General features: G+C 41.6%; 91 protein-coding genes, 2 tRNA genes, 1 pseudogene and 1 riboswitch (1 of these 95 cut by a window edge). Of the genes and pseudogenes, 28 read left to right on the top strand and 66 right to left on the bottom strand.

What is annotated here, in order from left to right:
- Positions 1-48: 48 nt before the first annotated feature.
- The 5 genes from M2448_RS02315 to M2448_RS02295 are packed head-to-tail and all read right to left on the bottom strand — an operon-like array spanning position 49 to position 4,597.
- Entirely contained in the window at positions 49-1,113 is a 1,065-nt protein-coding gene (locus tag M2448_RS02315; RefSeq protein WP_280644658.1) for a hypothetical protein, read from the bottom strand.
- An 8-nt stretch (positions 1,114-1,121) separates the two neighbouring features.
- Positions 1,122-1,649 carry a hypothetical protein gene (locus tag M2448_RS02310; protein ID WP_280644657.1) on the bottom strand — a complete coding sequence of 176 codons (528 nt, stop codon included), beginning with the start codon at positions 1,647-1,649 and terminating at the stop codon, positions 1,122-1,124.
- Positions 1,646-2,140: a hypothetical protein gene (locus tag M2448_RS02305; RefSeq protein ID WP_280644656.1), complete on the bottom strand. Its 495-nt coding sequence runs from the start codon at positions 2,138-2,140 to the stop codon at positions 1,646-1,648. Before M2448_RS02305 ends, M2448_RS02310 begins: the two co-directional genes overlap by 4 nt.
- Before the next feature lie 59 nt (positions 2,141-2,199).
- Positions 2,200-3,240: a hypothetical protein gene (locus M2448_RS02300; RefSeq protein WP_280644655.1), complete on the bottom strand. Its 1,041-nt coding sequence runs from the start codon at positions 3,238-3,240 to the stop codon at positions 2,200-2,202.
- A gap of 16 nt (positions 3,241-3,256) precedes the next feature.
- The gene (locus tag M2448_RS02295; RefSeq protein WP_280644654.1) at positions 3,257-4,597 is read right to left on the bottom strand and encodes a hypothetical protein; all 1,341 of its coding nucleotides are present in this window, start codon (positions 4,595-4,597) and stop codon (positions 3,257-3,259) included.
- A 320-nt stretch (positions 4,598-4,917) separates the two neighbouring features.
- On the opposite strand from M2448_RS02295, the gene M2448_RS02290 reads away from it, so the two are divergent.
- Positions 4,918-5,142 (top strand): hypothetical protein, encoded by a 225-nt coding sequence (locus tag M2448_RS02290; protein ID WP_280644653.1) that lies wholly within the window; start codon positions 4,918-4,920, stop codon positions 5,140-5,142.
- Between the two features lie 111 nt (positions 5,143-5,253).
- On the opposite strand, the gene M2448_RS02285 is transcribed toward M2448_RS02290, so the two are convergent.
- The 5 genes from M2448_RS02285 to M2448_RS02265 all read right to left on the bottom strand — a co-directional run bounded on the left by M2448_RS02285 (position 5,254) and on the right by M2448_RS02265 (position 8,684).
- On the bottom strand, positions 5,254-5,658 hold the full coding sequence (locus tag M2448_RS02285) for a hypothetical protein (RefSeq protein ID WP_280644652.1): 405 nt from the start codon (positions 5,656-5,658) through the stop codon (positions 5,254-5,256).
- A gap of 27 nt (positions 5,659-5,685) precedes the next feature.
- Positions 5,686-5,952 carry a hypothetical protein gene (locus M2448_RS02280; RefSeq protein ID WP_280644651.1) on the bottom strand — a complete coding sequence of 89 codons (267 nt, stop codon included), beginning with the start codon at positions 5,950-5,952 and terminating at the stop codon, positions 5,686-5,688.
- Positions 5,953-7,065: 1,113 nt separating this feature from the next.
- The gene (locus tag M2448_RS02275) at positions 7,066-7,956 is read right to left on the bottom strand and encodes a hypothetical protein (protein WP_280644650.1); all 891 of its coding nucleotides are present in this window, start codon (positions 7,954-7,956) and stop codon (positions 7,066-7,068) included.
- Between the two features lie 41 nt (positions 7,957-7,997).
- Positions 7,998-8,243 carry a helix-turn-helix domain-containing protein gene (locus tag M2448_RS02270; RefSeq protein WP_280644649.1) on the bottom strand — a complete coding sequence of 82 codons (246 nt, stop codon included), beginning with the start codon at positions 8,241-8,243 and terminating at the stop codon, positions 7,998-8,000.
- Positions 8,244-8,600: 357 nt separating this feature from the next.
- Positions 8,601-8,684 (bottom strand) — tRNA-Leu (locus M2448_RS02265).
- Positions 8,685-8,836: 152 nt separating this feature from the next.
- On the opposite strand from M2448_RS02265, the gene M2448_RS02260 reads away from it, so the two are divergent.
- Together M2448_RS02260 and ahcY are read left to right on the top strand one after the other, a co-directional pair.
- A complete protein-coding gene (locus M2448_RS02260) occupies positions 8,837-9,919 on the top strand; it encodes a mannose-1-phosphate guanylyltransferase (RefSeq protein WP_280644648.1) in 1,083 nt (360 codons plus the stop codon).
- 14 nt (positions 9,920-9,933) lie between these two features.
- Positions 9,934-11,352 (top strand): adenosylhomocysteinase, encoded by a 1,419-nt coding sequence (ahcY, locus tag M2448_RS02255; protein WP_280644647.1) that lies wholly within the window; start codon positions 9,934-9,936, stop codon positions 11,350-11,352.
- A 53-nt stretch (positions 11,353-11,405) separates the two neighbouring features.
- On the opposite strand, the gene M2448_RS02250 is transcribed toward ahcY, so the two are convergent.
- Entirely contained in the window at positions 11,406-12,032 is a 627-nt protein-coding gene (locus M2448_RS02250) for a carboxypeptidase-like regulatory domain-containing protein (RefSeq protein WP_280644646.1), read from the bottom strand.
- A 216-nt stretch (positions 12,033-12,248) separates the two neighbouring features.
- Between M2448_RS02250 and recG the strand changes: the two genes are divergently transcribed.
- The gene (recG, locus tag M2448_RS02245) at positions 12,249-14,345 is read left to right on the top strand and encodes an ATP-dependent DNA helicase RecG (protein ID WP_280644645.1); all 2,097 of its coding nucleotides are present in this window, start codon (positions 12,249-12,251) and stop codon (positions 14,343-14,345) included.
- Positions 14,346-14,562: 217 nt separating this feature from the next.
- Here recG and M2448_RS02240 read toward each other — a convergent pair whose 3' ends face one another.
- The 10 genes and pseudogenes from M2448_RS02240 to M2448_RS02195 form a co-directional block, all read right to left on the bottom strand.
- Positions 14,563-15,084: a hypothetical protein gene (locus M2448_RS02240; protein ID WP_280644644.1), complete on the bottom strand. Its 522-nt coding sequence runs from the start codon at positions 15,082-15,084 to the stop codon at positions 14,563-14,565.
- Positions 15,085-15,151: 67 nt separating this feature from the next.
- Positions 15,152-15,466, bottom strand: a complete 315-nt coding sequence (locus tag M2448_RS02235; protein ID WP_280644643.1) for a hypothetical protein — start codon at positions 15,464-15,466, stop codon at positions 15,152-15,154.
- Between the two features lie 433 nt (positions 15,467-15,899).
- Positions 15,900-17,000 carry a cellulase family glycosylhydrolase gene (locus M2448_RS02230; RefSeq protein ID WP_280644642.1) on the bottom strand — a complete coding sequence of 367 codons (1,101 nt, stop codon included), beginning with the start codon at positions 16,998-17,000 and terminating at the stop codon, positions 15,900-15,902.
- 212 nt (positions 17,001-17,212) lie between these two features.
- A complete protein-coding gene (locus tag M2448_RS02225; RefSeq protein WP_280644641.1) occupies positions 17,213-18,247 on the bottom strand; it encodes a glycoside hydrolase family 43 protein in 1,035 nt (344 codons plus the stop codon).
- A gap of 237 nt (positions 18,248-18,484) precedes the next feature.
- Positions 18,485-19,536 (bottom strand): annotated as a pseudogene (locus M2448_RS02220) (aldose epimerase family protein).
- Positions 19,537-19,662: 126 nt separating this feature from the next.
- Positions 19,663-20,718, bottom strand: a complete 1,056-nt coding sequence (locus M2448_RS02215) for a glycoside hydrolase family 43 protein (protein ID WP_280644640.1) — start codon at positions 20,716-20,718, stop codon at positions 19,663-19,665.
- 90 nt (positions 20,719-20,808) lie between these two features.
- Positions 20,809-22,389: a RagB/SusD family nutrient uptake outer membrane protein gene (locus tag M2448_RS02210; protein WP_280644639.1), complete on the bottom strand. Its 1,581-nt coding sequence runs from the start codon at positions 22,387-22,389 to the stop codon at positions 20,809-20,811.
- 15 nt (positions 22,390-22,404) lie between these two features.
- The gene (locus tag M2448_RS02205; RefSeq protein ID WP_280644638.1) at positions 22,405-25,446 is read right to left on the bottom strand and encodes a TonB-dependent receptor; all 3,042 of its coding nucleotides are present in this window, start codon (positions 25,444-25,446) and stop codon (positions 22,405-22,407) included.
- A gap of 505 nt (positions 25,447-25,951) precedes the next feature.
- Positions 25,952-29,302, bottom strand: coding sequence for a DUF5107 domain-containing protein (locus M2448_RS02200; protein ID WP_280644637.1), 3,351 nt, complete (start codon positions 29,300-29,302; stop codon positions 25,952-25,954).
- A 27-nt stretch (positions 29,303-29,329) separates the two neighbouring features.
- Positions 29,330-30,715, bottom strand: a complete 1,386-nt coding sequence (locus M2448_RS02195; protein WP_280644664.1) for a sugar porter family MFS transporter — start codon at positions 30,713-30,715, stop codon at positions 29,330-29,332.
- A gap of 293 nt (positions 30,716-31,008) precedes the next feature.
- On the opposite strand from M2448_RS02195, the gene M2448_RS02190 reads away from it, so the two are divergent.
- A complete protein-coding gene (locus M2448_RS02190; protein WP_280644636.1) occupies positions 31,009-31,905 on the top strand; it encodes an AraC family transcriptional regulator in 897 nt (298 codons plus the stop codon).
- A 21-nt stretch (positions 31,906-31,926) separates the two neighbouring features.
- Here the strand turns inward: M2448_RS02190 and M2448_RS02185 are convergent, their stop codons facing one another.
- From M2448_RS02185 to thiM, 10 genes are all read right to left on the bottom strand, one after another.
- Positions 31,927-32,478: a hypothetical protein gene (locus tag M2448_RS02185; protein ID WP_280644635.1), complete on the bottom strand. Its 552-nt coding sequence runs from the start codon at positions 32,476-32,478 to the stop codon at positions 31,927-31,929.
- A gap of 89 nt (positions 32,479-32,567) precedes the next feature.
- A complete protein-coding gene (locus M2448_RS02180) occupies positions 32,568-33,212 on the bottom strand; it encodes an O-methyltransferase (RefSeq protein WP_280644634.1) in 645 nt (214 codons plus the stop codon).
- A gap of 113 nt (positions 33,213-33,325) precedes the next feature.
- Positions 33,326-33,934, bottom strand: coding sequence for a DUF4126 domain-containing protein (locus M2448_RS02175; RefSeq protein ID WP_280644633.1), 609 nt, complete (start codon positions 33,932-33,934; stop codon positions 33,326-33,328).
- 122 nt (positions 33,935-34,056) lie between these two features.
- Positions 34,057-35,523 (bottom strand): pyruvate kinase, encoded by a 1,467-nt coding sequence (pyk, locus tag M2448_RS02170; RefSeq protein ID WP_280644632.1) that lies wholly within the window; start codon positions 35,521-35,523, stop codon positions 34,057-34,059.
- A gap of 47 nt (positions 35,524-35,570) precedes the next feature.
- Positions 35,571-35,999 carry a type II 3-dehydroquinate dehydratase gene (gene aroQ, locus M2448_RS02165; RefSeq protein ID WP_280644631.1) on the bottom strand — a complete coding sequence of 143 codons (429 nt, stop codon included), beginning with the start codon at positions 35,997-35,999 and terminating at the stop codon, positions 35,571-35,573.
- Positions 36,000-36,181: 182 nt separating this feature from the next.
- On the bottom strand, positions 36,182-37,435 hold the full coding sequence (locus M2448_RS02160; RefSeq protein ID WP_280644630.1) for a PLP-dependent transferase: 1,254 nt from the start codon (positions 37,433-37,435) through the stop codon (positions 36,182-36,184).
- Positions 37,436-37,557: 122 nt separating this feature from the next.
- Positions 37,558-38,367: a bifunctional hydroxymethylpyrimidine kinase/phosphomethylpyrimidine kinase gene (gene thiD / locus M2448_RS02155; protein WP_280644629.1), complete on the bottom strand. Its 810-nt coding sequence runs from the start codon at positions 38,365-38,367 to the stop codon at positions 37,558-37,560.
- A gap of 110 nt (positions 38,368-38,477) precedes the next feature.
- Positions 38,478-39,131, bottom strand: a complete 654-nt coding sequence (gene tenA, locus M2448_RS02150; RefSeq protein ID WP_280644628.1) for a thiaminase II — start codon at positions 39,129-39,131, stop codon at positions 38,478-38,480.
- Complete coding sequence (gene thiE, locus M2448_RS02145; protein WP_280644627.1) at positions 39,118-39,771, bottom strand: thiamine phosphate synthase; 654 nt, start codon at positions 39,769-39,771, stop codon at positions 39,118-39,120. Before thiE ends, tenA begins: the two co-directional genes overlap by 14 nt.
- 1 nt (position 39,772) lies before the next feature.
- The gene (gene thiM, locus M2448_RS02140) at positions 39,773-40,570 is read right to left on the bottom strand and encodes a hydroxyethylthiazole kinase (RefSeq protein ID WP_280644663.1); all 798 of its coding nucleotides are present in this window, start codon (positions 40,568-40,570) and stop codon (positions 39,773-39,775) included.
- 83 nt (positions 40,571-40,653) lie between these two features.
- Positions 40,654-40,750: riboswitch (TPP riboswitch) on the bottom strand.
- 154 nt (positions 40,751-40,904) lie between these two features.
- On the opposite strand from thiM, the gene clpB reads away from it, so the two are divergent.
- Both clpB and M2448_RS02130 read left to right on the top strand, forming a co-directional pair.
- Positions 40,905-43,493 carry an ATP-dependent chaperone ClpB gene (gene clpB, locus M2448_RS02135; RefSeq protein WP_280644626.1) on the top strand — a complete coding sequence of 863 codons (2,589 nt, stop codon included), beginning with the start codon at positions 40,905-40,907 and terminating at the stop codon, positions 43,491-43,493.
- 243 nt (positions 43,494-43,736) lie between these two features.
- Positions 43,737-44,372 carry a hypothetical protein gene (locus tag M2448_RS02130; RefSeq protein ID WP_280644625.1) on the top strand — a complete coding sequence of 212 codons (636 nt, stop codon included), beginning with the start codon at positions 43,737-43,739 and terminating at the stop codon, positions 44,370-44,372.
- Positions 44,373-44,443: 71 nt separating this feature from the next.
- On the opposite strand, the gene M2448_RS02125 is transcribed toward M2448_RS02130, so the two are convergent.
- A complete protein-coding gene (locus M2448_RS02125; protein ID WP_280644624.1) occupies positions 44,444-45,373 on the bottom strand; it encodes a cation diffusion facilitator family transporter in 930 nt (309 codons plus the stop codon).
- A 229-nt stretch (positions 45,374-45,602) separates the two neighbouring features.
- On the bottom strand, positions 45,603-47,510 hold the full coding sequence (locus tag M2448_RS02120) for a mucoidy inhibitor MuiA family protein (RefSeq protein WP_280644623.1): 1,908 nt from the start codon (positions 47,508-47,510) through the stop codon (positions 45,603-45,605).
- 182 nt (positions 47,511-47,692) lie between these two features.
- On the opposite strand from M2448_RS02120, the gene M2448_RS02115 reads away from it, so the two are divergent.
- Together M2448_RS02115 and M2448_RS02110 are read left to right on the top strand one after the other, a co-directional pair.
- Positions 47,693-48,700 (top strand): aspartate-semialdehyde dehydrogenase, encoded by a 1,008-nt coding sequence (locus tag M2448_RS02115; protein WP_280644622.1) that lies wholly within the window; start codon positions 47,693-47,695, stop codon positions 48,698-48,700.
- Between the two features lie 80 nt (positions 48,701-48,780).
- Positions 48,781-48,867: transfer RNA gene (locus tag M2448_RS02110), tRNA-Ser, on the top strand.
- A 298-nt stretch (positions 48,868-49,165) separates the two neighbouring features.
- Here the strand turns inward: M2448_RS02110 and M2448_RS02105 are convergent.
- The 18 genes from M2448_RS02105 to M2448_RS02020 form a co-directional block, all read right to left on the bottom strand.
- The gene (locus tag M2448_RS02105) at positions 49,166-49,996 is read right to left on the bottom strand and encodes an alpha/beta hydrolase-fold protein (protein WP_280644621.1); all 831 of its coding nucleotides are present in this window, start codon (positions 49,994-49,996) and stop codon (positions 49,166-49,168) included.
- A 7-nt stretch (positions 49,997-50,003) separates the two neighbouring features.
- Complete coding sequence (locus tag M2448_RS02100; protein ID WP_280644620.1) at positions 50,004-51,386, bottom strand: DUF4374 domain-containing protein; 1,383 nt, start codon at positions 51,384-51,386, stop codon at positions 50,004-50,006.
- Between the two features lie 57 nt (positions 51,387-51,443).
- Entirely contained in the window at positions 51,444-53,840 is a 2,397-nt protein-coding gene (locus M2448_RS02095; protein WP_280644619.1) for a TonB-dependent receptor, read from the bottom strand.
- Positions 53,841-54,360: 520 nt separating this feature from the next.
- A complete protein-coding gene (glyA, locus tag M2448_RS02090; RefSeq protein ID WP_280644618.1) occupies positions 54,361-55,641 on the bottom strand; it encodes a serine hydroxymethyltransferase in 1,281 nt (426 codons plus the stop codon).
- A gap of 101 nt (positions 55,642-55,742) precedes the next feature.
- Entirely contained in the window at positions 55,743-57,152 is a 1,410-nt protein-coding gene (gene rlmD / locus M2448_RS02085; protein ID WP_280644617.1) for a 23S rRNA (uracil(1939)-C(5))-methyltransferase RlmD, read from the bottom strand.
- Positions 57,153-58,244: 1,092 nt separating this feature from the next.
- Positions 58,245-59,540, bottom strand: coding sequence for an inositol-3-phosphate synthase (locus M2448_RS02080; protein WP_280644616.1), 1,296 nt, complete (start codon positions 59,538-59,540; stop codon positions 58,245-58,247).
- Positions 59,541-60,041: 501 nt separating this feature from the next.
- Positions 60,042-60,875: a lysophospholipid acyltransferase family protein gene (locus tag M2448_RS02075; RefSeq protein ID WP_280644615.1), complete on the bottom strand. Its 834-nt coding sequence runs from the start codon at positions 60,873-60,875 to the stop codon at positions 60,042-60,044.
- Between the two features lie 54 nt (positions 60,876-60,929).
- The gene (locus tag M2448_RS02070) at positions 60,930-61,868 is read right to left on the bottom strand and encodes a phosphatase PAP2 family protein (RefSeq protein ID WP_280644614.1); all 939 of its coding nucleotides are present in this window, start codon (positions 61,866-61,868) and stop codon (positions 60,930-60,932) included.
- Positions 61,865-62,584 (bottom strand): CDP-alcohol phosphatidyltransferase family protein, encoded by a 720-nt coding sequence (locus M2448_RS02065; RefSeq protein WP_280644613.1) that lies wholly within the window; start codon positions 62,582-62,584, stop codon positions 61,865-61,867. Before M2448_RS02065 ends, M2448_RS02070 begins: the two co-directional genes overlap by 4 nt.
- A 26-nt stretch (positions 62,585-62,610) precedes the next feature.
- Entirely contained in the window at positions 62,611-63,210 is a 600-nt protein-coding gene (locus tag M2448_RS02060) for a GtrA family protein (RefSeq protein ID WP_280644612.1), read from the bottom strand.
- Positions 63,195-63,668: a phosphatidylglycerophosphatase A gene (locus tag M2448_RS02055; RefSeq protein WP_280644611.1), complete on the bottom strand. Its 474-nt coding sequence runs from the start codon at positions 63,666-63,668 to the stop codon at positions 63,195-63,197. Before M2448_RS02055 ends, M2448_RS02060 begins: the two co-directional genes overlap by 16 nt.
- A 101-nt stretch (positions 63,669-63,769) precedes the next feature.
- Entirely contained in the window at positions 63,770-64,855 is a 1,086-nt protein-coding gene (pdxA, locus tag M2448_RS02050) for a 4-hydroxythreonine-4-phosphate dehydrogenase PdxA (protein ID WP_280644610.1), read from the bottom strand.
- Positions 64,856-64,942: 87 nt separating this feature from the next.
- Entirely contained in the window at positions 64,943-66,061 is a 1,119-nt protein-coding gene (gene rlmN, locus M2448_RS02045) for a 23S rRNA (adenine(2503)-C(2))-methyltransferase RlmN (protein ID WP_280697038.1), read from the bottom strand.
- 53 nt (positions 66,062-66,114) lie between these two features.
- Entirely contained in the window at positions 66,115-67,461 is a 1,347-nt protein-coding gene (locus M2448_RS02040) for a glucose-6-phosphate isomerase (protein ID WP_280644608.1), read from the bottom strand.
- 54 nt (positions 67,462-67,515) lie between these two features.
- A complete protein-coding gene (locus M2448_RS02035; protein WP_280644607.1) occupies positions 67,516-68,268 on the bottom strand; it encodes a hypothetical protein in 753 nt (250 codons plus the stop codon).
- 53 nt (positions 68,269-68,321) lie between these two features.
- Positions 68,322-69,320: an NAD(P)H-dependent glycerol-3-phosphate dehydrogenase gene (locus tag M2448_RS02030; protein ID WP_280644606.1), complete on the bottom strand. Its 999-nt coding sequence runs from the start codon at positions 69,318-69,320 to the stop codon at positions 68,322-68,324.
- A 33-nt stretch (positions 69,321-69,353) separates the two neighbouring features.
- Positions 69,354-71,078: a lysine--tRNA ligase gene (lysS, locus tag M2448_RS02025; RefSeq protein WP_280644605.1), complete on the bottom strand. Its 1,725-nt coding sequence runs from the start codon at positions 71,076-71,078 to the stop codon at positions 69,354-69,356.
- Between the two features lie 230 nt (positions 71,079-71,308).
- Entirely contained in the window at positions 71,309-71,890 is a 582-nt protein-coding gene (locus M2448_RS02020; RefSeq protein ID WP_280644604.1) for a hypothetical protein, read from the bottom strand.
- A gap of 260 nt (positions 71,891-72,150) precedes the next feature.
- Between M2448_RS02020 and M2448_RS02015 the strand changes: the two genes are divergently transcribed.
- The 5 genes from M2448_RS02015 (at position 72,151) to M2448_RS01995 (ending at position 79,650) form a co-directional block, all read left to right on the top strand.
- Entirely contained in the window at positions 72,151-73,536 is a 1,386-nt protein-coding gene (locus M2448_RS02015; protein ID WP_280644603.1) for an MATE family efflux transporter, read from the top strand.
- A 63-nt stretch (positions 73,537-73,599) separates the two neighbouring features.
- Entirely contained in the window at positions 73,600-75,018 is a 1,419-nt protein-coding gene (locus tag M2448_RS02010; protein ID WP_280644602.1) for a TldD/PmbA family protein, read from the top strand.
- A gap of 111 nt (positions 75,019-75,129) precedes the next feature.
- Positions 75,130-76,641, top strand: coding sequence for a DUF4419 domain-containing protein (locus tag M2448_RS02005; RefSeq protein WP_280644601.1), 1,512 nt, complete (start codon positions 75,130-75,132; stop codon positions 76,639-76,641).
- A 225-nt stretch (positions 76,642-76,866) separates the two neighbouring features.
- Positions 76,867-78,186: a TldD/PmbA family protein gene (locus M2448_RS02000; RefSeq protein WP_280644600.1), complete on the top strand. Its 1,320-nt coding sequence runs from the start codon at positions 76,867-76,869 to the stop codon at positions 78,184-78,186.
- A gap of 9 nt (positions 78,187-78,195) precedes the next feature.
- Entirely contained in the window at positions 78,196-79,650 is a 1,455-nt protein-coding gene (locus tag M2448_RS01995) for a family 10 glycosylhydrolase (protein WP_280644599.1), read from the top strand.
- Positions 79,651-79,669: 19 nt separating this feature from the next.
- Here M2448_RS01995 and folK read toward each other — a convergent pair whose 3' ends face one another.
- From folK to M2448_RS01965, 6 genes are read right to left on the bottom strand one after another with little or no spacing between them, the layout of a single operon-like run.
- Entirely contained in the window at positions 79,670-80,155 is a 486-nt protein-coding gene (folK, locus tag M2448_RS01990; RefSeq protein ID WP_280644598.1) for a 2-amino-4-hydroxy-6-hydroxymethyldihydropteridine diphosphokinase, read from the bottom strand.
- Between the two features lies 1 nt (position 80,156).
- Positions 80,157-81,206 carry a tRNA preQ1(34) S-adenosylmethionine ribosyltransferase-isomerase QueA gene (queA, locus tag M2448_RS01985; RefSeq protein WP_280644597.1) on the bottom strand — a complete coding sequence of 350 codons (1,050 nt, stop codon included), beginning with the start codon at positions 81,204-81,206 and terminating at the stop codon, positions 80,157-80,159.
- 34 nt (positions 81,207-81,240) lie between these two features.
- A complete protein-coding gene (truB, locus tag M2448_RS01980) occupies positions 81,241-81,930 on the bottom strand; it encodes a tRNA pseudouridine(55) synthase TruB (RefSeq protein WP_280644596.1) in 690 nt (229 codons plus the stop codon).
- Positions 81,930-82,784 (bottom strand): undecaprenyl-diphosphate phosphatase, encoded by an 855-nt coding sequence (locus M2448_RS01975; protein ID WP_280644595.1) that lies wholly within the window; start codon positions 82,782-82,784, stop codon positions 81,930-81,932. Before M2448_RS01975 ends, truB begins: the two co-directional genes overlap by 1 nt.
- A 25-nt stretch (positions 82,785-82,809) precedes the next feature.
- Positions 82,810-83,061: a DUF3098 domain-containing protein gene (locus tag M2448_RS01970; protein WP_280644594.1), complete on the bottom strand. Its 252-nt coding sequence runs from the start codon at positions 83,059-83,061 to the stop codon at positions 82,810-82,812.
- Between the two features lie 9 nt (positions 83,062-83,070).
- Complete coding sequence (locus M2448_RS01965; protein ID WP_280644593.1) at positions 83,071-83,949, bottom strand: permease-like cell division protein FtsX; 879 nt, start codon at positions 83,947-83,949, stop codon at positions 83,071-83,073.
- Positions 83,950-84,265: 316 nt separating this feature from the next.
- On the opposite strand from M2448_RS01965, the gene M2448_RS01960 reads away from it, so the two are divergent.
- Positions 84,266-85,339 (top strand): aldose epimerase family protein, encoded by a 1,074-nt coding sequence (locus M2448_RS01960; protein ID WP_280644592.1) that lies wholly within the window; start codon positions 84,266-84,268, stop codon positions 85,337-85,339.
- A gap of 222 nt (positions 85,340-85,561) precedes the next feature.
- Here M2448_RS01960 and M2448_RS01955 read toward each other — a convergent pair whose 3' ends face one another.
- Positions 85,562-86,383 carry an FkbM family methyltransferase gene (locus M2448_RS01955; protein WP_280644591.1) on the bottom strand — a complete coding sequence of 274 codons (822 nt, stop codon included), beginning with the start codon at positions 86,381-86,383 and terminating at the stop codon, positions 85,562-85,564.
- Positions 86,384-86,436: 53 nt separating this feature from the next.
- Positions 86,437-87,375 carry a type I pantothenate kinase gene (gene coaA, locus M2448_RS01950; RefSeq protein ID WP_280644590.1) on the bottom strand — a complete coding sequence of 313 codons (939 nt, stop codon included), beginning with the start codon at positions 87,373-87,375 and terminating at the stop codon, positions 86,437-86,439.
- A gap of 107 nt (positions 87,376-87,482) precedes the next feature.
- Here coaA and M2448_RS01945 point away from each other — a divergent pair, with 107 nt between their 5' ends.
- Both M2448_RS01945 and sufB read left to right on the top strand, forming a co-directional pair.
- A complete protein-coding gene (locus M2448_RS01945) occupies positions 87,483-89,213 on the top strand; it encodes a hypothetical protein (protein ID WP_280644589.1) in 1,731 nt (576 codons plus the stop codon).
- Between the two features lie 223 nt (positions 89,214-89,436).
- Positions 89,437-90,894 carry a Fe-S cluster assembly protein SufB gene (gene sufB, locus M2448_RS01940; RefSeq protein ID WP_280644588.1) on the top strand — a complete coding sequence of 486 codons (1,458 nt, stop codon included), beginning with the start codon at positions 89,437-89,439 and terminating at the stop codon, positions 90,892-90,894.
- 73 nt (positions 90,895-90,967) lie between these two features.
- Here sufB and M2448_RS01935 read toward each other — a convergent pair whose 3' ends face one another.
- Entirely contained in the window at positions 90,968-93,643 is a 2,676-nt protein-coding gene (locus tag M2448_RS01935; RefSeq protein WP_280644587.1) for a transglutaminase domain-containing protein, read from the bottom strand.
- Between the two features lie 158 nt (positions 93,644-93,801).
- On the opposite strand from M2448_RS01935, the gene M2448_RS01930 reads away from it, so the two are divergent.
- Positions 93,802-94,311, top strand: coding sequence for a hypothetical protein (locus M2448_RS01930; RefSeq protein ID WP_280644586.1), 510 nt, complete (start codon positions 93,802-93,804; stop codon positions 94,309-94,311).
- Between the two features lies 1 nt (position 94,312).
- On the opposite strand, the gene M2448_RS01925 is transcribed toward M2448_RS01930, so the two are convergent.
- Positions 94,313-97,114, bottom strand: a complete 2,802-nt coding sequence (locus M2448_RS01925; protein WP_280644585.1) for a putative LPS assembly protein LptD — start codon at positions 97,112-97,114, stop codon at positions 94,313-94,315.
- Between the two features lie 290 nt (positions 97,115-97,404).
- Here M2448_RS01925 and M2448_RS01920 point away from each other — a divergent pair, with 290 nt between their 5' ends.
- The 10 genes from M2448_RS01920 (at position 97,405) to M2448_RS01875 (ending at position 111,096) form a co-directional block, all read left to right on the top strand.
- Positions 97,405-98,682, top strand: a complete 1,278-nt coding sequence (locus tag M2448_RS01920) for a M64 family metallopeptidase (RefSeq protein ID WP_280644584.1) — start codon at positions 97,405-97,407, stop codon at positions 98,680-98,682.
- A gap of 93 nt (positions 98,683-98,775) precedes the next feature.
- Positions 98,776-99,489 carry a tetratricopeptide repeat protein gene (locus tag M2448_RS01915; RefSeq protein ID WP_280644583.1) on the top strand — a complete coding sequence of 238 codons (714 nt, stop codon included), beginning with the start codon at positions 98,776-98,778 and terminating at the stop codon, positions 99,487-99,489.
- Positions 99,490-99,938: 449 nt separating this feature from the next.
- Positions 99,939-100,172 carry a hypothetical protein gene (locus tag M2448_RS01910; protein WP_280644582.1) on the top strand — a complete coding sequence of 78 codons (234 nt, stop codon included), beginning with the start codon at positions 99,939-99,941 and terminating at the stop codon, positions 100,170-100,172.
- 206 nt (positions 100,173-100,378) lie between these two features.
- Positions 100,379-101,854 carry an IMP dehydrogenase gene (gene guaB / locus M2448_RS01905; protein ID WP_280644581.1) on the top strand — a complete coding sequence of 492 codons (1,476 nt, stop codon included), beginning with the start codon at positions 100,379-100,381 and terminating at the stop codon, positions 101,852-101,854.
- Positions 101,855-102,042: 188 nt separating this feature from the next.
- A complete protein-coding gene (locus M2448_RS01900) occupies positions 102,043-104,052 on the top strand; it encodes a peptidylprolyl isomerase (protein WP_280644580.1) in 2,010 nt (669 codons plus the stop codon).
- The gene (locus tag M2448_RS01895; RefSeq protein ID WP_280644579.1) at positions 104,049-104,912 is read left to right on the top strand and encodes a peptidyl-prolyl cis-trans isomerase; all 864 of its coding nucleotides are present in this window, start codon (positions 104,049-104,051) and stop codon (positions 104,910-104,912) included. The genes M2448_RS01900 and M2448_RS01895 overlap by 4 nt, the downstream gene beginning before the upstream one ends.
- Before the next feature lie 83 nt (positions 104,913-104,995).
- Positions 104,996-106,360: a peptidylprolyl isomerase gene (locus M2448_RS01890; RefSeq protein ID WP_280644578.1), complete on the top strand. Its 1,365-nt coding sequence runs from the start codon at positions 104,996-104,998 to the stop codon at positions 106,358-106,360.
- 241 nt (positions 106,361-106,601) lie between these two features.
- Complete coding sequence (locus M2448_RS01885; RefSeq protein WP_280644577.1) at positions 106,602-108,551, top strand: OstA-like protein; 1,950 nt, start codon at positions 106,602-106,604, stop codon at positions 108,549-108,551.
- 10 nt (positions 108,552-108,561) lie between these two features.
- On the top strand, positions 108,562-110,412 hold the full coding sequence (gene mutL / locus M2448_RS01880) for a DNA mismatch repair endonuclease MutL (RefSeq protein ID WP_280644576.1): 1,851 nt from the start codon (positions 108,562-108,564) through the stop codon (positions 110,410-110,412).
- An 18-nt stretch (positions 110,413-110,430) separates the two neighbouring features.
- A complete protein-coding gene (locus M2448_RS01875; protein ID WP_280644575.1) occupies positions 110,431-111,096 on the top strand; it encodes a YiiX family permuted papain-like enzyme in 666 nt (221 codons plus the stop codon).
- Positions 111,097-111,152: 56 nt separating this feature from the next.
- Here M2448_RS01875 and M2448_RS01870 read toward each other — a convergent pair whose 3' ends face one another.
- The 5 genes in view from M2448_RS01870 to murC are tightly spaced (at most 55 nt apart) and all read right to left on the bottom strand, a layout consistent with a single transcriptional unit that may run on beyond the window.
- The gene (locus M2448_RS01870) at positions 111,153-111,605 is read right to left on the bottom strand and encodes a GatB/YqeY domain-containing protein (RefSeq protein ID WP_280644574.1); all 453 of its coding nucleotides are present in this window, start codon (positions 111,603-111,605) and stop codon (positions 111,153-111,155) included.
- A gap of 35 nt (positions 111,606-111,640) precedes the next feature.
- Positions 111,641-112,939, bottom strand: a complete 1,299-nt coding sequence (gene ftsZ / locus M2448_RS01865; RefSeq protein WP_280644573.1) for a cell division protein FtsZ — start codon at positions 112,937-112,939, stop codon at positions 111,641-111,643.
- A 20-nt stretch (positions 112,940-112,959) separates the two neighbouring features.
- Positions 112,960-114,294 carry a cell division protein FtsA gene (gene ftsA / locus M2448_RS01860; RefSeq protein WP_280644572.1) on the bottom strand — a complete coding sequence of 445 codons (1,335 nt, stop codon included), beginning with the start codon at positions 114,292-114,294 and terminating at the stop codon, positions 112,960-112,962.
- A gap of 55 nt (positions 114,295-114,349) precedes the next feature.
- Positions 114,350-115,084 (bottom strand): hypothetical protein, encoded by a 735-nt coding sequence (locus M2448_RS01855; RefSeq protein WP_280644571.1) that lies wholly within the window; start codon positions 115,082-115,084, stop codon positions 114,350-114,352.
- Positions 115,081-115,343 carry the 3' portion of a UDP-N-acetylmuramate--L-alanine ligase gene (gene murC / locus M2448_RS01850; protein WP_280644570.1) on the bottom strand. It continues 1,111 nt past the right edge of the window, so only the last 263 of its 1,374 coding nucleotides appear in the window; its start codon lies off the right edge, out of view; the stop codon is at positions 115,081-115,083. The genes M2448_RS01855 and murC overlap by 4 nt, the downstream gene beginning before the upstream one ends.

Here is a 115,343-nt window from a genome sequence, read left to right as displayed (position 1 = left end):
GCCCTATTATATCTATATCTCCATTAGGTTACTCATTAGATATCTTCTTTACTGACTCAATGACTTATTTATGTATTTGTCTGGCTCGCTTCTAAGCAGGTTGAGCCATTCGGAATACATTTCCTCTGGCATTCGCCGATAGCCTGATTTATGAAGTTCAATATATAAGGATTCCATTTCAGCATACATGCTTTTTATATTTTCATCTGAGAAAAGGGTTTCTGGACTTTTCAGGTTTTGGGCTTTCATCAACGAATGGATATAGTGCTTTTGAGCTTCGGCTTTTGTCAGGATGGCATTTACATTTGTAGGATGGTATTCTAAGACCTTATTACAACACTTGATGACAAATTCGGGGTTGTCTTTACCATATTTATGTTGATAGCCCTGAGCCAAATCTATAAGGCAATTAGCTACTGCCTGTTTGTTACTAAGGGTATCCATATACAGTCCGTTGCGAATGGCGTCAATAGTTACATATCCCGAAGCGATTATCCATGCGTCAATAGGGAATGTCCCGCTTGTCAGCTCTGTATTGTACCATCCTGATTTTTCAGAATATAATTTGATATAAATATGATTCGGAGCAAAGGCAAGTTGGCAAGGGATATTAAACTGGTCAGCAAGGATTTTATATAAATAGGGTAATGAATGACAGTTACCCTTTCGGGTCTTTAGTAACTTAGTAACAAACATCTTCTCCCAGTCTGATTGACCTAAAGGGTCTTCAAAGTCATAAGTCAATGGCTTGTGCTCATAGATAAGCATCGAATCAACAGGAATTAGAATAGTATCTGTAAGGACTTTAAATATGGCTGCATGTTTTACTATTATATCCTTATCTTTCTCTGTATAAGTAATTAATTCCGATTGGGAAAGACCATTTATCAAACGGTAAAGAGTTTCGTACTCTTCATTTATCAACTGAGTATCTAACCTCCCATCATAATAAGCATATTCTGTAAATAATACTGCATCTTTAAAATTAAGTTCTGTCTTGTCTGAAAGCATATTTTCTATACTGGAATATGCTTGGTCATAATATATTTCCTGAGAGCGAACAGCTAAATTTGTAAAGCTGATAGCTAATATAAATAAAACTCGCTTAATCATATTCTAATTTATTCAATGGATTCCTCATTAGTGTCTGGCATTTCAAACTTCACTCTGCTCGACATATAAAAAGGAAAACTTGTTGCATCCTTAATTATATTTATTTTTCCATCTATTTCAGATATCAACCAATAATTACCTTCTGGAATCTCTCTTGGTAGAGAATCAGGTGTGATTGGAATCGCTAAAGATGAAGAACTATCAAAATAGTGTTCTACACCTGAATATATATGAACTGTTACATCGGATATTGTTGTTATCATAATTGACTTTCCATTTTCAATTAGAGACCGTTTTCCAGAATATAAAACAATATCGTAATCCCAATTACGAATTTTATCAACATACAATTCATATATTAAACTTTTATCATTACAGGAAACCACAAATGAATCCAATATAGCCTTTATTTCTGGTCGTGGATATATTTCTATTTCTGCATTGTTCATATTTTTTTGTTCAATATGTTTATCCTCTATTTTGCATGAAATCAAATATATTGCTACTATGGTTATAATATAAATAGCTTTTTTCATGGTAGTATTGATGATGTCGGCGGCTGTATAGTAGATTTAATAAAATAAGTGTAAACACCCACACTGTCTCTAATATCCCATACATTACCATAAGGTTCATTCTCTCCGTTATATGGTTCCCCTTTATAAGAAGTTGAAAAATAATCTTCTATTCCTGAATATAAAAGAAAATCCACACCATCTATTTTGACAGCCACTATCGGCTCCCTCTTCTTTCTCATTAATCCCAATGGATACTTACCACCATAAATGGTAATTTCTGTGATTGTAGATTCAAATTTGTCATATTCCCAAGGCGTTATCCTTTGTATGTATAACTCATATATAGGAGCATCCTTTCCATTTTCTATTAAGAAAGAATCTAATAAAGCTTTAATATTATCTTGGGGTTCTAAATATAAGTAATAAGCCTTATCATTCTTCTTGCCATTGAAACATGATTGCATAGCAAATAACATAAGAAGCAAAAGTGAAAGATGTAAAGGTTTCATGTCTTTTTATTTTTTGATTTTATACTGCATACAAATTTCAGAAAATTAGAATAAATAAATTATCGTTTACCTATTTTTTGTCTCATTTCATTTACCCTCTGTCTAGTAAATCGCCTCAAACTATATTGCGGTTTGCCAGATATTATATTAGGGTATGTCATAGTAGGTGCAAATGATGACATATAACCCAAATGACCATTTCCCCAATCAAAAGGTCTTGTTCCATTAGATATAACAAAAGAAATAGATGGATTCCCTCCTCCTTTCATCTGAAAAACATAATTCGGTTTATTCGGAAAATATGTAGCCATGAATGTCCCATCTCCTCCTCTTCCTGACGCTGGACTTCCTCCTGGATGAGTATGTGCCATCGCTACTGTATTCATTTCTTTTCCCGTTACGGCATCTACCACATTTCCATTTTTTGCGCTATATCCATATTCTGTAAACTTCGCTTCATCTGGTTTATTATCCCAACTCGGAAGCACTAATACCCCATTATCAGTAATAGCACTCATTTCTTCATTACCAGTTTTTTGGGTATTTGAAACCATTCTTGCATAAGCTCCACCTTCATTTGCAAACATAATACTACCATCTTTTCTAAATGTCGCAAAAGCATTTCCTTTACTATCATTAACCGTTGCGGTTACTCCAATATATTTCTGCCCTTCTCCCAATTTTGAATTTTTATTTATTTTAGGGTCATACTGATATGAACCGTCTTTATCTTCATACCAATCCATACCAGTTGGGTCTATTCTTTTTATTGGATTGTTCCCCACATACACATACGGCGACCAAGAATAATATTCTTCTGCCAATGGGTCAACAGTCAAAAAACGGCTTGTAGCTTCTGCCTTATAAGCAAATTTAGTAGTATCTTCTTCCAAGAATTTAACGACCTTGTTAGTACGGGTGTTGATTAATACAGTACCAACCTGCATTATTTCTTCATTGTAGAACGTTTCTTTATATTTCCCCTTACTCAATGTAAGCGGTTCTTTTGTGATGCCATGCTTCTTAAATATGTCCTCTTGTGCCTGCGTGACTAAGCAGGTAACAAACAAAATACCTAAAAATAATGCTGCTCTTTTCATATATGGTTGATTTAAGTTATTCAATTAATCGTAATGCACTCTTATACCTGATGTCATGCTCCCGCCTTTCTTTTTCTTTGTTTGCTGAATTTAGCCAACTTTCATATACCTCTTTCGGCATTTCCACAAATCCGATTTCATCCAGTCGGCGGTAAACATTATTCCGCTGCTCAAGCAATTTATAGATATAGGGATAATGAACTTTCAGGGTGTCAGGGGGCGGACTACCTACCTGATGGGCTGCGTAAGACAGATGTATAGAATGGTAATTAGATTTCATTGCCAGTGCTGATGTGTTAGTCGGTGCATAAGCTAAAACAGAATCTATACATTGAATCACAAACTTATCATATCCGTATTTAGTAATGTAACCAGAAGCAAGGTCTGATAAACAATGTGCTATTACTTGTTTTTTTGTTTGTGGCTGCATATATACACCGTGCTTTATGGCTGCTGCATTGATAAATCCCGAACCGATAATAAAAGCGTCTGTTGTCATCATACCCTGTGTCAGTTCAAGGTTATGCCAGTTGTTATTTCGGTCTTTAAACTTGATATATGAGTGCTGGGGAGAAAATGCAAGGCTTGCTTCTGCTCCTACCTTTTCACAAAGAATAAGATATAAGAGAGGTAAAGAGTGACATTGCCCCTTGTGTGAGGATAATAGCTTGGTTACAAATAACTTTGAGAAGTCCTGTTCCCCTCTAAAGTCTTCAAAGTCATATTGCATCGGAAAGGAAGTAGAAGCCCTTTCTCGCATCGGAAATTTGACACTCAATGTATCAGCCATAACCCGATACAACATAAGATTCTTTGTTGTGGGATTGTTCCAGTTAAGACCATCCTGCCCTGCTTTTAACCGGGCTATGTTAGCCATCTGGGAAATAGCTTCCTCATATATCTTTTTATCTAACAATCCTTCAAAATAAGCATTTTCAACAGCGAATACAGCATCTTTGAGATTAAGGGGAGTTTTGCCATTCAACATATCAATCAGTTTCCCTGCTGTCCGGTAATAATGTTCTGTGCCCTGTACCCCTGACCAAGAGGGTAAATCATACTGTATAGATGAATAGCTTGCCAGTTCTTCTTCAAATTGATTTTGCCTTTGCATCAGATTCATATGCTCGACAGTAAACTTGTCCTGCTCATACATATTCAGTTGCTGCTGATTGCGGTTATTGGTAGTTGGAAAAGCAGGGATATTAGGTGTTGGATTGTTTCGATTATTAGTGTGTCCAACAGTGATACTGCGTGACAGTGTAGTTGGCTGTGGCGTTGTTATCACAGGCACTTGTCCAAATGCACTAATTGACAAAAGCAAGGGAAATATTAATATGTATTTATATGCTTTCATGTATTAAAAATAGGTCAAAAAAATAAAACAATATCCTTCTTACTTCCAATAGATAATTGACATGACAAATTATGCACAATGTAAATATTATTTTACAAATAATAACAAAAAATTCTTTTCTAAATATGAAAATATTTAACAATAAGAACATAGATATACTCTAAATTAATCTTGAATATATATGTATCACTTCTTTTTCATCATCCTAAACTCCCACGGGGCTATAGGCTTCTCCATATTCCATATATTTAACTTCTCCTTCCGTGCCAGTCGTTCAAGGCTGTCAAGTCTGGGGTCTTTGCTGTAATGCTTGTAATGCCATGCAAGACCGTGACGAACTAGAGCCTCATTTATATTCACTCCATCAACATACAGGACACCCAGTACACGACCATATCGGTCAACACCCTTCTTATGGACTATTACAGGCTTGTTGTAACATATTTCACGGACAAATAGGGTTGCCTTCTGTCCGTAATCCTGCCCTCGTTCTGGTGCGTCTATACCGTCTAACCGTACCCGTATTTGTTCTCGTTGGTCAGTGAGGAGGGTTACGGTATCGCCGTCTGAGACCCTGACTACATGACCTTTTATTACCTTATCAGAAACAAATAAACATACACAGATTAGTGCAAGGACAGAAAGCTTCACATTAATTATTTGGTTAATGTTTCAGTTATTGGATAATAAGAAAACATAACACCTTGAGTTATTACACATATCATACTAAATTCTTTTTCTAAAAAGAATTTTATTGTAGCGTATTGCTTGTCTTTTGTTGTTCTATAAACAGTAATCATCTGTTTCTTTTCATCTCTATCTATGGAAGAGATTTTTATTTCTTCCTTGACATCTGAATCTGTTATGTACACGTATCCATTTTCAATTCTTATACTTGCGACTTTCTTAACATCGGATTTTATAATCAATCCAGCGTCAGAGTCAGTAAGTGATACTGTGGATATAGCCCTATTAGATGTTATGAATGCAACTTGTGATTTAATATTCTGAGTAGATAACACAATTACAGCAACGGAAAATAGCAACTTGATATAATTCATTGTTTTTAATTATATTTATATAGAAAATTATTTGCTTGATGGCTTCTTGAATAAGAAAAATGCGATACTTCCAACTATAATAACATATATAAGCCACACATACCAAGTTCTCTCAAAATAAAAGGGGTCTTGCATGAGACTTGTCCTCTCATATATATTTTTCCCGATAATGTTCGATGCCCTTTTTGCAATAGGATAGGTTATTAAAAATAATGATACAGCTGTAACTGCAAGACTAATAATCCTCTGGGGTTGACTGAGCTTATCCACCAACTTGTTTAATTTGTCTTTCATAATCAATGAAAAGTTTGTGCCTACCAACTCCCCAAATAAGCAGAAAATAAAACACGAAGTGTGGGAATCACTGACTTATCTATTCCGAGGTTCTAGCAAAACCCATGTAACAAATAAGCAGCAACCCCACACCCGTATGCAGATGTGGAGTGCTTGACTTATTATCCTTGTTACATTTGGAAATTTGCTAGATTTCGGAATAAGGATTATATCAAACACTTCATTTATTCTAATAAGTACCAGACAGAGCAACACCTTGACCGCCTGATATTGCAAATATACAACTATTCCGACACTTACAAATAATATGATACTGAATAAATGAAAAGTCTCTTATTGGTTTATATTCCGTTTGTCAGGGGGTAGGTACATAGTCTCCGTTAGCGGGTCGGTCGGCAGATACAACCCTGACCCCGATATAATATACCCCTACAGGATACACCCAACTTAAAATAAATAGATTTAAGCCCTTATTTTATTTCATATGAATACTTCATTGTCTTGGAGCGAAAAGTGTCTTAAATCGACCCATGAGCACCTTGAATAATTGAATAAAGTTAATTATTGATTCGAAAATATTAATATTTGTTTAAAATTAGTCATTGGAGAGTGAATTTTACCACTCTGTGACCCCCAAAATAAAAAATTCTGAAAATATTTTATATTTTTTATGTACGACACCTCTTATTTTGACCTAAATGTAAGGTGTTTTTTCTCAAGTTAAGAGCTTTTTACTGAATCGTCATAAATATCTGTAAATGTATTTGTTATATTGTTATTTATGAAATCTCATTTCTATATCGCATCTGACTTCACAGTCACGCACATTCTATCTCCCTACTATCTTACTATAAATAGGTATAAAACAGGTGCTTTTTTGCCTATTTTTTGAAAAAATATACATATGTCTCATTAGGGTTGCCACCTTTGGAAAACTCCCCGCCCTTTCGAGTGTATTTCGAGTATCCCCAATACCTCGAATATAAAGTCTTTTATATGCTTTGTCTGGGTTATATTTCTATGTTTGGAATAGTATTTTGAAGTCAGGGTTGCGGGTCATTCATTCACTCTATACTAAGATATATGTTACATACTAACACTTCAACACTTCATCTATAGGTTAAAGTGTAACCTCCTATCCCTAATTCCTTGCTGATAACTTACAATATGAGCATCGGATAGTAAATTTTCAAACTTACTATTTGAGAGCTTCTTTACCTCTTCATGTATGGACGTCAGGGAGTGCTGTTCAAGTTTGGTTTTTAATTTGGCTCTCATCCTTGACCGTTCGGTTCTACTGTTTGCCCATCTATCACGATATTTCCATTCATGAATATATAATTTTTCATCTATCGGTATGTCGTTATATACTAGTGATTTAATATCTATTACATTCAAAGAGTTCAGCATTTTACATAAGTAATCTGTATTATAACACCAGAAAGCAGGAGATAGTAAATCTTCAAGACATTCAATCTTTCCTAATTCCTTTTTAGCCTTACACATTTTTTTAAATTTTACTTCACATCTTAGTATATTTTCATTGTGAAATATCCTATCCTGCTGTGATTTAGAATATATTTTAATCTCATATTGTTGATATGGTATCTTTACACCTATATTATCTACCTCTGGCAACTTTCCGCCATGCTTCACTATCGAATCTATAAACATAAGCGGGTTATATGGCAACTTAATATTTATACCTATTTCAAGATTCTTAATTGCTGCATGGCTCGGATTTATACCTAATTCATTGTATAGGTCTTCTATTACTTGTTTTAAATCAGAATATTCAAAGTCGTCAGCATTATGCACTCCATTGTTTTTAAACTTATGCAACGAACCATCTATTAGACAATGGCTTGGTTGCCATCTGATATGTAAGCCTCTATATTTTGTATAATCGTAAGCCCCTCTTTGTTCGAACTTCAAATTTTCATTCCGCCGTATATTATCTAAGTCCTCAGGCTCAGTAACGAGTATTTTCATTCCGTCTATCATACTGTTAAATTTTGTGGGGCTGTTACGCCCCATGTTAAACATTAGTTAGCTTTGATTTGACGGCTTCTAAGAAACTCATCCAAGTCATCCAGATTGTAGAAAATCTTCCGACCATACTGACTGAAAGGAATTATCTTTCTATCTCTCCATGTCTGCCATGTTTTAGCACATACTCCGAACATCTTTCGAGCCTGTTCTGATTCTATCCAATTCCAATTTGGAGAATTATTCTCCCTTCCTTCACTCATCTCTGGCATACCATTTAGCCCTGTTAAATTATTACCCATTGTAAAATCTATTTTAGTTAAACATCTAAAGAACTCTGATTATGTCTACATACTTTACACATCTGTAAAGCTCGGCGACTAATCACATTACAAAGATATTTTGAATGATTGGATTGACTGTAAAGATTTTTGAAATACAAATATTGAAAAATAGGAGGGTATTTATTTCACTCTGCTGATGGGCTATTTAGTTATTTACTATATCAACTATATCAACTATTTTTTGTATATTTATGTGAGTGAAATTTAAGTATTGAAAAGTAACAGAAAGTAGAAAAAGTTTCAGTAATGTTACAGTAGTAAAAATAAAAACGACCGTAAATATTTAATTTACAGCCGTTTAATTAATTGAATCCGTACCCAGAGCCGGGATCGAACCGGCATGGAAGTGAATCCACTGGTGTTTGAGACCAGCGCGTCTACCAATTCCGCCATCTGGGCTTGTGAGGTGCAAAAGTACATATATTTTTTAGAAATCAAAACCCAATAGCTCTTTTTTTAAGAAAAGGCTTATATATTTTTTGCAGCTATTGTTATTCTTTTGTTTTGTTTGTATTTTAGGAAGATGTAACTTTGCATAAATTCTAAATAACATGGATAATAAAAACAACTACTGTGTAATAATGAGTGGCGGTATAGGCAGCCGTTTCTGGCCTTTCAGCCGCGAAGCACGTCCCAAACAGTTTCTCGATTTCTTCGGAACAGGACGATCTCTTTTGCAAATGACAGTTGACCGGTTTAGTAAGATACTTCCAGTTGAGAATATATATATTGTTACAAATCAGGAATACGCCCAAATGGTAATGGACGAACTTCCCGAATTGAAACCGAACCAGATATTACTCGAACCCATGCGCAGGAATACAGCACCCTGTATAGCCTTCGCTACATACCATATCAATTCGTTCAACCCCGAAGCAAATATAGTTGTAGCCCCTTCGGATCACCTGATACTGAAAGAAGACGAGTTTCTCGCGATCATACAAAAGGCTTATGCATTTGTAGAAAAGCACAACACACTTCTTACACTCGGTATCCGCCCGAGCCGTCCCGAAACAGGATATGGCTATATTCAGATGGGAGAGGATGAACTCGAAGGTGTGACTAAAGTAAAAGTGTTTACCGAAAAACCGAATTTGGAACTGGCAAAGGTATTCTACGAGAGTGGTGAGTTCCTGTGGAACTCCGGTATCTTCATATGGAATAATAAGACTATACTCGAAGCCTTTCATCAATATCTTCCGGAAATTACCAATCGCTTCGATCAGGGCGCTGGCATTTTCGGAACGGAGAGAGAAAAAGCGTTCATTGATGAGAACTTCCCGTTCTGTCCTAATATATCCATCGACTATGGAATAATGGAGAAAGCAGGCAATGTATATGTGCAGGCAGCCGACTTCGGATGGTCCGATCTTGGCACATGGGGTTCACTCTATGAAATTTCGGACAAAGATGAGGACGCCAATGCTGCCCTTATAGCCGACATTCAGTTCTTCGACAGCTCTGAGAACATGGTCACATTACCTGCCGGAAAGCTTGCCGTAATACAAGGACTAGATGGTTATATCGTTGCAGAGGCTGACAATGTATTGCTTATCTGCAAAAAAGATGAAGAACAGCGCATCAAGCAGTTTGTAGCTGATGTGAAGCTGAAATACGGAGACAAATACATTTAATACAATATCATATAATGTCAAAACAACTTGTACCAAATCTGCCTTATCTGGTAGCTGACATCAGCCTTGCCGACTTTGGCAGAAAAGAAATAGAGATCGCTGAGCATGAAATGCCCGGACTGATGGCGCTTCGCAAAAAATACGGAGCGGAAAAGCCCCTCAAAGGTGCCCGTATCATGGGATCATTGCACATGACTGTGCAGACAGCCGTACTGATAGAAACACTCAAAGAACTGGGTGCAGACATCCGCTGGGTAAGCTGCAACATCTTCTCTACCCAAGACCATGCTGCTGCTGCCATTGCCGCTGCCGGAATACCCGTATTCGCATGGAAGGGTGAAACCCTCGAAGAATATTGGTGGTGTACCGAACAGGCACTCAGCTTTCCCGGAGGCAAAGGACCTAACCTCATAGTAGACGATGGAGGAGACGCAACACTGCTGATCCACTGGGGATATAAAGCCGAAGAGAATCCTGAATTCCTGAACCGTACAGCTTCGAGCCACGAAGAGCAGGTGATTCTGGATACTATCTCACGCATACTCAAAGAAGATAACAACCGTTGGCACCGTACAGTAGCCGAGTGGAAAGGCGTTTCGGAAGAGACCACAACAGGAGTTCACCGTCTGTATCAGATGATGGAACGCGGCGAACTGCTTGTTCCTGCCATCAACGTAAACGACTCAGTAACTAAGTCTAAGTTCGATAACCTATATGGTTGCCGCGAATCGTTGGCAGACGGTATCAAACGTGCCACCGATGTGATGATTGCCGGAAAGGTGGTTGTCGTAGCCGGATACGGTGACGTAGGTAAAGGTTGTGCCCACTCTATGCGCTCGTACGGAGCACGCGTAGTCGTTACCGAAATAGACCCTATCTGCGCACTACAGGCTGCAATGGAAGGCTTCGAGGTGACTACAATGGAAGAAGCCGTTAAAGAAGGAAACATCTTTGTCACCACTACCGGAAACAAGGACATCATCACCATCGAGCACATGGCACGTATGAAAGATCAGGCTATTGTCTGCAATATCGGTCACTTCGACAACGAGATACAGGTTGACAAGCTGAAAACATATCCGAGTATCAAGCATGTAAACATTAAGCCACAGGTAGACAAATACATCTTCCCTGACGGACATGCTATCTTCCTGCTTGCAGAAGGCCGTCTGGTAAATCTCGGCTGCGCTACAGGTCACCCGTCATTCGTGATGAGTAACTCGTTTACCAACCAGACACTGGCGCAGATAGAACTGTGGATACGTGATTATGCCATAAACGTATATCGCCTGCCGAAACACCTTGACGAAGAAGTTGCACGCCTGCACCTTGAGCAGATTGGCGTGAAGCTGACTAAACTGAGCCAAACACAGGCCGACTATCTGGGAGTACCGGTAGACGGGCCTTACAAACCTGAACATTACAGATATTAATCTACAGATATAGATCGAAAAGGATGGATAGAAATACCCATCCTTTTTCGTTACTATAGCTTCACCTTAACTACCGTCTTTCCATCATCCTTTATCTCGATAATTTTCGATTCCACATTCTTACCTGTATATCTATAGGTTCTGGTTTCGTAAGTGTTTTCCGAACTTGTATAGTAACCCATCCCGTCATAATAATCGATCCGTCCGTTCTTTGCTCTGTATGCACCTGTTCCCTTATAGTCTACAACAGCTTCTAGGTAGTATTTTCCCGGCTTCATATTAGTGAACGTAAACTTACCGTCCGCATCTGTTTTAGCTTCTTTCCTGTAATAGAATGCCTCATCGCTCATAACTACAATTACATTCTTCTTTTTCCCGTCCCTCTTTTTCAGCTTTTGCCATTCATAAAAATAGTCTGTACACGGAATAAGAAGCACGGTAGTACCCTCTTTGGCTCGCTGACTCTTTCTGAGTGGATCTTTAAACTTTATTCCGTAAACCGAAGCTTTTTCTTTAGTAGACGCAACGCCCTCTATCGTTATGTTTCCTGCCCCGAGCATTTCGGCAGCCTCCACTACATTGAATTGTGCCATAGGATAAGAGTAAATCTTTTTATTTTGTGAATACACAAAAAGCATTCCGAATACCAATCCTAGCGATAGTAATTTAAATCTATTCATACTGATGTTTTTAAAGTTGCTGTTCGCTTCAAAGGTAAAAACCGGAGAAGTTTTAGAGAAAAAGCAAGCGTCTACAATGTGTCTACAAAATGCAATATTTCCTTTTCAGGACTTTGCCTCCCATAGATACTAGCCTTGCAATAATTCTATACCGCTATGGAAAATCAGGTAAAATCATGTAACTTTACACTTCAATCAGGTTTAAACTAATGGATAATGGCAGATTATTCACAAACAGATATAAAATATTTAGCCGGCGTAGGCCCCAAAAAGGCCGAGATACTGAATAAGGAGGCAGATATCTTCTCTGTAGAAGATTTGCTGTACTATTTCCCGTACAAATATATCGACCGCAGCCGCATTTACTTTATACACGAGATAGACGGCAACATGCCCTATATACAACTGAAAGGGCGTATCACTGCATTCGAAACTTTCGGCGAAGGACGAAAAAAACGTCTTGTTGCACACTTTACGGATGGTACGGGCTTTATAGACCTTGTTTGGTTTCAGGGAGCAAAGTTTATAGCTGACAAATACAAGGTAAACCTGCCTTACATCATCTTCGGTAAACCTACACTGTTTGGCGACAAATTCAACATTGCCCATCCCGATGTAGACCCTTATATAAATGAGGAAGAACGGCAAACGGGACTGATGCCTTATTACAACACTACGGAGAAGATGAAGACTCATTACCTGAATTCGAAAGCGATTCAGAAAATAATGGCAGCAGCATTCGCTTCTGTTATAAGAAATATGGCTGAGACGCTGCCGGAAGGAGTAATAAAGGAAGCACACGTAATGGGGCTGAAAGAGGCTATGCGCAATGTTCATTTTCCTGAAAACACCGCCTTGCTTCGTGATGCCCAATACAGGCTTAAATTTGAGGAACTCTTTTACATACAGCTCAATATCCTGAAATATACAGCAGACAGAAAATCGAAACTGAAAGGTTTTGTATTTACTAAAGTCGGCGACTACCTCAACTCCTTCTACGAGCACAACCTGCCTTTTCCACTTACTAATGCACAGAAACGCATTATAAAAGAGATACGACAGGATATGGCGACCGGCGAACAGATGAACCGCCTGCTACAAGGAGATGTGGGAAGTGGTAAGACTCTGGTAGCACTGATGCTGATGCTGATAGCACTCGACAATGGTTTTCAAGCCGCCATGATGGCTCCGACCGAGATACTGGCAACACAGCACTATTACACACTGGAAGAGCAATTGGAAGGACTGGGCGTAAACGTGGAACTGCTGACCGGATCGACAAAGAAAGCCGACAGGGAACGCATACACAACGGATTGCTCACAGGCGATGTGCAGATATTGATAGGCACGCATGCGCTGATAGAAGACACTGTACAGTTCTCTAATCTGGGACTTGTAGTGATCGACGAACAGCACCGCTTCGGGGTGGCACAGCGGGCTAAGCTGTGGTCGAAGAATGTGAATCCTCCGCATATCCTTGTGATGACGGCAACCCCTATCCCCCGCACACTCGCAATGACAGTATATGGCGATCTGGATGTTTCGGTAATAGATGAACTACCTCCGGGGCGTAAACCGATACAGACCATCCATCAGTACGACAAGAAACGCGGCACATTGTACGAGTCTATCCGGAAACAGTTGCAGGAAGGGAGACAGGTCTATATTGTTTACCCGTTGATAGAGGAAAGTGAGAAACTGGATTTGAAAAATCTGGAGGAAGGCTTTAAACATATACAGGAAGTGTTCCCCGAATATACGGTATGTAAGGTGCATGGAAAGATGAAGCCTAAAGAGAAAGATGCCGAGATGCAGCGCTTTGTGAATAACGAAGCTCAGATAATGGTAGCAACAACCGTTATAGAAGTGGGGGTAAATGTACCCAATGCTTCGGTAATGGTAATAGAATCGGCTCAGCGTTTCGGGCTGTCACAACTACACCAGTTGCGCGGACGTGTAGGGCGCGGGGCAGATCAGTCTTATTGCATACTGGTTACACCATACGAACTATCGGCCGATACCCGCAAGCGGATAGACATCATGGTGGAGAGCAACGACGGCTTTATTATAGCCGAAGCCGACCTGAAACTGAGAGGTCCCGGCGATCTGGAGGGCACACAGCAAAGCGGCATCCCGTTCAATCTGAGGATAGCGAATATTGTACGTGATAGTGAAATATTACAATACGCTCGCGAAGTAGCGCAAAAGGTGTTGGACGAAGACCCGCAAATGGAGCACCCCGACAATCTGATACTGCGCCGACAACTACGCAAGCTGGGTGGCAACCGCTACAACTGGGGGCTGATCAGCTAATTTGGGACAGCAAAAACACGCTCGTTGGTAAATTAGAAGGCAGTAGTTATTATTAGCTCATTCTCACTCCGATATACTAAAATAAGTAATATCAAAATATAGATTATAAAGGGTAATAGTATCAACATGATTTTGATATTCTGGTTCTGATCTCTTCAAAGATAAAAATATCTCCATACTATCAAATTGCGCGGCAGCAGGGACTATTTATGAGTATCTACAATTGAATAGCCTTATGTGACAATATAATGTCGGCAATCTCTTCTGTCGAATATTCAATATATTCTCCATTTATAAATTGGCGGTCAAATAAGCCTGAAATCTCTGAATAGGAAAAATTTCTTTCCAATAGAGGGATATAATAAGAATAGCTTAATACACTGCTTAATGGCACATCTAATTCCATTAATTTATCAGAAACACCTTCATCCTCAAAAGACTGTACTCTTCTAATAAGCTCTAAGAGTTCTTCTCTTGATATATGATCAACTTTTATCGGGTCAGGTAAAGATATTTTGAAAGCAAGTTCTTCCAGACTCTCCCCTTCCCAATATTCAAACAGGTCACTTATTACTATTGATTTATTAGTCAGTTGATTCATTTCATCAATAGCGGATTGCATTTTCTCTTTATTGCTATTATCATACGCATCATCATACAGAGATATCAACTCCATTATTTTAGAAAACAAGTTTTCTGCAATTTCTATTTTAGGTTCTAATTCATCTCTAAGTTTCATTTTCTATAGATTAATTGGGATAATTATACTAGTTTGCACCAGCTAGAAAAATCTAACAATTTCATTCCTACTCTTCCATCTTAAATTTCTCTTCATATTTTATACTCTCGTCCATTTGTCCTAACCGCTTGTATAAGTTCGATAGCTCCAAATAAATGTAATGAGAAGATGAGCCATATGCTTCACTGATCTTAAATGCTTCGATCGCTGCTATATGATTCGGAAAAATCCGGCAGGCTTTGACAAAATAAAAATTTTCTTCTTCGGGAATCAGTTCAAACGTTGTTGGTTCAATGATCCAATTTAGTTCGTTTTCATCGTCCTGATTAGTAACGACAAAGACCTTTGTTTGTAAATCGGAAAAGAGATCTTTTACTTTCATTGTTTAGTCATTTTTCCTTGTAAAGGATATTATAATTCTAATCAGGTTTATTAACGAATGGAGTATGATTAAGAAAAATAGAATAAAATACCAGAAAAGCCCTGAATCTCCTGAACTAAAATAAATTAATTGCACAAAGCAAAATACTATATAACAAACAGTAATTACTAAATGGGTAATTAGCGTTTTGAGTTTATTCTCACTCCTGTATGCTAAAACAAGTAATATTAAAATATAGATTATAAAGGGTAATAGTATTAGCATAATCTTGATGGTTGAGTTCTGATTTCTTCAAAGATAAAAAATAATCTAAGATAATATAAAATACCCACACAATGATTCTAATATCCTCTCAACTAATATTGCCCCTACAAAAACCCAAACCCCACCAATATATCACCGGCAGGGTTAGTTATCAAAAAGAAAAAAATATTTACGGACCCACTCCTGTCAGTTTTTTAATTGTACTTATCTCATCCTTACTGTATGGGGTACCATCTGTCCGCAGAATGTCGTGGAACCATAGTGTCGGTTCTTTACCATCGGGACGAGGATCGTCCCACGCAAAGATTGTATTGGTCTTTCCTGCAACGAAGCCCCACGATATAGCACCCACCTGTTGCTCTTTCAGCATAGGCATCACCTTCTCGAAAGTACTTTCGAAACGCCTGCCCATCCACTCGGTACAAACAATAGGTCTGCCGTACGATTTCATTATGTGTATCCAGTCCTGATGGCGTTCGGCGTTGTGGTAACAGTGGTACGAAATGATATCGGAATTTTCGTTCTGAAACTTATTCAGTTCGTAAAAATCCAGCCGCCACACCCCTACCGTAAGCGGCTGAGACGGATTGACCTCGCGCGCCCACTCAAATACTTTTTTCAACAACGGCAGCGACTTGGTCAGCTGACCGACATTACCCGGTTCGTTATACAAATCCCACATCAATACACGTTCGTCATTTCCGAAAGTCCGGAGAATATCCGTTACGTATGCTTTCAGTTTCGGATACAAAGCTACAGTATCAGCCCTTTGTGAAACAATAGGATCGTGTACCCATCCCGAGTTGTGTACACCTGTTTTCGGCTCAGGCTGTTTACCTATTGTGGCTTCAGGATTCCAGCAATCGTCAAAGAAAACAAGAATAGTCTTTATACCATGTTTCGACGAAATAGTCAGATAATCGTTGATCCGTTGTTTAAATCCTTCTGGATCTGACTCCCACACAAGGCTATGCAGATACACCCGCATGGTATTGAAGCCCAAGGCTTGTGCCCAGCCCAACTCCTTATCGATAGTAGCAGCATCGTAAGTTTCTTTTTGCCACATTTCCAACTGATTTACAGCTGTACTCGGTGAATAATTACAACCTACTATCCAACCCTGACGGGCATACCACTCATTGGCTTTTTCTATACTCCACTTGTTTTTTACGAGTACACCTTCGTCCATAACGGAGGTCTTCCCCGCTTCTCCACAGGAGATCAGCAACAGGGGTAAAATAAATAATAAGATTAAATGTTTCTTTTTCATGATATTCGGTTTTTTCATTAAGTTTCATATTAAAAGAGGTATTCCTTGTTGTTTAGTTTCCACGCCTTAAAAAGCGTGAAATGAAGTTCCTCTTAGAAAGACTTTAGTCAAAATACTTTCGGCTAAAGCCGTTTATCTGTATTCCTTTATACCCTCCACTTAAAAGTGGAGGCAACTGAAAAGCAGGTATATTAGCAATATACAAAGTCATATTATTTCCATGACACTTCTTGTTCTGTAACCGTTGGCCCGTAAATCTTTACAATATCCGGCTTACCGTCGCCGGATGGAATAAATTCGAGCCTGTCCATACATGTTTTTCGGGGTAATACGGTTGTCTTGTTATTATGAGAATGATAAACCATGTAGTATGAATTATCCGGCGATTTGACGATACTACTCGTGCCCGTTCCTTTTTGCTCAGTGGTAGATTTCAGCACAGGGTTTCCGTCATATTTAGTGAAAGGTCCTAACGGTGATTCGGAAACAGCATACCCGACCGCATAATCGGGATTTCTGAAATCGTTAGCTGTATAAAAAAGATAGTAATAACCTTTGTGCTTCATTATAAACGGTGCTTCGGTTACAGGCCAGTCCATATTTTCATTGTTCGGTGTGTGTTCCCATGCTTCTGTATAGTCGATCAGACGGGTTATCGTACTTTCTTTTACAGATGTCAGGTCGTCATTCATTTCGGCGCCATATGTTACATTGCCATTGTCGAACCTTACGAAGTAGATATATATCTTACCATCGTCATCGAACAATACACTCTGGTCTATTTCCTTCGTATCGGGGTGTATAGGCCGCTTATCCTGCTGAATGAACGGACCTAAGGGCGAATCGGAAGTAGCTACTGCAATATGTTCTTCTACGCTGTAAAGCATATAGAATTTGTTTTTATAATAAACTACTTCCGGACCCCAAAACCACTTATCACCCCATACGTCATTCCTGTGCAGTGCCCAGCCATTGGTGGCTCCGCATGCTTCCGACCAGTTGACCATGTCTTCCGATACATGCACCTTGAATCCTTCCGAATTTTCGTCAGCTGTACCGTACAAATAATATTTACCGCCATATTGAAGTACAAACGGGTCGGCCATGTTACGCTGAATACCTGTGAAGTTGTTATAGGATTTTTTTTCTTCCTTTGGCGGATTGCCTCCGCTATCGGAATCTCCCGAACAGGCATTCACAGATAACAGCGAAAGCAGCATACATAGAAGTCGAATCGTAATTTTCATTGTAATTGTTTTTTATGTTCATTATATTTTACCCTAAACAAAACCATAAAAGACTATTTCCTTCTGATTAATTGCCACGCCTTGAAAGGCGTGGAACAGGATTTCTCCCTCAAGAAGACTTTAGTCGAATTTAAAGAATTGGCAATGCCAAATAGTTTTGGCTAAAGCTCTCTTCTTGTCTGCCTTCACTATCCTCCACTGAAAAGTGGAGGCAACTAAAAACACAGACAATCAATCCTAGTCTATTCCAAATTTATAGATCGCTTTATGATGGTAAACCTCATCGGGATTCAGCCGTATTGATGGAAAATCAGCGTGACTAGGTGCATCAGGATAGGCTTGCGTTTCCAATACAATACCTGCTCCACATTTATAAGGAATACCATTTTTGCCAACATCGCTGCCATCCATCAGCCATGCATTATACACCTGTAAGCTGGGTTGATTGGAATACACCTCCAGTGTACGCCCACTCTCAGGATGAGTAAGCTTAGCGGCATACGTCATTTCTTCCATACCTCTGTTTATCACATAAGCAAGGGCAAAACCTTTTCCTTTTACGATTTCGGTGAAATCAGCATTAAGATTTTTTCCCACTTTCACAGGAACAGAGAAGTCAATAGGTAAGCCTTTCAGCGGAACGATTTCGCCTGTAGGTATCAGTTCACTATCGCATTGCAGATAATTGTCGGCATTGATCTGCAACAGATGATCCGATACAGATTCGGCAGGATTGCCCGACAGATTGAAGTACGCATGATTGGTAATATTCACCAGTGTCGGCTTATCCGTTACAGCATGGTAGTCGATAACAATCGCATTATCATCTGTCAGTGTGTACCGCACCTTTACGTCCAGATTCCCAGGGTAACCTTCTCCCCATCGGGAGAGATACGACTGAATTCGACATACTGTGCGCCTTTCACATTGGTGTTACATTCGGCATTCCACACTTTCCGATGAAAACCCTCTACCCCACCATGCAGATGGTTGCGTTCGGGTTTGCCGAACCCATCGTTGTGAGCCAGATGATATGTTTGTCCGTCGAGAACGAACATGGCATTGTTTATCCTTGCGCACACCCTTCCGGTGATAGCTCCATGATAGCCCTCTGCGGCAGACCGGTAGCCTTCGATGTTGTCGAAGCCGAGTACCACGTCTTCCGGTTTTCCATCTTTATCGGGTACCCACATAGACAGCCATCGTCCTCCATAATCGGAGAACTGGGCTATTGCTCCCGTACGATTCTTCAAAGTGTATAATTTGGTTTGTCTGCCATCCAATTCCATCATAAAATGCTCCGGTCTAAGTATATCGCTATTGCTTTCCTTGCATGCCATACACATAATGAGCAGGCTGATAAGGAAAAGATACATATATCTGTATATCGATACCATAAGATTATTTTTATTAAGTTATTCTCCTGACGGTTTTTCCAATTTAACCCCATTGGTAGCCGGCTCACCGAATACAGGGTCGCCATTGGCATCCCAAGTGAATTTCTGTGTATGGACGCTACGATCCCACCCCGATCCTTTCCTCTTGGCCGAATGATACACGATCCAGTCCTGCGTGCCATCGGGCGATTTCACATACGATGCGCCACCGGGACCGAATATATTGTTCGTTTTCTTAAAGACAGGTTGTACTGACTTCGTCCACGATGACGGATTTAAGTAATTACCATCGGTATTGGTCAGCGAGCCGAGACAATATTCGTCGCTCCAGCTTCCGTTTGCCGAAAACATAATGATCGTCTTTCCATTCTTATCTATAATAAGCGGGCGCTGCCCTTCCTGTATTGGTCGGACGGATGTTTCCCATGTTTCGGTAGGGCTCGATATCTTTACGATAGTGCTGCGGTCGATACGGGTTGGGTTCAACATCTTGGCTATATAGGTATGCTGATGCAAGGTGTTCAGATCGGGAATACCCGACCATACAAAATAGAGATCGCCATTACCACGTTCGATGATAGAGCCGTCTATCGCCCATTCTTTATCATTAGAATCTATTACTTCACCCATGTCTTCGTAAGGGCCTAACGGACTGGCTGTAGTCGATTTCAGTGCCCACATTCGCTGCGATGTAAATTCGCTGTCGGCTGTCGACTGAGCGCAATAGTAGATATACCAACTGCCCTTCACATAATTGAGGTGCGGCCCCCACAGATTGTATTTAGCTCCTGCCATACCGTCCACAGGGCTTTCCCATACGCAGACGGAAACCCCTGACCCCATATCGGTAATAGTAGGAGGAGTGATAACATTTATCTTAGCATTGCCGCTACTCTCAGACAGATAGTATTTCCCATCGTGGCGTATCATCCAAGGGTCTGCTCCATCTGCTTTGATGGGGTTGGTAAAATATTTTTTATCCTCAGGCAATTCCGGTTCATACCCCCTGTTCTCCTGCGAGCTGCACGAAGTGTTGAAGAGCAGGGCTAACAGCATGTATATTATTATTCTCATCTTATCTGTAATTTTAAGACAGCAGGCAAAGACACCATTCTCTAGTCGATATTTCCGCCTGCTATCGGGGTTAGTAAAACTATATTATTATCAGTAATTAGGGTTTTGGTTCAGGTTCTTGTTCGCATTCAATTCCATACTCGATATCGGGAAAAACTTATGTTTGAATGTCTGCGTATCATAAGCATTGAAGTCAGGGTCGCGTTGTTTCAGTATTTCTATTTTTTCCTTACTTTCCAGATATCCCCAGCGCATAAGGTCTGCCCAGCGCACACATTCGCCACACAGTTCCAATGTGCGTTCGATTTCGAGACGTGCCTGAAAGTTTTCTTTATTGGTTAACGCCTGTGGCTGTCCTACCTGTAGATTAGGAAGGCCGGCACGATTGCGTACCATGTTGACATACTGTGCAGCCGTAGCAGGGCCTTCAAGATTATTGATACATTCAGCATAGAGTAACAACACATCGGCAAAACGCATATATCGGAAATTGATGGGGTTCTCGTATGTTTCGAAAGTACGGTAATAATCGGACTGATATTTGCGTATCATACAGCGATGCCCTTTCTCACCTGTATTGGTCGATTCAAAGTCCCAAGAGGCATCCCATCCTGTTCTTCCATATATCGAGTTATCGTCATTTGGGAAATAATCTTTCTGATTGTAGAACCATGCCGTCCTCAACAATCTGCGGTCGTACTGCCCATCGTTGCGTTTTTCTTTCAGAAATTCGTCTACAACCCACTGGCGTACATCGCCCTCGTTCCATCCTATACCATTCGGTGCAAAAAACTGTGCGCGGTGCAATCCCATACACTGACCAGGAAGATCGCCCTCAGGCCCGTTAGGGTTAAAGTCACTATACTGTATTTCGAATACCGATTCAATGTTATTTTCCGAAGTATGCTTGAAGTTATCTTCCCAGTCGTTCACAAGTCCGTAGTACTTTTTACCTTCTCCTTCGACCAGCCAGTGCAACTGATTTTTGGCATCCTGCCAACGGTGCTGCATCATATATACTCTGGCAAGCAAACCTTTGGCTGCCCCTACTGTAGCACGTCCCAGATCGTCACCGGTGTATTCTTCTTCCAGCATATTCATTGCATCGAGCAAGTCTGTTTCCATAAAAGCAAAGACCTCATCCTGTGAACTATTAGTAGGTTTATCGTCCGGATTAGAAGGCTGGTCTATGATAGGCACATTGCCCCATAGGATAGCCAGATCGTAGTAATAGAGTGCCCGCAGGAACTTAGCTTCGCCCAACAAGCGTTGCTTCTTTCTGTCACTGGTAAAGGGTATATCGGGAACGTATGCCAATACCTGATTGGCTCTGAAAATAGCTTTGTAGTGTTCCCACCATATCCAACGATTACCTTCGTTGAAGTCGTAATTTACGTATTTAAACTTTGTCCAATCCTGCAACTCGAGCCAAGGACTTACATTGGTGCATTCGTCAGACTTGATATCGTAGCTGTAATGTATCCACCTTGCCCATGTACCACTGCGGTAAAACATATTGTAAACGGCATTGATACCAAGATCGGCATCGGCTTCGGTTTCCCAGAAATTACTGGTATCGAGCGTATTCGGATTTTTGACATCCAGCAGCCCGGAATCGCAGGAAAATAACCCCGCTGCGATTATTGATATTATTATGATCAACTTTTTCATGATATATATATTTTTCTAAAAAACTACATTTAAACCGATGGCGGCCGAACGTACATTCGGGAATCTTCCATAATCGCGTCCGCGCTCGTATAATCCTCCGTTAAATTCAGGGTCTAAACCTTTATACTTAGTTATGGTAATCAGATTCTGAGCCGATAAATAGAAGCGTACCTGTTCGAAATGTATTTTCGAAATCAGGGGTTTAGGGAGCTGATATCCTATAGAGATATCTTTTAGTCGTGCAAACGAACCGTTTTCGAGCCAACGGTCTGTTCCCAGCAGGGAGTTCTGCGTGGATGTGTAAACTACCCGCGGAAATCCGGTGTCTCCTTCTTTTTCCCAAGGTTGGATACCCGACCTGTAATTGGAATTGTCATCGAATCGGTCGACCAGATGGCGCGGCGAGTTAAATAGCTTACCTCCTAGTGAGACAAACCACATCATGCTCAGATCGAAATTGTTCCATTCTACGCCCATATTCAGTCCAAATTCTACTTTTGCCCAAGGTGATCCTACTTCCTGACGGTCGGCATTGGTTATCTGTCCGTCACCGTTGAAGTCGATGAACCTTATATCACCCGGCTTAGCATCGGGTTGTATGACTTTTCCTTCGGCATTGGTATGATTCAAAACTTCGGCATCGTTCTGAAACAGACCGTCAGTCTTTATCAGATACCACATGCCGAGCGGTTTACCTACCTTAGAGATCGTGGTTTCGGTGATTACTTCCTCTTCACCGTAACCGAGCCCTTTTACTTTATTCTTCAGGGTGGTGGTGTTCAGCCCTACTTTGTAATTTACTTTGCCTATCTTATCTCTCCAAAGCAGACTTAGTTCGAAGCCCGTATTTTTCAGACTAGCTGCATTTACTACAGGGTTTCCGCCATCATTTCCGGTACTGGAAGCAATGGGCATTCCGTAAAGAATATCTTTAGAATCGGCTATATAGTATTCCATTCCGACCGACAATCTGTTATTGAAAAGGACAGCGTCTATTCCGTAATTCTGCTGTACGAGTGTTTCCCATTTCAGATTTTCATTTATCAATTTCACCTGAGTAGACCCGGGGAATATCTGGTTATTGAAAATAGCAGGTGTATTCTGGTTGATAACTGCAAAGTAATCGTACGCCCCAATGTTGACACTACCCAATGTACCGTAGTTCGCCCTTATCTTGAGGTCGTCTACCCAGTCTACAGAGAAGAAGTTCTCGCTGCTGATACGCCATGCTCCTGATACAGACGGGAATACTCCCCAACGTTTGCCTTCCTTAAAGCGGGACGAGCCATCAGACCGGATAGTTCCAGTAAGAAGGTATTTACCATCGTAGTTGTAGTTTACACGTCCCAGATAAGATATCATCACTGTGTTCCATCCATTTCCGTACGACTGAGGGTCACTCGATCCGGCATCTATTTCTCTGAAATATTCACCGGAAGAGGTTCGCAATATGGTCTTTTTCTGTGCACCTATCTGCCTGTTCTGTTCTTTCTGATAAGTGATACCGCCTACTCCATCCAGATGATGTTTACCAATATCAAAATTGAAATTGAGTGTGTTCTCTACAAGAATATTCTCGTATTGTGCGCGTATTTCATATATTTCAGACGGGTCGTTGGCCGGCTGGTTGTATGTCCATGTACCTTCTTTGCGCAGGTAGCGGTGATTGCTGAAGCTGGTTTCGTAACCGAAATTTACTTTATAGGTAAATATCTTGAACAGGTCTACTTCGAGAAACGCATTTCCACGAAGCCTGAAATTCTCGTTCGACCGGTTCTGCAAGTCGGTCATAGCAACCGGATTGGAACCGAATGTCTTTGCCCGCGAACCATCGCCATAGCCATATCCGCCCGGATTTTCCTCATCGTAGACAGGAATCGTAGGCAACATACGCAATACTTCCCAGTAAGGGTTGAGCGTTGGCAGTTCGGTAGAGGTGGCATTACTGATAGCAAGGTTTTCACCAAACTTGAGAATGCCTTTCCGCGCTTCGGTATTTACCCTGACACTGACACGATCGAAAGAAGTACCGATCAGCGTACCTTTGTTTTTGAAGTAATTACCCGAAACCATATAGTTGGAGAATTTGCCTCCTCCCGAAAGGCTTACATTGTAATCGTCGACCTGTCCGGTACGGAATGCAGCATCTTGCCAGTCGGTATTTATATCGGGGCGGTGATCCTGAGCCGGAAGCCCTGCATTAGCATACGCCATATCGTTGAGCCGTATAAATTCGTTACGATCGGCAAGGTCGTATCGCGGAGTCGTTTGTATACCTTTCCTCAGCGAAGCACTTACTTTCATAGGGCCTTCTGTTCCTTTTTTGGTAGTAATAATAATTACCCCATTAGCAGCACGCGAACCGTAGATAGCTGCGGCCGAAGCGTCTTTCAATATCTGTATCGACTCTATGTCGGCTACATTCAGGTCTCTGTTGGCTGATGTAAGCATCCCGTCAATCACATACAGCGGGTTGTTGTTGGTCAAGCTGCTTACACCCCTTATCTGTATGGCAGACTCTGAGCCCGGCTGGCTGCCTCCTCTTACATATACGCCGGTAGCTGCTCCCTGTAGGGCATCGGCAAGCGTGGTCACCGATTTGTTTTTCAACACATCGGTATCTACAATAGATACGGCTCCGGTAAGGTCTTTCTTTTTCACGCTACCGTAACCGACTACGACGACTTCGTCGAGTTCTTTACTATTACTTCGCAAAGTAACATTGATAACGGACTGTCCACCAACGGCAATGCGTTGCTCGGCATAGCCCACATAGGAGAATATAAGTACGGCATCGCGGCTTATTCCTTCGAGACGGTATTCTCCTTTCAGATCGGTGGCGGTTCCTTTTATGGAGCTTCCACTTGTTCCTTCCACAGTAATATTAACGCCAATCAATGGCTCATTGTCTTCATCGGTGACTGTACCTGTGACCGTAAAGCTTTGGTTTGCGATAGCCAGAAAAGGTACCGACAGCATACATACCAGCAATAGTGTTTTCCGTGCCGGAAAGTGCAGGATGAAGAAGTTCAGTAGATGATTAATACGATTTTTCATGAAATTTGACTTTAAAGTTCCAAATAGATTCTTGGTATAATTCTATCAGTCAAGCTAATATATAGTGACCGATAATTTAATGTTGTTTTCATAGTTTCAGGGGATATGCTAATACTTCTGTCGTGTGCTTTCTTTTGTATATCCTTCCCCCTCAGGGCATTTAGCCGATAGCATTTTATTTCGGCTTTTCGATGGCATTTCTTTCGTGTTTTCTTAGTATTGCTTTCAAGTATTCCCACTTTCTATACAAGGAATGCTCTTGAGTTCCGACTTAGTTGCCTCCACTTTTAAGTGGAGGAATAAGAATAGTTACTTGAGGTGGCTTCAGCCAAACTAATCTTAACTCTGTCAATCTTTAATTTAATTTGACTAAAGTCTTTTGTTACTCCGGCTTTCACCCACGCCTTAAAAGGCGTGGTAATCAAGAACCCATAGTTCTCCTCTGTGCTAGGGAGGTAAGGATGTTATGTAAACAGGATTTTTCATATCTTTTGGTATTTAGGTTTTATATATAATTGTATTCGGTCATATTGATTTGTACTCCCTGATGGTTGACGTCCATAATCCGTACATTTTGCAAACATTTCAGAGCCTCAGTATGGTTTCCTGTTCCCAGATGCCCCAAGCCCATTACATAGTAGCAATGTATCTTATTCCGGGTATTAAGGTCGTCTTCCCAAATGGCTAGATCGGGTAGCGATACGGCAAAGTAATCGATAGTACAGTCGTCAAACAGATGCTTTTCGCCATGTGCAATCAGTTTGTTGAAGCACGAACGGGCTTTGTCCTCGTTGCCAAGTGCGCGCCATGCCAAGCCCTGATAGTATATTTTATCAGGCTGCTGATCGTTGTAGAAAAAGGCCTGTTGCGGTTCGAGTGATCCTTGTGTCGCTTTCGTGAAGCAGCGGACAGCTTTGTCTTCTTCCCCTTTTCTTCTGTATGCGATTCCTTTATAGTAGTCAATGTCGTTTTCTTCGGCATTGGCAAGTTTTCCTTCTCCCAGATTGTGTGGATAGGCATCTGTTTCGTGCAACAAACTCAATGCGTCATCATATCTTTCTTCTTTTATACATCTTTTAGCTAATGCTAAGCGGCAATAGACATACTGTCCCGTTATTTTTCCTTCTCCTCCTTCCCAAGGGTGGAACTTCTGACTATCTATCAGCGTCATTGCTTTTTCATATTGTCCGAGCTGATTGTAAAGCGTTATGCGTTCTATCAACAAGTCGTCTCTTTCGTTGACCGTATCGCCGTATCGCTCTAAAAATTCCAATCGTTCTTCGGGGTGCATCCCCATTCTTTTATATAGTTGGTCGAGCTCCATCAATACGCGGGCATCGGTAGTATCCATCGCAAAGGCTTTCTCAAGTAACAGGCGTGCTTCGTTCTTCTTGCCTCTTTTGTTATAATAAGCCAGTGCCAGATTGCGGTACACAGTAGGAAAATCGTTTTTTATGTCCTTCGACCTTTCCCAACATACAATGGCATCGCCATACTGCTGCGAAGCATACCAGAAATTACCCAGATAAAACGGTGCGTAAGGATCGGACGGATTCAGCCGCATCGCATCCTGAAGAATAAGCACGTCTTCTATCTTATTAGGGAAACAGCGTTCTGGATTCATTACAGAGGCTTTACGGTACATTCGGATGGCTGCTGCATCATCTCCCTTCAGCGAATGAAAGTAGCCCAGCGTGTAATATACCATCGGATACACCTGTTCCGATTCGCCTGTGATATGTGACAACAAGCTGATAGCTTCGTCTGTGAAACCAAAGGACGCATAGTCGATAGCATATTCGAGGTAAGACCAGACCGAACCACGCATCAGTGCCTTAAATACATTCAGGTCGTTGGCTTTGTTGGTGAGCAGGTATTTTTCGTACTGGCATCCCATATTGAATTTGTCGATACTCAAGGATTCGCCTATGAAGTCCTGTGCCTGCTTATCCCTGCCCATTTGCCTCAATACGGCTGCTTTCAGATGGCGCGCCTTGTGGTTGTGACTGTTGTGTATCAGACTGACATTAGCCTTCTCCAATGCTTCCTCCCACTTTTCGTTCATTGCATCTATCTGAGCTAAGGCAAAGTAACCTGCATTTTTCCATGCGAAACTCCAACTCGCCTTGTAAAAGGCATCGTAGGCCTCATCATACTTATGCTGCATTCTCAGGCTGCAACCCAGGTTGTAATACGGTTCGGAATTATACGGATTGGGATTTCGCTCGGTCAAAGTTGCAATAGCAGTATTGAAATATGCTTCGGCTTCTTCAAACTTTCCTTTGCGCATCAGCCATAGCCCGATAGCATTATTACTGCGGACATCACCCAGATCGCGTTTCACAGCTTCGCGGTAATAATCCATCGGGTGATAAGTTGCATGGCGATATTGCTCAAGATGGAGCCCTGTAAGATATAATTGCTCATTGGAAATAATCTCTTCCGGTTTCAGTGCCGCTTTTGCAGGTTCGGGTATTGGTTTCAGTTCATTTTTGTCGGGCTGATAGCTGAGTATCTGCTCGCCTTTGTTATCTGACAGTTTGAAAACGAGGAGTTCCGGATTTATTTCTTTGTCAATGCGGATGCTTTTCCTGTAAGGCTTATCAGGTGATATTTCGGCAATGTCATCAAGATATACATTTCCGTCTATATCTTTTAGGTGAACATTCAGCGCAGTGAACAGTGAGGTGGTGTATACGACAACAACAATAGCACCATTTTCTACACTTACATTTACTACAGCATCTTTATTTGCATTCTTCACATAGCCGACCTCACTATATGGCATGAAATATTGTATCCACGATTTTTCTTCATTTGGCTGTAGCCATGAGAAGTCGGGCTGGTTGTCGGTATACACTCCTGTCATTAGTTCTATATAAGGGCCGTCTTCATCGGTAAGGTTTCTGTCCCATGCCTTGCCAAAGTCGCCGCAGCCCCATGTCCATTGTTTCTTTCCGGGCGAGACGTGACGGTCTCCCACATGCAGCAAGCCCGCCTGTGCATCTTCTTCGTATCCGCCGATGAAATCGTATTTGGACAGGATAGCCATATATGAGGTAGGTACAGGAATATTCTTGTAGCGGGATATGTCTACTCCTGCCGAATAATCGTGCTTGTAATATGTGCCTGTTGCTATCGGGAACTTGGAAACATCGCGCTTCCCATGATCGAATACAGCGTACACATCGGGCGGAAAGACCGAATAATAATCGTCGCCTACTACCACTGCCGGATTAGCCCACCACAGGAATGTCTGTGGGAAAGAGGTGCGATTGTACACTTTCACATTGATCTCCAGATAAGCCTTGTCGGGATAAAGTGTGAAGCCTTGCATCCCTTTTGTGCGGAACATACGTTCCACTTCGTTGCACCATACAGTGACACTGCCATCGGCGTGCTCTTCGATGCAGTAGTCGGTAGGCAAAAAAGTGCTCGGGCGATGGTGCTGAGGCCAGTTGAACTCGATGCCTCCCGATATCCAAGGACCTGTCAGCCCCACCAACGCCGGCTTTATTACCTGATTGTAGTAAACGAAATGGCGTTTCTTTACCTTATCGTATGCCATGTGTACACGTCCGCCGAGTTCGGGCAATATCATTATTTTCAGATATTCGTTTTCGATGAATAGGGCTTTGTACGCCTTGTCTTTCTTCTCATCGTATATCTTTTCTATCACCGGATAAGGGTACACAGTGCCTGAGCTTCCCTGATATACTCTCTTTTCGAGAAAGATCGGGTTTTTCTCTTCTTTACCCGCTTCGTAGGTAGGGAGTAGCACTTCTTCTTCCCAAGCTTTTACAATTCCTTTTTCAACGACTTTGGGTTGAATCAGATAGTGTGTTATTCGTTCCATTATATGTAAATAATTATTATTGATGGTCTATTTCGATAATTCATCTTCGATCTGCTCCAACGATTTCCCTTTTGTCTCAGGCAGGTATTTTTTCGTAAAGACGAATCCTAAAAGACAGATCAGTCCGTAGAGCCAGAATGTGCCGTACGCTCCAAGCGAACTATTCAAGATCGGGAATGTAAACGTGAGTATGAAACAGGCCGTCCACAGGGCAAAAGTGGAAACTGCCATTGCCATTCCCCTGATCTTGTTGGGGAATATTTCGGAAATCACCACCCATGTAATAGGGGCCAGTGTCATTGCATAACAAGCGATGGCCATGACGACCAGCATGAGTACCGCAAATCCTGAGATCTGAAAATAATAACAGGCCCCTAATACAGCATAGATCATACACAGTCCGATAGCACCGAATAGCAGTAATGCGCGCCTTCCTATACGGTCGACCAGATACATGCCAACGAAAGTGAATATAACATTGGTAACTCCTGTTATTACGATGTTCATCAATATATCGGAAACGCTATAGCCTGCGGATGAAAAAACTTCCTGTGCATAGTTGAAGATTACGTTTATACCGCACCATTGCTGGAAAACGGCTATAACGATACCGATAAGGAGTATTTTGGGCATTTTCCCTTTAAACAACAGCCTGTAATTCACTTTAGATGTATCGGTGTCCGAAAGCAATGCTTTTTTCAGATCGCTGATCTGAGTGCGGGCAAACGACTGTCCGCCAATCCGGGCAAAGACATTTTCGGCTTTGTCGTAAAGTCGGTGTGTAGCCGACCAGCGCGGACTTTCGGGTATGAAGAATATAAATAGCAGATACAATGTCGCCGGAACTGCTCCTGCCCAGAACATCCATCGCCAACCCATTTGACCATTCCATGAGGTCAATATATTTTCTCCGGGAGTTACGGGATCGGCAATCAGCCAGTTGACAATCTGTGCACTCAATATTCCAAGCACTATGGTTAACTGATTGATAGACACAAACCGTCCTCTGATGTCAGGGGGTGATATTTCGGCGATGTACATAGGTGCTACATTGGAGGCGATGCCGATACCAATTCCGCCAAGCAGGCGATATACAATAAACCATGATATACTATCGACCCATCCTGTGCCTAAGGCTGCAGCAATGAAGATGACGGATGCTATAAGCATCAGCGGCTTGCGCCCGTACTTATCGGCGAGACTACCCGATATGGTAACACCGATAAGGCAGCCGAGTATGGCACTGCTCATCACCCATCCCTGCATGGAAGGAGCATCGGTAATATTGAAGAATATTTCATAAAAGGGCTTCGCGCCTCCTACCACAACCCAGTCGTAACCAAACAAATAACCACCGAGTGCGGATATGAATGCGATGAATACCAGATAGGAGATATTGTATTTTTTCATGATGACAGGTATAATAAGGTTAATATATGTTTGTCTTCCAAAACACAGGACAGCCTATGCTCTTGGTATAATAAAAAGTACTGATGTAAAAGGTCTTAAAATCGTGTTTCTACAGTTTTGGCATTCTTTTAATTCTATGTATAAAAGTCTATAGTATCGTTTATAAATCGGGCAATAATTTATATAAGCAAAAGTAGAATAGAATTTGTGTGTAAAAAATGTATATTCTTTTGCAAAATATGTAAAAAATAACTATTTTGCAAGTTTCCCCGCATTTTATTCTAGACATTAACATTATGGATACAATTATCGCCGATGGCTTCAAAGGAGAAAAGGCCATTATCACTCCTTACAATATACGGTCTTATCAGGCAAACAATGAGGTTACACGACAAATACATGTGACACATATAGGCTATTATCCGAATGCAAAATTCCATTACAGGGAAAGGGCAAACGGTACGGATCAGTATATTTTCATCTATTGCGAAAAGGGTAAAGGATGGGTGGAATATGACGATGAGAGGTACGTACTGAAAGAAAATCAGTTCTTTATACTTCCGCCAGGCGAGTATCACAAATACGGCTCGGAACTGCATAATCCTTGGAGTATATACTGGCTGCACTTCAAAGGGGAGAATATACAGATGTTCGATTCTATCATAAAAAAGCATATTGACATAGGCGATGCCGACAATGCGCGTCATCAGGATCGTTTCCGCCTGTTTGAAGAAATTTATCAGAATCTGGAAATGGGTTATAATCCCGAAAATCTGGAATATATCACTTTTTGCCTGATGTACTTTCTGGCTTCACTCAAATACCTTTCACAATATCGTGAGATACAAAGTATCAGGAAAGCAGATGTGATACAGAGTAGCATTGTATATATGAAAGAGAATCTGGAAAACAAGATCACATTGCATGACATAGCCGATGCGGTAAGTTATTCGGGCTCGCACCTGAATACGCTATTTGTGCAGCGCACGTCTTATTCGCCGATGGCTTACTACAATCAACTAAAGATACAACGTGCGTGCTCATATCTGCAATTTTCGGAACTAAAGATCAAGGAGATAGCATTCAGGCTGAATTTTTACGATCAGTTTCACTTTACAAAGGCTTTTGTGAAGGAAATGGAAATAACGCCGAAAGAATACCGAAAGAGATATTATGATGCGGCGGGGGATTGAGTGTTTTCTATTATTAAAATATCAGATTCCAAAATAGCTGACGGGGGTGTACAATTCTTTCTCTTTCAGTATTTCAATAAACTGTTGCGGGTTCTGATTATATATATCGTTGATTTCGGATGAATAGCCGATATGGACATGGGGCAGATAAGTCTTAATGCCTTCCCAAAAGACAGCCTTTTGCTCAGCCGAATTGCATTTTATAAATGTTTTGAGTCCATCTTTCGTGTGAATATGGAATCGCAACGATTCGTTTACGGTTATTATATAAGCTACTTTTTCTTTGGTAACGATAGGGTCTATCCAAACAATATTATCGGGGTTCTCCTTGATGATACCGAGCCAGAAATTGCCTTCATTAAAGTCTCCTTTTCGTTGTTTGAAAAGAAAAATCAATCCGATGATTATTCCGATAGCTATAAGGAAAAGCACAGGTTCCTCTCCTATCGTGATCCCCCAATAGATAAAGAATATAGCCAGTCCGGACATAACGATAAGTGCCATCACCATTTGGAGCACATTTGAAGCGCAACTATCCTGTATCAGTTCATCAAATTCTTTTTCTTTTTCCATCGTCCGATTTTCTTAGATGGCTTAAATATAATAAATATCCAATAGCACGTTCGATTATTCAATACAATCTCAAATACTGATTGGCATTATTATTTTTTCCATATCAGCGTCAGCCCGTCCCGTACAGGTAATATCACCTTTTCTACTCTATGGTCTTTTGCTACCATATCGTTGAACTGCTGTATGCCGATAGTCTGCTTGTCAGATGGCTTGGGGGTTTCTAATACGTGCCCATCCCATAGGGTATTATCTGCAATAATCAGCCCGCCGGAACGCACTTTATCGAATATCAGGTTGTAATATTCTATATAATGCCGCTTATTAGCATCTATAAATACCAGATCGAAGATGCGGTCTATTGTCGGAATTATCTCCATAGCGTCACCTATATGCAGATGGATTTTATCTTTCAGCTTCGTGCGGTGAAGATATTTCATTATAAAGTCTTCCAACTCGTCGTTTACCTCTATGGTGTGTATCTCTGCATTGCCGGCAGCACCTTCGGCAAGACAAAGGGTAGCATAAGCTGTGTAAGTCCCTATTTCGAGGATATACTCCGGCTGCATCATCCGGCAAAATATGCGTAGTATCTGCCCCTGCAAATGTCCTGAAAGCATGCGGGGTTTCAGTAAATTCACATGTGCATCTCTGTTCAGCTGCTTCAATAGCTCACCCTCTTCGTCTATATGGGAAAGAATATAGTTTTCTATTGACTGATCTTTATCTAATGACATTGTATTCTATCTCAAATTTATTTTAACAAATTATACTTACCAGCCGAGGGTAATTTCCTGAGGCTTTGCTTTCGAAATAGTTCCTCTTTTATTTCAAAAGCGTAGTACAAAAGCTATGTGCCGTTAGAACGTGTTTTTCTCCAGATTTTACGCCCGACTCTGAAGACTAGGTATAATAATACAATAACAAGTAAGAAAGCAATAACAGGAGCTATTAGAGTGACGCCCGTCATTACTACTGCGCCTGTGGTTTCAGCCGTAGTTACTACAGGGTTGGCAATCCCTCCCGTAGTGCCCGTAGATGCAATGCGTGTTCCTGCAAAAGCCGAACTTACAGCTGCCGCCGTACCTCCGCCCGCTATCAGGGCTAAAGCCCATTGAGGGAAGGACCCTATGTCGGAGAACTGGCTGGCAAAAAGAATAGAACCTGCAATAGTGGCCAAAGGGACAGACAATGTATCAAGCAAATTGTCTACATAGGGAATATAATATGCCAGAATTTCTACAACAGTGGCTATCCCTGTCGTGATAAGGGTTGGCAATTCGGCCATCCACGAAAACAAATCGTTGTGTATCACATCAATCCAACCCATATATGAAGCAAGGCTGACAGCAAACATTGGTAGGAATACGCGAAAGCCTGTAGCAGCCGATAACCCTATGCCGATAAAAGCGCTCAAAACGTATTTCCATTCGGAAAATTGCTGAACAAATTCTAACATAATGATGCCTTATTTTGTGTTTAGTTTCGTTCAAAGATAATCTTTTTTGCAGATAAAAAACAAGAGGCTGCTCAATATTAAATTGACAGCCTCTCTTTATTATTTAGATTATTCCCCTTGTATTAATCCACCGGTACTTCGAAAGCATCAGAAGCATCTACAACACGTCCTACGCCGTTGATCTCAAGGAACGATGTTCCTTTTCCTTCACCGAACGAACCGCTCAAATAAGCTACCTGATCTTCTTTCTTGATAAGTCCGCGCTCCAGTAATGAGTTAAGGGCTTTCAGGAAATACTCTTTATGCTTGTGTGTTGTAAATCCTGTAGATTCCTGGAATTTTGCTTCTACTCCGTAGCATACTGACAACTGGCGTGAAACTTCGTGGTTACAACAAATTGCATATACAGGACATTTACTGCGGAAAGCAGCGATTGTACGTGCTGTACGACCTGTGTAGCTGTCTGTGATAATAGCACCGAGCCCCAGCTGTGTTGCAGCTTTAACTGCTTGTTTTGCAAGGAAAGAAGTAGTATCGTATTCTGCATCTTTGAATGGTACAGGAATTACTTTTTCGTCCAGTTTAGACTGTTCTGTTGTGGCACATATCTGAGCCATTGCACGCACTGCCTCTACCGGATATTTACCGTAAGCTGTTTCACCGCTCAACATCACTGCATCTGTTCCATAATATACTGCATTGGCAATATCGGTTACTTCTGCACGTGTAGGGCGAGGATTTTCGATCATTGTATGCAACATCTGTGTTGCTACGATAACCGGTTTCTTGAATTCGATAGATTTACGGATAAGCAGACGTTGGATAGCAGGAATTTTTTCCTGTGGTACTTCGATACCGAGGTCTCCACGAGCTACCATTACACCGTAAGCTGTTTCGTATATTTCGTCGATGTTGTCCACACCTTCCTGATTCTCAATCTTAGCGATAATTTTGATCGGGCTGTTGTGCTCATCCAGAATTTTCTGTACATCAAGAACGTCTTGTCTGTTTCTTACGAAAGAGTGAGCAATAAAATCTGCTTTATTTGCAATTGCGATTTCGATACTTCTCTTGTCTTTAGCTGTGATAGACGGAAGGTTTACACTTACTCCCGGTATGTTTACGCTCTTGCGGCTACCGATAGTACCATCGTTCTGAACTTCGCAAACAAGATATTCAGCTGTTTTGTCCACAACTTTCAATCCGGTTTCACCATCATCGATCAGAAGCAAGCTACCTACAGGCACGTCTGCTACAATACTAGGATAAGAAGTAGAAATCTGCTCCGGTGTAGACAGTACATTAATATCGCCTATCACTTTCAGTTTGTCGCCTGTTTTAACTGCGATTTTTTCGCCTGAGGCAGTAGCGGTAGTACGTATTTCCGGACCTTTGGTATCCATCATGATGCCAATACTTGGAGATACGGCACGTACATTGGTCATCACCTTCACAAAGCCCTCTTCTGTCATATGGGCTGAGTTCATTCTAACAACATTGATTCCTTCGTTATACAACGAACGCAGGAAATCAACATCACAACGCATGTCTGAAATTGTAGCTACAATTTTCGTTTTCTTCTGAATCATAAATGATTTAATTTAATATATATAGTTCTTAAAAATTTCCGTTCCGATCAGGCTTTTTTGCTTTTAACAAAAAACTCTATAGCCAGATCGTATGATATAAGCCCCAGACCTACAACTGATCCCTTACATGCCGGGACAATCATAGATGTGTGACGAAATTCTTCACGAGTGTGTATATTGGATATATGAACCTCCACTACCGGAGCACTAATCGATTTAATAGCATCGTGAAGTGCAATGGATGTATGTGTATAAGCTCCTGCATTGAGTACAATGCCATCGCAGGAAAAACCAACCTCGTGAATCTTATCGATAAGAGCGCCTTCGTGATTGGACTGAAAGTAAGACAATTCGCAACCTGTATAAATCTGCTGTAAGCGGGTGAAATATATCTCAAATGAAGTGTTGCCGTATATATCCGGCTCGCGCTTCCCCAGCAAATTCAAATTAGGTCCGTTGATAATCTGTATTTTCATATTTATCAGCTATTTAGCACTAAATATCGAAATTTGTTTGTTTAGAGCACAAAAGTACTATTTTTTATTTGCAATTTATGTTTTGAAACATATTTAATCACAAATAAAACATCATTTTTTACAATGGTTAACTAATTTCTATTGGCAGATAGCCAATATCTATATTATATGCTATATAGACATTACATTAACGCCTGTAAAATATCTTTTTTGAGGTCTTCTACATCTTCCAGTCCTACCGACAATCTCATCAAATTATCTTCTATACCCATCAGTTCTTTCATCTCGGGTGCAAATGTGCCGTAAATGGTAGACTCAGGGTGTATGATCAGCGTTTTGTTGTCGAACAGATTTGTTGCACGACGGATAATTTGCAGTTTATCCATGAAGCGGTAACAGGCTTCTTTACTTTCCAGATTGAATGTAAGCATCGCTCCGGGATTTCCTGTAAACAGCTTATCCGATATTTTCTTATATGGTGAAGTTTCCAGTTTGGTATATCCTACTTTTACAATCTGATTTTCCTTTGATAAGAACCGCGCCAGTTCATAAGCTGATACCGACATTTTTTCGAACCTCAGTTGCAACGTCTCCATACCCAGTGCCTGCTGATAGGCCGAATCGGGATCGAGTACCGCACCCATATTACGGGCAATCTCGCGTTTCAGTTTGAAAGAAAACTGTGACATACCCACAGTCTTATTTACTGTTTTCAGACGTTTGTTGTACGCCCAATCAAAAGTACCGTAGTCGAGTATGGCTCCACCAATACCTGTTGCTCCACCTGAAACGTATTTGGTCGTGGAAACGACTTCTATATCTACTCCAGCTTTGCGTGCATCGAAGCCACACCAAGCAATGATGGTCGTATCTACTATCATCGGCACATTGCGTGTTCTCAACAGCTTCGATATTTCGGGGAGATCGGCTATTTCGAGATGCGGATTAGTGATCAGTTCACAAAAGAATGCACATGTATTTTCATCAATAGCGGCTGCTATTTCTTCTATATTATCAGTATTTACAAAACGGACTTCGACTCCGAAAGCAGCCAGTGTAAATTTCAGTAAGGAAAATGTATTCCCGAAGAGATGCGGAGAAGTTACAATATTACTGCCTGCATAGGCCAGTGTAAGGAACGTATTGGATATAGCTGCCATGCCCGAAGCCACCATCATGACATTTTCTGCACCGGAAGCCGTCTTTATTTTCCGCTCCAGATTCTCTACCGTAGGGTTTGTTATACGGGTATAGGTATGCGATGCTACTTCTTCCTTATACTGGAATGCAGCAGCAATACTTTCCGAATCGGCAAATTCGAATGCAGCATTACGGTACACAGGCATTGTTATCGCTCCATGCACGTCTTCTTTATTAAACTCTTCGCTTATGACACGAGTCGAAAATTGCTCGTTCGGGGAATCATTCTGAACCATTGTTTCCTTATTTTGAAAATTGATACCAAAGGTAAGAAAGACTTGGCAAATAAGAATACGATATGACAAATATTGTATCGAAATACCATAAATATGTCAGAACACTTCAACTTATAACAATCTTATTCCCAGAAACCGAAGAAATGATGTACAGGCCCGTGTCCCTTTCCTATTTCGTATGCGGCACCGGCAACTATGGCTTTGTTTATATAATCTTTTGCTCGTATGGCAGCATCGTTAAGCGATAATCCATGAGCCAGGAAAGCAGCTATGGCAGACGAAAAGGTGCAGCCTGTACCATGTGTATTCTTTGTATCCACCCTGTCGGAAGCAAGTTCGATAATCTCGTTAGTTTCTGCATTGTAAAACACGTCTACGAGCTTGTTTTCGGTAAGATGCCCTGCCTTTAGCATAACAGAAACTTTATTGCCAAACGACAAGTCTTTGACTACCGACTTCAAATCCTTCTGGCTTTTGATTTCTTTTCCCAACAATATTTCCGCTTCGGGAATATTCGGCGTTATAACCCTGACAAAAGGAATCAGTTCATTCTTTAATGTTTCTATTGCCTCATCCTGCAACAGTTTATCGCCGGAAGTAGCCACCATCACCGGATCGAGGACAATATTTTTTATATTGTATTGTGCCAGTGTATCTTTCACTGAGCGTATAAGCTCAGACGAATGCAACATGCCGATTTTGATGGCATCAGCTCCAATATCATCCAGTACAGACTTTATCTGCCCCGATACAAACGAAACAGGAATCGGGTGCACGTCAGTTACTCCGACCGTATTTTCATCTACTACAGCTACTATGACCGTAGCTCCATAACAGCCACATGCCGAAAAGGTTTTCAGATCGGCCTGTATCCCCGCTCCTCCGCTGGGATCACTTCCCGCAATGGATAGTGCAATTTTATAGTGTTTCATACCAATTCAGCCCCTCCAACCTCCCCAAGGGGAGGCTTCTGAGGTATAATCTTATTTTATATTTTGTAATCGAACTAATTAACTCCCCCTTGAGGGATAAAGGGGGCTTCTTATACCGCCCATTTTTCTAACCGCCATGCGCTATCCCAAAATAGCCATTCCATTTTGGAGCACATCACGTATGCATCCATCATAGCCTGTCGTTGCTCTGGCGTACATTTTTCGGCAAGCTCGTCACAAATAGCGATGGCTGTTTTCACAGACTGCTCAAACTCCTCACCTCCGTAAGTATCTATCCAACTCTGATACGGATTATTTCCTTTTATCTGATGCTTTAAAATATAGTCTCCCACTTCTTTATATATCCAAAAACAGGGCAATACTGCTGCAAGCATCACTTCTACTGGCGATGTTGCCACCTGCCGCAAGAGATATGACGTATATAGCAAACAACTGGGCGAAGCTTCTTGTTTCGCTGATGAAGATATCTTACTGACGAACGATTCGTGTAGTGCCTTCTCCACAGCCATGCTGTCTCCTGCAAAATGGATAAACGCCTCTATATGCTCCGGCTTATTCAATCGGGATGCTATTGCAGTAAGCACCTTTCCGTATTCTGCCAGATAAAGGGCATCCTGCCGGATATAGAAAATAAACTTCTCCTCAGCCAGTGTTCCGTTTATCAATCCGTTTATAAACGGTTGCTCTATGATTTTATCATATACTGGTTTGGCTGCCTGCCATGCTTCTTCACTCCATTTCATAGTTATTTCTTTTTGATTTATCCACAATATACCTCAACTGATATGCCGCATCTTTCGGGCTCTCAGCCGACATAATCGCCGACACTACCGATATACCGTCAGCTCCTGCTCTTATTATCTCTGCGGCATTCATCGCATTAATCCCCCCGATACCTACCGCCGGATGCTTACAAATGCACGTTATCTCCCGAACACCATCAATGCCGAGAGCCGTTGCGGTGTCGGTCTTGGTTTGTGTGCCAAAGACCGGCGAAATTCCAATATAATCTACATCGAGATTGTTTGCATCAATAGCATCCTGAACACTCTCCACCGAAAGCCCTATTATCTTGTCCTTACCCAACAGTCGACGAGCAACATCGTAAGGCATATCACTCTGCCCGATATGCAGACCATCGGCATCGCACGCCAGTGCTATATCGAGCCTGTCATTTATGATAAGGGGAACATCGTACTGTTTTAAAAGTCCTTTTAGCTGCATTGCCAGATTATAAAATTCAAGGGTAGAGGCATCCTTCTCTCTTAGTTGCACCATCGTCACCCCACCCGCTATAGCTTGTCCCACAACATCTACTAATGGACGGGTAAGTGATAAAGAGCGGTCTGTAACCAGATAAAGACTTAAATAGAATGTGAGCATATTATGAGTGCTTAAAATATTTCCCTATAGTTTCTCCATCCATATTACACAGCTCATCGAGGAAATTCACCTGTAAACTGCCATTACCTGCCGACTTTCCGGCTGCTATCTCTCCGGCTATCCCCATTATAGCCATACCATGAGCTGCTGCTTCGAGCAGATTGGAATTGACAGCCGCAAATGCAGCCACGACAGTTGTAGCCGTACACCCCATGCCTGTCACACGTTCCATTAGCGGACTACCATTGAAAACTATCTTGGTAGTCTTGCCATCTGTGATATAATCAGTCTGACCACTGACGACTACAACTGCACCCGTTTGTTTTGCCAAAGCTTTGGCTGCATCCAGAGCCGCATCGGAAGAATTGGTACTATCTACACCTTTTGTCTGTACATTCGTATCGTGCAGAGCCATAATTTCCGAAGCATTTCCACGTATAACAGATGGGCGGCATTCCTCTATTATCTGTTTGCACACGCGGTTACGATATGAAGTCGCTCCTGCTCCTACCGGATCGAAAACAACAGGAGTATTTTTTGCCAAAGCTGTTTTTCCTGCTATCAGCATTGCCTCTACCCATTGGGGTTCGAGTGTCCCTATATTTATAACTACAGCAGAAGCTATTGCAGCCATTTCTGCTACTTCATCCAACGCATGCGCCATGACGGGTGATGCACCGATAGCTAACAGTCCGTTAGCCGTATTATTCATCACCACATAATTGGTAATGTTATGTATCAATGGAGATTTGCTCCTTACAGCAGCCAAATCTCTTTCTAATGCCTGAATATCTATCATTTCCTTCATTTATGGATATAAAAAAAGCCGCTTCGCAAATACGAAACGGCCAATAATAACATATAGTAATTTATACTAATATTTTCTAAAAGCTACCGTTTCCCTACGATGTCAATTACAACATATCAGGTTCAAGGGTTTAATCTCAGCTCTTACAAAAGAACACCCCTAACAGTGATGCACAAACTTACAGAAAAAAATTCAGATAAGCGAATTTATCCACAATAATAAAAACACTGTCATTTTGTCACAAATAACGATTTGGCAAATATTTTGAACGAATAATATCAAACAATTGTTATTAAAATTAAAGACATAAAAAACAAATAAACATATGAATTTCAATAATTTCACAATCAAATCTCAGGAGGCTATACAGAAGGCCGTTGAGATAACAAAAGAAAAGGGGCAACAGTCCATCGAGCCTGCGCATATCCTGATGGGTGCGATTCTGACAGGCGAGAATGTTGTGAATTTTCTTTTTCAGAAACTCGGTGCTAATCCGGGACATATAACATCAGTCCTCAGCAAGGAGATAGACTCGTACCCGAAAGTTTCGGGTGGCGAACCTTACCTGAGCAGGGAGAGTAATGCAGATCTGGATAAAGCCGCTGATTATGCAAAGAAAATGAGCGACCAGTTTGTCTCCATCGAGCATTTATTGCTAGGTGTCTTATCGGGCAAAAGCTCTGCAGCACAGATGCTGAAAGATGCGGGTGTAAACGAAAAGGAATTACAGGCTGCGATAAATGAACTGCGTAAAGGCAGTAATGTGACCAGTCAATCGGCAGAAGACACATACCAGTCATTAGAAAAGTATGCTATCAACCTCACCCAACGGGCGAGAGACGGCAAACTCGATCCGGTGATTGGTCGTGACGACGAAATACGGCGCGTGCTGCAAATACTTAGCCGCCGTACCAAAAACAACCCTATACTAATAGGTGAACCGGGTACGGGTAAAACTGCTATTGCCGAAGGGTTGGCGCACCGTATCGTTCGCGGTGATGTACCCGAAAATCTGAAAAGCAAACAGATATATTCACTCGATATGGGTGCCCTGATAGCAGGAGCGAAATATAAAGGGGAGTTTGAAGAACGGCTGAAATCGGTAGTCAATGAGGTTACCAAATCGGAAGGTGAGATCATTCTCTTTATAGATGAGATACATACTCTTGTAGGCGCAGGAAAAAGTGAGGGTGCAATGGATGCTGCCAACATACTGAAACCGGCATTGGCACGTGGCGAGTTGCGTTCGATAGGAGCGACAACCCTTGATGAATACCAGAAATACTTTGAAAAAGATAAGGCGCTCGAACGCCGTTTCCAGATAGTAATGGTGGATGAACCGAGCGAAATGGACGCTATATCGATACTGCGAGGGCTGAAAGAGAAATACGAGAACCACCACAAGGTACGTATCAAAGATGAAGCGATCATAGCAGCCGTACAGCTATCGAGCCGCTATATCACCGACCGTTTTCTGCCGGATAAAGCCATTGACCTGATGGACGAAGCAGCGGCAAAGCTGCGCATGGAAGTAGACTCTGTGCCGGAAGAACTGGACGAGAAGAGCCGCCGTATCAAACAACTCGAAATCGAACGCGAAGCGATTAAACGCGAAAACGATACAACGAAGGAAGCCGAACTATCGAAACAGATCAGCGTCCTGAAAGAAGAAGGAAAAGACCTGAAAGCCAAGTGGCAATCGGAAAAAGATGTTATCAACAAGATTCAGCAGAACAAGATCGACATAGAAAATCTGAAATTCGAGGCTGACAAAGCCGAACGTGAAGGCGACTACGGAAAGGTAGCCGAACTGCGTTATGGCAAGCTGAAAGAACTGGAAGACGGCATTGGTAAGTTGCAGGAGCAGTTGCACGAAATGCAAGGCAGTCAGGCGATGGTGAAAGAAGAAGTAGACTCGTTCGATATAGCTGATGTAGTATCGCGTTGGACTGGTATTCCTGTGAATAAGATGCTGCAAAGCGAGAAAGACAAGTTACTGAATCTGGAAGACGAATTGCATCAACGTGTAGTGGGACAGGATGAAGCGATTACTGCTGTGGCAAATGCCATCCGCCGTAGCCGCGCAGGGTTGCAAGACCCTAAACGCCCTATCGGCTCGTTTATCTTCTTAGGAACCACCGGAGTGGGTAAAACCGAACTGGCAAAGGCACTTGCTGAATTTCTGTTCGATGATGAGAATATGATGACGCGTATCGACATGAGCGAGTATCAGGAAAAATTCAGTGCAACCCGCCTTATCGGAGCACCTCCGGGATATGTGGGATATGATGAGGGAGGACAGCTAACGGAAGCGATTCGCCGCAAGCCATATTCAGTAGTGCTTTTCGATGAAATAGAAAAGGCACACCCTGATGTATTCAATATACTGTTGCAGGTATTGGATGACGGGCGGCTGACCGACAATAAAGGGCGTGTGGTAAACTTTAAGAATACGATCATCATTATGACATCAAATATGGGTTCGGGACTGATACGCGAAAACTTTGCAGGCATCACACCTAAAAATCATGATGAAGTAGTAGAGAAAACTAAACGGGAGGTACTAGATATGCTGAAAGTGAATATCCGCCCCGAGTTCCTCAACCGTATAGATGAGATCATCATGTTTGAACCGTTGAACGTGAAAGAGATAGAACAGGTGGTGCGTATTCAGCTGGAAAGTGTTGTAAAAATGCTGAAAGGGAACGACGTAACACTCGAATTTACGGATGATGCCATTTCGTGGATTGCACAGATGGGATTCGATCCCGAGTTTGGTGCGCGTCCTGTGAAACGTGTCATTCAGCGTACAGTACTCGATACATTGTCGAAGCAATTATTAGCCGGAACGATCAACAAAGTTTCACCGATAGTTATTGATATGAAAGAGGGGGAGCTGGAGTTTAGAAATTGATATTTGACTTTCCATCGTAGAATGATTGGAAGTTTAAAACATTTGAGTATATTTGATTTTTAAGGGATATTGTTTTAATGACGATAAATATATCATAGAGGGTATGCTGGAATAAAAGTATTGCAATACTTTTATTCCACTTTAATGCCCTAGTCAAACTAAAGCCTCCTCAAAACACCAGAAAACCTGTATGGTGATAACTAAATAAGGTTTCTATTTGAATCATCAATAATCGTTACAACAATGAGAGGGATAATTTGCTACATATTTATTCTTTCTATTTTCATTTCTTGTACAAATTCAACAAAAGTACAGGAACAAGCTATAAATATTAGTGAAGTAGAAACTAAAAGTGAGAATATACCGAAAATATCTTTAGATTCTATGAAGGCTTTCTATTTAGAAGAAAGCTCACATTCTAAAGATTCCATAATGGCTGGTTTTAAGACATTATTTATGAATCCTCCTATGAAAAAAGGGAAAGAATTTGATATTGATATAAAAGAATATTTGAATAAGGCATTAAAGAAAGGAGATACAGAGGCGTATGATCTTATAATTTATGAACTGACAATGTTTTCAGAAAGCAAGTATTTGCCCTATGCTATCTACATGGCAGATAATCATCACTATGACAATGCTTACGATGATGTATTTCGTTATTTGAGGGCATTAAGTATAAGAAATCTTGATTCTTTAATCTCTGCAAATTATATAAATATAGAGGATGTGAATCGAAGGGATATATATAATTTAGATTATATAAGTCCGGGGCAACGAGCATTAGCACTCACATATCTGATAAGCGGGGCTGAAAATGGAAGTGAAAAGCTAAAACGTGTTTTAGAAGATTATTGTTTGAAGGGAAAATATTTTTGACTCTGCAAATTCCCAATTCGCCCCTAAAACACTTCAAAGAATTATTCTAAATTGATATGATTACCTTTATTTTATTCGATCATATCTTTATCTACCCCAAATTTTTCTTTGGCATGAGGCCCGTCTTTGGGTTCTACGTGAACAACGATATCATACACGTTTTCTATAGAATCCCTGATACTTTGCTCTACATTTTCAGCTATGTTATGCGCTTCGTTCAGCGTAAGATTTCCATCACATTCTATATCGAGGGCAATCATATACATGTTCCCGATCTGCCTCGAACGCATCCGATGAGGGTTGTGCGCTCCGGAAACCCTCTCTACAGCCTCGAATATTTTTTTGTATACCGAAACGTCTTTCACCCCATCCATAAGCTCTACGTTGGAATCCATAAAAATTCCGATCGCAGATTTTATAACAAAAAGGCTTATTATCAACCCTGTAACAGAGTCCAACACAGGCATTTTAAATACGAATGTAAAGATCAACCCGATCAGGACACCTGTAGAGATAATAACATCGTTACGCATATTGATAGCATTGGCTGTCAACATAGAACTCTTTATTTTCTTACCCTGCTTATACTGATAAAGAGCCAGAAGCAGTTTTCCGACAATAGAGAATATGGTCACATATATGGCGATGGTAGCGGGTAATTCTTTGGCCTGATCCGAAAATATATTCTGAATGGAAGAAACCAGCATTTGCACACCGGCATAGAATATGACCATCGACAGTATTTTGGTAGCAATTCCTTCTGCCTTTTCATATCCGTAGGCGTATTTCTGGCTTGGAGGGCGATTTACTATTGAAGCTGTAAATATCATTACAATGGAGATAACGACATCGGTAGCCGAATCTATACCATCTCCCACTACCGCCAAACTACCTGCTGCAAGACCTATCGATATCTTCGACACAGACAATATGGCATTCCCGATAGTACTTATCCAAGAGGTTCTAAGCAGAATCCGATCTCTTGGGACAGACTCATTCATTTTTTCTTACTTATTGTTATGAGGATACAAATATATAACAAAAAAGAAGTCCGGAAAGTATAATGCTTCCGGACTTTTATTGATTATACTAATCAGTATTGATTGTTTTATTTATATATCTATTGTTTTTTACTGCAAGCGGACGCACGATTGGGAGACGACAAAATATTATCCATTTACTCGCAACTTGTAACTGCCCGAAGGGCGAAGTATCTTGTAACTACTATCATTATTCTATTGTCAGCGTTTTATCTTTCGGATACTTCACTTTATACCTCAGCTCCATATCTTTCTTTTCTCCGGCTTTCACATTCAGTTTCCACTTCACTTCGCCTGTTTCGGCATTCAATACACCTTTAGACAGGTTTTCGGTTTCCACTTCTATTTCGGTAATTGTAGGAACAGGTATCTGATCGAGCACAACAAAGTCGATTGGCACTCTTTTGTTGTTCCTTACCGTAATCTTCCATGCGCGGGTATCTTCTTTCTTATTGCCGAAGAATTTCTTTGTATTCAGATCTTTTACCTTATCGCGGCTTACCAAGATGCTCTTATCTTTTCCGAGTGAAATATTCAGTGTATCACTCACATAGCGGGTTTCCAGTATTGTCTTGCCGATGTAAGTATTGTCGAAGAAGATATTGGCTTCACCATCGAGCAGGTTGTATTTCTCCCAATCGGAAATATTAGCCAACAGGAAAGCTTCTTTGCTAATCTTAGGAATAGCAAAATATTCATATTCGGCAGGAAGCTCATAACGGTCTACTTCCACAATGGTATTCTTATTATCGGACTTAACAGTGTATGGTGTTTTGATCTCAAATTCTACTGATGTCTGATTTTCGACCTGCGCGGTAGGCATGGCAATATCTTTACGTTCATATACAGCAGCAGGGATAGCAGGTTTTTCCATTGCAGGAGCAACAGAAGCTACAGCCCCTGTCGTAGATGATTTTCGTTGTGTACCATAACCGACAACTACAACCTCACTCAATTCCCGTGAATCTTCCACCATCCGTACATTCATAAATGAACGCGAAATAGGGATATTTTGCTGTATATAACCGATGTATGAAAATGACAACACATTTCCGTTTTGGGGTATTGCAAGTGAAAAACGTCCGTTTACATCTGTCATTGTGCCTATTGTCGTACCATGTACTGCAACAGAAACGCCGATTAACGGTTCATTCGTTTTAGCATCTACAACGACTCCGGCGGCTTGATTATTTCCAACATTGGTGTCATATTTAGGTGGTGCGGTATAGTAATTCAGATAATATGTTTTCAACTGCGGTACGATATTTCCGGCATTGGGATCGGCAGAAGAAATTTTGAGTTTTACGTTATTCCAGTCTTCTTTTGTATTCTGACGCACATTTGCCTTATAAATCAGCTGTATAGGTTTATCTACATTCAAGGCACGTATATCATAGGTCGGATTCCAACCTGCATTGGCTACATAATAACTCAATTCTATGTTTGCTCTCACGGCTCTTTTGCATTCTACATCTACCACTACTTCGCCTATCGGAGTAGGTCTGGGCATATCGCCGCTCAGTTTCCCTTCATTCTGTAATGCTTTCCGTTGTGCTTCCAGAGTTAGTATACGGCTATATATTTCATTGTCTTTTGTACGGAGTGCCGACATCCGGTCTCTGTAAAAGTTAGTTGTTTCCCTCAGTGTAGTCAGGCTTATTCCTGTATTTGCCCCACCTATACTCTGATTTTTGGAAAGAAAATCCATTTCATCTTTGACCACCGAACGGGCGATCTGCTCGGTGGTAATCTTTTCCGATATTTCTTTTATTTGCTGCTCGGCTGTTTTTGATACGACAGGCCTTTTGAGACTATCGACAAAGCTTGACTGGTGATTGACCGACATTACCATCACTTCGCCGTCCATTTTTATCTGCACACTTTTGGCATCAATGTATGGTGAGAGATTTGTAAAACGGATTTTTGTCTTTCCGGGAAGTAGGTCTACAGCCTTCTTGCGCAACACTTGTGCCCCGTTGATAAAAACGGTAGCTTCGGACACTTCCGATTTCACTACTATTTCTTTCTGATCCTGTGCTGCCAGCGGTATGTAAAACAGCATAAGAATGAGTATTATGAACACATTATGTTTTTTCATAGTATCTACCTTTTATAGTTTATAATTGTTAAGATATTCAGGCGAATGTAGAAAAATATAAGCAGATAATAAAATCTGATATCATTTTTTGTATTCTAGAGTAAATTATCTGAATATTTCCACAAAATCAGTATATTTGCATCCTTATTCTTTTTAATAATTTATTCTATATCAGTACAGAAATGAAAATTGCTATTGTTGGCACCAGTGGTGCTGTAGGCCAGGAATTTCTCCGGGTTCTTGCCGAGCGGGATTTTCCTATCGAGGAGTTAGTATTGTTTGGTTCTGCGCGTAGTGCGGGCAGCACCTACGAGTTTTGTGATAAACAGTATACGGTGAAGGAACTGAAGCATAACGACGATTTCAAAGGTATAGATATAGCTTTTGTTTCGGCCGGAGGTAGTGTTTCCGTAGAGTTTGCCGAAACGATAACTAAGCATGGAACTATTATGATAGATAATTCCAGTGCTTTCCGTATGGATAAAGACGTGCCGTTGGTAGTGCCTGAAGTAAACGGTGAGGATGCCAAAGTGCGTCCGAAAGGAATTATTGCCAACCCTAACTGTTCTACTATACAGATGGTGGTGGCTATGAATGTGATCGAAAAAATCTCTCATATAAAGCGTGCCCATGTGGCTACTTATCAGGCTGCATCGGGAGCCGGTGCTGCAGGCATGGAAGAGTTGATCAACCAGTTTAAGCAAATAGCATACAATACGGATATCACAGTGGAGAAGTTTGCTTACCAGCTTGCATATAACCTGATTCCGCAGATCGATGTTTTTACAGATAACGGATATACGAAGGAAGAGTTGAAAATGTATAACGAGACACGCAAGATAATGCACTCGGACATAGAGGTGAGTGCAACTTGCATACGAGTCCCGGTACTTCGCTCCCACGCTGAGGCTATCTGGGTAGAAACTGAACGCCCAGTATCGCCACAGGAGGCAAAAGACGCATTTGCGAAGGCTGAAGGGGTTGTACTTCAAGATAATCCTGCTGAAAAAGAATATCCGATGCCGTTGTTTGTAGCCGGAAATGATCCTGTATATGTAGGGCGTATACGAGAAGATATCGCTAATCCGAACGGGCTTACATTCTGGGTGGTAGCCGACCAGATCAAGAAAGGGGCAGCCCTGAATGCGGTACAGATAGCAGAATATCTGATCAAAGAAAAAGCTATTTAATTTGACAACTTGTTTGTATAATCAAAACAAACAACTATATTTGCATCGCATTTGTGCAAAACAGCATATCTGCGATTTCAGGAAGTGTGGGTGAGTGGCTGAAACCACCAGTTTGCTAAACTGACGTACGGGTAACTGTACCGGGGGTTCGAATCCCCCCGCTTCCGCTGAATGGATTTACGAGAAGCCGCTTAAACAGCGGCTTTTCTTGTTTTATAGCGGCTTTAAGTCGCTTTTTTATTTTTTCTACGTGTGCAAGTTTGGTTTATCAGTAGTAAGTAGTGAAAAATAAATTTTAAACTAAAGCATTTATCCGATTCCGTTATTCAGCTCAATCTGGCAAAAAGAGGTGGTACAGCTGTTATGATCAGTAAAATATAAATGGGCACCAGGTTTTAAAGACTGATTTTTCAATCAGTAATTTGATTTGATTAATTAAGGGGAAGTATCTTCTCGGATACTTCTTCATTTTCCGAACAGTTGTTTGATTCCGTCATACATTCCCGGAATGGCTATTGTTCCGTGATTTTCTTCGGGAAACGATCGGGTGAAGAAATGCAGATTGTGGGCTTGCGGCAGTATTTCCGTGAGAAGGTGATTTACCCTGTTGAGATGAATATCTACACGATCGGTTCGTTTCTTGGAAGCTACGCCAATGTAGAGGCTTTTCCCTGTGAAATCTTTTCCTTTGATCAGTTCCGCAGCTTCTTTCGAGAGCTTGCCCTGATCCCACCACAGACTGGGATCGAGTGCCAGATAGATGTCGAACAGTTCGGTGTGATGGAGAAATGTATTGACGGTGAAGAGTCCTGCATAAGAATGCCCAATGAGCATGTTTTCTCCGTTTGTCTTGTACGTATTATCAATGATGGAACGAAGTTCTTCAATCAGGAAACGGCTGAATATTTCACTGCCTCCCCCCTGAGGTATAACATTCGGCGAAACTTTACCATTCCGTTCGGCAGCAGAAGAGGTAGGGGTGAAGTCGCGTGTTCGGTTGGTGCTTAGTACTCCGACAATAATACAAGGAGGAAGATATTTTCCTCTGCCTGAAGCGAGTGTCTTACTGATACCTACCAGTGAATGAAAGAACGATTCACCATCGAGCAGGTAAAGAACAGGGTAGGCCTTTGTCGTATCTTGTCCGTAACTTTCGGGCAGATGCATCCAGTAGCCTCGCTCTTCCTGTAATACATCAGAATACAAAGTGTATCTTTTCCCGATACAAATATCCTCCTGACTCCGCATAATCAGCGAAAACAGGAGGCATATTAAGAGTAGATAAATCTTTATCATTCAGGCTTTAGTTCTGTGCAACAGACAGCTTACCTATAGCACTGATCTGATCTGATCCGACAGTAAGCCCTTTCGTTGCAATTGCTGTTTTGGGATTGATGCTGTATACAGCCGGCTGATTGCCGTCAGTAGTTGTTACTGCCATATAAGCGATACCATTCTCAGAGTACGGATTATTTCCGAATCCTGAAATGACTGTGGCAGAAGGCATGCCTGTTACATAAGTCAGTGTTTTGCTTTCACCTTTGTAAATAGCTAGTTGGTTGGCAACGAATCCGGTCTCTGTTAGAGGCTTGTCATACATCAGCATCAGGAAGTAGTCCTCAGTAATGTGCCAGCAACGCAGAAATGACTTTCCAGACGCCTGCTCTTCTATGTTGCAGTAGTAGTCAGAGTCGAATGTTTCAGTTCCGGCTTTGATGCGAACTACACCCGCAGGTAGCGTTGTTTGTTGAACGGTTTCGGTCATGGCTTTTGCATAGCTTGGCGAAAATACATATACATCGCCATTATCGGCAGCCCATATAGTCTGGTAATACTGCGACTTGAAGCGTCCACAGGCATAGCTGATCTTATCTGTTTTTATCAGTTTGGGGCTTTCGAGTGTTTCGCTGTTATAGATAGCAACCCATGCTTCGTTTGGATATTGTGTCCATTGCAGTTCTCCTTTTTCGTAAGCACTACTACTGCTACCTCCCGACTCTGTTTTCACCAGTTCGGGATACTTAACGTATTTACCACCTTCCGCTTTTACGCCGTATTTACTCAATCCCATCGGGATAGGAGCAGAATAGATTTTACCATTCGCCTGCTCGATGCCGGCTAATGTAACGAATTCTCCGTTACCCAGATAATTCTCTGATCTGATTACATTTGTATTGGTAGTAAATGTTTCTTTGGCTACATCCAGATAAGAGAATAGGAAGCCCTTTGGCAGATAACCGTTTTCATCCGCATATTGAGTTCCGAGATCACCTGTTGAAGTGGTAATTATATAATTGTTGTAGATACCATACGAAGTGAATCGTTTGATCTCGTATGTATTATCCCGTTCTTCTACTTTACCTTGTGTGTTTAGTATATATGAAGAAGTGATACCCGCATTTCCCTGATTGTACACCAAGCGGTACAGATACTGGTCTTTGAAGTAAACCCAGTATGTTCCGCTCTCGGTAGTGAGACCGTTATTTTTGGCTGTTACCGAACCTTCAGATAATGCCTCAGCAGTCAGTAACGAATTGGCATCCCCAACAGTTGCAGCAATAACATAAGCGGATGAAGTACTTGAACCGTTATTTGGAGTTATAGAATCGTCATCGCTGCAAGAAGTGAATACACATGCTGCCAGCGTAACGGCAGTAAGACCTGTTATTAAATAATTCTTAATCATGTTGTTAAAATTTAGTATGTTGCTATTTATCTTTATGATTGAAATTGAGCTTTTTAATTAGTTGCCGAAGTAAACCCTCACCTTGCCGTAAAAGGCTCTGCCTGCCTTTTGCAGACTGAAATTGTCATACATCTTTTCGTCCGTAAAATTGCGACACTCGAACGACAGGTTGTAACGCCCGTTCTGCATGCTGTAAGTCAGGGACAGATTGTGCGAGAACTGTGTCGGGACAGTAAACTTGGATTCGCTACCGATCACTTCCGAGTAAAGCGGAAAGCCGTGCATATACAGGTTGTCGTAGGTCACTGTCAGCATATTGTCTTTTCTTATCAGGTTGTGCCAAAAGAAGTTTACATCGGAGTTGGCAAACCGATAAGGCATGTTGGGCATACGTGCACCATAGGTAAGGCTTTCCTGATTTGTCCCGCTGGTAACGGTTTTCACATCGTCGCGAATATTCATCTGGGTAAAGTTTCCTCCTACGCTTATCCATTTGGCGAACCCATAGCGGACAGAAATGTTATATCCTTTGGTCAAAACACGCCCGTGATTTACATAGGTTGCGCCAGTCTTTCCACCACTCAGGTCTTGCAGTTTACGCTGGATATAGTCTTTTGTATTGCGGTAGATAAGTCCGCCTTCCACATATACGGAGTGTTTTCCGAATATCTGATTATAGCTTAAATTGAAATTAAGGTTGTTGCTGTTTTCCGGTTTCAGTGCTATATCTCCGGTTTCGAGATCTTCGTCTCCGAACATTTCATCGTTGGTTGGTAAACGGTAGGCTTTCTCGTAAGATAGCTTTGCTTGCAGGCTTTTCAGTATAAAGTAAGTACCTGCCGCACCATAGCCCATTGTACTAATGGAGTTGGTTGTGCGTGTGAACTTATCCTGAGCGGCACTAGTCGCAATAGGTCCTGCAATGAACTGATTATAGTATTTACCGAATACAGATACATTCCAATGCTCATTCGGCATCAGGCGGTACGACAAGCCGCTTATGTTCTTGCGGGTTTCTTTTTGTATTGCATTTGCTTCAGAATCTTCATTCAGCAGAGACTTATTCGAGCGTCGGAAATCATTCAGTACATGATTGAATGTGAATGTATGTATTCGGTTTAGATGGTAATTTGCCGTAAAAGTACCGTTCCAGTTGTTATTGTCCGAACGGGTATTTTGGTATGACTGTTCGCCGGGCGATTTAAGAGGACGGCTTTCTCCACGCCAGTTGTACTCGTATGAAGATGTATCTACATTGTTGATCATGTTCTTGTTGTAGTTGGCAGTCAGCACTACATCCAGATCCTTTATCAGATTGCGCTTACTGTATTCCAGTGATGGCATAATGGAATAGCCTTTGCGGTATTTTCCACCGAATACAATCTCCTGCCGCACTCCGTTCTGTATATCCTTATACATGTGCGAGTAGCTAAAGCCAACCATCAGGCGGTCTGCCCATTTCTTGTTTATAAGACCTATTTTACCTGCAATCGCTTCATTGTGATAGTTGTCGTGGAAACGCTTTACATGTTCTATCTTGCTCTTGTTTATTGCTCCCGTTTCAAAATCTTTAACCGGAGTATCCACATAGTAGTCGTTGTCGGAATAGTTCTGAAAGGCATTGATTTCGTATATAAGCCCGTTATCGAACGTCTGTCCGAAGTTTACATATGACTTATGCGTATTGAATGAGCCATAGGAATAGGAGGCGTCTATAAACCATTTTTTATGGTCTTTTTTTGTGACAATATTGATTACCCCGCCAATAGCATCTGTGCCAAAGCCAACGGGTACAACGCCTTTATACACCTCGATGCGTTCGGCATAATTAACGGGAATGTTATTCAGTCCGAACGAACTACCTACTCCTTCCTGCGGTACGCCGTCTATAAATATCTTGATATGCTTGCCGCTGAATCCGTCCATCATCAGTTGCATGTCTGAACCGACACCACCTGCCTCACGAAGCTTCAAGCCCGGAGCTCGAGCCAGTGCCTCACTCAGGTTCTGCGTAGAATTCTGCAATGCTTTGGTGTCGATAGCCAAAGCGTTGTATGCCGAGCGTTGCAGCCTGCTGATGCCGTTGGATGTTACAGATACTTCTGCCAGTTCTGTAGCTTGCTGGGTGATTATTATATTCTGTTTGATCCTTTCTCCGGCAGCAAGTTTCACTTGTCTTTCTACAGTTTTATAACCAACTGCCGATACCACCAGTGTATAGTCTCCTGCGGGGGCATTCAGGTGATAAATACCGTCTTTGTTCAGGGTGCTTCCGTAGTTAGTACCTTTCAGGTGAACTGTTGCAAAGTCTATTATTTCCTTTTCAGAGGATAATATCTTGCCGGAGATTATAGCATCTTTCCTATTTTGAGACCAGACAAGGGTGGGCGATGATAATAAAACGAGTATGAGGGCTATTCTGTAAAACACGATTTTCAATGTATAATGATTCATATTGCTTTTTTCAGAGCAGCAAAGGTCTTTATAAATGAAAAGCGTATCAATCGCAAGAATTAGGTAAATGAATATATGTCAATAACAATATATAGGTAGCAACATATTATATCTGTACGGGAGTTTTAATTAATAGAAAAGGCTAAAGGAGTGTTTTTGATATGATGGAAAGTAGTGTAAAATAAAAAAGATACTGTGCAAATCTTGTTTGCCAAACAAAGATAAACTCCTCTTTCCTATTGGGGAAGAGTAAAGATTTATGTAAGACAACTACAGCAATAGTATCGAAATCTATTGACTATTCTTAAAACCGCTCCTTAAATGTAGATTTACAGGTATAAAGTTGTTTCCACCGGAGTAGACCCGTCACCGAAATCCCACTGTGCATAAGCAAGCTGTTCACTTCCTACTTCTTTCGATATTGTAAGGTATATTCTCTTTCGACATTATCTAAACAAAGCAAAGAAGGGATGTATATAATACAGCCCTCCTTCGTTATATTAGTTAAGAACAAATTCTGTTACCAGGCAAATAGCGGATATTCTTTCATTACCGAATTTACCTTTTCGCGAACAGATTTGATAATCTGTCCATCCTCAGGATGAGAAAGCACAGTATCTATCATTTCCACGATTTCGCCCATCAATGGCTCTTTCGCCCCACGTGTAGTGATAGCAGGCGTACCGAAACGCAATCCCGAAGTAAGGAACGGACTGCGGCTATCGAACGGAACCATATTTTTGTTTGTAGTAATGTCGGCTTCTACCAGCGCTTTTTCAGCGACCTTACCTGTCAGTTCAGGGAACTTAGGGCGAAGGTCGATAAGCATAGAGTGGTTGTCTGTACCGCCCGATACTACTTTGTATCCTTTATCCATAAATGCCTGAGCCATTACAGCAGCATTTTTCTTCACCTGTGTCTGATATACTTTGTATGATGGGTCGAGTGCTTCTGCAAACGATACGGCCTTAGCAGCGATTACGTGCTCAAGCGGCCCGCCCTGTATGCCCGGGAATACAGCAGAATCGAGCAATGCCGACATCATGCGTACTTCACCTTTCGGAGTCTTTTTGCCCCAAGGGTTTTCAAAGTCTTTGCCCAGCATGATAGCACCGCCACGAGGCCCGCGCAGGGTTTTATGAGTGGTAGTAGTCACTATATGTGCATGAGGCAGCGGATTGTTGAGCAGTCCGGCAGCTACAAGTCCGGCAGGATGTGCCATATCTACCATAAAAATAGCTCCTATCTGGTCTGCTATCTTACGGATGCGTGCATAGTCCCAGTCGCGGGAATAAGCAGATGCTCCGGCTATGATTACTTTTGGCTTTTCTGTTTTGGCAACCTGTTCCAACTGGTCATAGTCTACCTGTTCGGTATCCTGACGCACATTGTATTCCAATGCGTGAAACATTAACCCTGAAAAATTGACAGGTGAACCATGAGATAGATGTCCGCCATGAGAAAGATTTAGTCCTAAGAACTTATCTCCGGCTTGCATACAAGCAAGGAATACAGCAGCATTAGCCTGTGCTCCCGAGTGAGGCTGTACGTTTGCCCACTCTGCTCCGAATAGTTCTTTCAGACGATCGATAGCAAGTTGTTCGCTCAGGTCTACTATTTCGCAGCCTCCATAGTATCTTTTGCCCGGATAACCTTCGGCATACTTGTTGGTCAGGCATGAACCCATAGCATCCATTACCTGTTGGCTCACGAAGTTCTCGGATGCGATTAACTCTATTCCTTTCAGTTGTCGCTGATACTCTCTTTCGATAATATCAAAAATGGCAGTGTCTCTTTTCATAAACAGAATAAATTATTATGAGGTAAAACGATAGTCACAAAGGTAATGATTATAATATGATTGTAACAATATTTAAGGAAGCTTTATGCCCTTATTATATCCTATTTCCGTATAAGTAAGACCACATTCTCCACATGGTGTGTATGCGGGAACATATCCACAGGCTGTACCTTTTCCACTTTGTACTTCTCGTCGAGTAATGACAGGTCACGCGCTTGTGTGGCAGGGTTACAACTGACATACACAATACGGTCGGGCTCGGCAAACAGGATGACATTTATCACATCATCGTGCATTCCGGCACGCGGCGGGTCGGTGATGATCACGTCAGGTCGTCCATGTTCGTTGATAAAGTCCTGTGTGAGTATATCTTTCATGTCACCTGCATAGAACAGTGTATTGTCGATACCATTATTCTTCGAGTTAAACTTAGCATCTTCAATCGCATCCTCTACATATTCTATCCCCACCACCTTTTCAGCCTGACGGGCTACAAAGTTAGCGATAGTTCCTGTTCCTGTGTATAGGTCGTAAACATGTTCCTTGCCTGTCAGTCCTGCAAAATCACGCGCTACTTTATATAGATTGTAAGCCTGTTCGCTGTTAGTTTGGTAGAAGGACTTTGGCCCTATCTTGAATTTCAATCCTTCCATCTCTTCATATATGAAGTCGTTTCCTTTCCATGTCAGTACCTCCTGATCGGTGATTGTATCATTTGCCTTCTGGTTGATAATGTAAAGCAGGGCTGTTATCTGCGGAAACTCTCCGGCTATGGCTTGTAGCAGGTCTTCCCTTTGCTCTTTCTCATCATCGTAAAATACAACGATCAACATCAGTTCGCCTGTGGTAGATGTACGTACGATCATGTTACGCATCAGTCCGCCCCGATTTCTCAGATCGAAGAAAGTGTAACCTTTGTCGAAGCAGTATTGGCGTACGAAGTTTCTTATTTGGTTCGATATATCGTCCTGTAACCAGCACTTGTTGATATCGAGTACTTTATCGAACATACCCGGAATGTGGAATCCGAGTGCATTCATATTGTCGAAGCTTTCGCCCGACTTCACCTGTTCCCATGTGAGCCATCTTTTGTTGGAGAAAGTGTATTCGAGCTTATTGCGGTAAAATTCTGTTTTTTCGGACCCCATGATTGGCTGTATCTCGGGCAGTTCGACCTTGCCGATGCGTGTGAGATTATCCGTCACCTGTTTCTGTTTGAATTTCAATTGTTCGGCGTAAGGAAGTATTTGCCATTTGCACCCGCCGCACACACCGAAATGTTCACAGAAAGCTTCTGTACGATTTTGTGAATAAGAGACGAAACGTACCGGTTTTCCCTCTGCATATTTGTTCTTCTTGCGGGTAATTTGCAGATCTATTACATCACCCGGCACTACATAAGGGATAAACACGACCATGTCGTTTACTTTGGCTATTGCTTTTCCTTCGGCTGCAATGTCTACTATCTCTACATTTTCTATCAGTGGAAGTTCTTTTTTCTTTCGGCTCATCGTTTTTAACTATCAAATGGAATGCAAAGATAACTGTTTTTTTAGTTTCTGGTTAATAGTTATTCAGTTAACAGAAAAAACAAAAAGTTGGCAATTTTGACAGATTTTACACTATTTTGATGTTGTCACTTTTCTCCTCCTTGTCACTCTGACCATAGGGAAAAGCCTCTCCCATCTGCAAGGAATGCTTTGTTCCTCAGCATGGCAGGGGATATCCGATTTTAACTAAAACCTTACAAAAACGACAACAAAAAGTTGACGCTTTTTCATCTTTTTGACGTTGTCTCTTTTTCGGTTGCCACGATTTTTAAGTCGTGGAATGCTAGTTGCCCTTGAGAAGACTTTAGTCAAAGCCCATTTTGGCTAAAGCCCTTTGTTTATCAATCTTGTTGTCCTCCAGCTAAAGCAGGAGGCAATTAATTTTAACTAAAACCTCACAATAGTTACAAGTTTACTATACCTTACGGGCAGTTACGAGTTACAAGTATTTTTCTTTGCGCCTTAGCGTCTTTGACTTGCCTTCGCGTCGTCGATTTTCAATTGCGTGAGACTAATTTTAACTAAAACCTTACATTCCTTACAAGTTTATTAGTTTATAGTCTACTAGCTTGCTAGCTAGCATTATTTTCTGTTTTTCGGGCGAACACATGGGTTCGCCCCTACAAGCTCGTTCCCTTTTTGGGCTTTGCAACCCCCTCTCACTTTGGAGAGGGGCGGGGTGAGGTGAATTTTAACTAAAACCTCACAATAGTTACAAGTTTATTAGTTTATAGTCTATTAGCTTGCTAGTTTGATTTTTTCTATTTCTAGTACACTAGAACTCTATAATCTAGCACACTAGTTTTTAACTAAAACCTTACATTCCTGACAGAAATTCCAATCTTTAAACTCTTAAACTTTAAATTCTTTAAATATATAATTTTTCAAAGATCGCTTTCTTTCAATTCGGTGAACACATGGGGCAGTTCTACATTTTTAATTTTTAATTTCTAAATCTTATAGATAAAGTTATTCAGAAGAAATACCACTTACAAATAAAACAGGCTGCCTCAAATGAAGCAGCCTGTATATTTAAAAAGCCAAAGCTAATAATTAGTCAAGATAATCGATTGTTTCTTCTCCAATCATCTGACGAAGTGTATTTTTCAACTTCACATATTGGATAAACAAGTCATGCTCTGCAACCTTATTTGGCTCGTGCATAGGACTCTTGAAGTAGAATGACAACCAATCCTGTATTCCGCTCATACCAGCACGCTTAGCAAGGTCAGAGAACAATACAAGGTCAAGACACAAAGGAGCTGCAAGAATAGAGTCCTTACACAGGAAGTCAGCTTTCAATTGCATCTTGTAACCCAACCATCCGAAGAGGTCAATATTATCCCATCCTTCTTTATCATCCTTACGTGGCGGATAATAGTTGATACGCACCTTGTGGTAAACTTCTCCGTAAAGCTCAGGATATAGTTCTGGTTGAAGAATAGTGTCGATAACCGAAAGCTTCGATTCTTCTTTTGCCTTGAATGAACCCGGATCGTCAAGAACTTCTCCGTCGCGGTTACCAAGTATATTTGTAGAGAACCAGCCGCTTAGCCCCAACATACGCGTTTTCAACATAGGGGCAAGCACTGTTTTCAACATTGTCTGACCTGTTTTGAAGTCTTTTCCGCAGATAGGAGTCTGAGTTTTCTCAGCCAGTTCCCACATTGCAGGTATGTCTACTGTCAGGTTAGGAGCACCGTTGATATAAGGAATACCCATAGAAACACAAGCGTAAGCGTAAATGTTTGATGGAGCTATATCCTTATGATTTTCTTTCATTCCTTTTTCTAACGAAGCTAGTGTTTTGTGAACTTCGCCAAGTGGAGTAAATACTTCTGTACTACCACACCAGATAACAACAATACGGTCGCAATTATTATCTTTTTGGAATTTTTCGATGTCTTGTTTCACCTGTTCCATCAGTTCCCATTTAGTAGGAGCCGATTTTACCCAAGTTCCGTGAAGGCGTTTTACGAAATCCTGATCGAAGACAGCTTTCATCGGTTTGATAGCCATCATTTCGTCTTTTACTTTATCAAGGTCTTCATTAGTCAATACTTCTGCATGTTTAGCAGCTTCGTATGCATTATCTTCAAAGATGTCCCATCCTCCGAATACCACATCGTTAAGATCTGCCAAAGGCACTGCATCTTTAATTTTAGGGAAGCGGTTTTCCTCTCTTTTTCCCAGACGCATTGTAGCCAACTGAGTTATTGATCCTACCGGAACGCCTTGTCCTTTACGTGTTAATAACGTTCCTGCCATGAATGTGGTAGCTACAGCTCCTACACCGACAGTCAGAATGCCAAGTTTACCTTTGGCTTCTTTCACTTGTACTTTTTCCATTTTTTAATTATTAAATTTTAAAATACACTGCAACCCGCAGCAATCCTTTAAACTGGGATCTCAGGCAGCCGGAAATATTATCTTCCCTGCTAACGCAAGATCTTCTATAATAATATTGCTTCGATGAAAATCCGATCCATTTTATTCTCCCAACCCGGGCTTTTCTGCCATACAAGCGACATCCATTATTGGAGCAGACAGTCAGACGACTCAACAGTTATTATCAAAGTATTCAAGTATGTTTCAACTCTATCTGAAAAAGGTTTTATCTCCATAAAACCCGAAAATATGCAAGGGTATCGCCCCTTACAGTTTTACACAAACTTAGCAAAGTTAAGATTTTGTAGCTTAAAAGCAATGACATATCCATTGTTTTTGCCTTTTCATCCATTTTTTAAGAAAAAAGACAACTTTAATAAAGGAAGAGTTAACGGCACACCACTTCACTATAACAACATCTTGCACTTATAACTTTACAAAGTAATAAAAAGGCCTGTGACCTTATCTGTTCGGTTTTTTCTTCATGGCATAGGTCTGAGCCTTCAGGAACTCGCCAAACTCTTTTATATCCGTATATTTACTTTGCTCCTCTACCGAAATTGGATTTCCGAAACGTACTGTTATCGTCTTGCCTTTCTTGTTGTGTACCTCATGTAATAGCCGCACTGTACGTATGCGCCAGTCGATGAACCCTAGGAAGCGGTAAAACCAAGAATTATTACCCGAAATAAACATCGGAATCACAGGTACTTTAGCCTTCTTTATCAGCTTCAGCACCGGTTCCTGCCATTCGCGGTCTTCTGTACGGTCCAGATGTGGAGAAGAAACACCTCCGGCGGGAAACAACCCAAGCGGATGTCCGTCGCGTATATGCTCAAGGCATTGTTTTACCCCACCTATACTCGATTTAAGCTCCGACATTTTATTATCCTTAGAGTAGGGATTCACACCTATAAAGTGCTCATCCATTGTATCTATCTGACTCAGCATCCAGTTTACCATCATCTTATAATCGCGCCGCTTACCGGCTACCAGACTGATAGCTATAATGCCGTCTACATGTCCGTAAGGATGATTGGAGACAGTGATAAAAGAGCCCTCCTTGAAGTTATCGAGCACCTCATAATTTTCAGCCTTACGAATGATCTGTAACTTATCAAGCATATCATTCACAAATGCCAGACCTGTATATTGCTTGGAAGCATCATAGATGGCGTTAACTTTATTGAGTCCGCCTACACTAAAGACTATTTTTGTAAGGACATTGCCGAAACGGCCTCTGAATATAGGGTGTACCCCCCTGATCATATCCTTACTGATCAGCTTTTCTTTCATAGAGTAATACCTGTAATTGAATTACAAAGATAAGGATTAATAAGCTTTTCGGCTCTATTCTTTTATATAGTTGTAATATCTGTCGAAGAATTTCCTGAACCAACCCAGCCTCATCAGCACCAACTCGAACAAAGCTATACCCAGCAACGCGCAGAAAATACCCAGCAATACATCAATGATATAATGGTGGTACGAATAGACTGCCGTAAACCAGATACCGAACATCAATATCGTGAGGGTTATTAGTATAGCAAGATTGGATCTGTTCTTTATTGCATAAAACAGCGCTACGACCATATACGCCGAATGAAGCGAAGGTACAGCCGCAAATACATTCGCATTGCGCCCATAAATAGAGTCGAATATGGAGACACCAAGCAACGCATCAAATCGTCCCAGTCCGGCCGTATTTCCCGGAGTATTCAGTATCGGCTCGAATCCGTACTTCATGGCATACCAGGGTGGTGCAGCCGGATGTATGTAATATCCTGCAAACCCGATCAGGTTGACAAATAAGAAGACGAGAGCGAACTGCAAATATATCTTACGTTGCTTCTTAAAGTATAGGTAGATACCAAATGCAATAGGCACAGGCACCCATGTAAGGTAGAATATGCCTGCAAAGAAGTCCATTATAGAGTTATAATGAATCGCAAAGAATTCGTTGGGAATAAGTATCTGTCCATCAGACTCGAAGCCGAACCATTTTTTCTCAAGGTTGTAAAGCCCTTCTACATCGATAGGGTTAACCATATAGTTCGGATAAACGCGCATCCAATCGTACGACAGCCCGAAAACAATAAAAGGAATCAGGGCTACAGCCAATTTACGGGTGAAATCCGAAGCAAAGAACAGGACAAGAAAAAGCCCGAACATAAGGTTATGCTCTGGACGGTATCCTACGAAGATGGCGGTAAGGGCAATAATGACAGCCGTTATAACAACGACAATAATACTTTCTTTCTTAGATGGTAATGATAACTGAAATTTCATTTTTTGTTTTGTTCCTCCCTGTCTTTTTCCATCAATGCTTTCTTAGAGTCCAGCAATCGTCCTACAGCTGTAATATTAGCAAACACAGCCACAAAGACAAGTGGTATTATAAATATGAGTACAGGCTCGAATATAGGGAATGAAAACGCATCTATGTAAACCTTATAATCACCGAAAAAGTAATAGAAAACGCCACAGAATACTGCTCCCAGACTAATTATAACGATACGCTCGGGACGTTGCATCAGCCCTCCTTTACATTCTATGCCAAGTCCTTCGGCACGCGCACGTATATAACTCACCATCATAGAACCGATCAATGCAATGAAAGCAAACAGCGAACTAAAAAAATAACCTTGCAGTATAAGATAGTAACAGATACCAAAAAACATAATGAGTTCGCTATAACGATCGAGCACCGAATCGAAAAGAGCTCCGTAGCGGGAACTCATCTTACCTATACGCGCAACCTGCCCGTCCATCATATCGAAAAGTCCGGCAAACAGGATAACAAATCCTCCCCACCCCACAAGCGTAAAATCGCCTCTCTCGCCGTGTGTGGCTCCAAATATAAAGATGCAGCATGCTACAATATTCAGGACTAATCCGGTAGCCGTTACAAAATTAGGAGTTATTCCTATCCTGATCATCCCCCTTACCAGGGGATTGATGATTTTATAAATTAATTGCTGGGCAAAATCTCTGGCTTTTTTCATATTTCTAATTCCTATTTAGAATGTTCTTATCTTATATCGTTATGTACCGGATCTGTTTCCTTTTCTTCCGGTTCTCCGTCCTGTTCTACCTCAGGAGATACGCCTTCTCCCTCGGTAATTTCCATGTCGGATTTCTTCCTGAAATATTTCTTGAAATCCCTGTTGCGATAGACAAAAAGGCGCTGCATATTGTAGTTCCAGACAAACCCGACTATCAACGATACAAACACCTTCGACACAATGAATACATCATCGAAAAGGTGTCCTAAAAGATCGCGCAACCAAGTAAAGCGCCCGAGTAGCTCAGTTACCAGATATGTACCAGATGTATTAAAAATAATACTACCGGTCCATACGGTAAGGTACTTGATGGCTACATGCCTTTTCTTACTATCCTGTGCCTTAAACGTCCACTTATAATTGATGATACAGTTTACAATTCCTCCGCAAACCGATCCCAGAAACGTAGCATATACATAGTAAAGACTGAATACCTTAGCTAATACAATAGTAACGGAGAAATCGGTAATACTGGCTAACTGTGATGAGAACTGAGCACGTAAGAACATGAAAATCCCTCCTTTTTCGGAGATCGTCTTTGCAACTTTCTTTAACCAATCACCCATTTCAACACCAATAATATTATCAAGCTGTACAACCCGGCAACAATGTCGTCCATCATTACCCCTACTCCTCCTTTAAGGCTTTCCATCTTACGGATACCTAACGGTTTATATATATCGAATAATCGAAATAACACAAATGCCAATAATGCATAATATAAGTGGCCTGCATCTACAGCCAATAGCGGAATCCAGACTCCGACCATTTCATCTACCACTACGCGCGACGGGTCTTTACCCCAGTCTTTTTCCAACACATTCGCCGACCATATGCCCAATATCGTAAACACAATAATAAGGCCTATCGTTGTAAACAAAAGTGTGTATGGCGAAACTAAAAAAGCCAGCACAAGCCATATAACAGTAGCCAGCAAAGCACCTGCCGTACCGGGTGCAAAGGGTGAAAACCCCGTACCAAAACCGGAAGCAATAATTATATGGAAAATATTCTTTTGTTTCATCTTTTAGCCACCGCGAAATAAAACACGCAAAGTTATCAAAAAAAATATTCAATTCGCATCAATGCTGTTAAAAGCTCATTGCTAACAGCCATCAACCGCATTTATTCGTCATCTTTAGTCAAATCCAACACTTCGTTGTCACCTCCTCTTTCGAAGTATAGCTTCTTGAGCGGATCGGCATATGCCTTATCGTATTCTACCCTGTTTGCAAAGGTATCTACAGCCATATACACAGCCTGACGGAACGACTCTTCCGATGCCTTGTTCTGTCCGGCAATATCGTATGCAGTACCATGAGCCGGCGAGGTGCGTACAACAGACAGCCCTGCCGTAAAGTTAACCCCGTCTTCCATTGCTATGGTTTTGAACGGAGCCAGCCCCTGATCGTGATACATAGCCAGTATGCCATCGAAGCGGGAAAACTCTCCCGACCCGAAAAAGCCGTCTGCGGGATAAGGTCCAAAACAAAGGACTTTCTTATCCTGTAATTCTTTTATAGCGGGTTTTATAATATCATTTTCTTCCGAACCCAGCAACCCGTTTTCGCCGGCATGCGGATTGAGAGATAAAACAGCTATACGTGGCCTTCCTATTCTGAAATCACGTTTCAGGCTTTTCTCGAAACGGACGGCAGCTTCTATAATTTTTTCCTTAGTAAGGTTTTTAGGCACATCTGCCAGAGGCATATGCCCTGTAACCAGTGCCACACGCAGAGAGTCCTTCACTAAAATCATCAGACTCTTGTCTCCTTCTTTACCGAAACGTTCTTCCAGGTATTCTGTGTGCCCCGGAAAGTGGAAATCTTCGCGTTGTATATTATGCTTGTTGATAGGTGCAGTTACCAGTACATCTATCACTCCATTTTTCAGATCGGCGACAGCTTTCTCCAGAGACTGAAAAGCAGCCTCACCCGCTACCGGAGTAGACTGCCCTAATTCTATCTTTGTATCTTCACTGATGCAATTCACAATATTCACCTTGTTTGCGACTGCATCTTTTGCATTGTTTATCTGATTGAACGATACCGGTTGCAATTCCATCGCTTTACGATGAAAAGCTGCTACTTTAGCCGAACCATACAGTACAGGGATGCACATCTCTGCCATGCGTATGTCTGCAAAAGTTTTAAGGATGACCTCATAGCCTATCCCGTTTATATCGCCTTGTGTTATTCCTACTTTTATCATAATTGTAGCCCCCTCAACTCCCCCAAAGGGGGAGCTACAGAGAGGATATTTTAATTAGTTATTATAATCAATTTTCTTTCCATCTGTTTATAAGTCCCCCTCCGGGGGATTTAGGGGGCTCGAACTCCGTTTTGTCGACAACATGCCGCAAGCAGCAAATATATCTTCACCGCGTGATGCACGTATTGTACTTGTCAACCCCTTACTTGTCAGATAGTCACGAAAAGCTTCCATCTTTTCTTTAGTCGACGTTTTCAAATCTACATTTGGTATGGCATGAAAGCGGATCAGGTTGACTCTGCACTCCAATCCCCGCAGCATTTGCGCCAGTTCTTTGGCATGCACCAATGTATCGTTGAAGTTATCGAACATTATATATTCGAAGGACAATCGCCGCTGCTTTGTCCAGTCATATTCTCTGAGTAAGTCTATTACGCCTTGTATCGGGAATGCTTTCTCGGCAGGCATAATAGATAACCGCTGTTCTTTCTCAGGGCTATGAATACTGATTGCCAGATGGGCACTGCTTTCGTCCAAAAACCGTTTCAACTTCGGGGTAACTCCTGTTGTGGAAACCGTTATCCGTTTGGGACTCCAAGCCATACCATAGTCGGCAGTCATTATTTCGAGCGTCTTTTTCAGTTGTTCGTAGTTATCTAAGGGCTCACCCATTCCCATAAAGACAACATTGGTCAGATCTTCGGCTTCACGTACCGAATAGAGCTGATTTAGTATTTCATTCGCTGTCAGATGCCCGTTGAATCCCTGCTTGCCTGTCATGCAAAACAAACAATTCATCTTGCAACCTACCTGCGAAGAGACGCACAAAGTGGCCCTGTCGTCTTCCGGTATCATTACAGCCTCGATCAGCTTTGCATTTTCGGTCTTAAACAGATATTTTACAGTACCGTCTACCGATTGCTGAAATTCGAGCGGATTGTATCGTCCGACATCGTATTTCTCTGAAAGCAAAGCGCGGTTTGCCACAGAGATATTTGTCATTTCATCTATAGATGAAACACGTTTTTTATATACCCAGTCAGCTATTTGTTTTGCTGTGAATCTGGGTAAAGCGCACTCACCTACCACACTATAGAAATCATCCATAGTCATACCGAGTAAGTGGCACCTCTCCCCTGCCCTCTGCAACAGAGAGGGGGCTGCGCTAGGCGACGACTCTTTTTTATCACTTATACCCTTTACCATATACATATACCCTCTCAAAAGCCCTCCCCTTTTGGGGGAGGTTGGAGGGGGTGTTATATTCTTTTCTTAATCGCTTCGCTTTCTTTTTCAAAGCCCGGTTTATCCAACAAAGCGAACATATTTTTCTTATATGCTTCTACTCCCGGTTGATCGAACGGATTCACTCCCAAAAGGTAGCCGCTGATACCACAGGCTTTTTCGAAGAAATAAATCATTTGCCCGATGCTGTATTCATCCAGTTTCGGAAGTTCCACTTTGATATTCGGAACACCTCCGTCAACGTGTGCTATCTGCGTGCCGAGTTCCGCCATTTTGTTTACGAAATCTACGCGCTTACCTGCAAGGAAGTTCAATCCGTCGAGGTTTTCCTCATCGGTAGGAACAGTCAACGTTTCGTTTGGCTGAGACACAGAGATCACTGTTTCGAAGATAGAGCGTTCACCCTCCTGAATCCATTGCCCCATAGAGTGCAGGTCGGCTGTAAAATCAACCGCAGCATTGAAAATACCTTTGTTCTCTTTTCCTTCACTTTCGCCATAAAGCTGTTTCCACCATTCGGCGATGTAATGCAGTTTAGGATTGAAGTTGGCAAGTATCTCTATTTTCTTGCCTTTCTTATATAGCTCGTTACGAGTAACAGCATATATTTCCGAAATATTTTTTTCGAATGGCACGCTTGGTGCAGTTTCTTTCTCCATATATACAGCACCTGCCACCAGCTGACGTATATCTATACCTGCCAGAGCGATAGGCAGAAGACCTACGGGAGTAAGCACAGAATAGCGTCCGCCTACATTATCAGGAATTACATATTTCTTGAATCCTTCTTTTGTAGCCAAAGTATATAATGCACCGCGAGCAGCATCGGTAATGGCTACAATACGGTGTTTTGCTTCGGCTTTGCCTACAGCTTTTTCCAGTTCGGCTTTAAGGATACGGAAAGCAAGAGCAGGTTCTGTTGTTGTTCCCGACTTGGATATATTGATTATACCGAAAGATTTTCCTTTCAGGTATGCAAGTAATTCTACCAGATAATCTTCACCGATATTGTTTCCGGCATATAATATTACCGGATTCTTACGGTCTTTTTGCAACCAGTCGAAAGCATTCGACAGAGCGTCTATCACAGCACGCGAACCGAGATAGCTACCGCCGATACCTACAAGAACGATCACATCGCATTTTTCCTTCAGGGCTTTTGCTGTATTTTCTATGTCTGTCAGTTCAGCATCGGTAATAGAAGAAGGAAGATTTAACCATCCTAAGAAATCGTTTCCTTTTCCTGAACCGTTGTGCAATGTTTCGTTACACTTTTTAGCCAGTGCAGCCTGACTGTTGATATCAGCCTGACTGATAAAGCCTAGTGTTTTGCTAATGTCTAATTTGATAACCTTGTCCATGATCTTTATATTAATATTTATTTTGTTCTTCTTGTTATACGGTGAATAGCTTTTCTATTCAATCTCACTATCTACGTATATAAAACCATAAGGATTGTACATAAAAGTATCTTCTTCGTGAAACTCATCGGGAAGTATCTTTGTCTCATTTACTTCTATATCTGTTTTCTTCAGTGCTTTTATCGTTTTTTTATAAACCCCATTATTGCTCATAATCAACTTAGCTATCTGATCCATATTTTTCACACTTTCTACATCGCTTCTATTACCTTCGAAATAGAGGATATCGGGCAGCCCGAGCAAATGCATTCCACATGAATACAAGCCATATTCGCTTTCAATAGGCCGTCTGACAAAGGCAAGATAAAAGTAAAGCAACGCATTTTCCGGATCATCCTTATATTTTTTGCTTAGCTCCACCCATCGGGATTTACCATGAGCTATGCCTGCACTTTCACATTTCAATGCAATGACATTGCATCCGTTGAAAAGCCTTTCTATCAGCATCAAGGCCTTTCCGGCAATATTTCTCAGTTCGTCGCTGTTCTTACTCTCAGGTGCAAGAAAATATCCCACTGCCTTATGTTGGCGTATCTGTTGCAGTTCTTCATCGGTCATGGAATAATTAACTCTGTCTGCCGACACGTCGAAAGATTCTCCCATCCTGTCATCGTAACCAAAAAAAGATTCTTCTTTGTCGAAGTAAAAACCGGCATCTTTAATGGTTTTGCTTACAAGATCAAAATCGCTCCAGTTTCCTAATATGCAGAAAACCATCCGAGGCATTATTGATGAAATACTTTCCATATTTTAGCATTAAAATAAGTAAACGGAAATCCTTTTACTTATTAATTCACCTTTTACTTTAATATCCGTTCTTGTAATGCTTTTATTTCTGCACGTGCAGAAGCATTCTCATACAACACCCGATATACCATATCAGCGATAGGAATATTTACGTTGTACTTTTCGTTCATCTCCTGTATGCACTTCGTGCCGTAATAGCCTTCTGCCACCATTTCCATTTCTATCTGTGCAGCCTTGACCGAATACCCCTTACCTATCATGGAACCTAAGGTGCGGTTACGGCTAAAACTGGAATAGGCTGTCACCAGCAAGTCGCCAAGATATGCAGAAGCCTCGATATTCCTTTTTATCGGGGATACAGTATCTACAAAACGCTCCATTTCCGAAATGGCATTACATACCAGAACTGCCTGAAAATTGTCTCCATATTTCAATCCATGACAAATACCGGATGCTATAGCATATACATTTTTGAGTACAGCCCCCAATTCTATCCCTGCTACGTCTTCGGAAACCGAAGCGCGCACAAACCTGTTGTTGAAAACATCAGCAATAGCATGAGCCTTTTCTATATCGACACAGGCGATCGTAGGATAGGTAAGTCGCTCTAAAGCAATCTCTTCCGCATGGCACGGGCCACCCACTATAGCCATATTCTCCATAGGGACACCATAGGAACGATGCAGATAATCTGTTATCAGTAGATTTTCAGGGGGAATGATCCCCTTTATGGCGGAAACTATAAATTTATCGCTGATCTTGGTCTGTAGTTTCTCCAGATGCCCTTTCAGGAAAGGAGAAGGCACTGCCAGAACCAGCGTATCCGAGTCGTTCACTATTTGAGTTATGTCCGAGTAAAAACTTATTCTGTCGAGGTTAAACTCTACAGTAGAAAGATATGACGGATTGTGCCCTGTCTTTTTAAAATCCTCTATCTGTTCGGGACGACGCATATACCAGTTAATATGCTTTTCATGGTTCAGCATGATTTTAGCCAGTGCTGTTGCCCATGTTCCACCTCCTAGAATTGCTATTTTACCGGGAAAACTCATAATTATACATTTTAGTTAGAAATAGGGTGATATTTATATCTTATTCACCCAGCCCGTAATCTCGTCAACAGAAGGCAATGTCAATTCCAGTTTATGCTTTTTGTTGATATTACCTATATCCTGTCTTAATTTTTGAGGGTTTACATCTTTCATCGACTCTACAGTAAGATAACCCGCTTTCTGGAATATCGACACCAGTTCTTCCGGCATTCCCAGCTCTGTATATTTCGCTACCGGATCTTTTTTAGCCACTTTTTCCGGACGCATTTGCGGGAAGAACATCACTTCCTGTATGCTTTCTTGTCCGGTCATAAACATCACCAATCGATCCATACCAATACCGATACCGCTTGTCGGCGGCATTCCATATTCCAGTGCACGTAAGAAGTCCTGATCGATAAACATAGCTTCATCATCACCTTTCTCAGACAGTTTCAACTGATCTTCGAAACGAGCGCGCTGATCTATCGGATCATTCAACTCAGAATAGGCATTTGCCAGTTCCTTGCCGTTCACCATCAATTCGAAACGCTCTGTCAGATCGGGATTGTTACGGTGTTTTTTAGTCAGTGGCGACATTTCTACCGGATAGTCGATAATAAATGTCGGCTGTATATAATTGCCTTCGCATTTTTCTCCAAAGATGGCATCTATCAGCTTGCCTTTACCCATTGTTTCATCCTGCTCTACGCCGAGTTGCTTACATACATCACGAAGCTGATTTTCATCCATGCCGCTGATATCGACACCTGTAAAATGCTTAATGGAATCGATCATGGTAACACGCGGGTAAGGGGCTTTATAATCGATAATATTTTCTCCCATTTTCACTTTTGTAGTACCATGTACATCCGTACAGATTTTTTCGAGCATGCGCTCTGTAAAATCCATCATCCAGTTGTAATCTTTGTATGCAGCATAAAACTCCATAACGGTAAATTCAGGATTATGCGTCCTGTCCATACCTTCGTTTCGGAAATTACGGCTAAACTCATACACGCCGTCAAAACCACCTACGATAAGACGTTTGAGGTAAAGTTCGTTAGCTATACGCAGGTATAACGGAATATCGAGTGCATTGTGATGTGTAATAAACGGACGTGCTGTCGCTCCTCCGGGTATGCTTTGCAGTACAGGAGTATCTACTTCTATATATCCGTGACCATTCAAAAATTCACGCATAGAGTTAAACACCTTTGTACGCTTGATAAACGTATCTTTTACTCCTTCGTTTACCACAAGGTCGACATAACGCTGGCGGTAACGCTGCTCCGGATCAGTGAATCCGTCATAGGTAACCCCGTCTTTCACCTTTACTACCGGCAACGGACGAAGCGATTTGCTGAGAACAGTCAGTTCCTCTGCATGGACGGAGATTTCGCCCATCTGGGTACGGAATACAAAACCTTTGATTCCGACAAAATCGCCTATATCGAGTAATTTTTTGAAAATTGTATTGTAAAGTTCTTTGTCTTCATTCGGACAAAGGTCATCCCGCGAAATATACACCTGAATACGCCCTTCGGTATCCTGTAGTTCCACAAAGGAAGCTTTACCCATGATACGGCGGCTCATAATACGCCCTGCTATAGACACATAGCGGCGATCAGCATCATCTTTAAAGTTCTCTTTTATTTCGTCGGAGTACGCATTTACATCATATAATGCTGCCGGATACGGGTCTACCCCTAAGGCTCTCAACTCATCTAGGCTTTGTCTGCGAATGATTTCCTGTTCACTCAATTCCAATATACTCATTATCAATCTATCTTCAGATTTTACACTTTAATTTTAAAACTTTGTTCATATGTCAATAACCCCGCAAAGTTAAAAAATATAATGATAATTCTATGTTTTAATCGGCTATTAATGGACGCGACATATTTATATGACTATTTTTTAACAATCATACAGCTTCCAGTAATATCAAACAGGATTTAATATACTGAATATAAAATATAGAAAACGAGGAAGAAGATCAACCTTGCTTAAAAAGCATAACCTATTCCGGCTGTGAAAACAAAATGATTACCATCCATATCTTCAAATACCAGAGAGTATTTTACCTGAGTGTTTATAAAAAAGCGATCATCGAGAAACCATTTCCCGGCAACACCAATATTGCCTAACACAGTAGTATCGGTAAGGTCTCCGCCATAGCTGCTCCACTTAGAATCTATCCCAATTCCCGACGAACTCTGTGAAAAGCTCATACTGGAACCGGAAATAGTAGACCATCCGGTCATACCCTCCACTCCTAAAAACGGAGAAACAAATGATCGCGAGTTTTTCAAATAGAAAGCGTAATGTATATCCAGTCCATAGTTGAGTGTTTTCTGCTTAATATTGCTATTAATATAAGAGCTGTTGAAGTTATATTCTTTCTCGAAAAAATAAGTAACATTGGGAGTAAGCATCAGTCCCTTATAAACTGGAATCATCACCTGTGCACCAATTCCGAAATCCTCAGCTTCGGTGCGGTAGTTCCCGTTTATCGAAACAGGTATATTCTGAGAGTAGATACCTACAGAACAAAGCAAGACAAAGAGTAGAAATGTGTTTTTTTTCATAGCATCATAGTTTAAGGGCAGTAAGATAATTTAGTTGAATTAGTTTTCACAAACATATATATTTTTTCTGAATGAAAAACATACTATTGATACTATTATCGGAGTTTTATCAACAATATGCAAAGAATATCCATCACCCCATTCACATTATTTAGAAAACAAAGAAACCTTATATATGTGTATATGGTGAATAGAATTTGTACCTTTGCAGTCCGAAAATGATGGGAGGTGATCTCCTTAACTATTTAACAGATTTTGAAATGTTGAAGACCGCAAACATTGACGAATTAGAAAACAAAAAAATAAGCAAACTTCTCTGGCAATATGCAATCCCCGCCATTGTGGGAACAATGGTAAACGCCTTGTACAATATCATAGACCGTATCTACATCGGACATGGTCCCGATCTGGGTGACCACGCTATCGGAGGACTGGGTATCGTATTACCTATAATGAACCTCACAGCCGCAGTCGGCATGCTTGTGGGAGCAGGTTCGGCAAGCCGCATATCCATCTGTCTGGGCAAGGGTGATAAGGAAACGGCAGAAAAAATTATCGGCAACTCATTTGTAATGACATTGCTATTTACAGGGACGCTAGTTACACTACTATTCATGTTCTTAGACCCTATACTGATGCGAATAGGTGCTACGGAAGAGACGTTTCCGTATGCAAAGGAATTCCTGCTTTATTATCTGCCGGGTAATATATTTCTTACCATGTGTTTCAACTTCAATAGCATGATGCGTGCATCAGGCTATCCTACCAAAGCTATGTACACAATGCTTATTGGTGTTGTCGCCAATATTATTATCGCACCTATCTTCATCTTTGTACTCGAATGGGGTATCAAAGGGGCTGCTATTGCGACCATTATATCCATGTTTATAGGATTATGCTTCGTCATGCATCATTTTATGAACAAAAGCAGCATGCTGCGCCTACGCAGAAAAAACATCGGGCTTAACCCCAAAATAGTATGGGCTATTGCAAGTATAGGTATGTCTCCTTTCTTTATACAGGTGGCTGCCTCTATTGTTGTTTTCTTCATCAACAATAAATTGAAGGAGTATGGAGGAAACATTGCTATTGAAGCTTACGCCATTGCAAATACATTGGTTATGATTATTATCATGGTTATGGTAGGACTTACACAAGGCATGCAACCAATAGTGGGATATAACTACGGAGCAAAAAGGATAGAAAGGGTAAAAGAAACGTTGTTTTATACAATAAAGGCAGGCGTTGTAGTCGGCTGTGTCGGATTGGCTATAGGGATGTTGTTACCTGATATCATTGTAAAACCATTTAATCCGTCTGCACCACTGGCTGCCGAAACTACAAAAGCACTACGAATTGTAACAATCATGCTGCCATTGGTAGGTTATCAGATAGTGGTTACAAACTTTTTTCAATGTATAGGGATGGCAGGGAAGTCGATTTTCCTCAGCCTTACCCGTCAGTTCCTGATGTTGTTGCCGGCATTATTCATCCTGCCGAATATGTTCGGTATAGACGGAGTGTGGTATTCATTGCCGACAGCCGATTTTCTGGCAACCGCGCTGACAGCAGTATTATTTATCTGGCAGATCAGGACATTCAAAAAAATGGAAACTGCCGACAATGGGCTTATAAAACAATCCTAAAAATTAGTAACTTAGCAGCTACTTTACAATAACTGTTATTTACTTACCGAGATATACAACAATATGGACAGACAAAATATACTCAACCGCTTCTCAGTTACAGAAAGCGATCTGCTAAAAGTTATAACCGAAGCTCTGAGCAAAGGTGGTGACTATGCTGATATATTCTTTGAGCACACATTCAGCAACAATATTGCTTTGCGTGACGGGGAGGTCAATCGGGCATCGTCCAATATAGATTTCGGTGCAGGCATACGTGTTGTTTCCGGTGATCAGACTGGATATGCCTATGTAGAAAACACCGACATCAAAGACCTGCTGAATGCCGCGCGTACGGCTGCCAGCATTGCAGCTTCTTCGGCCAAAGCTGAACCACCTATTGAAGTACGGGAAACTCACTTTAAGAATCACTACAAAATAGAAAGGACGTGGATTGACGTTTCGGTTGCCGATAAGAAATCGTTTGTTCAGAAACTGAACGACCGCATTTTCGAACTTGATAAGCGCACCATAAAAGTATCGGTAAGCCTTAGCGACTCCACATCATACATCTTGTTCTTCAACTCCGAAGGCACACTCACATGGGATTATCGTCCGATGTGCCTGATGTACGGCTCGTGCACAATGGAGCAAAACGGAAAAATAGAAAACGGATATGCTTCGCGTGCATACCGCAAAGGATTTGAGTTCCTATCGGCTGATCTGATAGAAACACTGGCTAAAGAAGCTGTAGCACAAACCTCACTGATGTTTGACGCCATAAAGCCGAAAGGTGGGGAAATGCCTGTGGTAATGGGTGCCGGCAGTTCGGGCATTCTGTTACACGAAGCTATCGGACATACTTTCGAGGCCGATTTCAACAGGAAGAGAACATCTATATTCTCAGATCAATTGGGGAAACAGATATGTTCACCCAACATCAATGTAATAGATGACGGCACAATCGAGCATCAGCGTGGAGCTATCAACTTCGACGACGAAGGCATCGAAAGCCAGAAAACGTATATCGTGAAAGACGGCGTACTGGAAAGCTACTTACATGACCGCATCAGCGCAAAATATTATGGCGTAAATCCTACAGGAAACGGACGTCGTCAGTCGTTCCGTCACACTCCAATGCCGCGTATGCGTGTTACTTATATGGAGCAAGGTAATATCCCCGAAGCCGACATAATAGCTTCTGTAAAGCAAGGTGTATATGTAGATAACTTTACAAACGGACAGGTACAGATAGGTGCAGGTGACTTCACTTTCTTTGTAAAAACAGGCTACCTCATCGAAAACGGCAAACTTACACAACCTATAAAGGACATAAATATCATTGGTAACGGGGCTAAAGCGCTTGCCGATATTACAATGGTGGGCAATAATCTTAAAATAGATGAAGGAGCATGGACTTGCGGTAAAGACGGACAAAGCGTTCCTGTAGGTCAGGGCTTACCTTCGGTACTGGTGAGCAAGCTGACTGTAGGAGGTGAATAATTTTTGTGGAATTTTGGGAGAATTTTATCTATATATTGTGATGAGATAAATAACAATAACTGATAATAACCTTAACGCTCCTTTAAAATCTAAACACAAACAATGAAAACAATGAGAAATTCCATCTTATATTTCGCATTTGCCTGTTTGGTTACTTTACCTTACACAACAATAGATGCACAAAAAAGCAAGAAAGACGACAGCAAGTTATTTCCCCGTTCAGCAGGCGTATCGACAAGTGACAGCATGTATGCCGCACACAAAAGAACTATAAAGATCGAAGACGTCCGCCCTGCCTATAACGCATTGAAAGAAGATTCTTTAGAATCTATTTTTAAAAAGATTATCAAAAGTAAATTTAAGAAAGGAGATCCGGACGATTATTACAAATATTATGAATTTTCACCATCGGACGACTATATCGTAGGGCATTACAGTGCTCCTTCCACAATGGTATCCTATGGTACAAAATCATTTTACAGAGGGGCATGCAGAGCCTATGCCAATCATCATCCCTTTGTGCTTTCGCCTGATATGATATGGCTGCTTATAGAACAGGGATTTGCCAACCACATCAATAATAATTCGGAAGCAATGCGCCACTTGTTTGTCAGGCATCAGGGAAAGGCAGATTTGGTTATCAGACGCTCACTGGTAAATAATACCGGAGATTGGGAAGACTTATTCGCTACTTTTGCCAAACAAATAGGCCGCCAGACCAAGCCGGAACTTGTAGAACTGCTTACAGCCGATTTTTCGACTACCACCCCTGTCAGTAGAGCCGTATCGCAAATTACCATTATGGAGGCCACCAAAAGCTATTTCAACTATATAGTATCTTCACCTCTGTGTGGAATTCCTTATGTTATACTGGAAGGTACTCCCGACGACTGGCAGAAAGTTCTGGAAAAAGCACGTAAGCTACGCAAATACGAAATGGGCTGGTGGATGGATGAGGTAGAACCTGTTCTTGAAAAACTGGTAGAAGCATCGAATGGTGTAAACGACAACGATTTCTGGATGAAAATGATACGCGTACATCCTAAAGAGATTGCCTATTTGACGACCGAGAGGGAAATAGAAAGTACAGTAGATGGCTGGATACTTAAATTCTTTCCGTATGACGATGACGGACATAAGCTAAGTATGAAAAAGCTATCCAACTTCGCAGACATCGCACCTGAGGTGATGAAGGTCGATTTGAAATATATAATAGACCTGCCCAATGGTAAAACGCGGTCGATTCCATTGGAAATATATGCCGGATTTATGGGATTACGGCAAGATACGGTAACATTTGCCCTGAAACCCGAAATAGGCTGGTTTGTCCGCAGAAAGGATAAAATATCCGAGACCAGAACCGAATACTACGAATGGAGAAACAATTCGGGAAGAATATACCTGTATCTGGATAAGGGACAAAGCATTCCGCCCGAACTGTATTCGCTGAAAGAGATAAAGAACCTGGAACTCAGATTCGAAGACAAAGTCTCTATTCCTCAACGTTTATCAACGATAAAAATAAAGGAACTATCTATCAAAGGGGAAATAACCGCTGCCGAAACAAAACGCATTCACCGGCTATTCCCTGATACTCAAGTTAGAATAAATAGTGAAGATTAATAGTCAAGTCAGCTTATAATATCCCTTTATCCGAATCAGCGTTATTGAGGCTCTTTTTTCCTGCTTCGTGTCAATAAGTCATGTTATATCACATTTTTTACAGACAAAAATAAAAGTGTTATAACGCGCTGTCAAAATATATCTTCCCCCATACAGGTAAATTTCTGTTCTTTGGCCCTTTATTAAGCTAAATCTGTGTATTTTTGCAGATATAAAACGAAAATCATGATTACCAAACAACATAAAGATATAGCCCGTTGGAGTATGGAATTTGCATTGCAGAACGGCTGTCAGGCGGCACGCATATCTGTAATTACGGCAAAAAACAACTCGTTTGAGTATAGAGATACACAGTTGGATAAACTGCAACAAAGCTCCGAGAACAAGCTTTATATCGAAGTATTCACAGATGGCAGATACGGTTCTTTCTCTACCAACCGCATAGAGAAAGGTGAATTGGAGAAGTTTATAAAGGAGGGTATCATATCTACAAAATACCTTGCGGAAGATAAGTTCCGCCAACTTCCCGACCCTACCAGATATTACAAGCCCGATGGCAAAGACCTCGACCAGTATGACGCATCGTTCGAAAAAATAGAGACCGAGAAAAAACTGGCTGCTGCCCGACAGGCATTAGCTGAAATATACGGATCGGACGAACGTATCATCTCCGTTTCTTCGTCTTACGATGACGGAGCTGGAGCCGAATATATGATTGCCAGCAATGGATTTGAATCGGAATCTATCGACTCGGGATTCAGCCTGTCGGTTTCCGTTTCGTTAAAGACCGATGGTGATGCACGTGCCGAATCATACTGGTATGACAGTGCGATCTACTGGGAAGACCTGAAAAAAGAAGGAATAGGACAAAAGGCGATGGAACGCGCATTGCGTAAAATAGGTCAAAAAAAGATAAAATCGGGAAGATACGATATGTTGCTTGACAATACGGTTGCTACGCGCCTGCTTTCGCCGATGATAAGCGCTATGTACGGATCGGCTCTGCAACAGAAAAACTCTTTCCTGCTGGATAAACTGGGACAACGAATAGCTTCGGATAAACTTACTATCATAGATAACCCGCACCTTACCCGCTCTTATGGTTCTAAATGGCACGACGGCGAAGGCGTGGCTACACAGAAAAGAACGATCATAGACAAAGGAGTTTTAAACACTTACTTCATAGACACCTACAATTCGTTGAAGATGAATGTAGCTCCTACTATAGCTTCCCCATCCGTCATACAAACCGAATTGGGAAACAAAAACTTCGATAAATTGTTACAATCTGTACAAAAAGGCATCTGGATAACCGGATTCAATGGAGGGAACAGTAATTCCACAACAGGCGATTTTTCTTTCGGTGTAGAGGGTTTCCTTATCGAAAACGGTATAGCGACAACACCTGTCAGTGAAATGAACATAACAGGAAATATGCTCACCCTTTGGGCAAATCTGACAGAAGTAGGAAACGATCCGCGCGAAAATTCTGCATGGAAACTACCGTCCCTGCTGTTCAGTGATGTAAACTTTAGTGGATTATAACAGTTTAGCATGAAATTATTTAAGATACTCACAATACTTATTCTCGTCCCTTTCTATTTATCAGCACAAGTACCCGCTACGGAAGTCCGCGCGGCATGGATAACCACAAACTGGGGACTCGACTGGCCTACGCAGGGAACAAGTGTACAGGCTCAGAAAAACGAATTACGGAAAATACTCGATCAGTTGCAGGCTGATAATTTCAACACTATATTGTTTCAGGCAAGGGCGCAGGGCTGTGTTTTCTACAAATCGAAAATAGAACCGCTAAGCCCATTCTTTAATCATTCCGACAATTTCGACCCATTGGCTTTTGCCATAGAAGAGTGTCACAAAAGAGGGATGGAATGCCATGCATGGCTGATTACCTACCCGATGGAGAAAGCGCAGATAAAATACACAGGCAAAGGAAGGCGCAGGAAAGCAACAGTAGTTAACAATAAACCCGACTATTATAAAGCCATAGACGACAGGTGGTATCTCGATCCGGGCAGACCGGAAACAAGAAACCGGATAGTATCTATTGCGAAAGAGATCGTATCGGGCTACGATGTAGACGGCATTCACTTCGACTATATACGTTACCCGAACAATACAGGGAAATTTCCGGACGAAGACACGTACAAAAAATACGGGAATGGGATGACGCTTGCCGACTGGCGTAGACAGAATATAAACCGGCTGGTAGAAGAAATTTACGACAATGTGAAGTCTATAAAGAAATGGGTACAAATCAGTAGTTCTCCTCTCGGCAGATACCGCGTACTACCCGAAATATCCCGTAATGATGGATGGACTGCATACGAAACTGTATTTCAGGATGCAGGCTATTGGATGCAAAGCGGAAAACACGATCTGATCTTCCCGATGATGTATCACCGCGAACGGTATTTCTATCCTTTTCTGGACGATTGGGTGGCAAACAGTAACGGACGAACGGTCGTTCCCGGGCTAGGAGTCTATCAGATGGACGAACAGAACTGGTCTTTGCAGGATATTATGAATCAGATGAATTACACCCGTACCGAGAAGGTAAAAGGACAGGCTTACTTCCGCGCAGCAAACATACTGAACAACCTGAAAGGAATACAGGATTCTATCGGTACATTCTATCCTACTCCGGCGAAACTGCCACCACTTACATGGCTCGACAATATAGCACCTAATTCTCCTCTAGACCTCCAAGTATATAAGGATAGTGACGGCAACCTGAATATAAAATGGGAAGCGCCGGATGATACGGAAAGTTTCACATACAATGTATATGTATCCCCTACCGAAAATTTCGACAAAGAAAATCCATCGTTTATGCTGGCAGCAGGATTGCGGACGAAGAGTTATTCATTCCCTATGAATACCGGAGATTTCGGATTCTATTATTTCGTTACAGCTTCCGATAGGTTCCATAACGAAAGTGTCGTTTGCTTCCCCGGATATTTCGTTCATTCAGAAGGGGAACATTAAAACACACAGGATTTTCCGTTTATTCAAGGTCTTTTTTTAACTGATTGATTGTCTTGTGCAGTACAGGGTGTATGTATTCTCCTGCTATCTCCGCTAACGGGGTAAGAACAAATGCACGCTCGTGCAGATGCGGATGCGGTAGTACAAGATCGGTATTTTCAAATATTTCGTCGTCGAATAGTAACAGGTCTATGTCTATTATCCTGTCGCTGTATATTCTATTCTCAGACTTGGTCTGCCGTCCCATCTCTTTTTCTATCACCTGTGTTTTCTCAAGCACCTCGAGTGGATTCAGTTTTGTGCGCACCTCGCATACGGCATTCAGAAATTGGTTGTCGGACTCGAAGCCTACAGGCTCGGTCACGTAAAAAGCGGAAGTGGCGACTACTTCGCCAATCCGCTCTTCTATACTGTTGATCGCATGATCGAGATTCTCACCCCTGTCTCCCAAATTGGAGCCGAGACTGAGAAAAACATCATGCAGGTTTTCTTTTTCTAATAACATTTTAGATTATCAGCATGGCATCGCCATAGGTGCCAAAACGGTATTTTTCTTTTACTGCAAGTTCATATACATCCATTATACGATCGTAACCGCCAAACGCAGCTGTCATCATAAGTAATGTAGACTGAGGCAAATGGAAGTTTGTAACCATAGAGTCTGCGATACCGAAATCGTAAGGAGGGAAAATAAATTTATTTGTCCAGCCCTCATTCACTTTCAGGTGCCCATCAGTACTTACTATTGTTTCTATTGCCCTCATCACCGAAGTACCGACAGCACAAACTCGACGATTGGCATCTTTAGCCTCGTTCACTATATCTGTGGCCTCCTTTGTTATCTGCAACTGCTCAGAATCCATCTTATGCTTCGTGAGATCTTCAACATCTATATCGCGATAGTTACCCAATCCCGAATGCAATGTAATGTATGCAAAATGCACACCTTTTATTTCCAGACGCTTCAGCAGTTCGCGGCTAAAGTGTAATCCGGCAGCCGGAGCAACTACTGCTCCTTCATTTTTAGCGAAGATAGTCTGATAACGATCTTTATCGTCCGGCTCTTCTCCCCTGTTCAGGTATTTGGGTATCGGTGTTTCGCCGAGTGCATACAATGATTTTCTGAATTCTTCGGACGGCCCGTCATACAAGAAACGTAATGTACGTCCGCGCGAAGTTGTATTATCAATTACTTCGGCTACCATAGAGTCATCGTCTCCGAAATACAATTTATTACCGATACGGATTTTGCGGGCAGGATCTACAAGAACATCCCATAAATGAAATTCCTCATTCAATTCGCGAAGAAGAAATACTTCAATGGTAGCACCTGTTTTTTCCTTGTTCCCATACAGGCGGGCAGGGAATACCTTTGTATCGTTGAAAATAAAGACATCTTTTTCATCAAAGTAGGTGATGACATCTTTAAACACCTTATGTTCAATTTCTCCGGTCTTGCGATTGACAACCAACAAACGGGATTCGTCCCTGTTCTTGGCCGGATGAGTAGCGATAAGCTCCTCTGGAAGATCAAATTTAAATTGAGAAAGTTTCATGTTCTATATGCTTAACTTATTTATTATTATCCTTTTATTTAATCAACTCATCTACGAGTTCTTCTATATGTTCACCCGCAACACATTGGTCGAGTGTGACCTCGCCTATGCGTGTGCGTTCCAGACCGATCAGATGTGCACCGGAATCGAGAGCCTGCCCTATATCACGCGCCAGTGCTCTTATATATGTTCCTTTACTGCACACAACCCTTACCTTTATTACCGGCAGTTGGCAATCGAGCAGTTCTATCTCGTCTATCACCAACAGCTTCGGTTTCAATTCTACCTCCTGTCCTTCGCGGGCAAGTTCATAAGCCCGTTTTCCGTCTATCTTACATGCCGAAAAAGCCGGTGGAACCTGCTCTATTGCACCTATAAACTTTGTCAATGTATCTGCAACCAGTTCTTTTGTTATATGATCTGTAGGATATACGCCGTCTACTTCGGTCTCAAGATCGAACGAGGGTGTAGTTTCTCCTAGTTTTATGGTTGCAATATACTCCTTTGTCTGATACTGAAACGTCTCTATCAGTTTAGTCTTCTTTCCTGTGCAAATAATCATCACCCCTGTAGCTAACGGATCAAGTGTACCGGCATGACCGACTTTCAACTTCTTAATTCCCAGCTTGCGGCAAAGTTTATTCCTCAGTTTTCTGACCAACGTAAACGAGGTCCAGTGCAAAGGTTTATTTATGTATAAGATCTCTCCGGAGATAAAATCCATTATATAATCGCTAATTCATGTCCCGTCAGCAAAAGAGCCAAAAGGATGCCTCCTAAAATAATACGATACCAACCGAACAATTTGAATCCGTACTTGGTAACAAAACCTATAAAAAATTTGATTGCCAGCAATGCAACGATAAAAGCAACCACATTGCCAATAATCAATACGCCTATATTATCTTTCAACAGCTCCAATCCGGTATCGGATGTAAACAGTTTCAGTACTTTCCATCCTGTGGCGGCAGCCATGGTAGGCACAGCCAGAAAGAAAGAAAATTCCGCCGCATTCTTACGGCTCAGTCCGCGTGTCATACCTCCTACTATTGTAATCATGGAGCGCGACACACCGGGTATCATGGCTATACATTGGTAAAAACCAATAATGAAAGCATTTTTATATGTTATCTCCTGCTCACCTTCTACCTGATTATTGAACAGTTTGTCTACAAACAGCATCAATATACCGCCCACAACAAGCATTATGGCTACAACCAGCACGCTCTCGAGCAGTTCGTCTATCTTGTCACTAAAAATAAGCCCAAGCACTGCCGCCGGAATAAATCCGACAAGAAGTTTCCAATAGAACTCGAACCTGTAAAGGTTCTCTTTGATAAAACTGCCCTTAGCCGATTCGGGAATATCATTCCTCAAACGGAAAAAGCGCTTCCAGTACAGAACTATAACAGACAGGATAGCTCCAAACTGAATAATAACTGTGAATGCTTTTACAAATTCGTTACTTTCGATACCCAGCAAGCTTTGGGCGATAATCATGTGTCCGGTCGAGGACACAGGTAAGAACTCGGTTAGTCCCTCTACAATGGCAATAATAATTGCCTCAATAATACTCATTCTCTTCTTTTATGTGTTTTGTTATTTATTTGCTTTCCTCCTCTGATGCACCTTTAGGACGCGGATATAATATTCCTACAATCATCAGCAAGAATCCGGTAAAGCAAATCATCGGAGCCACCACAATTCTCCTTGTGCTAAAAATATCAGGTTCGAAGCCACCTTCGACACTGGATGAAGGCCCTGTCATCAGGATAAATCCAATGATAATCAAAAGTACTGATACAGCACAAATTACATAATTAAGCTTGCCAAATGCAAAGTTTTTTTTATCCATATTCCTTACTTAAATGTGATAAAGTTTATTTGTAGTCATTCTCAAATACCTGTTTACAGCCGATACTGTAGCCAGAATAGTAATAAATATACCCAAAATCACCACTAATGCGTACACGATCAGCAATTCGTACATTGTCACAATCGAAATCAACTCCGGATATTCGGTTGTAAAATAATAGATCACTCCCGTTATAAGTACGTTCGCAAAAATAGCCGCCAGTATTCCCGATACGATTGCACTAAGGACAAAAGGCCTGCGTATAAACCCATTTGTAGCTCCTACAAGCTGCATCGTATTAATAAGGAAACGTTTAGAATATATATTTAATTGTATAGTATTGCGTATTAATGTAAAAGAAATCAGAATCAGCATAACTGCCAGAATCAGCAGCACTGTTCCTATCTTGGATATATTTGTATTGGCTTGCTCTATGTCTTCCTCTTTAAACGAAAGCCCTTTGGTCAGTTTGAAGTCTTTTAGGCTTGCCTCTACCTTTTTCAGACTGTCGGAATTCATATACTCCGATTTGATGAAGACATCTATATAGCTCCGCGACGGATCATAACCTAAAACTTCTTCAGGATCGCCTCCTAAGTCTTCCAGAAGTTGCTTCTTAACCTCTTCCTTTGTAATATATGTAGTCGATTTTACGTAAGGGATAGCTTCTATCTTTGTTTTTGTATGGGCGATGAGCGAATCGCTGATATCACCCGACAACTCGATGGATATTCCTATATTCTCCTTGAAGTAAGATGCCAGTCCGCGCCCTGTAAATCCCAGCAGGATAGTCAGTCCCAATAAAAAAAGCACAAGAGTGATACTTATAGTAGTAATTACTCCTGATGTAAATAAGGATATTGGTTTCTGTTGACGTTTATCAGACATTTTTCGCAAATGACAATTAAGAAGATATTCCCGTTTGGACACAATGCACCCAAATTCGCTGCAAAGAAACAAAATAAATACATGAGATAGCACTATTTTTGTTTTTTTTAATAAATAAGTATTATCTATCAATTATTTCCGCTGTGTATCGGCTTAAATATTATTGTATATTTGCATGGAAGAGTTTACTAGTTTATAGTTTACCAGAACTCTAGCGTTTTTCAGGTAAATCAGCACACTAAAATACTCGCAACGAACCTACTCCTCCCCTATGGGGAGGTCGGGAGGGGCTTATAATAATCTTTAAAATAATATCATGCAAGAAAATCAAACCAAAGCAGGATTAACTCCGGCAAACTTCTCAGGAAAAGTGGATGGCAAAGATGTACAGATGTATGTACTGACTAACAGCAAAGGTGCTGAAGCCACCATAATAAATTACGGGGCGAAAATAGTATCGCTATGTGTACCCGACAAAAACGGCAAACTAACTGATGTAGTGCTGGGACACAATAACCTGAACGAATACCTTAACTCGGAAGAACCCTATTTCGGTGCAGTATGCGGACGTACAGGCAACCGCATTGCCAATGGACAATTTACACTGGACGGAGTAACATATAAACTGGCTATAAACAATGGACCTAACAATCTGCACGGCGGACTAAAAGGTTTCAATGCTGTAGTGTGGAATGCCAAACAAACAGACAATCAGACATTGGAATTGACCTATCTGGCAAAAGACGGAGAGGAAGGATTTCCCGGAAACCTGAATGTGAAAATGATCTATAAACTGACAGATGACAATTCGTTCGATATAGACTATCAGGCTACAACAGACAAGGCCACAATACTGAATCTGACAAATCACTCCTATTTCAATCTATCGGGTGAAGGCGATCCGAGTGTAAACGACCATATGCTGGTAATGCACGCTTCGCAATACTTGCCGACAGACGACACAGCCATTCCGTACGGTAAGCCGGAAACCGTAAAAGGCACACCATTCGATTTCACAGTCCCTCATGCCATAGGCGAACGCATCGAAGACGATTTCGAGCAACTACACTTCGGCAAAGGCTACGATCATACAATGGTACTGGATAAAAAAGACGGCGAACTGGCGCTGGCTGTAGAATGCTACTCACCGAAAACCGGCATCAAAATGGATATTGCCACTACCGAACCGGGTGTACAGATATATACAGGCAACTGGATGACAGGCAACTTTGAAGGCAAGCATGGACATCGTTACCCGATGCGCGCTGCTGTTTGTTTTGAGACGCAACATTTCCCCGACAGCATCAACAAACCTGAATATCCTAGTGTGGTGCTCAGGCCGGAAGAAACATTCAAGAGCAAAACGACTCACAAGTTCTCTGTAAAGTAAGTTTTTTACAACTTCTACATAAAGCGAGGAGTAAAGGGAACCTTTGCTCCTCATCTTTTTTAACCTTACAATCCTACCGACTTTATCCGCGAATGCGATAAGGTCACTGTCAACTATAATAAGACACCACATTTGAATGATATTGCTTACTTTCTCAAGCTCCCTATCCCAGCCACAGAGGGTAAGATGAAAACCAAAAGTCCTCTGTTAAACTATCAGAGTTCAGGCTTTATACCCACGTAGCAAACAAGGGCGCAGGCTATGCTTGGTATAGAGCAGCCCTTCCCTTAATGTGTAAACACATCCATATCTGTCAAGAATAGAAGACACAACCTTCAGATCGTCACTCCGGTGATAGGTGCATACAGCAAATTGCAGATTGTCTGCCATTGCGAACAGTTTTTGGCTACCGGCAAGGGCATTTCTTTCCATACCCTCTATATCCATCTTTAGAAATAAGTCATTTGTGGGTTTATCTTTAAAGAAATCATCCAAAGTTTGCGACTGTTCATCATTGCTGTCGCCAATGTATTTTCTTATTATCTCTACCTTATCTGCCCATGGCTCAAATGTAGCGGTCAGAGCTTCTATCCACTCCGTTTCACACTCGAACAGATATACAAAACGGGCTACTTCAATAGCCTCCAGCGAGATCAGCCCTTCTGCCGCTCCAATATCCAACAAGGTTCTGTTGCTGAATTCTTCTATGGAATCTACATAGTGGTGCGCCGATTCCACATCCTGCTCTATCATCAGAGAGATGTAGATTCTGCGTATTTTCTCTTCTGTAAAAATATTGGGGAAATACAATCTCTTATTCTTATGAATAACATAATTCAATCCTTTATCTGTATCCTTTAACACATCTACCTGCATTTGCAGATATTTTTCGGCATACGGATAAGGAAAACGGGAATACCCGTTATCTTTGAAGAACTTATAATACCTGATCTTTGGCGATTGTGGCACAAATACCGAATAGAAAGCATATGGAATAGCTCCATAAATAAAAGTTTTGAACAGTTGCGACAGGGAAAGCCCCATAACATTACATAATTTTAAGTATCGATAAAAAACAATTTCTCCTAAAAACCGACTTACTTTCTCAGCCTCACCTGATCCACTGCATGTCCGTCACCCTTGTGCAATATCAGACTGGCACGTTCGCGGGTGGGCAGTATATTTTTACGAAGGTTCTTACGGTTGATTTCGCGCCATATTGTTCTGGCTGTTTTTTTCGCTTCGCGCTCCGACAATTGCGCAAAGCTATGAAAGTATGAGTCGGGATGAGCAAATGCTCCTTTTCTGAATTTCATAAATCGGGAAATATACCAGTCTTCCAGCTTCAGCTCGTCTGCATCCACATAGATAGAAAAGTCCACATAATCGGACACAAATATACGGGGTTTTTCGTCCGGATAGTCCATGCCGCTTTGCAATACATTCAGTCCTTCCAATATCAGTATATCAGGCTGCTCTATTGCCAGGTATTCATTCGGAATAATATCGTAGATAAGATGTGAATACTTGGGGACCCGTACCTTTTTCACTCCCGATTTTATATCGGTCACAAATTTCAGTATCTGTTTTATATCGTACGATTCGGGAAAGCCTTTTTTCAGCATAATGCCTTTTTCTTCCAGTACAGCGTTCGGATACAGGAATCCGTCTGTTGTCACCAATGCCACACGTGTATTCTCTTTCCATCGGCTAAGCAATGCCTGCAACACACGCGCCGTAGTGCTTTTACCCACCGACACACTGCCTGCAATACCGATAATAAAAGGGATTTTAAGAGATTCCTGTTTAAGGAACTTCATCAGCACCGATTGCCGGCTTGTACGTGCCGACACATAGTAGCTCAGCAGGCGGGACAAGGGTAGATAAATATCTTCAACCTCATCTATGGACAACTCGTCGTCTATACCTTGCAGGTTCAACAGCTCGTCGTAGGTAAGCGTCATTGGCTCAGAATCGCGCAGAGCCGCCCACTGCTGACGAGTAAACTGCATATACGGGCTGGGAATATTCTTCATTTATCTCCTTTTAAGCGATAATGTCGTAAAGATATAGAAAAGTACCAAGTTATCCGTTATTAGCTATCATTTTTTTATATTTGCAGAACAAACTCACTTTCTTAACTATGAAATATATCTTATCTGCAATCATTTGTTTTCTTATTTTATCAGCCTGTACTGAGCCCGAACCGCAAAGCATCCCTCTGTCTATAACCTTTTCTGAAATCAGTGAAGTGTATGCAGATACTGCCTCACTGAAAGGTCCGGTAAAAACAGTGACACTCTATAAAACAAATAATACTTCGTCTACTACAAAAATAATTGACGGAGAAAAGCTATACATTTTCAGCAAAACAACTTATACCTCTGATAAGAAAAAACTAAACCTGATAAAGTACAGCTACAAGGATAGCTATAATGACTCCATCCGATACTTTTATAATAAGGATGGAAAATTGTACTTCATCAAAAACAAGAATAAAGAAGCCCGATATTTCTGGTATGACGAAAAAGGAAATCCCACAGAAGCTTTGAAATACAGAATATCGGAAAATAAAAAAGTATTTGATGACTACGAACGAATAAACTATACTTACAGCGAAGAACAGACACAGGCTCTACGGATGAGTATTTATTACGATACCATAAAAAGCAATTACACAAACTCTGCTGTTTTCGACAAATACGGCTACCCTCTGATATGGGACGAAATAAATTATGAATATCAAAGTTTCGATGGGAAAACGCTGCCTATAAAGATAGGCGATAATGTAATTACAAGAGATAAATCGGGACAAATGGAAGAAGAATTTAACGCATCTACAGACAAAAGGGTTCAGTATATGTATGACGAAGAAGGAAGGCTAAAGCAAAAGCAACAAAGCGAACTTGCAGGAGTAAGCTCGGCACACACTGAAATATTCGAATATGACAATTATGGCAATGAAAAGATCAAAATAAGCAGTTATCAGAAACACGTTTCAACAATAGAGTACGAATACAAATATGACCAATATGGTAACTGGACACAAAAGAATATTTATTCTAGCGACAATGATACACCCAAAAAACTATCGGAAATTGAGTTACGTGAAATAACATATTACGCCGAAGGTGAAACCAATACAGGTATCGACGAATCGTATCTGCCTATAAGCGACGATGTACGCTATATAGCTGACAACATCGAGAAATGGGCTGACGAAAAAAAGGAAAAATCAGAAGCATATCGTCAGGCTGTTGATGATGGAGATTTCGATACAGAGATAACCCTCACCTCAGCAGAGGACATCAATGATTTCACACCAAAATGGTGGCGCATCATAGGACAGGCCGATGGTGATCTCAATGGTGACGGCATCGCCGACAAAGCCATTGTGTACAACACTCCGGTAAGCCTCGATGAGTGGGAAGCACGATGTCTTGCTATCTACAAAAAAGAAGATGGCAAATGGAAGCTCTGGCTGCAAACCTTTGCACCCCTGCTGTCGAGCGGTGGCGGTGGCATGATGGGCGACCCTTTTAGTGGGATCAGTATAGAAGATGGCTGCATCATTATAAACCATTGGGGCGGCAGTCGTGAGAAATGGTCTTATCAGCACTCATACAAATATGTAAACGACAACTGGCATCTGATACACGCAATAACGTCATCCGGAGATGCTTGTCGTGGGCATAGTATGCAATATGATTTGCTTACAGGCGACATTCTGACAGAGGATTACATCTACGACTGCGAGGAAGATGGTACCAAAGAAGAAAACAAAAAGAAAGAACTTAACCGGATTCCGGATAAATTACCTCTGATTACAGATCCTTTCTTTAATCAGGACTTCGATATAGATGAATCCGAGTAGTCTGATCCATTATTTGTTATAAAACCCAAAACGACCAAACAAAACCTGCTTCTATCTGTTCTATGAGTGATGCAAAATATTGATATGTCTTCGATAAGTGGCAAGAATGTAATATCTTTGCAGCGCAATCAGTCAACAGTTAGCAGTTAACAGTCAACAATGCCGCCCTATAAGCGAAAGTGACTGTAACTCGTAACTTTGTAACTCGTAACTAATAAACAAAATGCAGGAAACTCAAGATAAAATTTTAGAAGATGTTACCACCGGTGATTATAAATACGGGTTTGTAACAGACATTGATACAGAGGTTATTCCGATCGGGCTGAATGAGGACGTTGTGCGCCTTATCTCGGCAAAAAAGAACGAACCGGAATGGCTGCTGGAATTCAGATTGAAAGCATATCGTCACTGGCTGACGATGGAAACCCCGCAATGGGCACACCTGAATATACCGGAAATAGACTACCAGAGTATCAGCTATTATGCTGCACCGAAGAAAAAAGACGGCCCTAAGAGCCTTGATGAAGTAGATCCCGAATTGCTGAAAACATTCGACAAACTGGGCGTGCCTCTTCACGAACGTGAAATACTGGCAGGTGTGCAAAATATGGCTGTGGATGCGGTAGTAGATAGTGTTTCAGTGAAAACAACATTTAAAGAAGTGCTTTCCGAAAAAGGCATTATATTCTGTTCGTTCAGCGAGGCAGTACAGGAGCATCCCGAACTGGTGAAGAAATATCTGGGATCGGTAGTGCCTTACCGCGACAATTATTTTGGGGCGCTTAACTCTGCTGTGTTCAGTGACGGATCGTTCGTTTACATTCCTAAGGGCGTACGTTGCCCGATGGAATTGTCTACTTATTTCCGTATCAACGCGGCAAATACAGGACAGTTTGAACGCACGCTGATCGTTGCCGATGACAATGCTTATGTAAGTTACCTCGAAGGCTGTACTGCACCTATGCGTGACGAAAACCAGTTGCATGCCGCCATCGTGGAAATTATTGCACTCGACCACGCCGAAGTAAAATACTCGACCGTTCAGAACTGGTATCCGGGCGATAAAGAAGGAAAAGGAGGTATCTACAACTTCGTGACTAAACGCGGACTGTGTAAAGGCAACGGCTCAAAAATTTCATGGACACAGGTAGAAACAGGATCGGCAATTACATGGAAATATCCTTCGTGCATACTTGCCGGAGACAATTCTATCGGTGAATTCTATTCGGTGGCTGTAACGAACAATTATCAACAGGCCGATACGGGTACCAAAATGGTACACATCGGTAAAAATACCAAGAGCCGTATCGTATCGAAAGGTATCTCGGCAGGATTCAGCCAAAACTCGTATCGCGGGCTCGTAAAAGTATCCCCGAAAGCTGAAGGAGCACGTAACCACTCACAATGCGACAGCTTGCTGCTGGGCGACAAGTGCGGAGCACATACGTTCCCATATTCCGACATAGCCAATCCGACAGCCATCATAGAGCATGAGGCTACCACTTCGAAAATCAGCGAAGACCAGATACTTTACTGCAATCAGCGTGGTATCGGTACAGAAGAAGCCGTAGGGCTTATCGTAAACGGATATGCAAAAGAAGTAATGCAGAACCTCCCGATGGAATTTGCCGTAGAAGCGCAAAAACTATTGCAAATAAGCCTGGAAGGTAGTGTAGGTTAATTAATCTTTATTATTATAATGTAGAAAAAGACAGCTTTTAAGGCTGTCTTTTTTGTTTTACCTACTCAGAAGGCTATTCCACCAACATTCTTTTTGTCTCCATTTCTTCCATCACCGTTCTCACTATATCTTCTCCTATACCAATACGGTAGCCTTGCGATGAGTACAAAATACCACCATTGGTAGACAGATAAATTACCAAAGGGAAGTTGTTCGAGAATTCTATCTGCAATGCTCCTGCTACAGCATTCAACAGGACACGTTTGTCGTCAGTCATCCAAACCGACTGTTTCGGCAGTCCCTTAAAGACAGAAGCATCGAATGCCTTGCTCACTTTATCGTCAGGAATGGCAAACAGCACTCCCCCGCCCCATTCTTCCAAAAAGCTTTGTTCTGCCGGAATATCTTGCAGTATATGTTTGGTCGGCTCTTTATCGGGATCGGCAAAGCAGATAACCAAGCCTTTTTTGTTGGTTAGCTCTTTCAGAGTTTTCTTACTACCATCATTCAATGTGACTATTGTATTCGGGTCTACAATTCCCTGCACCTGTATTCCTTTATCCACTTTAGGCAACTTTATCTCAATAGCCGTCTGGCTTTTCTCTTTTACTTCAAAACAACGTGTCTCTATTGTTACCGAGCCATCATTCGCTCTGCTTCCGGTCATCAGGCGATAATAGCCTGCATCTACCGAAACCTTCACAGGAAGGCTCTTAATCTCGTTCTCGTAATCGAGTGTTACATAATCACCTTTATCGAAACGGGCGATTGTAAAATGTGTGTAATAGCCCGGTTTTACGATATTGCCTGCCGCGTTGGTAAATGTGATGGTTCCTTTCGGCTTTTCTTCGGCTTGCGGCTCAAAGTAAACATCTGTCCACAGGCCGTCTTCTGCTCTCAGGTATTGCGGACGTCCTGTTACGGCATCTATGCGGGTAAGTATATCCATCGAACGGCAGAGGGCTACAAAGAATATATCGCGCGATTGCCTGTCGGCGATCTTCAATTCGTACACACCCTGTGGTGAAATAGGACATTTAAAATAGTTCTGACTATCATCAACTTTTATATTATCGCGCACATAAGCTATAACATACTGTATGTCACTCCTCGATTTATTCACAAAGTCTTCCGATAATTCTGTTTTGAAAAAACCGCGCCAAGGGCGTATCAGTTCGAGTGCAATACGTGGTGAAAAAACATTCTGGGCATAGCGGATATGATGATTTGTGATAGCATTAAAGTTTATTCCGTCTCCTTGTACCAGATGATCGGACAAATATTCGTAAGGTGTATCACGCAAATCTTTATCTTTGAGTGATTCCATAAAAACATACAGATAAGCATTATCTTTTTTCTCTTTCAGAAACATCTGTATATCCTGCCAGTTACCTTGCGATCGGTACAGATAATCCCATACCTTGTCCGGATTCAGATTGTTTTCCGTCGCAAATTTGCGTGCATCGGCTTCTGCAATAAAAGTAGCCATATAAGCATTGCGAATGGAGTCTTCATGAGCCAGACGCTTCGCATTCTCAGCTATCTTTTCGGCAGGCAACTCTTTTATTGTTTGCTCTATCGGTGTGGTCATTATGATTCCTTCTTCGAGAGCCTCAACTTGTGTTTTATTCAGTTTAATGGTCAAATCACCATTGTCAGGAGTTGATTTAGCATAACCGTAAATATTATCCTTATTCGCCCAAACGAATACATCACCCATACCTGTAATAATTGAGGCTATGCCATCGGCAGCAGTCGTACCGGTTGCTATCGGATAAAACTCCGCATAATTATATACATTGAATTTCACCGTAGCGCCTTCCATCGGTTTGCCTTCCTCATCTGTTACTGTTACTTTCAGATTTCTCGTCTCAGTATAATTGGGCAGCAGATTGATTACCGAATACAGTTCGGTTTGCACATTCTTTTCCTCAGGGCCATTATATTGCCCGAATACATTTGTATGTACCATCATCGCGCGTTTCACAGGTGCTGAAAACCATGCAACATCCAGCTCGGCATCGGGTTCACAGGCACCTATATAGTGCCACTTGCCATCTACCCATACTTCTACCCACGCATGGTTATCGTCGGTATGCACCCAACGCGGTGTATAGCACTGGCGGGCAGGAATACCCACTGCGCGCAAAGCTGCTGTAGTAAATGTAGACTCTTCGCCACAACGTCCCCACGATGTTTTCATCAAAGCCAATGGTGACGATGTGCGTCCGTCTGTACCTCTGTAAGTGACTTTCTCGTGGCACCAGTGATTGACTTCGAGCACAGCCTGTTCCATTGTAAGACCTTTTACGCGGTCTTTCAGTTCATCGAAGAATACCTGTCGCGCAGTATCAAGATTTTCATTATTTACACGGTAAACGAGTACAAAATGACGGAATATATCATCGGGAATATCTCTGCCCCAAGAGAAATAATCGCGTGCCCTGAATGCAGCATCCACCTGTCCGAGAAAATACTCTCCATCGTAATCGGCAAGATCGGACAATGGCATATATGCGTAGAGAAATTCGAGTGCTTCGCGCTGTTCGACAGTCAATCCCTCTTTATCAAGCACCGAAAACAATTGCTGGCTACGCCCTACGGCTATATCCTTTCGTTTGAGGAATTGCTCATGTACCTGTGTCCTGTATTTTTCATCTTTGAGGAAATGTGTTTCGGTCGGGCTACACGAAACGATGAAGAAAGCCATAAGAAGAATTACGGCAAAGCAGAAAGACATTGTTTTCATATCTATCTTTAAGTTTAAATATTACAATGGATGCAAGTTACGAGTTTTCTTTAGAAATTATTATCATTGAATAAAAAATTAGGGTTTTGAGAAAGACTACAGCCTTAAGAAATATAACACTATCTTTGATAGCCTAAATATAAATAACATCGAAAATCATGGATATGCTGAAATACACCCTACTGATAATGGCATCTTTAGCTCTCATTATTTTCATTATCGGACTATTATTACCAAAAGAAAGAACAGAAAGCCGCCAAACCTTATTTAACGCTTCTGCCGAGAAGGTCTACAATACTGTTACAAACAATCGGGACTGGCACTACCGCAATGATCTGAAAGACCTGAAAATACTGGAACAAAAGGATGAGATTGAAATATGGGAGGAAACAACAAAAGACGGCAGCATCATAAAATTTCGAACAGGAGAAAAGACTCCACATTCATTCTACTCCTTCTACATGGAAAGTAATATATTGACCGGATATTGGACTGCCGAGTTTAAAGATGCAGGCAATAACAAAACTCTCTTTATTGCAACAGAACATATCTACATTAAGAATCCTTTTGTAAAGACTCTCTCGTATCTGTTTTTCGACATTGGTAAAATGATGGAAAATTATCAGTCCGACCTACATAAGAAGCTGGCAGAACAATCTTTTCGATAGATTAATCCCAGTTAGGATCGTAGGATGAGTTGCGTCCGCGCTGCTCGTATTTCAGGTCTTGCAGCAGTGATGAACTGGCACGTAACGATACATAGTAAGATTTATACATACCTATCGGATTCACATTGGCCGATATAGACCAACAGTGCAGATTGCGGGTAAGATTGAGTGTCATATAAGCAATCTTTTTGGCATCGAAATCATACGTGGCATTGAAATTGAAATTCCAGTTCTTAGTAGGCTGTATGTTACCGTTGAAGCCGAATGTTTTGGTTATCCGCCCCCGGTATTCTACATATCCGTCTTTCCCTTCTTTTGGGTCGCGACTGGTATCCCATGAATAGTTCATCGAGAAATTGAAACCGAGATTCCATTTTATCTCATTTTTTACATACCCGTCTTCATCATATTCGTTATCGTCTTTTTTGCCTTCGAGCAGGCTCTTTCTGCCCTCGCCTTCCCCCTCTCCGGTTTCATTAGCATGAAGATCTCCATGCCCATCGCTATCTTTTTTCTTTTCGCCATCCTTGTCCTTGCCGAACCATTTTTTGAAGGTATCTTGGTCAATGGAAGGGGAAATGCTATATCCTGTACTTTTCAGACGGCCGAAACCGCGACCATTGGAAATACGCAATTCATCTACCTTCCTTGTTACACCATACTTATCTCTCCTGTACAGATACGGATCGAACGCCGCCCCGATATTTACCACAAAAGATTTACTGAACTTGAGGCGGATATTGGTGGCTATATCACTCCACTTGAGGGAGTCGGCCATCATATTATGACTGAAATTAATGCTTAGATTATCTATAAGGCTTATTTTCTTATAGCCTGTAGAATCACTTTGTGAAGGAACTTTCATTTCCAGATTGTTCTCGAAGCTGAACGTAACCATTCCTTGTGCTCCCGAAGGCGCTGTACCGAACATCCCCCGCTCGTAAGGTGAATAAGTATATTCCTGACTATTACCTTGTGCATCTATATAGTTATAGCGTTCGTAAAAGCCGAAACGCGAACTACTAAAGTCGGGTGCATAACTCAGGCTTATACTCGGAGTGAATACATGGCGTATATCGACACCTTTGATGAATAGCGGCTTATAAAAACCATAGAGCTTCGTCTGGAAGCTCAACTGTGCATTGAAATCGTAAACACGCTTGAACGAATAGGTGGTATCTCCGGGCAGCGATACATGGGAACGTGTTACCGGATCGTATTGCTTTTCGATACGGCGGGTGTACCAGCGTTCTGTATAGCTGAAAGACGGTGTTATATTCAGGTAGTTCAGCGCACTGAAAGTGGCCGACACCGGAATCGAATGCTTCATCGCATTGTTCCAGTCTTTCTTAAGATTCGACTTGAACAGCAGGTTTTCTTTTGTCTGAATACTGTTTTTGAAGTTACCGGTATATGACATATTGATTTTCTCATACCAACGCTCCGAACCTGCCATCTCTTTCCGTTTGAACGGATAGATACGTGACATAGTCACAGTAAGATCAGGTAATGTAAGCGAGATAGTAGAGTCGGCACTTCGCTGAGCCACATTCATAGAGGCTGAGATACTCCAGGCCGTATTCGGTATCTTCTGAGTAAGGCTGACACTGGAACTCTTGGTATTCTCGGTTCCGCGAGGTACATATTTGTTATCGAGACTATTTACATTATACGAGCTTGTAGAGAAGTTCACACTGGCCGAAAGTGTCCTGAACATATTTGCTTTCGGATCTTGGCTATGTGTCCAGTTGATAGCAAGGTCTTTACTTACCGAATAGTCGATCCCTTTTTCCCCGAATTTGTTCACAAGGTAATTGACATTGAACCCTCCGGAATATTTATAGCGCTTGCGGTAATTGGATTGAGCTTTCAGACCCCATGAACCTTTTGTGTAAATATCTCCGGTAAGAGCCAAGTCGATATTATCATTTATTGCAAAATAGTACCCTCCATCGTGCAGGTTGAACCCTCTGTCCATTTCATCACCGTAGGAAGGCATGATCACCCCTGACGAATATTTCTCCGAAAAAGGGAAAAACCCGAACGGCAACCCGATGAACGGAATAGGCAGGTCTTCTATCACCAGATAGGCAGGTCCGGTCACTATATTCTTCTTGGGTTTTACTTTTGCTTTTGTCAGAGCCAGATAGAAGTGCGGGTGCTCGTGATCGTCGCAGGTAGTGTATTTACCATCGAGCATAAAGAAGGAATTGTCTTCGTTCTTTTTCGCGCGTCCTGCCACCACGTAACCTTCGCCCTGAGTGGTCACTACATTTGTAATATATCCTTTTTTGGTTTTGAAGTTGTACTTCATCGTTTTCGATTCGTAATCCGTACCTCCGTCGGAAAACACAGGGAATCCGAATTCTTTACCGATAGAGTCGAGCCCGTAAGTAGCATATACGAGGCTGCTGTCCATATTCATATATACCTTTTCACCTTTCAGCTTTATATTGGTATAAGACACATTGGCATCTCCATACAGGTAACCCCACTTATCGGCAGTGAGTACGATGGAATCGTTGGCATTGTAGTCTACAATGGCATCCAGTGCATCTTTTTTTCTTGTTGTATCGGCGGGAAGTGAGTCTGTAGACAGCTTTAGCGAGTCGCGCCCTATAGCAAGCGAATCGGGCGGAAAGCCTAGCGAATCCAACCCTATTGGATCGATGGGTGGAAGTGTATCGCTGCCATAGACGGGAGGCATATCTATATGGGCTATGCGGGCATATTGCGCGCCCCAGAAGGGCACAGAGAACAATATACACACAAATATATATGTTAAGATGCGAATTTTTCTCATCTACTAAGAGCTCTTGCTAGTGTATTCGGATGCAAAGCTAATCAATTAAACATGAAAGCATAATATGAAAAATCAAAAAAAGTATAAATTTTTAATATTATAGCCATCTACAAAGCTTAACTATAGACCTGTTTTGCCCGAACTTTCCATTTATTTTTTATCTTTGTCAATAGTAACCTAAACGAATCTTTCTGTAGAATAAACATATCCGAAAGCCTATAAATACTTAAAGATTTATAAAAAAGATCTCAGAAAGAGAGAAACCTTGTAGAAACCAACATCATACAGAAATGAGACACATCCTGCTTATCTTTTCAGTATTCCTTTGTGCATTGTCTGCGAATGCTCAGGAATATGATGAATACTTTATCGACAAAACATTACGTGTCGATTATATCTTCTCGGGTGGCAACGAGTCGCAATCGATCGCTTTAGACCAACTGAACCAGTTACCCCTGTGGGCAGGACGAAGGCACAACCTGCCGGAGGTGCTGCGGGGCGGCAACGGACAAATAAAGATGATGGATGCACAAAGCGGCAAGTGTATTTATGCCGATGCGTTCAGTACTCTGTTTCAGGAGTGGCAGACCACCGACGAAGCTAAAACGGTAAGAAAGAGTTTCGAAAATTCTTACCTGTTGCCATACCCTAAAAGCAAGGTAGTAATAGAAGTAAGCCTGCGAAACAAGCATGGAGAATATATTTCTGCAATAAAACATACGGTAGACCCAACTGATATACTGATAAAAAAAGCAGGGCTGGAACATGTACCTGCTTATACAGCCATCCATCAAGGTGGGACTATCGACAAATGCGTAAATGTAGCCATCATCGCTGAAGGATATACGGCTGACGAAATGAAGAAATTCAGAGAGCATGCTGCTGTAGCCTGTCAGGCAATACTGGCGCACAGCCCGTTCAACACGATGAAAGAGAAATTTAATTTCTATGCGGTAGAGACTGTATCCGAGAATTCGGGTGTAAGCGTTCCCAGAGAAAATAAATGGCAGAAAACCGTTTTTGGTTCACACTTCGATACATTCTATTCCGACAGATACCTGACAACAACGAATGTAAAGGATATACACAATGCAATTGCAGGCATCCCATACGCACATATTATAATACTTGCCAATACTGATGTGTACGGAGGCGGAGGTATTTTCAATGCCTACACGCTGACCACAACAGGACACCCCAATTTCAAACCGGTGGTAGTACATGAATTCGGACATAGTTTTGCCGGATTGGCTGACGAATATTATTACGAGAACGATACGTTCAGCGACACATATCCACTTACCGTAGAGCCGTGGGAGCCGAATATTACCACCCTTACCAACTTCTTTGCCAAATGGAAAAATATGCTTCTGCCCGACACCCCGATACCGACAGATATAAAATCGGCAGGCCAGTACAAAGTAGGTGTGTATGAAGGGGCAGGCTATTCATCGAAAGGGATATACCGTCCGGCTGTAGATTGCAGAATGAAGACAAACACATGTAAAGATTTTTGTCCTGTATGCCAAAGAGCCATAGAACAACTCGTTAAATTTTATACCGAATAAAAAAAATACAGCTAAGATTTTATTTATAAGGATAAAACAGCTATTTTTGTCGCTGCTAATTTCGAGAATAATAAAAATATAATTTATAATACGATGTCTTCTAAAAAGAAACAAGCCGAATTACGCGAAGAGAAAGAATGGGAAAAAATAGACGAGGCCGTTCATACTTCTGAAAACTTCATCGAAAAATATCAAAAGCAACTACTGATAGGGATCGGAGTGCTAGTATTGGTTGTATGCGGTTATCTTGCATACCAGCGTTTCTACGTAGAACCGAAGAACGAAGAAGCACAGATCGCTCTTTTCAAAGGAGAACTATATTATAGAATGGGACAAGACTCTATAGCTATAAACGGTGACGGAAAAGGTTATAACGGATTCGAATCTGTTATCAGCGAATACAGTTCTACCAAAGCGGGTAATCTTGCGAAACTATATGCAGGCATCAGTTATGCCAACATGGGCAAATACGATAAAGCACTGGAGCTCCTGAAAAGCTATAGCGGTAAGGACGAAGTCGTATCGCAACTGGTAAACGGTACTATAGGAGACTGCCTCGACAATACAGGCAAATCACAGGACGCCGTTAGTTACTTTATCAAAGCTGCAAAAGGTGTAGACAATTCAGTTCAAAGCCCTATTTTTTACAAAAAGGCAGGACTTATATACAGAGATCAAGGTGATTATGACAAAGTGATCGAAGTTTTCACGACTATCAAAAATCAGTATATGAATTCTCCGATAGCTATGGAAGCTGATAAATATATAGAAGAGGCTACTCTGCTTAAAGCAGGCGGAGCTAAATAAAGAGCAACTGTAATTATAATACAATACTAAAAAGCCGCTTTATCACAGATAAAAGCGGCTTTTTGATGGTTATTACGATCTGCTATCAATCTTAGTATCTGAATGAAAGGCTTCGAAACGGGATAAAAGATAAATATTTTGCAATAATAAGATAGGCTGTTCATTCTTTCGCCTGTCTGATTTGTCTTTCTGCTCTTTACGCAAATTTCAAAGAGGCTTTCACCAATTGGTATATACGGTTTACCCATTCTCCTCCGAAAATCATAATCTTTATTGATAGATTTACTTCATAAATACTAAAACATAACTTTATGAAGAAGCTACTTATAATATTATTACTACCATTCGTTTTATTTTGTCCTGTTTAGGGCAATCAAAAGAGATATTTCTGGTTGCAACGGTTTGTCCCGAATTGGAAAAATTCCGAGAATCCTAAAATTGTTGTCTTCATGCCTTCGGTATCGGACTCTACTGAATATGCTTCTATGATAGTGCAGGCTTTCAAAAATTACTTTGTAGATAAACTGGCTTTTAGTCCTACAGACCGCCCGGATACAAATATTGACATTGCCCTCGTTACCGGTAAACAACGACCATCGATAGTCAACGTGAAAGATTTCACATTGGATAAAGAGTCGGAAATACAGGCTGTTGTGCAGGAGTTGATATCCCGTTCTAAATAAATTGGAAGATTCGATCTTTTTATCAAAGACAAGCAGCAAAAGAAAAATAAAAGCAAGAATAAGGCTTCCTGTTCCTCAGGAAGCCTTATTCATGGAGTTCCTGTAGAAAACTGTCCGCATTTATATCTTTTTATCCTAATCTTTACTGCTAGTTCGTCAAAAATGATTACATTTGCACGCAATAAATTTCAAAAGCTCTTTAATATATGTCTTTTATTGCAGATAAAGTAGTCATGGATGGATTGACATTCGACGATGTATTGTTGATCCCCGCTTATTCAGAAGTTCTCCCACGCGAAGTCGATCTCTCGACAAATTTCTCACGCAACATTAAGTTAAATATTCCCATTGTTTCTGCCGCTATGGATACCGTCACAGAGGCTAAATTGGCTATTGCCATTGCACGCGAAGGTGGTATAGGAGTTATCCACAAAAACATGTCGATAGAGGCACAGGCACAACAAGTAAGATCGGTAAAACGTGCCGAAAACGGTATGATCTCCAATCCTGTCAGTATCCTGCGAAACAAGACTGTAGGTCAGGCTCTGGCTATGATGGCAGAATATAAGATCGGAGGTATCCCTGTGGTAGATTCCGAAAACTATCTGGTAGGTATCGTAACGAATCGCGATCTGCGTTTCCGCCGCGATATGAACCAGCTGATAGACGATGTGATGACCAAAGAAAATATTATCACTACCCGTCAGTCTACCGACCTCGAAGCAGCAGCTGACATTTTGCAACAGCACAAGATAGAAAAGTTGCCTGTAGTAGATTCCGATAACAAACTGATCGGGCTTATTACATATAAAGATATAACAAAAGCTAAAGACAAACCGTTCGCCTGTAAGGACGAAAACGGACGTCTGCGTGTAGCTGCCGGAGTAGGTGTCACCTCTGATACGCTTGAACGCGTAGATGCACTGGTGAAAGCCGGGGTAGATGCCATCGTGATAGATACTGCGCACGGACACTCGAGAGGTGTGGTAGAAATGCTGAAAAAAGTGAAGACAGCCTATCCTAATATAGATGTGGTAGTAGGTAATATTGCTACCGGAGAAGCAGCCAGATATCTTGCCGATGCAGGAGCCGATGCTGTGAAAGTAGGTATCGGACCGGGTTCTATCTGTACTACCCGCGTGGTTGCCGGTATCGGTGTACCTCAGTTGTCTGCTATCTATGATGTCGCTAAAGCATTGAGAGGGACAGGCGTTCCGATGATTGCAGACGGAGGATTGCGCTATTCGGGCGATATAGTGAAAGCATTGGCAGCCGGAGGAAACTCTGTAATGATGGGATCATTGCTTGCAGGAGTAGAAGAATCTCCGGGCGAAACCATTATATTCAACGGACGTAAATTCAAATCATATCGTGGAATGGGTTCGTTGGAGGCTATGGAAAAAGGATCGAAAGACCGTTATTTCCAGGATATGGAAGCCGATATAAAGAAATTGGTTCCGGAAGGTATCGCTGCACGCGTTCCATTCAAAGGATCGTTGTTTGAAGTTGTATATCAGATGACCGGAGGCCTGCGTGCCGGAATGGGTTACTGTGGTGCTCAGAATATAGAGGCACTGCACAATGCAAAGTTTACCCGTATTACTAATGCCGGTGTAGCCGAAAGCCATCCGCACGATGTGGCTATTACCAGCGAAGCGCCTAATTACAGTCGCGGAGAATAATTCTATACAATATAATCAAGAAGTCCTGCATGCCGAAAAGTATGCAGGATTTTTGTATTTGGCAAAATAAGTATCTGTTTGTACCCCGTTTTTGCAGATAGCCCTGTATTTTAGAATATTTTAAAACATTATAAGCCTATATTTCTTGTATCTTTGCCTCTGCTTTATTTTTTAACTGTTTAGTAACTATGTACAAAAAACTGTTTTTGTTTCTTTTCACACTTACTTTCTTTACTATAGCCTTCGCACAGCAGGCAGACCCTGTTTTATTCACAATAAACGGGAAACCGGTCTATCGCTCTGAAGTACAACGGGCATACGATAAAGGCAATGAATATGCCGAAACCAAAGAAACGATCAGCGACTTTGTCCGGTCTTATGCCGATTTCAGGCGCAATGTAGAGGAAGCCAAAGCGCAACGCCTCGACACTGTACGCACTTATATTAATTCATACAGAGCATACAAAGACCAGATATCAGAGCCTTACCTGAAAGATACAGTGTCCGAACCCCGCTATATAAAGAAAATATACGATCGCATGCTCGAAAATGTGGAGATAAACCATATTATGTTCCCATTCTCCTCAGATGTAGTCTTTCCTGCCGATACACTAGAAGTATATGAAAAAGCAGTTGCAATGCGAAAAAAGATACTGAAAGACGGATTTAAGGGAGAAGAATTTCGTCAGGAGTTGACTTCGTCAATGCTCACAAAACTTGAAGACCGCAAAGGATATATAGGCTGGACAGCCCCATTCATGTTCCCATACAAAGTGGAAGATGCCATTTACTCGCTACCTGTCGGAGAGGTCAGTCTGCCTATCCGTTCGGCAAAAGGCTATCATATCATACAAGTATTGGGCAAACGTCCTGCGGCGGGGTCTGTTGAGATAGAGCAGGTTATATTCGGCTTTCCTAAAATACCGCCAACACAGCATCAGATAGATAGTGTAAGTAAGGTGGCAAACAGGGAATATAAAAACATCCGCTCCTCTGCTGATTTTCAGTCGTTATGCGATGAGTTTTCGGCAGTGCACGAAACAGGAGACAATGGCTGTTATTTTGGAGTCATAGGACTTGAAAGCAACTTGCCGCCTGCTTTTACGATGGCTGCATTCAGCCTTGAAAATCCCGGAGATGTAAGCCCTCCTGTGATGACAAACTATGGATTCCATATACAACGCCTGCTTCGTAAAATTCCTGTTCCCGAGCTTAGTGTAATAAATGATCAGTTAAGAGAAAAAATCATCAAGAGCGATAAAGTACAGGAATATAGTAATGATAGCCGCCGACAACTGATAAGCCAGTTTAATGTCAGGGTGGACGAAAATGCATATAACAAGCTGAAAGCTATTGCCACTACAATATCTCCGCGTGATTCCTTATTTTTGGAGAATGTACAAAACGGAGAGGATATAATTTTCAGTATAGACAATGAAAGAAACTATCAGGTAAAAGAGTTTGTAAAATATCTGGGCAACAGGCAAAGGGAACTGCAACGAGATCCAAACGAAATACAGATGTTTCAAGTGTTTGACGCATCGCCCTACAGCCTGTCTACCGATTTGTTGAAAGATTATTTCGATAGCTTTGTTTCCATGCTTGTCTCCAATTATGCCGAATATACGCTTGAAAAAAGAAATCCGGAATTTGGACGACTGATGGGAGAATTTTCCGATGGCTTGCTTCTTTTCGATGTAATGGATAAGAACGTGTGGAAAAAATCGAAAACAGACGAAATCGGACTAGCCAAATGCTTTGAAAAGAATAAATCGAAATATTCTTTAGGAGGGAAGAAGTATAAAGGGATGATCGTATATGCTAAGAATGAGGAATATATGAAAGAAGCCCGGTCTGTAGCAAAAAAACAGCCCTCAGTAAAGGGATTTATCGAAACAATGCGGGCAACTCTGAATAAGGATTCAGTAGTAGTGAGAATAGAACCCGGGTTATGGGCTTATCGAAACAATGCTTATGTAGATAATCAAATATTCGGAGAACCCGAACCCGCTCCGTTGAGTGGTTACCCTTATTTCTTTGTTACAGGTAAATTTATTACTAAACCCGAAGACTTTACCGATGTGAGAACTGCTGTAGAAAACGATTATCAGGCACAATTGGAAGAAGAATGGTCTGCATATCTGAAAAATAAGTATAAAGTAGAGATAGATGAATCTGTTTTAAACACGATGAAATGAAAAAGCTGCTGATTGTTTTATTGCTACTCCCTTTTTTCTTTATATCCTATTCATGTAGGAATGGAGAGAATGGCACTACCGATACAGATAGGACACCTGTTGTTTCGGTAGAAGGCGATATATTATATAAGGCCGACCTGGACGAAGCTTTGCCCTCCGGATTGTCGGGAGAAGACAGTATTGCAGCAGCAAAATCGTATATAGAAATATGGATCAACGATAAGTTGATGTATAACATCGCAAAGCAAAATATTGTGAACAAAAGTTCGATAGATGCTCTTGTCGAAGATTACAGAAAGTCTTTGATTGTAAACTCATATCAGGAGCAGCTATTGAAGGAACATTATCAATCTGTATCGGATAGTGAGCTGAAAAACTATTACGAGCTGCATAAAGATAAATTTAAGCTCGAAGAAAATATTATAAAAGGCCTGTATCTTAAAATCCCTTCAAGCTCGCCGGAGTTGAACAACTTCTTGAAATGGTATAAACAAGGTACTGATGCCGCTATCGAAAATATAGAAAAGAATACACTGCAGAATGCCGTCAATTATGAGTATTTTTACGACCGATGGGTTAGCTTTGATGATGTGACTGAGAATATCCCTTCCATTATAGAAGACAAATCCAGATTTTTGCAAACGAATAAGAGTATGGAAGTCCGCGATTCCTTATTTGTATATCTGCTTAATATAAAGGAGTATAAACTTAAGGGTAGTGAGGCGCCGTACGAATATATAAAAGGGACACTCAAGGAGGTTTATTCAGAGCAACGCAAGGCCGATTATTTAAAACAGGTACGCAAAGACCTATATGATAAGGGTGTCTCAAATGAAGAAATTAAGTTTTATGACAAATAGAATATAACTTCTTTTTCTACGTTAAGAGAAAAAAGTGATACATAATCATTATATTTACGCGATTTTTAATTTGGAAATACAATATGGTAAAAAGAGCCGGAAAATTTATTTTATTAGCGATTTTGTTGAGTTCAGGTCTTTTCTGTAAGGCGCAGGACAATGTCATCGACCAGATAATATGGGTAGTAGGAGATGAAGCCATCCTGAAATCAGATGTTGAGAAGGCACGTATGATGATCCTTGCAAGAGGTCAGCGTGTAGAAGGCGACCCGTATTGTTTCATTCCCGAACAGCTCGCCGTACAGAAGCTTCTTCTCGATCAGGCAAAAATAGATAGTATTGAGGTCTCGGCTGCTGATATTTCCAGAGGGGTAACTCGTCAGGAGAATTTTGCCATAGCCAATTACGGATCGAAAGAGAAGGTCGAAGAATATTTGCAGGCTCCCATGAGCCAGCTTCGTGAAGAATGGCGCGAAGATATAAAAAACGACTATCTGGCTTCACGTGTAAGAGAAAAGTTGGCAGGACAGAAAACAAATCTGACTCCATCCGAAGTTAGAAAATATTATGCACAACTGCCGCAAGACAGTTTGCCATATATACAGACCACAGTAGAAGTACAGATAATAACCAATGAGCCGGTAGTGCCGTTGAACGAAATAGATAAAGTGAAAGAACGCCTGAGAGAGCTTACCAACAGGGTGAATGCTGGTGAAAGTTTCTCTACTCTGGCTATCATGTACTCCGAAGACGGTTCGGCAGCCAATGGTGGTGAGCTTGGTTTCAGTGGACGTGCCCAATGGGTTCCCGAGTTTGCAAATATGGCATTCTCTTTGAATGACCCTAACAAAGTATCGAATATTGTAGAAACTGAGTATGGATTTCACATATTGCAACTGATAGAGCGACGAGGAGACCTCATCAATGTACGTCATATACTGATGAAGCCGAAAGTTCCTGCTACCGAAATGGACAAGGCCATGAACAGAATGGACTCTGTAGTACAAGATATAAGAACCAATAAGTTTACATTCGAAGATGCTACCGTATTGTCATTTGACAAAGATACCCGTAAGAATAACGGGTTGATGGTAAACCGCAAGGAAAGCAGCAACTACGGGACACCACGCTTTACGATGGAAGAACTTCCTGCCGAAGTGGCTAAGGTTATAGATGGTATGAAGGCTGGTGAAATTTCCGCTCCGTTCAAGATGAAACAGGAGAGTAACGGAAAGGACGTTATCGCCGTTGTGAAGCTCAGAAGCAAAGTAGACGGGCACATTGCCAATGTGTCGGACGACTATCAGGCTCTGAAACAAATAGTTGAAGAAAAGAAACAGGAGGAAGCCCTGAGAAAGTGGTTACAGAATAAGATCAAAGGGACTTATGTATATATAGATGAGAACTGGAGGAACTGTGACTTCCAATATTCAGGGTGGCTTAAATAAATTGAACGTTTTCGTTAAGCAATGAGGGCAGAATCAAGTTTACTTGAATTATGCCATTGCGAGAACCAACGGTCACAGGAGTGAAACGTATGTAAAACGACTAATGAAATTGAACGTTTTCGTTAAGCAGGCAAGCAGAAGCAAAAATTTATTTTGATTATGCTGCTGCGAGAAAACGACTAATAAAATTGAACTTCAAACCCGATCAGACAACGTGTTCGAAAGAATAATAAAATATCTTATGCAAAGGCATAGAATACCTCTCGTGAGTGTTCTATGCCTCATTGCTCTGTATGCTTCGGCTCAAACTATGATTTCGCCGCAGTTCGATATCGACATATATCAGAATCCGCAAAAGCCTCAGGCTGCGCTGCAAAATCCGCAGAAACCGCAAGAGCCTAAGAAGCCAGCTTCTCAGGGGGATGGAGTAAAGGTGATTGAAATTATCTACGCAGACAAAGCACTTCAACGTCAGGGATTTACTACGCAGGTCCTAAAAGACAGTGTAATCTTTCTTCACGACGGAGCTTACCTCTATTGCGACAGCGCTTACTGGAGCGAGAAAGAAAATACTTTTGAAGCATTTGGCAGGGTGCGTATGGAACAGGGTGATACATTGTTTCTCAAGGGACGATACATGCACTACGATGGTAACATGAAGTTGGTGAAAGTGCGCCGCGACGTTACACTCGAGCATATACCTAAAACAAGTACGAATATAATCACGCTGTTTACCGATAGTCTCAATTACGACCGTATGATGAATCTCGGTTATTACTTCGATGGTGGTATGCTGGTAGATTCATTGAACGAGCTGACATCGTTTTGGGGACAGTACGAGCCTAATATTAATATGGCTACGTTCCGCGATAGTGTAATTCTTACCAATCCTAACTTTACGCTTTATTCCGACAGGTTGAAATACAATACAAACGAAAAGCTTGCCCTTATCTCCACTCCTACCAAGATAGTATCTGATAGCGGGGTTATATATACAAGCAATGGCTGGTACAATACCGATACGGAAGAATCGTTACTGCTCGACCAATCTACGGTAGTAAACAAAGAAGGAAACCGCTATCTGCGTGGCGATTCTATCTTCTACTACAAGAATCAGGGTTATGGAGAAGTATTTGGCAATATGCTTTTGCACGATACTACAAAGCATGTGATACTCAGAGGACATTACGGGTACTACGATGAAATAAACGATTATGCACTGGCTACTGATTCGGCTTTTGCTATAGAATATTCGCAGGGTGACAGCCTGTATATACATGCCGATACATTAAAGCTGATTACTATAATAGACAGTACAAACCTAAAGATGAACAGTCTGCCTCAGGTGTCAGATACACCGGCTTTAACAGGAGAAGATGATACGCTCAGCCCGGTATTATCCCCTGTGATGGCAGATTCGTTGGTTATAACCATGCCTGATATAGGAGAGCCTGTAGCACTACGCACAGACTCACTAGCATCCGATATGGCTTTGTCCGATTCGGTAATGCCGACAGATCGTCTTATACAGCAGATACAGGATACGGTTCCCAAATCGTACAGGCGGATAAAAGCCTATTACGGAGTCCGTTTCTACCGATCCGATATGCAGGGTGTGTGTGATTCTCTGCAATTCGATTCGCGCGATTCCGTACTTCATATGTATAAAGACCCTATCTTGTGGAATACCAACAGGCAGTTGTCGGGCGATACTATTGACATCTATATGAACGATAGTACCATCGACAGGATGCACATAAAACAATATAGCTTCTCCATTGAAGAAAAAGACTCTATACACTTCAATCAGCTAAAGAGCCGTTCGATGAAGATCTATTTTGAAAACAAGAAAGTGAACAGGGTATTGGCCGAAGGAAATGTGGAAACAGTGACTTATCCCGAAGAAAAAGACGGCACATTATCTCTGATTCTCAATTGGCTGGAGAGTAGTTATCTTGAAATATTTATGAATGACGGAGCTTTCCAAAAGTTGGTGGCATGGCCTAAGCCGGTGGGAAAGACTACTCCGTTCCATTTATTGAAAACAGAACAACTCCGTCTGAAAGACTTCTATTGGTACGACTATCTGAGACCTTTGGACAAAGATGATATTTTCAGAAAAGCAACGAAGAAAACCGGAGACTCCAGACCGAAGCGCTCTTCCATTTTCGACCGGATAGACGACGATTAACAACAAAACAATGAGTGACATAATACATCTCTTACCCGATTCTATCGCTAACCAGATTGCTGCCGGAGAGGTTATCCAGCGTCCGGCGTCCGTAGTGAAAGAATTGGTAGAAAATGCCATTGATGCAGGTGCAGACAGCATACAACTTATTATCAAAGATGCCGGGCGTACACTTGTGCGGGTTATTGATAACGGAAAAGGTATGTCTGCTACTGATGCCCGTATGGCTTTTGAGAGGCATGCCACATCGAAAATAAAAGCAGCCGACGATTTATTTAACCTCCGCACGATGGGATTCAGAGGAGAAGCTCTGCCTTCTATTGCTGCTATTGCTCAGATTGATCTGCGTACGCGTAGGGAAGAGGATGAACTGGGTACACTGCTGCAAATATCGGGTTCGAGAGTGGAAGCACAGGAATGTATTGCCTGTCCGGTAGGGAGTGATTTCTCTATCAGAAATATCTTCTTCAATGTGCCAGCCCGCCGTAAATTTCTTAAATCGAACGATACCGAACGAAGGAATATACTTACCGAACTTGAACGTATTGTGCTGGTAAACCCTTCTATTGAGTTCTCATTTGCCGACAACGATATAGAAGTACTGAGATACCCTGCATCTAACCTTCGCCAGCGCATAGTGAATGTTGTAGGTAAGAATTTCAATCAGCAGCTTATATCTATCGATATAGATACTTCCCTTGTCAAGATAACAGGCTATATAGGCAAGCCCGAGTCGGCTCGTAAGACACGCGCATTGCAGTACTTCTTCGTAAATGGCAGATATATGCGCCATGCATATTTCAACAGGGCTGTTACAGCTGCATTCGAGCCATTGATACCTACAGGAGAGAACCCGAATTACTTTATATACTTAGAGGTTGATCCGTCAACGATAGATGTGAACATTCACCCTACCAAGACCGAAATAAAGTTTGAGAATGAACAGCCTATCTGGCAGATACTTTCGGCTGCAGTAAAAGAAGCACTGGGTAAGTTTAATGAAGTGCCTACTATCGATTTCGATACCGAAGGTGCGATAGATATACCTATCCATGATCCATCCAAGAATGTGAGTCAGCCGCGCGTCAATGTAAATCCGTCTTATAATCCTTTTAAATCGCCATCTTCGAGTAGTGGATATCAACGTCCAAGCCTCGACTGGGAAAAGTTTTATGAAGGTTTTGAAAAAGACAAGGGGAATACATCTGCAATGGTAGAGCCCGACAGTACCCTGAATATTTTCAGCCAATCGACCGATAATGATGCTGAAGGAGAAAAGTCATTCGCTACGTTGTCCGACATGGTCGTACATTATCAGTATAAGAACAGGTATATACTGACTTCCGTCAAATCGGGTCTGATGCTTATCGACCAGCACAGGGCGCATATCCGCATACTGTTCGATCAGTTCTTGTCGCAGATCAGAATGAAGAGAGGCGTTTCGCAACGTGCCCTTTTCCCCGATATTATAGAACTGTCACCGTCTGAGTCTGCTATGATCCCTTATCTGATGGATGATCTGGAGGCTGTAGGATTCGATCTTGGCAATCTCGGGAATAACGCTTATGCAATTAACGGTATTCCTGCCGAAATAACGAATGTAGACCCTGTGCAGCTTGTACACAATATGATCAGCAAAAGCGTGGATACAGGTAGCGATGTGAAGGAAGAAATACAGGAATCTCTGGCGTTGTCGATGGCAAATGCCGCCGCAATCCCATACGGACACAAGCTATCGGATGAGGAGATGAATAAGATTGTAGATCAGCTATTCGCTTCGCCTGCCCACAAACATACACCTGATGGCAAGACTATTATCTCGTTGCTCGAGGATGATGTGATAGAAAAGATGTTCAGGTAATCTTATACACAATCTCTTATGAAAAAATTGATAATAAGATTTTTTGTTCCCTGCTTATTAATTGCTCTGGGTCTGGGGTTTTATTATTGGAAAGCAAATCCAATAAAAACAGCTAGAATACAGGAGATGGTTAAGGATAACCGGATAAATGATGGGGATATTATTTTCCAGATCTCCCTTTCGGGACAAAGTAAAGCTATTCAGGAAGCAACACAATCAAAATATTCTCATTGCGGTATTATCTACAAGAACAATGGGAAGTATTATGTATATGAAGCTGTGCAACCCGTAAAACTCACTCCGCTGGAGAAATGGGTAGCAAGGGGAAAAGACGGCCACTATGTAATAAAAAGACTAAAGAATGCCGATAAGCTACTGACTACCGCCAACCTGTCGACAATGAGAAAGGAAGGAGAAAAGTTTCGTGGAAAGAATTATGATCTTACTTTCGAATGGTCTGATGATAAGATATATTGCTCAGAGCTTATTTGGAAAATTTATAAGCGGGGTGCAAATATTGAGATAGGAAAACTTGAACGGTTGGGAGACTTCAATTTGACAGGAAAAGAGGTAAAGGAAAAATTGAGGCAGCGATATGGGGACAATATTACTAAAAATGAGTCGGTTATATCTCCTGCTGCTATTTTTGATAGTGATTTGTTAGAGACAATAAGCTCAAATTAGATAAAAAAGCAGAATGATTTATCCATTCTGCTTTCAGTTATAATTATAGAAATAGCTTATTTACTAAGCAGCTTCTTTACGGTTTCAGATATGGCTTTTCCTGCTGCAACGCCTGCCAGTGCTTTTGTTGCAACACCCATAACCTTACCCATATCGGCAGGGGAAGAAGCTCCCACTTGAGTAATAATATCAGCTATTTTTGCATCTAGCTCATCTTGTGTGAGTTGCTTTGGTAGATATTCCTCCAATACGGCAACTTGTGCCAGTTCGTCTCCAGCAAGGTCTTCACGCCCTTGTGTCTTATATATATCCGCACTATCCTTGCGTTGTTTCACCATCTTCTGGATTATCTGTATCGCAGTTTCGTCCGATAGTTCATCATCTGCTCCCTTTGCGGTTTTCGCTTCCAGAAACTCTTTTTTCATGCCACGTAGTGCTTCCAGTCTTACCTTGTCTTTTGCGCGCATTGCGTCTTTAATATCTTCGCTGACTTTATCAAATAAGTTCATTGTTGCTTATTTTATATGTTGGAAATTTTCTAATATCAATCGTTGAACAGTCCGCCTTGTTTCTTAGCTTCCGGTTTGTATTCGCTTGGGTTGAACTTCTCATCACGTTTAAACACCGGTGTATTTTCCAGCGCATCCACAATCCGGTCATTGTCCAGCTCTTCGGCAGAAAGTATCACTGGTTTAGGACTGAAGAAAGATGTACGCACAGCCATTGTCTGCACACCGTCTTTACCATAATGCTTTTCTATCATTTCGTTGATGCGGCGTTTCTCGTCTTCTTCTTGTCTGATGCGTTCTTCTTCGAGCAGTTCTTCTTCTTCCGACATTTCGCGGTAGTGCTCGTCTATGCCCGGAATGCTCGACATACCGAAGCCTGTGGCAAGGAGGGTAATCTTCACTTTTTCGCCCAGTTTCTTGTCGGTAGCAGTACCCCAGATAACTTCGATTTCAGGGCCGAAACGCTTCATGAAGTTGGCTACGGCTTCCATCTCTTCTACAATAAGCGGATTCTCTTCGCTCGAATAGATATTGAACAATATCTTCTTGGCATCGAATACATCATTGTTGTTCAGCAACGGAGAATGCAGTGCATTTACTATAGCATCTTCCACGCGGTTTTCGCCCTCGCCGTATCCACTACTCATAATGGCTACACCACCATCTTTAAGTATGGTTTTCACATCGGCAAAGTCGAGGTTGATATGTCCATGTACGGTAATGATTTCTGCAATTCCTTTTGCGGCGATAGTCAATGTATCATCGGCTTTGGCAAACGCATTCGGAATGGTAAGGTCTGCATAGATGTCGATCAGGCGTTCATTGTTGATCACCAATAGGGCATCTACATTCTTTGCTATATTTTCTACACCTCTGAGTGCCTGTATGATCTTTTTACGTCCTTCAAACACAAATGGTATGGTGACTATGCCGACAGTGAGTATACCCATGTCTTTAGCGATACGTGCCACTACAGGGGCAGCACCCGTACCGGTTCCTCCTCCCATACCTGCTGTGATGAATACCATGCGGGTGCCATCGCTAAGCAGCCTTTCCAGATCTTCGCGACTTTCTTCGGCAGCAGCCTGAGCTACTTCGGGGCGGTTGCCCGCACCAAGCCCTTCAGTAGTCTTCTTTCCCAGCTGAACGCGCGTCTCGACCGGAGATTCGCAAAGTGCCTGATTGTCGGTGTTGCACAGGGCAAAAGACACGTCATGTATCCCTTCGTTATACATATGGTTTACGGCGTTTCCGCCACCACCTCCCACGCCGATCACTTTAATGATAGTCTGGGTTTTTCTGGGAAACTGGAAGTCCAGTATTTTATCGTCCATATCTTTGAGTTTGTTTGTTCTTATTCTTCGTCGTTAAACATTGTTCCTCCGAAATTCTGTATCTTTTCGAAGAATCCAAAAAGGGTAGTTTGTTTGCTGTCCTTTTGTTTTTTCTGCTTCTTTTGCTTTTTTGTTTCCGGTTCATCATCATCTTCCGGCTCATCTGCTCTGGTAGTAACCGGAGGTGTGTAAACAGGTTGTTCTTGTACAACAGGCTCGGCTACTTCTTTCTTTTCGCAATTTTCGTTTGCAAACAGAAGAAGGCTCAATGCCTGTGTATATGCCGGATTTTGTAACAGCTCGGCAGCATTATTGATATATACGCGCTTAGCAATGGCACGTTTTACACTCATTTGCGATTTCTCGGCCAGATGATCTACCAGTCCGTTCATCTGTGATGCCGCACCCATAATAATGATTCCGGCATCGAGCTGATCTCCGTAATCCGATTCTTTGATCTGATTAATGACATTCAGTATAATTTCGTCCTGACGCAGTTGTATTACCTTGTTCAGTTCCCTGAGGTCTACTTCGGGTGCAAGGTCATTAGCCGGCTTGTTCTTGTCTTTGCCTAGTTTACCGTAACGTACTTTATATGTTTCTGCTGAATCGAAAACGAATCCCAATTCCTGTACATCTTTTGTGATGGTGCGTCCACCGAACGGTACAACGCTCATATATCGCAATAGCCCACCTTTATATACTGACAGGGTAGTAGTTCCCGCCCCGAAATCCACGAGGGCGCATCCTGCCTGCCTGTCGTGTTCATCGAGCACTAACGCTCCGGCTGCTACCGGCCCGACGATGTATCCGGCTATTTCTATTCCGGCTTTATCTGTAATGCTTTTTGTCAGGTTTGTTTTTATATTGGGACGACCTATTACCAAGCGATAATGACCTTCTATACTAGAGGCCACTTTGTCGATAGGATCGTCCTGATATTTTCCGTCCAGAAAATATTCGGGAGCAAGCACACTGTAATTGGTAAAGAAATCGGGCTTGTTCAGTTTTGCCTGTTGTTCCATATTATCGAGAACGGCAAAAGTGATCGGCGTAACGCCATCCAGCATTTTTGTTTCGGTATGCTCTACGGCACGCAGCGATTTGCCGGCAATAGATACATAAGCCTTTCCTATCTTCTTACCCGTTTTGTTTTCGAGCATGCTGATAAGCTTCTTTATCTTACCTGCCGCTTCATCTATATTATAAATAACCCCATACTTTACACACGAATCGGAAGGTACACTTTCCGATGCAAGTATGGAAATCACACCTTGTTCATTCTTACGTCCCAGCACTCCTGTTATTTTGGATGTACCGAGATCGATACCTACTATAAAGCCAGCTTGTTCCATATATTTTATCTTTTTAGGCCGGTCTTAACTCACCGGCTGTAAAAACTCCATTCTATTAACGTCTTGTACAAACAACTTGTTTGTCAAATTTTAAATTTATGACGGAATATTTATTCCATCCTGTTTCGTTCAAAGCATTTTCGTAGAAGGTCATCATTTTGTCCAGCCTCTCTTTGTATCCGTCCAGATTTCCGAGTATGATCTGATGTTCGCCTACACGGGGTATCAGCTTGATATCCTTATTGGGGAGGACTATTATTTGCTCTATTTGTGCATTCCAGAATTTATCGTCTTGCAAAAATAGTGCAAATTTATATAAATCCGTCTTTGCAAAGTCCTCTTTTATCGCCCCTGTAGCTACAGGGAGGTATGCGGTAAAGCGTTTCGACAGAGGCATTTTGTTCCCGTCATTGTCTATATAATAGTTTTCTCCGGTATTGCTGATAACTCTCAGTATCGGCTTGCGCTCTTCTATAGACGCTTTAATAGCGCCATTATTCGTTACATATACATCCGCCTTTTTTACCAGTTGGTTTTTCAGTATAGCTTCTTCTATGGCGTTAGTATTTATATCTCCGATTTGTTTACCTGTAGGATCGAGTCCCTGCTCCTTTATAAATTTCGCTATATCATCGGTATCGACAAACTGGTCGTTTGGCGTACTATTTTTTACTTCTACTTCAAATCGGTTGCATAAGCCATCTTTGGGCTTACCCTGAAAGTAGAAAGCCGCAAATATCAGATAGCCCGCAAGCAGGCAGATTCCGGTGATGACTAATATTTTTTTCATTGTTGCTTTTGTATTAATAGTTCGCGTATAGGCTCCAGCAACCGGTCGATATCGCCCGCCCCGATAGTCAATAGGACTTCGATATCCTGCTTATTATCCAATAAAGATAATAATTCTTCCTTGTTACACAATGTCTTAGGACAGGTAACCTCATCGAATATAATTCTGGAAGTGACACCTTCTATCGGTTTTTCCCTTGCAGGATAAATGTCGAGCAGAATCAGCTCGTCAAGCAAAGACAGGCTTCGTGCAAATTCGG

The organism is Dysgonomonas sp. PF1-14, from assembly GCF_029892965.1.
GTDB lineage: Bacteria > Bacteroidota > Bacteroidia > Bacteroidales > Dysgonomonadaceae > Dysgonomonas.
This window is presented reverse-complemented; position numbering and strand designations above follow the sequence as displayed.

Bases quoted from the DNA above. Each gene is read 5' to 3' on its own strand.
- M2448_RS01920 (WP_280644584.1), top strand. From the start codon at position 97,405: ATGAGACACATCCTGCTTATCTTTTCAGTATTCCTTTGTGCATTGTCT.
- M2448_RS02100 (WP_280644620.1), bottom strand. From the start codon at position 51,386: ATGATTAAGAATTATTTAATAACAGGTCTTACTGCCGTTACGCTGGCA.
- M2448_RS01965 (WP_280644593.1), bottom strand. From the start codon at position 83,949: ATGTCTGATAAACGTCAACAGAAACCAATATCCTTATTTACATCAGGA.
- rlmN (WP_280697038.1), bottom strand. From the start codon at position 66,061: ATGGTAAAGGGTATAAGTGATAAAAAAGAGTCGTCGCCTAGCGCAGCC.
- M2448_RS02300 (WP_280644655.1), bottom strand. From the start codon at position 3,240: ATGAAAAGAGCAGCATTATTTTTAGGTATTTTGTTTGTTACCTGCTTA.
- M2448_RS02290 (WP_280644653.1), top strand. From the start codon at position 4,918: ATGCAAGACCGTGACGAACTAGAGCCTCATTTATATTCACTCCATCAA.
- M2448_RS02095 (WP_280644619.1), bottom strand. From the start codon at position 53,840: ATGAATCATTATACATTGAAAATCGTGTTTTACAGAATAGCCCTCATA.
- M2448_RS01955 (WP_280644591.1), bottom strand. From the start codon at position 86,383: ATGGGGCTTTCCCTGTCGCAACTGTTCAAAACTTTTATTTATGGAGCT.
- M2448_RS02210 (WP_280644639.1), bottom strand. From the start codon at position 22,389: ATGAAAAAGTTGATCATAATAATATCAATAATCGCAGCGGGGTTATTT.
- M2448_RS02040 (WP_280644608.1), bottom strand. From the start codon at position 67,461: ATGGACAAGGTTATCAAATTAGACATTAGCAAAACACTAGGCTTTATC.
- ftsA (WP_280644572.1), bottom strand. From the start codon at position 114,294: ATGGAACAAGCTGGCTTTATAGTAGGTATCGATCTCGGTACATCCAAA.
- M2448_RS02235 (WP_280644643.1), bottom strand. From the start codon at position 15,466: ATGAAAGTAAAAGATCTCTTTTCCGATTTACAAACAAAGGTCTTTGTC.
- truB (WP_280644596.1), bottom strand. From the start codon at position 81,930: ATGGATTTTATCTCCGGAGAGATCTTATACATAAATAAACCTTTGCAC.
- M2448_RS02190 (WP_280644636.1), top strand. From the start codon at position 31,009: ATGGATACAATTATCGCCGATGGCTTCAAAGGAGAAAAGGCCATTATC.
- M2448_RS01885 (WP_280644577.1), top strand. From the start codon at position 106,602: ATGCAAAGGCATAGAATACCTCTCGTGAGTGTTCTATGCCTCATTGCT.
- M2448_RS02205 (WP_280644638.1), bottom strand. From the start codon at position 25,446: ATGAAAAATCGTATTAATCATCTACTGAACTTCTTCATCCTGCACTTT.
- M2448_RS02275 (WP_280644650.1), bottom strand. From the start codon at position 7,956: ATGATAGACGGAATGAAAATACTCGTTACTGAGCCTGAGGACTTAGAT.
- M2448_RS01935 (WP_280644587.1), bottom strand. From the start codon at position 93,643: ATGAAAACAATGTCTTTCTGCTTTGCCGTAATTCTTCTTATGGCTTTC.
- M2448_RS02270 (WP_280644649.1), bottom strand. From the start codon at position 8,243: ATGGGTAATAATTTAACAGGGCTAAATGGTATGCCAGAGATGAGTGAA.
- M2448_RS02020 (WP_280644604.1), bottom strand. From the start codon at position 71,890: ATGAAAAAAAACACATTTCTACTCTTTGTCTTGCTTTGTTCTGTAGGT.
- M2448_RS01900 (WP_280644580.1), top strand. From the start codon at position 102,043: ATGTACAAAAAACTGTTTTTGTTTCTTTTCACACTTACTTTCTTTACT.
- M2448_RS01975 (WP_280644595.1), bottom strand. From the start codon at position 82,784: ATGAGTATTATTGAGGCAATTATTATTGCCATTGTAGAGGGACTAACC.
- M2448_RS01855 (WP_280644571.1), bottom strand. From the start codon at position 115,084: ATGAAAAAAATATTAGTCATCACCGGAATCTGCCTGCTTGCGGGCTAT.
- folK (WP_280644598.1), bottom strand. From the start codon at position 80,155: ATGTTATTAGAAAAAGAAAACCTGCATGATGTTTTTCTCAGTCTCGGC.
- aroQ (WP_280644631.1), bottom strand. From the start codon at position 35,999: ATGAAAATACAGATTATCAACGGACCTAATTTGAATTTGCTGGGGAAG.
- M2448_RS02080 (WP_280644616.1), bottom strand. From the start codon at position 59,540: ATGGAAAAAGTACAAGTGAAAGAAGCCAAAGGTAAACTTGGCATTCTG.
- M2448_RS01895 (WP_280644579.1), top strand. From the start codon at position 104,049: ATGAAAAAGCTGCTGATTGTTTTATTGCTACTCCCTTTTTTCTTTATA.
- M2448_RS02175 (WP_280644633.1), bottom strand. From the start codon at position 33,934: ATGTTAGAATTTGTTCAGCAATTTTCCGAATGGAAATACGTTTTGAGC.
- M2448_RS01970 (WP_280644594.1), bottom strand. From the start codon at position 83,061: ATGGATAAAAAAAACTTTGCATTTGGCAAGCTTAATTATGTAATTTGT.
- M2448_RS02315 (WP_280644658.1), bottom strand. From the start codon at position 1,113: ATGATTAAGCGAGTTTTATTTATATTAGCTATCAGCTTTACAAATTTA.
- M2448_RS02070 (WP_280644614.1), bottom strand. From the start codon at position 61,868: ATGAAATTTCAGTTATCATTACCATCTAAGAAAGAAAGTATTATTGTC.
- M2448_RS02295 (WP_280644654.1), bottom strand. From the start codon at position 4,597: ATGAAAGCATATAAATACATATTAATATTTCCCTTGCTTTTGTCAATT.
- ahcY (WP_280644647.1), top strand. From the start codon at position 9,934: ATGTCAAAACAACTTGTACCAAATCTGCCTTATCTGGTAGCTGACATC.
- M2448_RS02160 (WP_280644630.1), bottom strand. From the start codon at position 37,435: ATGGTTCAGAATGATTCCCCGAACGAGCAATTTTCGACTCGTGTCATA.
- guaB (WP_280644581.1), top strand. From the start codon at position 100,379: ATGTCTTTTATTGCAGATAAAGTAGTCATGGATGGATTGACATTCGAC.
- M2448_RS02180 (WP_280644634.1), bottom strand. From the start codon at position 33,212: ATGTCATTAGATAAAGATCAGTCAATAGAAAACTATATTCTTTCCCAT.
- M2448_RS02280 (WP_280644651.1), bottom strand. From the start codon at position 5,952: ATGAAAGACAAATTAAACAAGTTGGTGGATAAGCTCAGTCAACCCCAG.
- thiE (WP_280644627.1), bottom strand. From the start codon at position 39,771: ATGCTCACATTCTATTTAAGTCTTTATCTGGTTACAGACCGCTCTTTA.
- ftsZ (WP_280644573.1), bottom strand. From the start codon at position 112,939: ATGGACGATAAAATACTGGACTTCCAGTTTCCCAGAAAAACCCAGACT.
- M2448_RS01870 (WP_280644574.1), bottom strand. From the start codon at position 111,605: ATGAACTTATTTGATAAAGTCAGCGAAGATATTAAAGACGCAATGCGC.
- M2448_RS02260 (WP_280644648.1), top strand. From the start codon at position 8,837: ATGGATAATAAAAACAACTACTGTGTAATAATGAGTGGCGGTATAGGC.
- M2448_RS02115 (WP_280644622.1), top strand. From the start codon at position 47,693: ATGAAAATTGCTATTGTTGGCACCAGTGGTGCTGTAGGCCAGGAATTT.
- M2448_RS01890 (WP_280644578.1), top strand. From the start codon at position 104,996: ATGGTAAAAAGAGCCGGAAAATTTATTTTATTAGCGATTTTGTTGAGT.
- M2448_RS01910 (WP_280644582.1), top strand. From the start codon at position 99,939: ATGCCTTCGGTATCGGACTCTACTGAATATGCTTCTATGATAGTGCAG.
- M2448_RS01930 (WP_280644586.1), top strand. From the start codon at position 93,802: ATGGATATGCTGAAATACACCCTACTGATAATGGCATCTTTAGCTCTC.
- M2448_RS02310 (WP_280644657.1), bottom strand. From the start codon at position 1,649: ATGAAAAAAGCTATTTATATTATAACCATAGTAGCAATATATTTGATT.
- coaA (WP_280644590.1), bottom strand. From the start codon at position 87,375: ATGAAGAATATTCCCAGCCCGTATATGCAGTTTACTCGTCAGCAGTGG.
- M2448_RS01875 (WP_280644575.1), top strand. From the start codon at position 110,431: ATGAAAAAATTGATAATAAGATTTTTTGTTCCCTGCTTATTAATTGCT.
- M2448_RS02010 (WP_280644602.1), top strand. From the start codon at position 73,600: ATGGACAGACAAAATATACTCAACCGCTTCTCAGTTACAGAAAGCGAT.
- M2448_RS02200 (WP_280644637.1), bottom strand. From the start codon at position 29,302: ATGGAACGAATAACACACTATCTGATTCAACCCAAAGTCGTTGAAAAA.
- M2448_RS02230 (WP_280644642.1), bottom strand. From the start codon at position 17,000: ATGAAAAAGAAACATTTAATCTTATTATTTATTTTACCCCTGTTGCTG.
- pyk (WP_280644632.1), bottom strand. From the start codon at position 35,523: ATGATTCAGAAGAAAACGAAAATTGTAGCTACAATTTCAGACATGCGT.
- M2448_RS02035 (WP_280644607.1), bottom strand. From the start codon at position 68,268: ATGGAAAGTATTTCATCAATAATGCCTCGGATGGTTTTCTGCATATTA.
- tenA (WP_280644628.1), bottom strand. From the start codon at position 39,131: ATGAAATGGAGTGAAGAAGCATGGCAGGCAGCCAAACCAGTATATGAT.
- glyA (WP_280644618.1), bottom strand. From the start codon at position 55,641: ATGAAAAGAGACACTGCCATTTTTGATATTATCGAAAGAGAGTATCAG.
- M2448_RS02065 (WP_280644613.1), bottom strand. From the start codon at position 62,584: ATGAAAAAAGCCAGAGATTTTGCCCAGCAATTAATTTATAAAATCATC.
- thiD (WP_280644629.1), bottom strand. From the start codon at position 38,367: ATGAAACACTATAAAATTGCACTATCCATTGCGGGAAGTGATCCCAGC.
- mutL (WP_280644576.1), top strand. From the start codon at position 108,562: ATGAGTGACATAATACATCTCTTACCCGATTCTATCGCTAACCAGATT.
- M2448_RS02240 (WP_280644644.1), bottom strand. From the start codon at position 15,084: ATGAAACTTAGAGATGAATTAGAACCTAAAATAGAAATTGCAGAAAAC.
- M2448_RS02225 (WP_280644641.1), bottom strand. From the start codon at position 18,247: ATGAAAATTACGATTCGACTTCTATGTATGCTGCTTTCGCTGTTATCT.
- M2448_RS02185 (WP_280644635.1), bottom strand. From the start codon at position 32,478: ATGGAAAAAGAAAAAGAATTTGATGAACTGATACAGGATAGTTGCGCT.
- M2448_RS01925 (WP_280644585.1), bottom strand. From the start codon at position 97,114: ATGAGAAAAATTCGCATCTTAACATATATATTTGTGTGTATATTGTTC.
- queA (WP_280644597.1), bottom strand. From the start codon at position 81,206: ATGAAACTTTCTCAATTTAAATTTGATCTTCCAGAGGAGCTTATCGCT.
- M2448_RS02005 (WP_280644601.1), top strand. From the start codon at position 75,130: ATGAGAAATTCCATCTTATATTTCGCATTTGCCTGTTTGGTTACTTTA.
- recG (WP_280644645.1), top strand. From the start codon at position 12,249: ATGGCAGATTATTCACAAACAGATATAAAATATTTAGCCGGCGTAGGC.
- M2448_RS02000 (WP_280644600.1), top strand. From the start codon at position 76,867: ATGATTACCAAACAACATAAAGATATAGCCCGTTGGAGTATGGAATTT.
- M2448_RS01960 (WP_280644592.1), top strand. From the start codon at position 84,266: ATGCAAGAAAATCAAACCAAAGCAGGATTAACTCCGGCAAACTTCTCA.
- pdxA (WP_280644610.1), bottom strand. From the start codon at position 64,855: ATGATAAAAGTAGGAATAACACAAGGCGATATAAACGGGATAGGCTAT.
- M2448_RS02060 (WP_280644612.1), bottom strand. From the start codon at position 63,210: ATGGGTGATTGGTTAAAGAAAGTTGCAAAGACGATCTCCGAAAAAGGA.
- M2448_RS02215 (WP_280644640.1), bottom strand. From the start codon at position 20,718: ATGAGAATAATAATATACATGCTGTTAGCCCTGCTCTTCAACACTTCG.
- rlmD (WP_280644617.1), bottom strand. From the start codon at position 57,152: ATGAGCCGAAAGAAAAAAGAACTTCCACTGATAGAAAATGTAGAGATA.
- M2448_RS02015 (WP_280644603.1), top strand. From the start codon at position 72,151: ATGTTGAAGACCGCAAACATTGACGAATTAGAAAACAAAAAAATAAGC.
- M2448_RS02285 (WP_280644652.1), bottom strand. From the start codon at position 5,658: ATGAATTATATCAAGTTGCTATTTTCCGTTGCTGTAATTGTGTTATCT.
- M2448_RS02305 (WP_280644656.1), bottom strand. From the start codon at position 2,140: ATGAAACCTTTACATCTTTCACTTTTGCTTCTTATGTTATTTGCTATG.
- M2448_RS02105 (WP_280644621.1), bottom strand. From the start codon at position 49,996: ATGATAAAGATTTATCTACTCTTAATATGCCTCCTGTTTTCGCTGATT.
- sufB (WP_280644588.1), top strand. From the start codon at position 89,437: ATGCAGGAAACTCAAGATAAAATTTTAGAAGATGTTACCACCGGTGAT.
- M2448_RS02055 (WP_280644611.1), bottom strand. From the start codon at position 63,668: ATGAAACAAAAGAATATTTTCCATATAATTATTGCTTCCGGTTTTGGT.
- M2448_RS02130 (WP_280644625.1), top strand. From the start codon at position 43,737: ATGAGAGGGATAATTTGCTACATATTTATTCTTTCTATTTTCATTTCT.
- lysS (WP_280644605.1), bottom strand. From the start codon at position 71,078: ATGAGTATATTGGAATTGAGTGAACAGGAAATCATTCGCAGACAAAGC.
- M2448_RS02120 (WP_280644623.1), bottom strand. From the start codon at position 47,510: ATGAAAAAACATAATGTGTTCATAATACTCATTCTTATGCTGTTTTAC.
- M2448_RS01995 (WP_280644599.1), top strand. From the start codon at position 78,196: ATGAAATTATTTAAGATACTCACAATACTTATTCTCGTCCCTTTCTAT.
- M2448_RS01915 (WP_280644583.1), top strand. From the start codon at position 98,776: ATGTCTTCTAAAAAGAAACAAGCCGAATTACGCGAAGAGAAAGAATGG.
- M2448_RS01945 (WP_280644589.1), top strand. From the start codon at position 87,483: ATGAAATATATCTTATCTGCAATCATTTGTTTTCTTATTTTATCAGCC.
- M2448_RS02030 (WP_280644606.1), bottom strand. From the start codon at position 69,320: ATGAGTTTTCCCGGTAAAATAGCAATTCTAGGAGGTGGAACATGGGCA.
- thiM (WP_280644663.1), bottom strand. From the start codon at position 40,570: ATGATAGATATTCAGGCATTAGAAAGAGATTTGGCTGCTGTAAGGAGC.
- M2448_RS02075 (WP_280644615.1), bottom strand. From the start codon at position 60,875: ATGAAAGAAAAGCTGATCAGTAAGGATATGATCAGGGGGGTACACCCT.
- clpB (WP_280644626.1), top strand. From the start codon at position 40,905: ATGAATTTCAATAATTTCACAATCAAATCTCAGGAGGCTATACAGAAG.
- M2448_RS02250 (WP_280644646.1), bottom strand. From the start codon at position 12,032: ATGAATAGATTTAAATTACTATCGCTAGGATTGGTATTCGGAATGCTT.
- M2448_RS02125 (WP_280644624.1), bottom strand. From the start codon at position 45,373: ATGAATGAGTCTGTCCCAAGAGATCGGATTCTGCTTAGAACCTCTTGG.